77 protein-coding genes and 3 pseudogenes are annotated in these 92,179 nt (G+C 70.9%); 35 read left to right on the forward strand and 45 right to left on the reverse strand.

Translation table 11 applies throughout. The annotated features are described in order from the left end of the window. Positions 1-286: 286 nt before the first annotated feature. Complete coding sequence (locus tag ACIRVK_RS32040) at positions 287-2,986, reverse strand: hypothetical protein (protein ID WP_404253266.1); 2,700 nt, start codon at positions 2,984-2,986, stop codon at positions 287-289. A 142-nt stretch (positions 2,987-3,128) separates the two neighbouring features. On the opposite strand from ACIRVK_RS32040, the pseudogene ACIRVK_RS32045 reads away from it, so the two are divergent. Then, positions 3,129-3,569, forward strand: a pseudogene (locus tag ACIRVK_RS32045) (MFS transporter); the annotation flags it as partial. A 123-nt stretch (positions 3,570-3,692) separates the two neighbouring features. On the opposite strand, the gene ACIRVK_RS32050 reads toward ACIRVK_RS32045, so the two are convergent. Together ACIRVK_RS32050 and tnpA are read right to left on the reverse strand one after the other, a co-directional pair. Next, positions 3,693-4,334, reverse strand: a complete 642-nt coding sequence (locus tag ACIRVK_RS32050) for a nucleotidyltransferase domain-containing protein (RefSeq protein WP_404253268.1) — start codon at positions 4,332-4,334, stop codon at positions 3,693-3,695. 142 nt (positions 4,335-4,476) lie between these two features. Beyond that, complete coding sequence (tnpA, locus tag ACIRVK_RS32055) at positions 4,477-4,908, reverse strand: IS200/IS605 family transposase (protein WP_404253406.1); 432 nt, start codon at positions 4,906-4,908, stop codon at positions 4,477-4,479. A 13-nt stretch (positions 4,909-4,921) separates the two neighbouring features. On the opposite strand from tnpA, the gene ACIRVK_RS32060 reads away from it, so the two are divergent. Beyond that, positions 4,922-6,088 carry an RNA-guided endonuclease InsQ/TnpB family protein gene (locus ACIRVK_RS32060; RefSeq protein WP_404253270.1) on the forward strand — a complete coding sequence of 389 codons (1,167 nt, stop codon included), beginning with the start codon at positions 4,922-4,924 and terminating at the stop codon, positions 6,086-6,088. Positions 6,089-6,346: 258 nt separating this feature from the next. Then, on the forward strand, positions 6,347-6,988 hold the full coding sequence (locus ACIRVK_RS32065; RefSeq protein ID WP_404253272.1) for a hypothetical protein: 642 nt from the start codon (positions 6,347-6,349) through the stop codon (positions 6,986-6,988). A gap of 120 nt (positions 6,989-7,108) precedes the next feature. Here the strand turns inward: ACIRVK_RS32065 and ACIRVK_RS32070 are convergent, their stop codons facing one another. Next, complete coding sequence (locus ACIRVK_RS32070; protein ID WP_404253274.1) at positions 7,109-7,936, reverse strand: SAM-dependent methyltransferase; 828 nt, start codon at positions 7,934-7,936, stop codon at positions 7,109-7,111. Positions 7,937-8,150: 214 nt separating this feature from the next. Here ACIRVK_RS32070 and ACIRVK_RS32075 point away from each other — a divergent pair, with 214 nt between their 5' ends. Continuing rightward, positions 8,151-9,098: an MIP/aquaporin family protein gene (locus ACIRVK_RS32075; protein WP_404253276.1), complete on the forward strand. Its 948-nt coding sequence runs from the start codon at positions 8,151-8,153 to the stop codon at positions 9,096-9,098. 34 nt (positions 9,099-9,132) lie between these two features. On the opposite strand, the gene ACIRVK_RS32080 is transcribed toward ACIRVK_RS32075, so the two are convergent. Beyond that, a complete protein-coding gene (locus ACIRVK_RS32080) occupies positions 9,133-10,092 on the reverse strand; it encodes a hypothetical protein (protein ID WP_404253278.1) in 960 nt (319 codons plus the stop codon). A gap of 189 nt (positions 10,093-10,281) precedes the next feature. On the opposite strand from ACIRVK_RS32080, the gene ACIRVK_RS32085 reads away from it, so the two are divergent. The 6 genes from ACIRVK_RS32085 (at position 10,282) to ACIRVK_RS32110 (ending at position 15,777) form a co-directional block, all read left to right on the forward strand. Next, positions 10,282-11,490, forward strand: coding sequence for a hypothetical protein (locus tag ACIRVK_RS32085; RefSeq protein ID WP_404253280.1), 1,209 nt, complete (start codon positions 10,282-10,284; stop codon positions 11,488-11,490). A 194-nt stretch (positions 11,491-11,684) separates the two neighbouring features. Further along, the gene (locus tag ACIRVK_RS32090) at positions 11,685-12,494 is read left to right on the forward strand and encodes an alpha/beta hydrolase (RefSeq protein WP_404253282.1); all 810 of its coding nucleotides are present in this window, start codon (positions 11,685-11,687) and stop codon (positions 12,492-12,494) included. Beyond that, positions 12,491-13,321, forward strand: coding sequence for an SDR family NAD(P)-dependent oxidoreductase (locus ACIRVK_RS32095; RefSeq protein ID WP_404253284.1), 831 nt, complete (start codon positions 12,491-12,493; stop codon positions 13,319-13,321). Before ACIRVK_RS32090 ends, ACIRVK_RS32095 begins: the two co-directional genes overlap by 4 nt. A gap of 70 nt (positions 13,322-13,391) precedes the next feature. Next, positions 13,392-14,381, forward strand: coding sequence for an alpha/beta fold hydrolase (locus tag ACIRVK_RS32100; RefSeq protein ID WP_404253286.1), 990 nt, complete (start codon positions 13,392-13,394; stop codon positions 14,379-14,381). 14 nt (positions 14,382-14,395) lie between these two features. Further along, entirely contained in the window at positions 14,396-14,875 is a 480-nt protein-coding gene (locus ACIRVK_RS32105; protein ID WP_404253288.1) for a cupin domain-containing protein, read from the forward strand. Positions 14,876-14,943: 68 nt separating this feature from the next. Next, positions 14,944-15,777, forward strand: coding sequence for an alpha/beta fold hydrolase (locus ACIRVK_RS32110; protein WP_404253290.1), 834 nt, complete (start codon positions 14,944-14,946; stop codon positions 15,775-15,777). Positions 15,778-15,779: 2 nt separating this feature from the next. On the opposite strand, the gene ACIRVK_RS32115 is transcribed toward ACIRVK_RS32110, so the two are convergent. The 4 genes from ACIRVK_RS32115 to ACIRVK_RS32130 form a co-directional block, all read right to left on the reverse strand. Beyond that, a complete protein-coding gene (locus ACIRVK_RS32115) occupies positions 15,780-18,563 on the reverse strand; it encodes an AAA family ATPase (RefSeq protein ID WP_404253292.1) in 2,784 nt (927 codons plus the stop codon). 86 nt (positions 18,564-18,649) lie between these two features. Beyond that, on the reverse strand, positions 18,650-21,364 hold the full coding sequence (locus ACIRVK_RS32120) for an AAA family ATPase (protein WP_404253294.1): 2,715 nt from the start codon (positions 21,362-21,364) through the stop codon (positions 18,650-18,652). A gap of 93 nt (positions 21,365-21,457) precedes the next feature. Beyond that, a complete protein-coding gene (locus ACIRVK_RS32125; protein WP_404253296.1) occupies positions 21,458-21,880 on the reverse strand; it encodes a hypothetical protein in 423 nt (140 codons plus the stop codon). A gap of 179 nt (positions 21,881-22,059) precedes the next feature. Further along, on the reverse strand, positions 22,060-23,178 hold the full coding sequence (locus tag ACIRVK_RS32130) for an FAD-dependent oxidoreductase (protein WP_404253298.1): 1,119 nt from the start codon (positions 23,176-23,178) through the stop codon (positions 22,060-22,062). Positions 23,179-23,231: 53 nt separating this feature from the next. On the opposite strand from ACIRVK_RS32130, the gene ACIRVK_RS32135 reads away from it, so the two are divergent. After that, positions 23,232-23,918, forward strand: coding sequence for a TetR/AcrR family transcriptional regulator (locus ACIRVK_RS32135; RefSeq protein ID WP_404253300.1), 687 nt, complete (start codon positions 23,232-23,234; stop codon positions 23,916-23,918). Here ACIRVK_RS32135 and ACIRVK_RS32140 read toward each other — a convergent pair. Then, a complete protein-coding gene (locus ACIRVK_RS32140; protein ID WP_404253301.1) occupies positions 23,905-24,141 on the reverse strand; it encodes a tautomerase family protein in 237 nt (78 codons plus the stop codon). The genes ACIRVK_RS32135 and ACIRVK_RS32140 overlap by 14 nt on opposite strands. Positions 24,142-24,317: 176 nt before the next feature. Between ACIRVK_RS32140 and ACIRVK_RS32145 the strand changes: the two genes are divergently transcribed. After that, entirely contained in the window at positions 24,318-25,217 is a 900-nt protein-coding gene (locus ACIRVK_RS32145) for a helix-turn-helix transcriptional regulator (protein ID WP_404253303.1), read from the forward strand. Positions 25,218-25,247: 30 nt separating this feature from the next. Here ACIRVK_RS32145 and ACIRVK_RS32150 read toward each other — a convergent pair whose 3' ends face one another. Both ACIRVK_RS32150 and ACIRVK_RS32155 read right to left on the reverse strand, forming a co-directional pair. Next, positions 25,248-28,064 (reverse strand): FtsX-like permease family protein, encoded by a 2,817-nt coding sequence (locus tag ACIRVK_RS32150; protein WP_404253408.1) that lies wholly within the window; start codon positions 28,062-28,064, stop codon positions 25,248-25,250. Between the two features lie 5 nt (positions 28,065-28,069). Then, positions 28,070-28,747 (reverse strand): ABC transporter ATP-binding protein, encoded by a 678-nt coding sequence (locus ACIRVK_RS32155; protein WP_404253305.1) that lies wholly within the window; start codon positions 28,745-28,747, stop codon positions 28,070-28,072. Positions 28,748-28,855: 108 nt separating this feature from the next. Between ACIRVK_RS32155 and ACIRVK_RS32160 the strand changes: the two genes are divergently transcribed. Continuing rightward, the gene (locus ACIRVK_RS32160; RefSeq protein WP_404253307.1) at positions 28,856-29,440 is read left to right on the forward strand and encodes a PadR family transcriptional regulator; all 585 of its coding nucleotides are present in this window, start codon (positions 28,856-28,858) and stop codon (positions 29,438-29,440) included. Positions 29,441-29,468: 28 nt separating this feature from the next. Here ACIRVK_RS32160 and ACIRVK_RS32165 read toward each other — a convergent pair whose 3' ends face one another. Next, positions 29,469-31,034 (reverse strand): hypothetical protein, encoded by a 1,566-nt coding sequence (locus ACIRVK_RS32165; RefSeq protein ID WP_404253309.1) that lies wholly within the window; start codon positions 31,032-31,034, stop codon positions 29,469-29,471. A gap of 372 nt (positions 31,035-31,406) precedes the next feature. Between ACIRVK_RS32165 and ACIRVK_RS32170 the strand changes: the two genes are divergently transcribed. Beyond that, a complete protein-coding gene (locus ACIRVK_RS32170) occupies positions 31,407-31,826 on the forward strand; it encodes a hypothetical protein (protein ID WP_404253311.1) in 420 nt (139 codons plus the stop codon). A gap of 94 nt (positions 31,827-31,920) precedes the next feature. On the opposite strand, the gene ACIRVK_RS32175 is transcribed toward ACIRVK_RS32170, so the two are convergent. From ACIRVK_RS32175 to ACIRVK_RS32185, 3 genes are all read right to left on the reverse strand, one after another. Then, on the reverse strand, positions 31,921-32,289 hold the full coding sequence (locus ACIRVK_RS32175) for a hypothetical protein (RefSeq protein ID WP_404253410.1): 369 nt from the start codon (positions 32,287-32,289) through the stop codon (positions 31,921-31,923). Positions 32,290-32,585: 296 nt separating this feature from the next. Next, on the reverse strand, positions 32,586-32,939 hold the full coding sequence (locus ACIRVK_RS32180) for a hypothetical protein (RefSeq protein WP_404253313.1): 354 nt from the start codon (positions 32,937-32,939) through the stop codon (positions 32,586-32,588). Between the two features lie 234 nt (positions 32,940-33,173). Next, complete coding sequence (locus ACIRVK_RS32185) at positions 33,174-34,244, reverse strand: substrate-binding domain-containing protein (RefSeq protein ID WP_404253315.1); 1,071 nt, start codon at positions 34,242-34,244, stop codon at positions 33,174-33,176. A gap of 197 nt (positions 34,245-34,441) precedes the next feature. Between ACIRVK_RS32185 and ACIRVK_RS32190 the strand changes: the two genes are divergently transcribed. Next, positions 34,442-36,622 carry a glycoside hydrolase family 36 protein gene (locus tag ACIRVK_RS32190; RefSeq protein WP_404253317.1) on the forward strand — a complete coding sequence of 727 codons (2,181 nt, stop codon included), beginning with the start codon at positions 34,442-34,444 and terminating at the stop codon, positions 36,620-36,622. A 172-nt stretch (positions 36,623-36,794) separates the two neighbouring features. Here ACIRVK_RS32190 and ACIRVK_RS32195 read toward each other — a convergent pair whose 3' ends face one another. The 3 genes from ACIRVK_RS32195 to ACIRVK_RS32205 all read right to left on the reverse strand — a co-directional run bounded on the left by ACIRVK_RS32195 (position 36,795) and on the right by ACIRVK_RS32205 (position 39,041). Next, a complete protein-coding gene (locus ACIRVK_RS32195) occupies positions 36,795-37,586 on the reverse strand; it encodes an alpha/beta hydrolase (protein ID WP_404253319.1) in 792 nt (263 codons plus the stop codon). Positions 37,587-37,680: 94 nt separating this feature from the next. Then, complete coding sequence (locus tag ACIRVK_RS32200) at positions 37,681-38,502, reverse strand: hypothetical protein (protein WP_404253412.1); 822 nt, start codon at positions 38,500-38,502, stop codon at positions 37,681-37,683. Between the two features lie 218 nt (positions 38,503-38,720). Next, positions 38,721-39,041, reverse strand: a complete 321-nt coding sequence (locus ACIRVK_RS32205) for a DUF6191 domain-containing protein (protein WP_404253321.1) — start codon at positions 39,039-39,041, stop codon at positions 38,721-38,723. A 123-nt stretch (positions 39,042-39,164) separates the two neighbouring features. On the opposite strand from ACIRVK_RS32205, the gene ACIRVK_RS32210 reads away from it, so the two are divergent. Beyond that, entirely contained in the window at positions 39,165-39,704 is a 540-nt protein-coding gene (locus ACIRVK_RS32210) for a GNAT family N-acetyltransferase (RefSeq protein ID WP_404253323.1), read from the forward strand. Between the two features lie 82 nt (positions 39,705-39,786). Next, positions 39,787-40,020: a hypothetical protein gene (locus ACIRVK_RS32215; protein WP_404253325.1), complete on the forward strand. Its 234-nt coding sequence runs from the start codon at positions 39,787-39,789 to the stop codon at positions 40,018-40,020. 16 nt (positions 40,021-40,036) lie between these two features. Here ACIRVK_RS32215 and ACIRVK_RS32220 read toward each other — a convergent pair whose 3' ends face one another. Further along, on the reverse strand, positions 40,037-40,651 hold the full coding sequence (locus ACIRVK_RS32220) for a class I SAM-dependent methyltransferase (protein WP_404253327.1): 615 nt from the start codon (positions 40,649-40,651) through the stop codon (positions 40,037-40,039). A gap of 81 nt (positions 40,652-40,732) precedes the next feature. Between ACIRVK_RS32220 and ACIRVK_RS32225 the strand changes: the two genes are divergently transcribed. Beyond that, positions 40,733-41,281 carry a GNAT family N-acetyltransferase gene (locus ACIRVK_RS32225; RefSeq protein WP_404253329.1) on the forward strand — a complete coding sequence of 183 codons (549 nt, stop codon included), beginning with the start codon at positions 40,733-40,735 and terminating at the stop codon, positions 41,279-41,281. A 159-nt stretch (positions 41,282-41,440) separates the two neighbouring features. On the opposite strand, the gene ACIRVK_RS32230 is transcribed toward ACIRVK_RS32225, so the two are convergent. The 6 genes from ACIRVK_RS32230 to ACIRVK_RS32255 all read right to left on the reverse strand — a co-directional run bounded on the left by ACIRVK_RS32230 (position 41,441) and on the right by ACIRVK_RS32255 (position 47,262). Next, positions 41,441-42,412, reverse strand: a complete 972-nt coding sequence (locus ACIRVK_RS32230; RefSeq protein ID WP_404253331.1) for a sugar kinase — start codon at positions 42,410-42,412, stop codon at positions 41,441-41,443. Continuing rightward, a complete protein-coding gene (locus ACIRVK_RS32235; protein WP_404253333.1) occupies positions 42,409-43,029 on the reverse strand; it encodes a bifunctional 4-hydroxy-2-oxoglutarate aldolase/2-dehydro-3-deoxy-phosphogluconate aldolase in 621 nt (206 codons plus the stop codon). The genes ACIRVK_RS32230 and ACIRVK_RS32235 overlap by 4 nt, the downstream gene beginning before the upstream one ends. 190 nt (positions 43,030-43,219) lie before the next feature. After that, a complete protein-coding gene (locus tag ACIRVK_RS32240) occupies positions 43,220-44,224 on the reverse strand; it encodes a sugar phosphate isomerase/epimerase family protein (protein ID WP_404253335.1) in 1,005 nt (334 codons plus the stop codon). Between the two features lie 25 nt (positions 44,225-44,249). Beyond that, positions 44,250-45,329, reverse strand: coding sequence for a Gfo/Idh/MocA family protein (locus ACIRVK_RS32245; RefSeq protein ID WP_404253414.1), 1,080 nt, complete (start codon positions 45,327-45,329; stop codon positions 44,250-44,252). A 59-nt stretch (positions 45,330-45,388) separates the two neighbouring features. After that, the gene (locus ACIRVK_RS32250) at positions 45,389-46,507 is read right to left on the reverse strand and encodes a Gfo/Idh/MocA family protein (RefSeq protein ID WP_404253337.1); all 1,119 of its coding nucleotides are present in this window, start codon (positions 46,505-46,507) and stop codon (positions 45,389-45,391) included. Beyond that, positions 46,504-47,262: a sugar phosphate isomerase/epimerase family protein gene (locus ACIRVK_RS32255; RefSeq protein ID WP_404253339.1), complete on the reverse strand. Its 759-nt coding sequence runs from the start codon at positions 47,260-47,262 to the stop codon at positions 46,504-46,506. The genes ACIRVK_RS32250 and ACIRVK_RS32255 overlap by 4 nt, the downstream gene beginning before the upstream one ends. A 152-nt stretch (positions 47,263-47,414) precedes the next feature. On the opposite strand from ACIRVK_RS32255, the gene ACIRVK_RS32260 reads away from it, so the two are divergent. Next, entirely contained in the window at positions 47,415-48,656 is a 1,242-nt protein-coding gene (locus ACIRVK_RS32260; protein WP_404253341.1) for an ROK family protein, read from the forward strand. A 105-nt stretch (positions 48,657-48,761) separates the two neighbouring features. Here ACIRVK_RS32260 and ACIRVK_RS32265 read toward each other — a convergent pair. From ACIRVK_RS32265 to ACIRVK_RS32275, 3 genes and pseudogenes are all read right to left on the reverse strand, one after another. Beyond that, positions 48,762-49,139: pseudogene (locus ACIRVK_RS32265) on the reverse strand (hypothetical protein); the annotation flags it as partial. A 535-nt stretch (positions 49,140-49,674) separates the two neighbouring features. Continuing rightward, the gene (locus ACIRVK_RS32270; protein ID WP_404253343.1) at positions 49,675-50,523 is read right to left on the reverse strand and encodes a hypothetical protein; all 849 of its coding nucleotides are present in this window, start codon (positions 50,521-50,523) and stop codon (positions 49,675-49,677) included. A gap of 88 nt (positions 50,524-50,611) precedes the next feature. Continuing rightward, positions 50,612-51,928, reverse strand: coding sequence for an ROK family protein (locus ACIRVK_RS32275; protein WP_404253345.1), 1,317 nt, complete (start codon positions 51,926-51,928; stop codon positions 50,612-50,614). A 184-nt stretch (positions 51,929-52,112) separates the two neighbouring features. Here ACIRVK_RS32275 and ACIRVK_RS32280 point away from each other — a divergent pair, with 184 nt between their 5' ends. Genes ACIRVK_RS32280 through ACIRVK_RS32300 form a run of 5 tightly spaced genes read left to right on the forward strand, consistent with a single transcriptional unit; the run spans position 52,113 to position 57,262 of the window. Continuing rightward, positions 52,113-53,459, forward strand: a complete 1,347-nt coding sequence (locus ACIRVK_RS32280) for an ABC transporter substrate-binding protein (RefSeq protein WP_404253347.1) — start codon at positions 52,113-52,115, stop codon at positions 53,457-53,459. After that, complete coding sequence (locus tag ACIRVK_RS32285; RefSeq protein ID WP_404253349.1) at positions 53,459-54,409, forward strand: carbohydrate ABC transporter permease; 951 nt, start codon at positions 53,459-53,461, stop codon at positions 54,407-54,409. The genes ACIRVK_RS32280 and ACIRVK_RS32285 overlap by 1 nt, the downstream gene beginning before the upstream one ends. Next, positions 54,406-55,233 (forward strand): carbohydrate ABC transporter permease, encoded by an 828-nt coding sequence (locus ACIRVK_RS32290; RefSeq protein ID WP_404253351.1) that lies wholly within the window; start codon positions 54,406-54,408, stop codon positions 55,231-55,233. The genes ACIRVK_RS32285 and ACIRVK_RS32290 overlap by 4 nt, the downstream gene beginning before the upstream one ends. 14 nt (positions 55,234-55,247) lie before the next feature. Further along, positions 55,248-56,252 (forward strand): Gfo/Idh/MocA family protein, encoded by a 1,005-nt coding sequence (locus tag ACIRVK_RS32295; protein ID WP_404253353.1) that lies wholly within the window; start codon positions 55,248-55,250, stop codon positions 56,250-56,252. Beyond that, positions 56,249-57,262, forward strand: coding sequence for a Gfo/Idh/MocA family protein (locus ACIRVK_RS32300; protein WP_404253354.1), 1,014 nt, complete (start codon positions 56,249-56,251; stop codon positions 57,260-57,262). Before ACIRVK_RS32295 ends, ACIRVK_RS32300 begins: the two co-directional genes overlap by 4 nt. 23 nt (positions 57,263-57,285) lie before the next feature. Here ACIRVK_RS32300 and ACIRVK_RS32305 read toward each other — a convergent pair whose 3' ends face one another. After that, on the reverse strand, positions 57,286-57,957 hold the full coding sequence (locus tag ACIRVK_RS32305; RefSeq protein WP_404253356.1) for a hypothetical protein: 672 nt from the start codon (positions 57,955-57,957) through the stop codon (positions 57,286-57,288). Between the two features lie 194 nt (positions 57,958-58,151). Here ACIRVK_RS32305 and ACIRVK_RS32310 point away from each other — a divergent pair, with 194 nt between their 5' ends. Then, the gene (locus ACIRVK_RS32310; RefSeq protein WP_404253358.1) at positions 58,152-59,006 is read left to right on the forward strand and encodes a DMT family transporter; all 855 of its coding nucleotides are present in this window, start codon (positions 58,152-58,154) and stop codon (positions 59,004-59,006) included. Between the two features lie 48 nt (positions 59,007-59,054). Here ACIRVK_RS32310 and ACIRVK_RS32315 read toward each other — a convergent pair whose 3' ends face one another. From ACIRVK_RS32315 to ACIRVK_RS32325, 3 genes are all read right to left on the reverse strand, one after another. Further along, complete coding sequence (locus ACIRVK_RS32315) at positions 59,055-60,044, reverse strand: aldo/keto reductase (RefSeq protein ID WP_404253360.1); 990 nt, start codon at positions 60,042-60,044, stop codon at positions 59,055-59,057. Between the two features lie 87 nt (positions 60,045-60,131). After that, the gene (locus ACIRVK_RS32320; RefSeq protein WP_404253362.1) at positions 60,132-60,791 is read right to left on the reverse strand and encodes a hypothetical protein; all 660 of its coding nucleotides are present in this window, start codon (positions 60,789-60,791) and stop codon (positions 60,132-60,134) included. Positions 60,792-60,827: 36 nt separating this feature from the next. Then, positions 60,828-61,202 carry a hypothetical protein gene (locus ACIRVK_RS32325; RefSeq protein ID WP_404253364.1) on the reverse strand — a complete coding sequence of 125 codons (375 nt, stop codon included), beginning with the start codon at positions 61,200-61,202 and terminating at the stop codon, positions 60,828-60,830. Positions 61,203-62,118: 916 nt separating this feature from the next. Here ACIRVK_RS32325 and ACIRVK_RS32330 point away from each other — a divergent pair. The 3 genes from ACIRVK_RS32330 to ACIRVK_RS32340 are packed head-to-tail and all read left to right on the forward strand — an operon-like array spanning position 62,119 to position 64,701. Further along, positions 62,119-63,465, forward strand: a complete 1,347-nt coding sequence (locus tag ACIRVK_RS32330; RefSeq protein ID WP_404253366.1) for a GH25 family lysozyme — start codon at positions 62,119-62,121, stop codon at positions 63,463-63,465. A gap of 24 nt (positions 63,466-63,489) precedes the next feature. Then, positions 63,490-63,909, forward strand: a complete 420-nt coding sequence (locus tag ACIRVK_RS32335; RefSeq protein ID WP_404253368.1) for a hypothetical protein — start codon at positions 63,490-63,492, stop codon at positions 63,907-63,909. Positions 63,910-63,951: 42 nt separating this feature from the next. Continuing rightward, positions 63,952-64,701: a D-Ala-D-Ala carboxypeptidase family metallohydrolase gene (locus ACIRVK_RS32340; RefSeq protein ID WP_404253370.1), complete on the forward strand. Its 750-nt coding sequence runs from the start codon at positions 63,952-63,954 to the stop codon at positions 64,699-64,701. Positions 64,702-64,763: 62 nt separating this feature from the next. Here ACIRVK_RS32340 and ACIRVK_RS32345 read toward each other — a convergent pair whose 3' ends face one another. Next, positions 64,764-65,795 carry a helix-turn-helix domain-containing protein gene (locus ACIRVK_RS32345; RefSeq protein ID WP_404253372.1) on the reverse strand — a complete coding sequence of 344 codons (1,032 nt, stop codon included), beginning with the start codon at positions 65,793-65,795 and terminating at the stop codon, positions 64,764-64,766. Between the two features lie 90 nt (positions 65,796-65,885). Further along, positions 65,886-69,176, reverse strand: a complete 3,291-nt coding sequence (locus ACIRVK_RS32350) for a TIM-barrel domain-containing protein (RefSeq protein ID WP_404253374.1) — start codon at positions 69,174-69,176, stop codon at positions 65,886-65,888. A gap of 345 nt (positions 69,177-69,521) precedes the next feature. Between ACIRVK_RS32350 and ACIRVK_RS32355 the strand changes: the two genes are divergently transcribed. Then, positions 69,522-71,699, forward strand: coding sequence for a SpoIIE family protein phosphatase (locus tag ACIRVK_RS32355; RefSeq protein ID WP_404253376.1), 2,178 nt, complete (start codon positions 69,522-69,524; stop codon positions 71,697-71,699). A 10-nt stretch (positions 71,700-71,709) separates the two neighbouring features. Here the strand turns inward: ACIRVK_RS32355 and ACIRVK_RS32360 are convergent, their stop codons facing one another. The 3 genes from ACIRVK_RS32360 to ACIRVK_RS32370 form a co-directional block, all read right to left on the reverse strand. After that, a complete protein-coding gene (locus ACIRVK_RS32360) occupies positions 71,710-72,894 on the reverse strand; it encodes a type III polyketide synthase (RefSeq protein ID WP_404253378.1) in 1,185 nt (394 codons plus the stop codon). A gap of 273 nt (positions 72,895-73,167) precedes the next feature. After that, positions 73,168-73,446: a GlsB/YeaQ/YmgE family stress response membrane protein gene (locus ACIRVK_RS32365; RefSeq protein WP_404253380.1), complete on the reverse strand. Its 279-nt coding sequence runs from the start codon at positions 73,444-73,446 to the stop codon at positions 73,168-73,170. 92 nt (positions 73,447-73,538) lie between these two features. Then, entirely contained in the window at positions 73,539-73,772 is a 234-nt protein-coding gene (locus ACIRVK_RS32370; RefSeq protein WP_404253382.1) for a hypothetical protein, read from the reverse strand. A gap of 143 nt (positions 73,773-73,915) precedes the next feature. Between ACIRVK_RS32370 and ACIRVK_RS32375 the strand changes: the two genes are divergently transcribed. Further along, the gene (locus ACIRVK_RS32375; RefSeq protein WP_404253384.1) at positions 73,916-74,062 is read left to right on the forward strand and encodes a hypothetical protein; all 147 of its coding nucleotides are present in this window, start codon (positions 73,916-73,918) and stop codon (positions 74,060-74,062) included. A 44-nt stretch (positions 74,063-74,106) separates the two neighbouring features. Beyond that, positions 74,107-74,520 (forward strand): ATP-binding protein, encoded by a 414-nt coding sequence (locus tag ACIRVK_RS32380; RefSeq protein WP_404253386.1) that lies wholly within the window; start codon positions 74,107-74,109, stop codon positions 74,518-74,520. 4 nt (positions 74,521-74,524) lie between these two features. Here the strand turns inward: ACIRVK_RS32380 and ACIRVK_RS32385 are convergent, their stop codons facing one another. Next, entirely contained in the window at positions 74,525-75,781 is a 1,257-nt protein-coding gene (locus ACIRVK_RS32385; protein ID WP_404253388.1) for a hypothetical protein, read from the reverse strand. Positions 75,782-76,209: 428 nt separating this feature from the next. Here ACIRVK_RS32385 and ACIRVK_RS32390 point away from each other — a divergent pair, with 428 nt between their 5' ends. Next, positions 76,210-80,286 carry a beta-galactosidase gene (locus tag ACIRVK_RS32390; protein WP_404253416.1) on the forward strand — a complete coding sequence of 1,359 codons (4,077 nt, stop codon included), beginning with the start codon at positions 76,210-76,212 and terminating at the stop codon, positions 80,284-80,286. A gap of 64 nt (positions 80,287-80,350) precedes the next feature. On the opposite strand, the gene ACIRVK_RS32395 is transcribed toward ACIRVK_RS32390, so the two are convergent. Next, positions 80,351-83,629 carry a GH92 family glycosyl hydrolase gene (locus ACIRVK_RS32395; protein ID WP_404253390.1) on the reverse strand — a complete coding sequence of 1,093 codons (3,279 nt, stop codon included), beginning with the start codon at positions 83,627-83,629 and terminating at the stop codon, positions 80,351-80,353. 378 nt (positions 83,630-84,007) lie between these two features. Beyond that, positions 84,008-85,924, reverse strand: coding sequence for an N-acetylmuramoyl-L-alanine amidase (locus ACIRVK_RS32400; RefSeq protein WP_404253392.1), 1,917 nt, complete (start codon positions 85,922-85,924; stop codon positions 84,008-84,010). A gap of 336 nt (positions 85,925-86,260) precedes the next feature. Here ACIRVK_RS32400 and ACIRVK_RS32405 point away from each other — a divergent pair, with 336 nt between their 5' ends. After that, complete coding sequence (locus tag ACIRVK_RS32405) at positions 86,261-86,989, forward strand: SDR family NAD(P)-dependent oxidoreductase (protein WP_404253394.1); 729 nt, start codon at positions 86,261-86,263, stop codon at positions 86,987-86,989. A gap of 30 nt (positions 86,990-87,019) precedes the next feature. Here ACIRVK_RS32405 and ACIRVK_RS32410 read toward each other — a convergent pair whose 3' ends face one another. Both ACIRVK_RS32410 and ACIRVK_RS32415 read right to left on the reverse strand, forming a co-directional pair. Next, the gene (locus tag ACIRVK_RS32410) at positions 87,020-88,561 is read right to left on the reverse strand and encodes an MFS transporter (protein ID WP_404253396.1); all 1,542 of its coding nucleotides are present in this window, start codon (positions 88,559-88,561) and stop codon (positions 87,020-87,022) included. A 196-nt stretch (positions 88,562-88,757) separates the two neighbouring features. After that, a complete protein-coding gene (locus tag ACIRVK_RS32415) occupies positions 88,758-89,075 on the reverse strand; it encodes a hypothetical protein (protein WP_404253398.1) in 318 nt (105 codons plus the stop codon). A gap of 294 nt (positions 89,076-89,369) precedes the next feature. On the opposite strand from ACIRVK_RS32415, the pseudogene ACIRVK_RS32420 reads away from it, so the two are divergent. Together ACIRVK_RS32420 and ACIRVK_RS32425 are read left to right on the forward strand one after the other, a co-directional pair. Then, a pseudogene (locus ACIRVK_RS32420) lies at positions 89,370-90,434 on the forward strand (arabinofuranosidase catalytic domain-containing protein); the annotation flags it as partial. Between the two features lie 184 nt (positions 90,435-90,618). After that, positions 90,619-91,029 carry a hypothetical protein gene (locus ACIRVK_RS32425; protein WP_404253400.1) on the forward strand — a complete coding sequence of 137 codons (411 nt, stop codon included), beginning with the start codon at positions 90,619-90,621 and terminating at the stop codon, positions 91,027-91,029. 15 nt (positions 91,030-91,044) lie between these two features. Here the strand turns inward: ACIRVK_RS32425 and ACIRVK_RS32430 are convergent, their stop codons facing one another. Together ACIRVK_RS32430 and ACIRVK_RS32435 are read right to left on the reverse strand one after the other, a co-directional pair. After that, positions 91,045-91,194, reverse strand: coding sequence for a hypothetical protein (locus ACIRVK_RS32430; RefSeq protein WP_404253402.1), 150 nt, complete (start codon positions 91,192-91,194; stop codon positions 91,045-91,047). Between the two features lie 97 nt (positions 91,195-91,291). Continuing rightward, the coding region (locus ACIRVK_RS32435) for an RNA-guided endonuclease InsQ/TnpB family protein (protein ID WP_404253404.1) at positions 91,292-92,179 on the reverse strand (888 nt) is incomplete at its 5' end.

A 92,179-nucleotide genomic window follows, 5' to 3' on the forward strand; every position in this document is an offset into this window, starting at 1 on the left:
CAGTGGCGGCGGCCAGCGCGGCGGAACGGGCGGTGCGGCGGACACGGTGTGTGGTCATGATGAAAGCTCCCCCATGGTCTGTCAGAACGCGGCACCCCTCTGCTCCGCAGAGCGGCCGGCCGCATCGGCTGTTTCGCTACACCCCATGAGATGACGCCGAGGCAGGCGTCGTTCACGCCGGTCTGTCCGCGTTCGGTAACAGGCAACTGAGCGCAGTCACACCGGGGTTCATGCCGGTGCACGGGACGGTTCACCCAGGGGTCGAGGCGATGATCAGCGCAGCTGCTCACGGCCCCGGTGTCTGCGAAGCTCCGACGGACGGTCTGTCCGGGGCCGGGCCGGTGCCGGGGGTGACCCACGCGCCCACCATCGTCGTGGCCAGTGTGGTGGCCACCGCCACCAGCACGGTCGTCACGGGGACAGCCACCGCCGACAGCGAGCGGAAGTTGCGGATCTGGCCCCACCGCAGGCCGGCGGCGCGTACCAGACGAGCTTCCCAGTACAGCCCGAGGACCAGGAGGACGGCCAGGCCGTTGCCGGTGGTAATCAGCAGGGAGACGGCGAAACGGCCGGGCGTCATGCCCTGGTGCAGGAGCTGGGCCAGTTCGACCGGGAGGACCACGGCCAGCAGACACAGTGCCTTCCCGATGGGGCCGGCGCCCCGGAGCCACGCGTAGGCGTAGCCATAGACGAAGCCGTAAAGGGGCCAGCGCAGACAGTACGCCCATGCCGCGATGTCCTGTATGTCGTGGGCCCGGCCCAGCAGTGGTGGCAGCGTGTACGCCAGCCACGGGAGCGTGAGCAGAGTCAGCGCCGCCGCTCCCGCGACGCCATTGCGCAGTCCGCTTCGGCCGCCCGAAGTACCGAGGGCCACAGTCCGGAGGGCGACCGAACGCTGAGGTGCGGTACCTCTGGGTCCGAGCGCGTTCAGGCTGTTCCAGCGCCGGTTCCATTCGCGTGGGGTCAGCTCACCGGCGGCCAGGCCGACCCGCGACTGGGTGAGGAACTCACGACGGCCCGCGGCCAGGGCCTGATCCTTCAACAGCGCATGCACCAGTCGGTTGTGCACGCGTGGAAGAGTGTTGTGCAGGCGAGCGGCTCGCGCCTCCGCGGACGCCGGGAGCAGCCACGAGAAGCCGACGGCGGCGATCACGAGGGCGGTGTAATAAGCGCTGCGCGTGTCCCCGTAGAACTCGATGAACCCGTACATCACGAGGCCGGATCCCGCTGCGGTGAGGCCCAGGGCGAGCATGGCCGTACGGGTGTGCCGGGGCCAGCCACCCTCTCCGGGTTCGGCGTCATAGCCACGCAGATACCTCAGAGCAGCCCAGAGCATCCCCACTTCCACCAAGCCGAGGGGCCAACTCGCCGCGTTGAAGTCGTCGGGCCCGATCACCCGCCATACGCCGGCGTCCCTGTCCCAGGTGAAACCCATGTTGTTGACGATGCCCGTCCACACCGCACCGCCCAGCAGGGCGATGCTGGAAACCCAGGCGATCCACCTGCGATGGTCGAAGAAGACCAGCAGGATCCACACCACGCCGACCCAGCCCCAGCCTACGGCCGCAAAGCCGATGGTGTCCGCCCTCAGCCATGAGCCGAAGGGCAGGTAGTCATAGGTGTTGGACAGGCCGATCCCCGGACCGGCGGCAAGGGCGGTCAGCCAGCTGCCCGTTGCGGCGGTGGCGGCCCAGCGTTTCCCGGTGCGCCCGCACAGGCCCCCGCCGAGGGCCCATGCCACGGCTGCGGTGACGCCCGCTGCGCAAGCGAGCACGAGGAAGGGGGCAGCTGTCCGGCCCGTCAGGGCGAGCACCGACATGGGTGCCAGCAGGAGGAGGCTCGGGACCGCCAGAGGCAGTAGTCGGCGCGGCCCAGGAGGGCGGCCTGTGATCAGCCGCAGCACGAAGGCCGCGACCAGGAAGGGCAGGACGACCCACCACCAGACCATCAGCACCGCCCCGCTGCCGGGGTAGTCGAGCCAGGACCATGGCCACGGCCAGGGGCGGGGCCCGGCAAGGGAGTAAAGCAGCAAGGCACATGTCAGGGCGCTGCCCGCGACGGCCGACGCTGTCCAGCGGTGCCGGGTGGTCCGTGGTGCCCAGTCCCGCACGAAGGGCACGACCCAGTACCTGGTCACCACGGTCACGGCGAGGACCAGCCAGGATGCCTCCCATCCCGGGTTCGGCTGCTGCTGGAGCGCACGGGCGACGAACGCCACTCCGCTCGGCTCGCGGGTCCCCGGATAGTCACTGGCGTCCAGTTCCACGGTGATCCGGGCGGCGCGGGCCGGTAGCAGCAGTTCCGCGCTGTGGGTGCTCTGACGGAGCGTGGTGGCGCCCCTGAGGCTCTTGATGGTGCGATCGGGGGTGTCGATCGTCAGGGTCCACCGGTCGTACATGCCGCGCGCACCCAGTCGGCCGTTCGCGACCTGAAGGGTGATCTCGGTGTTCCCGTTGATGCAGTCGTAGGCATCGCCCTTCCAGCTTTGAGCGCTGATTGCCGTGGCATACACGGGCGCGTCGGACGAGCTCTGCGAGATGCCGTCGTCCCCTACATAAGGATCGAACTGGCTGTACGAACAGTCGGAGGTTCGCTCGCCCAGCCCCATCGTGAACGGCAGCCACGAACTCAGGTCCTGGTCGCCGGTCCTGAGGTCGCGGACCATGGGGTCGTCCTGGCGGAGTCTGGCCACGTACTTGACCGCGGCGACCCACATCCCCGCGTCCGAACCGGTTCCCGGGGCGATGCTCAACCGGGTCGACCCGGTCCGGAGCGGATGGTTCTCCGCCCGGTAGCGTCTCTCGGCCGCGGCCTCGGTCTTCCCGGTCCCTTTGTCGTCGTGCCCGCCGTGGTCACCCGCCGCCGCGGCTGCCCGGTCGTACACCCTCACAGCCGTCCGGACCCACTCCACGTGAGCGGCCACCGGCGCCGCCACGACCGCGGCGGCGAGCAGCGCTCTCGCCGTCACCAGGCCCCATCGACGCATCTCCCAGGCCATCCCCACCGCCCCCGCCGCCCCCCTGGACTCAGACTAGCCGTGGACCGGGGGCAGTTGGCGTCACTCGTGTGGATGTCAACAGGCGGGCGGGCCGGCTGGACGGTCCACTGCATGCACCGTCGGCCGAGCCTCGCTCATTACGGCAGGTCTCGCCGCGCTCGGCCGCGTACCGGCGGGCGGGAGCCATGTCGTGGACGTCCTGCCCGCACTGCTGCCGCTGGGCATCGGCTTTGGCCTCGCGATGCCCTCGCTCGCCACGCTCGCGATGTCAGCGGCCACGCCCCAGGACTCGGGGATCGCCTCCGGCATGTTCAACACCATGCAGCAGATCGGCAGCGCCTTCGGCCTCGCGGTCCTCAGCACGCTCGCCACCTCGCATACGGATGCCCTCCTGGCCGACGGTGCAAGCACCGCCTCGGCACTCACGGGTGGTTACCAGCTTGCCTTCCGCATCGGCTCGGGCCTCGTCGCCGTAGCTCTCCTCCTCGCCGCCACCCTGCTGCGATCCGCCGCCACAGCGCAACGCCCAGCAGCCGAGGAGAAGCCGGTCGCCGAGAACACCGCTCGCTGACCAGGCGACGACGCCACCCCGGACCGGGCCGGGCCGGTCAGAACTCTGTGACACCTGATCGTCACGAGACACCTTGAGCCGGGGCTGACTCGTGCCGCGCTCGGGACCTCATGACGTCCCACGTCACTGGCGCGCCAGTCTCGCCAGCCAGGGGTGTCCGGGATGCACACGCGTCAGCCATCGGCCGAGAACGTCTCGCCGCACCTGACTCAGCAGCGGCAGCACGCCGTCGAAGTCGGCGTGGTCCTTGACTCGCGGATCCTTCGCTTTGAACAGCAGCACGAGTTCCGGCACCAGATAGGGGATGCCGTCCGTGTTCCGTTCGATGATCGCGTGGTACGGCAGCCGCAGGCTGTCGTCCCGCCGGCAGATCCACATCCCGCCTTCGTGCGGCTCGCGGAAGACGTCGAAGAGGAACTGGCCTGTCGCCGGATCACGCAGCCAGGTCTGGTGCGTGGCCGCGAGCGCCTCAGCTCCCGCGCTTGCCCAGACACGTCCCGAACCCACCGCGTCGAAGACGAACTCGGGGAATCGCTCCCGAACCTCCGGGAAGCCCGCTGCAGGCACGGCGATCTCCAGGTCGCCATGGGGCCGGGACTGCCGTCCGCGGAACAGGTCCAGCGTCCACCCTGCCGCGACACACCAGGGCACGCAGACCCCGCGCAGCCGCTCATCGACCTGTTCCGGCCGCCAGGCGTCCGCCCACCGAGCATCCAACTCGTCCCCGTCGAGGACCGCGCCGCCGGGCGGCGGGGAATCGGTCATCGAAACAACTTATAGCTCGAGGCGTTGTCACTGCAGTATTTCAGCATGATCTAGCGCGGAACCCCGGGCGTTCACGCCCGAGAGGAAGCGCTTCTCAAGACAGGAGTGCCCCGCATCGGTGCACGGGTCTGCGCTGTTGCCCTCAACCGGGTCGCTTCTGGTTCTCGATGCACTTCTTGATGATCCCTAGCGGTGCGCCGCCGCAGGATGCGGCGAAGTCGGACGGGGACCAGAAGTGGTCCCCCACAGGTACTTGCGGAATGTGGCCGGGGAACTCCTGGCGGAGTCTGCGGGAGGACACCCCCTTGAGGGAGCCGACCAACCGCGAGATGGCGACCTTGGGCGGGTAGTGCACGAGCAGATGGACGTGATCACGCTCGCCGTTGAACTCCACCAGCTCGGTTTCGAAGTCGGCGCACACGGCCCACGTTATCTCTTCGCGGCGCGTAAGGATCTCGTCGGTGAACGGTCCGCGCCGGCACTTCGGTGTGAAGACCAAGTGAGCGTGGAAGGTGTGGACGACCGTACGGCCCCTGCGAACGTTGGGGTTTGGCGCCCAGTATGTGACATGGATCAACCGTATTACGATGATCGTCGTGAAGATCGTGACGCAGGTGAAGCTGATGCCGGAGCCTGAGCAGGCCGCCGCGCTGTCCGCGACCCTGCGCACGGTCAACGATCTGGCGTGCTGGGTCTCCGAAGTGGCGTTCGCTCACGGGGTGCCGCGTGAGTACGAGCTACGCAAGCACACCTACGCCGAACTCAAAGCCCGTGGGCTGGGGGCGCAGGCCGCCCAACACACCATCAAGAAGGTGAGCGATGCCTACACCACCTTGAGGGCGAACGTCCGGGCCGGGAATCTCGGCACGCCGCAGCCGAAGCGCCGCCGCAAGGCGGAGTCGAAGCCGATCATGTTCCGGCCCGAGGCCGCGCAGCCGTATGACGACCGGTGTTTGAGCTGGCAGTACGACCTGCGGACGGTGTCGATCTGGACCATCGAAGGCCGGTTGAAGGGCGTGCGGTTCATGTGCTCGGCGGACGCGCTGAAGGTGCTCCAGGCCTACCGCAAGGGCGAGTGCGACCTGATCGAGCGTGACGGCGTCTTCTACCTGATGGCCACGTGCGAGGTTCCCGAGGCCGAGCCCTACGAGCCGGACGGCTTCATCGGCGTCGACCTCGGCATCGTCAACATCGCCACCACATCCACCGGCTACCAGGCCGCCGGACGCGCCCTGAACCGCTATCGCAAGCGGCAGCGTGCCCTGCGGGCCAAGCTCCAGAAGAAGCACACCAAGAGCGCCAAGCGCCGGCTCAAGGAACGCTCCCGCCGCGAGGCACGGCACGTCAAGAACACCAACCACATCATCTCCAAGACGATCGTGACCGAGGCTGAACGCACCGGACGCGGCCTGTCCCTGGAAGAACTCAAGGGCATCCGCAACCGGGTACGGCTCCGCAAGCCCCAACGGGTCGCACTCCATGCCTGGGCCTTCGCCCAGCTCGCAGACTTCATCGTCTATAAGGCCAAGCGGGCCGGCGTGCCCCTGGTCTTCGTCGACCCCCGGTACACGTCCCAGGCATGCGCCCAGTGCGGCCACGTCGACAAACGCAACCGTGTCGACCAGGGACTTTTCATCTGCCGGGGGTGCGGGGTCGTTGCCCACGCGGACCGGAACGCTTCCCACAACATCGCCACCCGTGGCGAGAGCGTGTGGAACGCGGGGCGTGAGTCACGCGCCCCTGCCACCCGATAGGGGTGGCTGGACGGAGGAGTCAACCCAGCAGCCAGCTGGGCACTACCTCCAAGCCGGGGTCCTTTAGGGCCGGGCCAAGTTGACACATGCGGTGAAGCACATGACACAGTCTTCCGTACTATCACTACGACACAGCTGTGCTGCAGCAATCGTCACCGCCTGCATGACACCAGGCTGAACAGCACACGCATGACGTTCCGCATACGCCACAGCCCGCAATCCACCGGCCGTGGCCACTCAGCGAAGGATGTGCGCACCATGTCCGAAACCACCGTCACCTCCACCGAGTTGACCTCGCAGTACAGCACACAGGTGGCCGGCGACCTCGAACGCAACCTCAAGGAGCAACAACGCCTCCACGGCGAGATCGAAGCCCTGCAGGCCCAGTTGGCCGCCCTCCAGCAGGACCACACCGTTCTGGTGAACATCCAGCAGGCCCTCGGTGTCCCCGCGGCGCCGGCCCAGCCCGCGCCGGAAGCCGTCACCGCGACGCCCACTGCCTCGGTTCCCGCCGCGCGCAAGAAGGCAACGGGTGCATCGCGCGCGGCCAAGAAGCCCGCCACGGTCAAGAAGCCTGCCACGGCAAGGAAGCGCACCGGCAAGAAGGCCGCCGCCACGGCACCGGTCACCTCGTCGGCAGCGCCCAAACTCGTCGACCTCGTGCGCGAGCAACTGGGGGGCCAGAGCGAACCGCGCTCGGCTGCCGAGATCACCGCCTCGCTGGAACAACAGCACCCCGAGCGCACCATCAAGACCACCGTCGTGCGCACGACTCTCGAAGGGCTGGTGGCCAAGAACCAGGCGCAGCGCACCCGGCAAGGGCGGTCCGTCTACTACACCACTCCCGACGCCGCCCAGTCCGCCCCACAGGACGAGCCACAGGCAGAGCAGTCGGCCTGACCCACACCCGGTCGGTGGTGATGCTGCTGGTGGCCCCAACGTGATGGCCGGGGCCCCAGGAGCTGCGTACGGCGGGGCGGTCAGGGGGAGTCGTCGCCGGGGAGGGTGCGACGGGTATGGCTAAGGTTTCCGGGCCAGTCCGGCGACGATGAGGTGCTCCCAGACCGTGAGTTCCCGCTGTCCGACACCGCCCCAGCGGCTGTCGGTCTCCTGCGGGCGCCACAGCGGCGCGGGAAGGATCCCCGGTTCGAGGATTTCCAGGCCCTCCAGCAGTGAGGCGATCTCCTCGTCGGTGCGCCACCGGCCGCGGCCGAAGGTCTGCTGAAGTACCTTCTCCGCCTCGACCGTCTCCGCGTTGTGGCCGGAACGGAAGTGGCTGAGGAAGAAGTAGCTTCCCGAGGGCACCTGTTCACGCCAGTACCGGACGAGACCGGCGGGATCCTCGTCATCGTTGACGTGGTGCAGGATGGCACTGAACATGACAGCGACGGGGCTGGTGAAGTCGATGATGTCCAGGGTGTCGGGGTGGGTGCGAATCGCTTCCGGCTTGCGCACATCGACCGCCACGACCCGGGTCCGCTCGTCCTTCTCCAGCAGTGCACGACCATGGACCAGTACCTGAGGGTCGATGTCGACATACACGACCCGGGACTCCGGTGCGTGCCGCTGCGCCACCTGATGAACATTGTCAGCGGTCGGCAGACCGCTGCCCAGGTCGATGAACTGCCGGATCCCGGTGGTCTTCACGATCTCCGCCACCGCCCGGGTCAAGGCCGCCCGGTTGGCGAAAGCGATCGCCACCGAACCGGGCAGGTCCCGCTTGAACACATCACCGATCTCGCGGTCCACGGCGTAGTTGTCCTTGCCGCCCAGCAGGTAGTCGTAGACACGCGCGATGCTCGGCCTGGCCGGATCGATGGAAGAACCCTCGTACGTCATGACCGTCATTCTCCCCCGCGACCTCGGCTGCTGACCGTCGTTTCGGAATCCGGCCGGCCTCCGTGAACGATCATCCCGAGACCGGCAGGCGTGCGGGCCGATCATTACGGATATACGATGACATGGCACAATATTTGCTTCCCCTTAGTGGGGAACAGCAAAGACAACTTCATCCGCACATTCCCCTCCTCAGGCCGTCCACCGGCCAGTTTGGGAGGATCACATGGCAGTAGAGATCGCGCCCTTGCTGAAGCCGTCCCGGTTGAGGCGCCGCGGCGGGTTGTGGGGTGAGTGCCTGTCCGAGTTCCTCGGGACGTTCGTACTCATCTCGTTCGGTTGCGGGGTGGTCGCGATGACGGTCGCGGCGCTGCCCGGCTCGGGTCGCACCTCAGGGCCGACGACGTTCTTCCTCAGTGCCGGGGACTGGCTGCTGATCACCTGGGGCTGGGCGATGGCGGTGGTCTTCGGTGTGTACGTGGCCGGCGGGGTCAGCGGTGCGCACATCAACCCGGCGGTGACCCTCGCGTTCGCGGTGCGCCGTAAGTTTCCCTGGCCCAAGGTCCTGCCGTACTGGGCGTCGCAGCTGGTCGGGGCGTTCACCGGGGCCGCGCTGGTCTACTGGGTGTACCACGCCGCGATCAACACCTTCGACAGCGCGATGAAGGGGCCGAAGACCAACGGGCACACGCTCGCGTCCTTCTCGATCTTCGGCACGTTCCCCGCACCGTACTTCCATGGCGGCATCTGGGGACCCCTGGTCGACCAGATCGTCGGTACGGCATTCCTGGTCATGCTGGTCGTCGCGCTCATCGACCTGCGCAACACGGCGGTGCAGGCGAACCTCGGTCCCCTTCTGGTCGGTTTCGCCGTCGCGGCCATCGGCATGTCCTTCGGGGCGAACGCCGGATACGCCATCAACCCGGCCCGCGACTTCGGTCCGCGCCTGTTCACCTGGGCCGCGGGCTGGAAGGACCTGGCGATGCCAGGCAGCTTGGCCGGGGCCTTCAGAGACTACTGGTGGATCCCCATCGTCGGACCGCTCATCGGTGGAGTGGTCGGGGTCCTGGTGTACGACCTGTTCATCGGCGACGTCCTGCACATCCGCGCGCAGGAGGGGGAGATGCCCGAACCCGGCCGCACGCGCCCCGTGGCCACCTCCGACGAGGAGTAGCCCAGCTCCATGGGCGGCACCCTTTTGGTGCCGCCTATGTCGAGTCCGCGCTCACGCGTCGCAGGTGCTGTGCCCTCTCGCGTGCGTCCCGCTCGGCGTGGGCGAGAGCGTCGGCTGCGGACCGGCTGTGCTTCTCGGCTTCCTGCCGGTCGGTCTCGGATTGCCGGTACTCCTGGCGGGCCTGCCGCAACTGTTCCTCCGCGGCGGACATCCGTCGGCGGGCCTCCTCGGTGCCCTCGCGCGCCCGCTGCAGCTCCGCTTCGGCGTCCGTCTGCCGGGCGCGTTCTTCGCGCAGCCGCTGTTCGGCCGCCTCGGCCTCTTCCTGCGCCCGGGCCAGTCGCTCTTGGCGGGCCCGCCGCCGCTCGGCGAGTTCGTCCTCCTCGGCCCGCGCCCGCTGCGCAGGAGCCGGGCGACCCCGGGTGGCCGGCTTCGCGGCCGACGGTACGGTGCCGGGGCGGAAGCCCGATGGCGGGGTGAGCGCGTTGATCAGGCGGCCTCCCGCCCACTGCTCGGCTGCGTCCGGATCGGCGAGCACCGCGCGCAGGGTCGCCTCGAGGTCCCGCTGAACCGGCTCCGAGAGCCGGTGCCCGGCCTCGAGGGCGAGCTGAGCGGTCTGCCGGGACAGGGCGGACACGACACGACGGCGCTGCGCGGAGAGATCTTTGAGTCCGTCGGCGTCCAGGGTGCGGTAGGCCTCGCGCAGTGACTCCCCCAGTTCCAGGAAGTGCCGGCTCTCCTCCGGCTGGGAGCGCAGCAGGAGGTTCGCCGCCCAGGCGGCGAGGGTGGGGCGGCGCGCGGCATGGATCCGGCGGGCGTCGTCCGCCCGGCCGGCCGTTCTCGCGGCGGCGGCGAGCGTCTCCCGTCGGGCGACGAAGTCGGACGGTGGTGTGGCGTACAGTTCGTCGAGGACGGCTTCCACATCGTTGACGGCGCCGCCCCGGCTGCGCCCCCGCGTCCCGGACGGCGGTTCGACATTGGCACGGCGCTCCGACATGGCACCAGCCTCACGCGCGCCTCACCGCTCCGCATCCCGGGTGCCGGACCGCCCGGAACCCGCAGGACGGCGCGCCGCTGATATAGCATTGGCGAGGAATGTCGTAGATTCCTCTGAAGTAAGAGATTTCTCATACATGGAACCAGGCCTCCGGCCGCTCCCTCCTGCAGGGCAGAGAAGGAGGTCACCATGGGCGACAGCCCCATGCAGGCGAGCAGCACGCTCAAACAACGGTTCGTGATGAGACTCGACCCACCGCCACAGCAGCGGCGATGGCGCAGCGCGCTGCAGAAGGCGCTGCCGGCCCTGGCGCTGTTCACGGCCGTGCGGCTGACCGGGGTCATCATGGCGACCTTGTGGTCGGTGCATCTCGGCAAGCACCCACGGACCGTACTCGGGCTGGAATGGGACGGTCACTGGTACTGGCACATCTCGCAGTACGGCTACGGCCTGATCGTCCACCCCTCGTGGAGCCACAGCGTCTTCAGCGACCTCGCCTTCTTCCCTCTCTTCCCGGGCCTGATCCACGCGGTCAACACCGTGCTGCCGATCGGCCCGGTCAATGTGGCGCTGCTCATCGCATGGACCGCCGCCCTGGTGGCCGCCTGGGGCGTCTACGCCGTCGGGGAGCGGCTGCACGGACGACGCGTCGGGATCATCCTCGTGGCGCTGTGGGCGCTGCTGCCGCACGCGATCATCCTGACGATGGCCTACACCGAACCCCTGATGACCGCCTTCGCCGCCTGGTCGCTGTACGCGGTGCTGACCCGCCGGTGGCTGACCGCGGCGACACTGGCGGTGCTGGCCGGGCTGTGCCGTCCCAACGGCCTCGCCGTGGCGGCCGCCGTCGCCGTCGGCGCCGTCGCCCACCTGTGGCAGCTGCGCCGCACCGGCCTGCCCACCGCTCCGCGCGCCTGGACGGCCGCCGCAGTCGCTCCGCTCGGGTGGCTGGGCTACATCGGGTATGTGGGGCTCAAAACCCACAACCCCCTCGGCTACTTCCACGTACAAAGCATGTGGGGCTCCCGGTTCGACTTCGGCCGCTTCACCGCCCACACGCTCAAGCACCTGGTCGTCGGGCACGACACCCTGGTCATGTACGTGACCGCGGCGATCGTCCTGGGCTTCCTGCTGCTCTTCGTCTTCTGCGTCCTGAACGGAATGTCCCTGCCCCTGCTCGCGTACTGCGCGGTCCTCATCGTGATGGCCGTCGGCGGCACCCACTTCTTCACCAGCAAGCCCCGGTTCCTGCTGCCGGCCTTCCCGCTGCTGATCCCGCTCGCCCTGCATCTGGCCCGCAGCCGGCTCCGCACCATCGTCGTCCTGTTCACCGCCCTGGCCTGCGTGTCCCTCTTCTACGGCACCTACCTGCTCACCGTCTCCGATCGCGCCCTGTGAGTCACGCACCGGGGCCCCCGCGGAGGGGCGCGGCGACATCCGGGTGGTGAAGACGGTCGTCAACGGCGGCGTCTACTGGATCTCCGACCTTCCACCTCTGAACCACTGGGGTGCCACCCCGGTGCGAAGGCACCAGGGTTTGCGGTTTCGTGGGTTCCTGCCGGGTCAGGACACCCACACAGAAGGGCCCAGCCATGACCGTCTCGCTTCCCGTGGTCTTCGTCCACGGACTCTGGCTGCACAGCACCTCCTGGCAACCCTGGATCGATCTGTTCCGCGACGCGGGCTACGACCCCTCCGCGCCCGGCTGGCCCGGCGACCCCGACACCGTCGAGGAGGCGCGCCAGAACCCCGAGAGCGTCGCCGGCTACGGCATCGACGACGTCGTCGAGCACTACGCGGCCCTGATCGCGGCGCTGCCCGCCCGGCCGATCCTGGTCGGTCACTCCTTCGGCGGGATGATCGCGCAGAAACTGCTCAGCCAGGACCGCGCCGCCGCGGCGGTCGCGATCGACGCCGCGCAGATCAAGGGCGTGCTGCCCCTGCCGCTGTCGGCTCTGAAGGCGACGTTCCCGGTCTTCAGGAACCCGGCCAACAAGCGCCGTTCCGTCTCCCTGAGCGCGGAGCAGTTCCGGTTCGCCTTCGGCAACGCCATCGCGGAGGACGAGTCCGCCGCGCTGTACGAGCGCTGGACGATCCCCGCGCCGGGCAAGCCGCTGTACGAGGCCGCCTCCGCCAACTTCAACCCCCACTCGCCGGCGAAGGTCGACACGAAGAACAGCGGACGAGGTCCGCTGCTGCTCATCTCCGGCGGCAAGGACCACACCGTGCCCGAGGTCGTGACCCGGGCCACCCTCAAGCAGTACCGGCACTCCGAGGCCGTCACCGACATCATCAACTTCCCCGACCGGGGGCACTCCCTGACGATCGACGGCGGCTGGAAGGAGGTCGCGGACACCGTTCTCACGTGGCTGCGGCAGCAGGGACTGGAGGCCGGGCGGTGAGTTCTCCGGTGTCTCCCGCCGCCGCAGGCTCCGGTGCGGATGCGGGTCTTGCCGGACGGACCGTCGTGGTCACCGGCGCCGGGCGGGGTATCGGACTGGCCGTCGTCGAGGCCTTCCTGGCGGCCGGCTCCCGTGTGGTCGCCGGAACGAGGACGCGCGGTGAGGCCCTGGACGCACTGGTGAAGCAGGGTGGCGAGCTCACCGTCGTGGAAGTCGACCTCGCCACGCCCGACGGTCCTGCCGCGCTCGTCGCCGAGGCCGTCGCGGTGCACGGCGGTGTCGACGTCCTGGTGAACAACGTCGGCGCGGTCCGGCCGCGGGTGGACGGCTTCCTGGGCGTGACGGACGCGGACTGGGACTGGACGTTCACGGTGAACTTCCTGGCCGCCGTCCGTGCCACCCGGGCCGCCCTGCCGCATCTGCTCGCCACCGGCGCGGGACGGGTCGTCACCGTCTCCTCCGTCAACGCCCGGCTGCCGGACCCGCTGGTCATCGACTACGGCGCGGCGAAGGCAGCGCTGACCAACTTCTGCAAGGCCCTGTCCAAGGAGGTGGCGCCGCACGGCGTGCGGGTGAACACCATCGGTCCCGGCCCGGTGGAGACGGCTCTGTGGCAGGGTGCTGACGGCGTCGCCGCCACGGTCGGCCAGTCCCAGGGCGTCGACCCCCAGGAGGTGGCCCACGCGGCGGCGGGCCAGTCGGCGACCGGCCGCTTCACCCGGCCCTCCGAAGTTGCCGACCTCGTGCTCTACCTCGCCGGCCCCCGGGCGGCGAACATCACCGGCGCCGACTTCGTCATCGACGGCGGCCTCACCGACTCCCTCTGACCGGCCGCCCCGCACGTCCGGCACCGTACCCGTCGCGCCTCGCTTCCCCTCGCACCGCTTGGAGAGATCAGTGAGATCACGCCTGCCCAGGTCCCGCCCGCTGGTGGCCGCGGTATTCGCCCTGGCCGTCGGCCTCGGCTCGACCACTCTCACGGCCACGGCCTCCGGCACGCCGGCACCGTCAGCGACTGAGCGGATGCCCACCGGCTTCAGCGAACACAAGACCGAAGTCGCCGGCCTCGGCGTCAACTACGTGATCGGCGGCCACGGCCCCACCTTGGTCCTGATCCACGGCTACCCCCAGACCTGGTACGAGTGGCACGACGTCATGCCCGCGCTCGCCGAGCACTACACCGTCGTCGCACCGGATCTGCCCGGCGCGGGCCACAGCGACGCCCCGGCGTCCGGCTACGACAAGAAGACCATGGCCCGGCGGTTGCACGCACTCCTCGTGTCGCTCGGCAAGGACCACGGCGTGAACGTCGTCGGCCACGACATCGGCACGATGGTCGCCTACGCCTACGCCGCGCAGTACCCGCACAGCGTCAGGAAACTCGTACTGAGCGAGGCCCCGATCCCGGACCCGGGCATCTACGAGCACCCGGCGCTGACGGCCCAGGGCCCCGGGGCCTGGCACTTCGGCTTCTTCTCCTTGCGGACCGGCCTCCCCGAGAGCCTGATCCGGGGCCGCGAACTGACCTGGACGTCGGGCTTCATGCGGGGCATCGCCCTCCGCAAGGACGCCCTGACCCCGGACGAACTGCGGGTCTTCGCCTCCTACCTGCGTGAGCCCGCGCGCCTGGAAGCGAGCTTCGCGTGGTTCAGGACCTTCCCGCAGGACATCGTCGACAACGCGCGGTTCCGGAAGAAGCCCCTCACCATGCCGGTGCTCGCGATCGGCGCCTCCGGCAGCCTCGGCTCGTCGGTCGGGCGGCAGGTGCGCCACTACGCGACCCACGTCACCCCGGCCGTCGTCCCCGACTCCGGCCACTGGATCTACGAGGAGCGCCCGAAGGAGACGACCGACCTGCTGCTGCATTTCCTGGGCACCCACCGATGACGTCAGGAGCGCACATGACCCGGTTCTTCCCCACCTTCGACCCGACGGCCGAGCGTGAACCCTTCTGGTTCCTCGGCGGCCAGGCGCGCATCCTGGTGCCCGGCGCCGCGACCGACCACCGCCTCAGCCTGATGGAGTTCGCCGACCCGGCCGGCCACGCACCCCCGCACCACGTCCACGAGGACGAGGAGGAGGTCTGGTTCGTCCTCGACGGAGAGGTGACGTTCTTCGTCGGCGACCGGCGCCACGACCTGGTGCCCGGACAGGTGGCGTACGGGCCGCGCGGGGTTCCGCACAGCTATCTGGTGCGCTCGCCCCAGGGGGCGCGGATCGCCGTGCTGTTCACGCCTGCCTGCATCGAGGAGTACTTCAGGGCCAACGGCACGCCCGTGGCCGAGGCCGGGGACCTGCCGCCGGAGTTCGACCTGGCGGCGGTCGTGGCCTCCGCAGAAGCCTTCCACCTGCGCGTCACCGGCCCGCCGCCGTCCCTGTGAATCAGAGCGAGTCGCCACCTCGCCCCCCGCCGATCCGCAGCAACCACGAGCAAGCGAAGGGAACCGACATGGCGTACATCACCGTCGGCCAGGAGAACTCCACCGACGTCGAGCTGTACTACGAGGACCACGGGAGCGGGCAGCCCGTCGTGCTGATCCACGGCTACCCCCTGGACGGCCACTCCTGGGAGAGGCAACTCCCGGCCCTGCTCGCGGCGGGCCACCGGGTGATCACCTACGACCGGCGCGGTTTCGGCCGGTCCTCGCAGCCGACCACGGGCTACGACTACGACACCTTCGCAGCCGATCTCGACACACTGCTGACCGAGCTCGACCTCACCGACGCGGTACTCGTCGGGTTCTCCATGGGCACGGGGGAAGTGGGCCGTTACCTGGGGACGTACGGCTCCGAGCGCGTCGCCAAGGCCGCCTTCCTGGCCTCACTGGAACCCTTCCTGCTCAAGACCGACGACAACCCCGACGGGGTCGACCAGTCCGTCTTCGACGGCATCCTGCAGGCGGTGACGAAGGACCGCTACGCCTACTTCACCAGCTTCTACGAGGCGTTCTACAACCTCGACGAGACGCTGGGCGGCCGGATCAGCGAGGAGGCCGTGCGGGCCTCCTGGACCGTGGCGGCGGGCGCGTCGGCGTACGCGTCGGTGGCCTGTGTGCCCACCTGGATCAGCGACTTCCGCGCCGACGTCGCCAAGATCGACGTGCCGGCGCTCATCCTGCACGGCACGGCCGACCGGATCCTGCCGATCGACGCCACCGGGCGGCCCTTCCGCGCGCTGCTGCCCTCGGCCGAATACGTCGAGATCGAGGGCGCCCCGCACGGCCTGCTGTGGACGCACGCCGAGGAGGTCAACGCCGCGCTGCTGGCCTTCCTGGCCAAGTAGGGTCAGGCCTCGGCCGCCGGGTCCGGTTCGCCGATCACGCGGGGGATCTCCTTGCGGGAGGTGATGCCGAGCTTGCGGAACACCTTGCTGAGGTGGAACTCGACGGTCGAGGCCGTGACGAACAGCCTCGTCGCGATCTCCGCGTTGGTCAGGCCGCAGGCCGCCATGGAGGCCACCTGCCTCTCCCGCGGGGTGAGATCGAACCTGGTCTCCTCCGTCCGCCTGCGGGCCGTCTCGCCGGTGGCCAGCAGCTCGACGCGGGCCCGCTCGGCGTACGACAGGGCGCCGAAGGCGTCGAAGCTCTCGTACGCGGCGCGCAGCTGCCTGCGGGCGTCGGAGCGCCGTTTACGGCGGCGGAGCCACTCACCGAACAGCAGCCGGGACCGGGCCTGTTCCAGAGCCAGCGGCCCCTGTGCGAGCAGGTCGACCGACTCCTGGTAGAACTTCTCGGCATCGTCGCCCTCGGCGGTCAACGCCCGGCCGAGGGCGAGGGCGCCCAGCGCCCACGGCGTACCGGCGAGCGGGGCGCGTTCTTCGAGCCGGGCCAGGGCCCCGCCCGCGCGGGCTCGGTCGCCGGTGCGCACAGCCGCCTCGACGAGCAGCGGCAGCACGAGGTTGCCGCAGGCCGGGGGGTCCTCCTGGAACACCTTCAGTGCGTGCTTCAGTGCCTGCCGGTAGCGGCCCTGCCCCAGTTCGAACAGGGTCAGCGCGTGCTGTGCCAGCAGGTGGAGCAGGCCGTGGCCGATGCTCCTGATCTCCGCAGTCCGCCGCACCGCCGCCCGCAGTTCGGCCTCCCGGCCGGTCAGGGCGAACAGCTGGACCCGGTTGATGTCTCCGCCGCCGGGGAAACCGGTGTCGGCGGCGATGTCGTCGAACTCGGCGTAGCGGACCTCCGCCTCCTTGAACCGCCCGTCCACCAACGCGTAGCGCGCCTCGACGAGCAGCGTCATGCCCAACGCGTACAGCGCGCCGCTGTCGCGGTCCGCCCCCGCCAGCCGCGCAGCGAGGTCCCGCCCGGCCTGGGCGTCCCACAGGTCGTCGCAGGCCATGGACAACACCACCGCGAACGGGCTGCCCACGTCGCCGATCCCCTCGCCGGCCCGCAACCCGTCCAGTGCGCCACGCAGCACGGGCGCGCCGTACTCGTAGCCCTCGGCCACGCGCCGGGCCAGCCCCTCCATCAGCAGGTCGCGACCGCGCCCGGCGGGGTGCGGGGCGTGCCGTGCGGCGACGGCCGCCGCCGCGACCTCGGTGAGCGACGTGCCCCGCGTACGGTCATGGGCGACCAGCGCCGCGTGCAGTGCCTCGCAGAGCAGCTCCCAGGTCAGCAGCGCATCTTGGGAGCCGAGTCCGGCCGCGGCGCCCATCAGCATCGCGGGGACGTCGGCGACGGCGATCTGGAACATCTGCGCGGTGGCCCGCATCCGCAGCTCGCGTGTGCGCATCACCTGACCTCGGACGCCGGAACAGGCGAGGTCCAGCGCCGTCCGTGCGGCCTGCGCGTCACCGGACATCAGATGGGCCTGCGCCGCGTCGAGCAGCCGCTCGGCCCGCTTGTCGGGGGCGGTGGTGAAGTCGGCGGCGCGCGAGAGGAACAGGGCCTGCTGGGAGTAGCCGCCGCGTGAGCGTGCTCGCTCCGAGGCGGTTTCGAGGTCGTCGGCGACGCCGTCGTCCACCCCGTCGGCGGCCTCGGCCCGGTGCCAGGCACGGCGGTCGGCGTCGCGTACGGGGTCGCAGGCGGCGGCCAGTGCGGCGTGCGCCCGGCGCAGTGCGCCGGGTTCGGCTCCGGCGTAGACCGTCGAGCGGATCAGGGGGTGGCGGAAGGCGATGGGGGTGTCTGGGCCGAGGATCTTGGCGGCCACCGCCGGCTGGGCGGCGCGGGCCGACAGCCCAAGGCGCCCGGCGGCCCGCCACATCATCCGTGTGTCGTCCGAGGGAGCCGCCGCGAGCAGCAGCAACAGGGTTCCGGTCTCGGGCGGCACGGCTTCGACCAGGAGGTGGAAGTGTTCTTCGAGCAGCCGGTTGACGGGCAGGGGGTCGGGCAACGGCGCTATTCCGGACAGTTGTTCAGCGGTCAGGGCGTCGGCCAGCTCCAGCAGCGCGAGCGGGTTGCCTCCGGTGCCGGCGACGATACGGTCGGCCACCGCCGTGTCCACCCGCCGGGTACCGAAGGCGAGCAGGACCTTGGCCTCCGGCTCGGGCAGACCGGTCACCGCGTGCACGTCCAGTGCGTCGAACGGGCCGGTGTCCCCGGGCCCGTCGCGGACGGCGATGATCAGGCCCAGGGAATCGGCATGCAGCCGTCGGGCGGTGAACGCGAGCGCCTCGGCGGACTCCCGGTCCAGCCACTGGGCATCGTCCAGCAGGAACAGCAGTGGCTGGTCGGCGGCGGCCTCGGACAGCAGGGTCAGCGTCGCCAGGCCGACCAGATAGCGGTCCGCGGGTGGCCCCGAGACCAGGCCGAGGGCCGCGTCCAGCGCGGCCCGCTGCGGCCCGGACAGCCGGCCGGTCAGTCGCAGGAACGGCCGCAGCAGTCGGTGCAGCGCGCCGAAGCCGAGACCGGTCTCGGGCTCGACAGCGGTCAGGCGGACCACCTGCAGTTCCGTGGCGCGGTCTGCGGCGTACTCCAGCAGTCGGGTCTTGCCGATGCCGGGTTCGCCGGTCAGGACCAGGACGGCGCTCAGGCCGTCGCGCACCGTCTCGAGCAGTCGTCCGATGGCTTCGCGTTCGGCCTGACGGCCGACCATCGGCGGCTCGGGTGTGTGCTGGACGCCGTTCCCCACCATGAGTCCGCTCCCCCCTCGGGCGTTGTCCTGACCCGGGGAACGCTAGGAGCGGCGCGCGGGCGGAAGCGAGCGTCATGTGACGGTGGTCAGCGCAGTGCGCTGACCACCGTCCGCAGCTCGGCGCGCGAGACCACGCCCAGTTTGGGAAAGATCCGGTGGAGGTGCGAGCTGACGGTCCGGTGCGACAGGTACAGCCGCTGGCCTATCTCCCGGTTGGTCAGTCCGTCCGCGGCGAGCTGGACGATCTGCAGCTCGTGGGCGGTGAGCTGGTCCCGGGCGTCCGGGGTGCGGCGGCGGCTGGTCTCGCCGGCGGCGCGCAGTTCCCGGCGGGCCCGCTCGCCCCAGGGGATGGCGCCGAGCGCGTCGAACATGTCGCGGGCGGCACGCAGGTGGTCGCGGGACTCGACGCTGCGGCGCCGACGCCGGAGCCATTCGCCGTAGGCCAGGTGGGTACGGGCCCTGATCAGTGGCCAGGCGCTGAGGTCGGCGTTCAACGCGCCCGTGAACAGCGGGTCGGCGTCCTCGTCGCCCGCCAGCAGGGCCCGCACCAGTCGCAGTTCGGCGTGCAGCACCGGCGCGGAGGTCACCGTGGCGACCTCCTCCAGCTCCGTCACGACCGGCAGGACGGCGTCCAGCCGCCCGCAGTGCGTCGCCGCGTCGACGAGGTCACCCACGGTCGTCAGCCGCAGGGCGACCTGAAACGCGGGATCGGCGGGATCGTGCAGCCGGCGGAAGTGGCCGAAGGCCTCCTCGAACCGCCCCGCGCCCGACGCGGCCAGCCCGCGTGCCATCGACGCGGTGGCCAGCACCGGACGTGCCCCGGCCGGCAGCCCGATCTCCTCCGCCTCCTCGGCCAGTTGCAGGGCGGCATCCGCCTCACCGCGCAGCGCGGCCAGCTTGGCCGCGGTGGCGGTCATCAGCGCGTACATCATCGTCTGGCTGGTTTCGCGCGCCAGCCTCCGTGACTCCTCGGTCGCGGCGATCGCCGCCCCGAGGTCGCCGACCACGAGCGCGCTCCACGCGTCGGCGCCGACCGTCCGGGCCAGCAGCCCCAGGCGTCCCTGGGCACGCAGCGGCGCACTTCCGGCCGCCGAGAACGCTCGCGCCAGGTCGAAGGCGCCGACGAGGAGCGCGGCGGTGCTGAGCATGCGGTAGGCGCGGCCGTCGTCGCCCTCCGGCAGGGCGACGTGCCGGGCCCGGTCCAGGACGAAGTCGCCGCGGTCGACCGGTGCGGCGTAGGCGCAGATGGCCAGGCGCCACGGATCGAGTTCGTCGAGCTCCATCCGCTCCACCGCCCGCAGGACCGTGCGGCGGCCCTCCGGGCCCGGGTCGGACCAGAAGCACAACTGCGCGGCGCTCCACAGGATCCGCAGTGCCAGCGCACGGTCCAGTGGGGCCATCTCCTCGGCGAGGGCGGTCAGCGAGTCGGCACCGGACGCATGGCCGTGCAGTCCCTCGTCGAAACTGCCGCGCAGCCAGACGACCGTCGCGTGCTGCCGCCGCGACAGCGGCCCGGTGAGCGCCTGGTCCAGCAGCCGGGTCACGGTCTCGGGGCGGCCGAGCTCGACGGCGAAGTCGGCGGCGCGCAGCAGGCGTTCCGCCCGGCGGTCGGTGTCCTCGCTGAGCGCGGCGGCCTGCTCGAGAGCCACGACGGCCGCTGCGATGCCACCACGGCGCGCGGCCCGAAGGGCGGCGTCCTCCAGGGCGGCCGCGACCGCCTCGTCCGGGTCGTCGGCGGCAGCGGCCCGGTGACGCAGCTGCCGGTCGGAATCCTCGCCGAGCACGGCGACGAGCGCTGCGTGCGCGGCATGACGGACACCGCTGGGCATGGTCTGGTGGATCGCGGAACGCATCAGCGGGTGCCCGAACCGCAGCTCGGTCCCGACGACGTGGACGAGCCGGGCCCGCACCGCCGGGTCGAGCTCCGCCGTGCCCACCGTCTCGCCGGTGAGCCGCCGGGTCGCCCGGTAGATCTCGGGGAGCGACGAGCTGTCGTTCAGCGCCGCGATCCGCAGCAGACTGCGGGTGATCTCGGGCAGGGTCTCCAGACGGTCCGTGAAGGCCCGCTCCAGCCGCTCGGTCAGGGGGAGTTGGGACATGTACGGATCGGCGGACGCGCCGAGGGTGCGGGAGAGCTCGGTCAGGGCCAGAGGGTTCCCGGCGGCCTCGGCCAACAGCCGGCGATGCGCGGTCGGCCGCAGTTCCGGGGCGCGGTCGGCGAGGAGTTCCGTGGCCTGGCCGTCGGTGAGCGGGCCCAGGGACACGGAGGTGAGTTCGTCGGAGTTCAGACGTGACCGGTAACCCTCGCGCGCGGCTCCCACCACGACAACCGGCTCCGTGGCGACCCTGCGCGCCACGAAGGCCAGGACACTCGCGGTGGCGTCGTCGAGCCACTGGACGTCGTCCACCAGGACCAGCACCGGCGTGACCGCCGCCGCGTCCGCGAGGAGGTTGAGCACCGCCAGTCCCACCAGGAAGACGTCCGGGACACCGGCCCCCGCATGCCCGAGCGCGGTGTCCAGGGCCTCCCGGTGTGGTACTGCGAGATCAGCGGCTCCCGCGGCCAAGGGGCGCAGGACGAGCTGCAGTCCGGCATAGGGGATGTCACTCTCGGCCTCGACACCGCTGGTGCGCAGGACCCGGTAGCCGAGCCCCTCGGCGAGCGCGGCGGTCTCCGCGAGCAATGCCGTCTTCCCGATGCCGGGCGCCCCGCGAACCAGCACCGCGCCCGCCTCGCTGCGCGGCTCGGCCAGCAGCCGGCGCAGGAGAGCCAGCTGGTCGTCCCGACCGATGAGCTCCACGTTCCCCCCGTCAGCCAGGCCCCGGGACCCAGTCTGTCCGGGAGGTCAGGGTACTGCGTCAGCGGCCGACGATCTCCGTCGCCGAAGCCGTCCTCATCCCGGAGCGGTGGTGAGCCGTCGGGCTTCGGCACTGACTTGGGCGTCGAATGTGGCCCGTACGGGGTCGTCGGGTTCGATGTAGTCGTACTCGTCGTCCAGTTGGGCGAGTCGTTCGACCGAGGGCAGGGTGTGCCCGAAGCGCTGGTGCACCCGGGAGGCCAGCTCGCGGGGCGTCAGCTCGCCGGCCAGCATGCGGCGGGCGAGTGCGCGTGCGGCGGCTTCCTGTCCGGCGACGCTGTCCATGGGGTACGAGGTCAGACCCAGTTCGTCCAGCGCCGGCGGGAGGAGGTCGGGGAGGTCGTAGTCGGCCTCCGCGCGGGTGCAGGCGGCGAGGATGCGCAGGGCGGGGCTGTCGAGTCCGGCGACGAGCGCGTCGCAGGCGGCCCTGACGACGTCGTGGGCAGGGATCTCCCGCATGCTCCACAAGGCTGCTTGGTCCTGCAGGCGGCTCGCTGCTGATTCGGCAGGAGTCATGTGCACATCATCCGGGGAACGGCCTTCCCCGGTCGAGAGGTTTTCGCGGGAGCTGCGCCCACCCGGCGGGCCGCCGCGGGATGCGGCGACGGCCCTCGCGGCGCCTCACCTGACGTGGGCCGTCAGGACGGCTGGACTTCGTCGAAGAGGGCGATGGCTTCGGCGGGGTCCGGGCTCATGAGGCGTTCCAGGCCGGCCGTCGTGATCTTCGCCCACTTGCCCGCCCGTGCCCACATCTGTTCCTCGAAGGCGCGAATGGCACCGTCAAGGTCTCCTGGGGCGGCGGCGATGGCCTCGGCGAGTTCGGCGCCGTCCAGCATCGCGAGGTTGGCGCCCGCCCCCAAGGGGGGCATCAGGTGGGCGGCGTCGCCCAGGAGTGTCACCCCGGCGACGTGGGTCCAGGTGTGGGACACGGGCAGGACGTGCAGGGGGCGGTGGACGAACGTGGTGCCCTGGCGGACGAGGTCGAGCACGGGATCCGCCCAGCCGTCGTACAGATCGAGCAGGCTCGATCGCACGGCCTCGGCGTCGGCCGGGTCGAGGTTGGTGTGCCAGTCGAGTGGAGCGCGGAACTGGGCGTACACCTTGACGTGACCGCCGCTGTTGCGTTGGGCGACGAGCTTGCGGTGCGCGCCGTACACAGCCATGGAGCCGTCGCCCACCAACCGGGCGAGGTGCGGGTGGCGGGTGTCGACGTCGTCCAGGGAGGTCTCGACCGTGGTGACGCCGGTGTAGTGCGGCGTCACGGGCGAGACCGCAGGGCGGGTCCGGGACCAGGCGCCGTCCGCGCCGACGACGAGGTCGTACGTCTCCTGTCGTCCGTCGGCGAAATGGACGAGTACGCCGTCCCGGGCGCCCGGCACCACCCGCGTCACGTCACGTCCCCACCGGACCCCGAGCGGACCGAGCAGCAGGTCGCGGAGTTGCCCGCGGTCGATCTCGGGGTTGGCGCGGTCCTGCGGGCGGGGCCGCCAGTCCCGCAGGACCGTCCCGTCCGGGTCCAGGATCCGCATGGCCTGCGCCTCCGGGCGGGACAGCGCCTCGAACTCTCCCAGCAGCCCGGCCTTTTCCAGCGCCAGCTGGCCCAGCCCCTGGTGCAGGTCCAGCATGCCGCCCGGGGGACGGGCGTCGGGGGCGGGATCGCGTTCGAGGATGGTGACGGGGTGGTCATGGCGGTGCATGACGCGGGCGAAGGCAAGGCCGCCGGGACCGCTCCCGACCACTGCGATGCGATGTCTCATGTCGATACACTGTATTGATTCAAGACGATGTATCGCAACAGTACAGTTGACCCATGACTGTGTGGGACCGGCCCGAGCCGCCGACTCGCCCCGTGCCGCTCGACCGGGAGCGGATCGTCGCCGCCGCCATCGCACTGGCCGACGAGGGCGGGCTGGAGGCGGTGTCCCTGCGCAAGGTCGCCGCCCGGCTGAACGCCGGCCCGATGCGGCTGTACGGATACATCGCCACCAAGGAAGAGCTGTTCGACCTCATGGTGGACGAGGTCCAGGCCGAGATCCTGCCCGAGGAGCGGCCCGGTGACTGGCGGGAGGCGCTGCACACCCTCGCCCACCGCACCAGACAGGCCGCCCTGCGTCACGAATGGCTGGCCGACCTGCTCGGCGGCCGCCCGGCCCTGGGCCCGAACGGCCTCGCGGTGACCGAGGCCACGCTGTCCGCCCTCGACAGCCTCGCCGACATCGACACCGTCCTGCGTGCCGTGGAGACCGTCAGCTCCTACTTCACCGGTGCGATCAGGCGCGAGATCGCGAACCTGCGGGCCGAGCGCGCCACGGGCCTGTCCGAGCGCGACTGGCAGCGCGCCTCCGGCCCGCACGTCACCAGGATGCTCGCCACGGGCCGCTTCCCGGCGCTGGCCAAGGCGGTGTACGACGGCACCGACGTGGACGCCGAGACCTCCTTCGCGACCGGCCTGGAATGGGTCCTGGACTCTGTGGCCGCCAGACTCACCCTTCCGTAGGGGTGACGTCCGGCTCGGCGGCCGCACCGAGCATGGCGAGGGTCAGCACGTCTCCGCCGATGCCCCAGCCGCCGTCGGCGACCTCTTCGACGAGGACCATGGTGTTGGCGCGGGCCCGCTCGCCGTATATCTCCACGTACAGCTCGGTGGTGCGGGTGACGATCTCCTGCTTCTGCTTCGGGGTGAGGGTCTTCTCGGGGACCTTGAAGTTCGCGAAGGGCATGGCTGGTCGTTCCTCTTCTCAGCGGTGTTGTGAAAGGGGTGCGATCAGGCCGCGGTCCGTCCCTCGCCCTGTCGCGTCTCCACGATCTTCCGGTAGACGGCCGGTAACCAGGCCCGTGTCGACCCAGGGGATGGCAACCCCTGGCTACGGCCCGGCGTACCAGCGACCATGACGGGGTGAACCTTCCAGAACTCGGCGCCTTCCTCAGGACTCGCCGCGACCGCATCCGACCCGCCGAGGTCGGTCTCCCCCACGGCCCGCGCCGGCGTGTCCCCGGGCTGCGCCGGGAGGAGGTCGCCCAGCTGGCAGGGCTGTCGGCCGACTACTACACGGAGTTGGAACGTGGCAGCGGGAAGCACGGAGTGCAGCCCTCGGCCCAGACCCTGGCCGCCCTCGCGCGGGCTCTGCGCCTGAACGGTGACGAACGGGACCACCTGTTCCATCTGGCCGACCGGCCGATCCCCCGGTCGGCGCAGGGACCGTCGGCACACGTACAGCCCGCGCTGGTCGGCCTGTTGGACCGGCTGTCCACCACCCCGGCGCGCGTCATCACCGATCTGCACGAAACCCTGGTGGAGAACGACCTGGCCCGCGCACTGCTCGGCAACTCCCCCGCCCACCGCGGCCCGTCGGCGAGCTTGGTGTACCGCTGGTTCACCGACCCGCAGTCACGGGCGATCTATCCTCCCGACGATCATCCCCGCCACTCCCGGGTGTTCGTCGCCGACCTCCGGGCGGCGGCCGCCCGCCGTGGCCGGGACGCGGAGGTGACGAAGATGGTCGCGGTGCTCCGCCGTCGTAGCGAGGAGTTCGCGGCGCTCTGGGACACCCACGACGTGGCGGTGCGGCGCATGGACCACAAGAAGATCGTCCACCCCACGCTCGGCGTCATCGAACTCGACTGCTCCAACCTGTTCAGCGAGGACGGCCGGCAACGCCTGCTGTGGTTCACCGCACCGCCGGGAAGCCGCGGAGCCGAGCAGTTGGAACTGCTGTCCGTCATCGGCGTCCAGGACCTGACCGTCTCCGAGGACACGGCCACGCTGGGTGCGGCTGAAGCTGCAGGACCCAGTTGACGCCTGACAGCCATGTCGGCCTTCGCATAGTCACTCCGCCCTCAGGACGTGCAGTGGTGCGATCCGGGTGAGGGTGCGGATCGGGACCGTCAGGGCCGCGCAGACCAGGCACGTCGAGGCGAGGATCGCCGTCACCGCCGCCGCAGCCATCGACAACAGGTGTCCTGCCAGGACTCCTTGGCCGAGTGCGAGGACGGTGAAGAGGCCGGCGACGGCGCCCGTGACGCTGCCGAGCAGGGCCAGGCCGAGGCCCTCGTAGAGGGTCAGCCGGGCCAGCTCGCGTGTCGTCCAGCCGGTGGCGCGCAGGACCGCGAGGTCGGTCGCCCGTTCTCGCTGGGACATGACCAGGACGTCCACCGCGCCGGCCGCGCCGAGCAGCAGGGTCAGGGCGACGCTCAGGTAGTCGGCGGTGCGGGCCCGGGCCACCACCGCGTCACCCAGCAGGGAGCCGGCGACCTCGCCCCGGAAGGCGAAGGTGACCGAGAGCAGCACGGTGAACGCGGCCACCGCCAGGGCGAGGCCGGCCGCCCCGAGGAGGGTACGGCCGCGTGCCCGCAGCAGGTCGCGTTGGGCAAGGCCCGCGACGGAGCGCACGGGCACGGATCGGCGGGCCGCCGCCACCGGGGCGGTGACGGCGTCAAGGGGACTGATCCGGGTCGCCCGCCAGGCCGGAACCAGGCCCGCCGCCAGGGCGAGGAGCAGGGCGACCGGCAGCACCAGCGCGGCCTTGGCCAAGGAGTGGGACAGGCCGAGCAACGCGCCCAGGACGTAGGCGAGTACGGCCCCCAGCGCGCCGGCGCAGAGGCCGACGACGGCGAGTTCGCCTAGGATCAGCCGCAGGATCTCCGCCGCGCTCCACCCGGTGCAGCGCAGGGTGCCGATCTCGGTGCGCCGTGACCGTACGGAGGCCAGCGCGGCCTGGGTGAGGAACAGCCCGCAGACCACCAGCACGAGGACGAACAGCACCGCGCTCTTGGTGTCCACGGCCCGCAGGATGTGCAGGGCCACACCCTTGGCCGTCCAGTTCTCCCGCACGTTCAGCCCGGACGCGAGGGCCACGGTCTGCGGTGCGGGGGAACTGCCCACGGTGACGTCGACGCGCAGACTCGGGAAGGCGTCGTGGATGCGCGCGGCCACGGCGTTCACCCGGGCCCGGGACGCGGAGTCGACGCCGGTCACTCCGGCCACCCGGATGCGGATGGCGCTGACGGGTGCCTTCTCCTGGGCTGTGGGGGTGTGGCGGCTCTTGGTGAACGCGCCGATCGAGTCGAGGGTGGTGAGCAGGGTGGGCGGCGGGCTGAGGTAGCCGCCGAGGTTGCGGTCGGGGTGCAGTGGCCCGCCGGCGAGTGCGGATCGGGTGGCCGCGTCGGCGCCGGTGACCTGCGGGGAGCGGTAGGTCTCCAGCGGCACGTCGGAGAGCGCGGAGAAACCGTGCAGCCGGGTGGTGTCGTAGCGTCCGACCAGGTGGAGGACCGGGATCGGGGCGCGGCCGCTGTCCGTGGCGGTGCAGGTCTTCTGCCCCCGGCAGTTCGTGGACGGGTGGTCGGCGACCGTGCGGTACTGCGTGCCGGCGTTCTCCTCGGGAACGTCGGACAGCAGCGCCGAGGTTCCCGCCAGGTTGTTCTTCCAGACGTCGGCGGACTGTTGTGGCCTGGTCCGCGCAACCAGGCCGCCGGCGGAGGTGGTGTAGGTGACCGGGCCGACGGTCCAGTAGCCGCCGGTGTCGAAGTTGACCGCGCGATCGACGGAGCGGAAGGCCTGGTCGAGATCGGCGCCGACGGTCCCGACGGTCCTGCCCTGCAGTGCGGTGACGAACCGGTGGGCGGCCGGGCTGCCCAGTTTGCCGGGCAGCTTGGTGGGGTCGCCGGCGTCGAGGCGCTGCACGCTCGCCGTCAGGGTCGCGGAGGTGAGGGCGTGGCTGCTGAGCATGACCGGCACCTGGTAGTCGTGCTGGCGGCCGGCCGCCGGGCCGTGGTCGAAGGGGTCGGGGCCCCACACGGGGCGGTCCTTGGAGGTGAGCATCCGGCCGGAGGTGACCGTGTCCTTGATGCCCACCAACCGGTCCTCGGCGGCCGGGTCGACGGCGGACAGCAGCACCGGGAAGGCGACCGGGATCTCCGCCGTGGCCTTGCCCTGTCCCGACCGGCAGGTCATCCGTGACCGCGCGTCCTTGTCGAAGGGAGAGGTCGGTACGGGGTTGTAGTCGGGATCGGCCTGGGGCGTCAGCGCGTTGCCGTCCGTGCCCGTCGTCGTGTCGGACTTGTCGCTGTTGTAGTACCAGCAGACCCAGTACGTCCGGCCGGCCGCCGTCTCCTGTTCCAGTCCGGTGAGGCCGGTGTCGGCCACGAGGTCGTCGCGGATCGCGATCGGGTTGCGGGTGAGGTAGACGTACTGGTCGGCGGCCGGGTAGCTGCCGAGGCCGGCCTTCACGGTCGGCCTCAGACGCAGCAGCTGGGCGGGAGCCTTGGAGTCGAGGAAGCGTGAGACGTCGATGCGCACACTGCCGTCCACCATCAGGTAGCCGATGTTGGCGATGGGGGCGGCGACGTCCAGTCCGGGCAGCTTTTCGATGCGCCGGTACTGGTCGAGGGTGATGCCCCCGAACACGCCGGACAGGAAGTTGGCCTGCACCAGGCCCCGTTGGCGTTCGAGGGCGGTCTGCGCGCCGGGTGGGCGGACCAGGATGTCGTAGGCGGAACGGGCGTTGTGCCGGACCAGTCCGGTGGTCTGGGCGCGGCTGGTGGTGACGGCGGAGGTCAGCAGGGTGAAGCCGGTGGCCGCGACGAGGATGCCCAGGGCCAGGGACAGGGCCCGCCCGCGCCGACGACGCAGCTGGGAGAGGATCATGCCGATCACGGCCGCAGGCCTCCGAGCCGGCCGAGGACGTCGCCGTCCGGTGTGACCTGGTCGTCGGCCACGATCCGGCCGTCGAGCAGCCGTACGATCCGGTCGCAGTTCGCGGCCACCTCGACGTCGTGCGTGGCGACCAGCATGGTGGTGCCGTACCGCTCGCGCAGCGAGAGCAGCAGCTCGACGATCTCCCGCCCGGTCGTGCTGTCCAGGTTGCCGGTCGGCTCGTCGGCCAGCAGCAGCCCGGGCCGGTTGATCAACGCCCTCGCTATCGCGACCCGTTGCTGCTGGCCGCCCGACAGCTCGGACGGCAGCGCGTTCGCCCGCTCCGCCAGCCCCACGGCCTCCAGCAGTTCCGTCGCGCGCTCCTGCCGGTCGAAGTCCACCCGGCGCGGCAGCACCGGGGCGAGGACGTTGTCCAGCACGGTCAGCGCCGGCAGCAGATGGAAGCGCTGGAAGACGAAGCCGACACTGCGGCGGTGCGCGTCCAACCGTCGTGCCGTCAACTCCTCGCCGTCGACGTCGACCGTTCCCTCAGTGGGCCGGTCCATCCCGCCGAGCAGATGCAGCACCGTGGACTTCCCCGAACCCGAGGGTCCGGTCAGCGCGACGGCCGCTCCCGACTCGATGCGCAGGTCGACGGCATCCAGCGCGACCAGCTCCGCGTACCGGCGCGTCACGCCTCGTAACCTGACATCCACCGTGCTGCCACCTCTCCTGCATTGCCACAATGCAGCGGTACATTGTCACAATCCACCAGGCATGTAAATGGCGTTGCAGGAGGGCTCATGCCGCTTCACCACGCGGTGCTCGCGCTGCTGGCCGACGGCCCGGACCACGGCTATGAGCTCAAGGGCCGGTTCGAGAAGGCCATGGGCCCGCAGTGGGGCGGACTGAACATCGGGCACCTGTACCAGATCCTGGACCGACTGGTCCGGGACGGCTACGTCATCCGGTCCCACGTGAGCCAGGCGGACCGCCCCGACAAGACTCGCTACACGCTCACGCCCGCCGGACACGACGAGTTGCGCGACTGGGCGACCAGCGCCTGGGTGCGCACCGGCGGCTTCCGCGACGAACTGTTCCTCAAACTGTTCGGCGCCTCCTCCCTCGGTCCCGCGGCCCTCGACACGCTCGTCGCCACGCAACGGCAGACCTACGTCACCGAACTCGCCGGCCTGACCCGGCTGCGGCGCACCCGGGCGGACGACCCCCTCGTCACCCTCCTGATCGACGCGGCCATCGCCCACACCAAGGCCGACCTGGAACTCCTCGACACGGCCGCGGAACGCCTCGCGCCACTCACCGAATGCGCCCAGGCCACGCCCCAACGGGCCGACACCGACACGGAGGCGGGCCGACAAGGAGCCTGAGGGAGCCCGGCGCCGGCAGCGGTTCGGTTCAGCTCAGGACACTCCTGCGGACGTGCGACGGGACCTGCCTCCACCAGGCGGACAGGGCGTGTGCCTGGGCCGGCAGCCGCGGATCGGCGCAGGCACGGGCGGAGGCGTCCTGACCGCCCGCCATGGACATCGCGTAGACCAGGTGCTTGAGACGGGTGTCTCCCCCGGCAGCGGCGAACGGTAGCGCCGTGCGGGGCGAACGGCGCTCGCCGTGACGCCGCAGCACGTCGTGCCAGTACCGGTCGGGGCTGGAACCACCGATGTGCCCCATCGCGTGCAGCGCCGCCTCGACCACCTCGGCGGGCAGGCCGTCGGCGAGGGTGATCGCCGCGACCACACCGCGTTCCGGCGGACCGCCCAGGACCCGCAGCGCGTTGAGCAGGGGTACGGCACGCGGGACGAACGCCAGCGTGGCGGGGACCCGAAACTCGGCCGCCAGGGACGCGGCCAGGGGGGCTCGGTACGGGCTGGCCCGGAGCAGCATGCCGGTGTACAGCCGCACATCGAACACCGGGTGGTGCAGCACCTCGTCGACCAACTCCCTCAGGATGTCGTGCGTCCCGAGACCGTGGTGACGGCCGGAAAGCCGACTCAGGACGCGGGCGACCACGGTGCGCGCGGCATCGGGAGCCGCCAGGCGCCCGTGGAGAACCACGTCACGAGTGGCCGGATGGTCCGCGGCCGCCCTCACCAGCCGCGCTCGGTGCGCGGGCGCCCATGGCAGCGTGGGCAGGATGGCAGCGGCCAGGACGGAGTTGCGTGCCGCGACGCCGCCTCCGGTCAGCAGGTCCGCCACCACATCGGCCACGGAGATCAGTTGGTCCTGGTTCAGATGCCGGTGCCGCACCTTGCGCACACTGGCGAAGAGTGCACCTTCGAACGTCTCGTCGCTGGTGGGGCGCGTGAGATGACGCAGCAGGTGCCGGGCGGCGTCCGGATGCGTGCTGCCGTCGAGGTAGCTGACGGCCTCCAAGATGGCGGCGTGGTTGCGGTCCGCGGCGACGTTCGCACAGGCGGCCACCGCCTCCGCGGCCCAGTCGGCATGCGCCAGCAGACGGTTGAGCGATTCGAACCTCAGCATCCAGGAAAGGCCGTCGGAGATGGTCGACTCCTCCACCAGCCTGTGCGCGACCGCCTCACGGACGCGGCGTGGCGCGACAAGTCGGGGGCCCGACACCAGGCGAGTGGTGAGTTCGTCCCACTCCGGACCACTGATGTCGCCGTCGTCGAGAACCTGGTCGAGCAACGCGTCCAACCGGCCCAGATCGTCGCAACCCGTCCAGTTCCGCCGCCGGAGGTCCAGCACGCCACCGGGAGCGCTCCCGCCGGTCTGGTACCGGGCCAAGGTGTCGATGGTGGCGATCAGCAGGTACGGGGCCACCCCCAGCAGGACCTCGTATCGGCGAACTGTGGAGTGGCTGAGGGGCACCAGACCGTTCTCCCAGCGGGAGACGGTACTCGGGCTCAGCCGGGCTGTCCCCGTCGGGTGGCCGAACGCCCGGGCGAAGCCGGTGACGGAGCGCAACTCGGGGTCGGGGTGAGCCAGACGGTTGACCCGCAGCAACCATCCTGCACGTACGAGCCAACTGCTGCTCCCGCGCGGATACCCACTCGGAACCGAGACAGATCCGGTGTTGTCCCTTCCGCGCGGTGAAAGACCACCGGCCGGCCGCTTGGCGTCCTTAACCAACTGACCCCCCGTTCCGGCCGGCGTCGGGCGTGCCGTCCAGTCGGGACCAGCTTGCGCCCGGCCCAGCGGTGCCGACAGCACCATTACAGCCAGAGTCCCCCGAAGGGAACGCCCTTTGCATGCGGGGAAGCCAACCGCACAGGACCGTCAGCAGGCCGCCTCGCGCGGCTACAACAGAACGCGGCGGGCAGGCCGAACGGGCCCCGCCGCCCGGTCGAGCACCGGGCCCCACGCTACCCAGGGAGCATGATGACGCCCCATCCGAACAACCGCCGGAAGCGGGCCCTGGCACTGGCGGCGGCGGGAGCCGCGCTGGTCACCGGAGCCATGACCACCGCAACCGCCGCGTCCGCCTCCACCACCGTCAGCGGCTCCCTGTCATGCGTGTCCGGCAATGCCGTGGAAGGGGTGTGGGTGGCCGCGAACAGCAGCAGCTCGGGGTGGGCGATCCTGAGCGCGGCCAGCGGCAGCGCCTCATCCGTCTCCTGGCACTACTCGTTGAACAACGGGGGCACGTACTACATCCACGTGGGCTGCGGAGGCTCTCCCTCCCACTGGGCGACCAACAACTACTCGTCCACGGTCAGCGGGAACTCCCTGACCGGTGTCATCTGCTACGACATGACCTACGAGGTGCCCGCGAACTACCAGTATCGCTGCCGTTAGGAGGCCAGACCCACCGCCGCCCCGCACCCGTCCGCCGGCGCGGGGCGACGTCGCCCGGCGCGGGTGCCCATGAGTCCCCGTGCCGGGCATGCGGTCACCTGCTGAGCGGTGCGAGCGTGATGCGGTCGAGGTCGGGGGCGTATCCGGACGGGTTGCCGAAGGTGATGGTGTTGGTGCCGGCCTTGAGGGTGACGGGAACCGGGAGGTCCCACCAGTTCGACCAGCTGTAGGTGTTGCGGAACATGACCGTCGTGGCGGTGCCGTTGACGGTGATGTCGGCCGCTCTGGAGACGACGTTGGTGTTGTAGTTGCCGGATCCGGAGACCTGGTTGTTGGCGTAGCGGACGTTCATCACGTAGCGGCCGGCCGAGGCCGCGTTCACCTGGAAGGTGAGCGTGTTGCCGGGGCCGTTGCCCACATAGCCGACGTGGTTGCCGCCGGAGGCCCAGGAGTTGGCGGACAGGGCGGCGGTCCCGGCGCGGCTCGCGCTCTCGGCCTCGTAGGCGGCTACACCCGTGGTGTCGACCGCGCGGGTCGAGCAGGGTGAGACGGCCGCGGCCCGGGCCGGTCACAGTGATGCGGTTGTTGCCGGCCGACAGGTACAGCTCCTGGGGCCGGTCGGTGACCCTGCCCCCGGTGCGGGCGAGGGTGGACGCGGTGGCGCCGTCCAGGGTGAGGGTGCCGGCGCCCGTGGCGGCGTAGTCCGCGTGCACGGTGTAGTAGCCGTCGGCCGAGGCGTAGACGTCGAGGGCGGCCTTGTCACCGGAACCGAGCACCGGGGCGCCGGCGCCGCTGATGCCGGAGGCGGAGTAGTCGTACGACGGGGATCCGGTGATGTCGGCGTAGGTCGCGGGTGGACGGGGTCCTGGCCGGGGGACGCGGTGAGGTCGACTTGTCGAGGGTGACCTCGCCGGTGGCGCCCTTGGCCAGCGTCAGGGTGTGCGTGCCGGCCGTCAGCGACACCGCGGTGCGCACCGTGGAGCGGTACGTCCAGTTCAGGGTCGTCGGGTAGGTGATGGTCCTCGCGGGTCCGCCGTCGACCGTGAGGTTCTGGGTGGCCGGGGTGGCGGTCTGGCTGGACTGCCTGGGCTCGGTGACGCTGTTCTGCGCCACCCACATGGTCAGGTGGACGCCCTTCAGGCTCGCCGTGGCGTCGACCGATCCGGTCGGGGCGGCGCCGCTGCTGCCCGCGGTGGAGTCACTGCAGGCGGCGGCCAGTCCGGGGGCACGCTACGACGGCGAGGGAGGAGACGGCTCTTCTCATGGGTCTTCCTTCGGCACACGAGGGTGGGCGGAGCGGTGCGGTGAGGGCGGAGGCGAAGCGGGGGCGGGGCAGACCTGCCCGGGTCATGCGTCGCGGCTCCCGGCGCTTTCGCGGCGGACGAGTTCGGGGCCGTCGAGGGTCGGCTCGGGCGGCTGGTAGTCGGACTCCAGCTGGCCGCGCAGGAGTCCGAAGGCGGACCGGCCCAGACCCTGGAAGTCCAGGCGGACGGTGGTGAGGGCGGGCGTGATGAACTGCGAGTGGGGGGCGTCGTCGAAGCCGATGACGCTGACGTCCCCCGGCACGGACCGGCCGGCGTGGTGCAGGGCGCGCAGGACACCCAGCGCCAGGTCGTCGTTGCCGCACAGGATCGCGGTGACGCCCGGATCGCGGGCGAGCCTGCGGCCGGCGTCGTAACCGGCCTGGGCGTCCCAGCCCTTGCCGGTGGGGGACGGCGGGGTGACACCCGCGGCGACCAGGGCCTGGCGCCAGCCTTCGGCACGGGGTGCCGCCGATCGCCGGGAGCCCGTGGAGGTGGGGATCGCCACGTAGTGGACCGTGGGGTGGCCGAGGTCGAGCAGGTACTCGGTGGCGGCGCGGGCCGCCGTGCGGTCGTCGACCCAGACCGCCGGACGCGAAGGGGTACGGCCGGGTGGCGGGGCCTCGACCGCCGCCGCGCAGGGCACGTGGGAGGGAACCCGGTCCAGGGCCGCCGCGCCGAGCCGATCGAATCCGATCACCACGAGCCCGCCGCCGGCCGCGGCCGCGCCGGCGATCGTACGGTCCAGGTCGTCCTCCGGCGTCAGGACCCGGACGCCGACCGAGTAGCCCGCGGCGCGGGCGGCCTCCTCCAGGCCCTGCAGGGTGGCTGCGTAACCGTAGAGGACGGTGTTGGACGTCAGGACCGTGACCGTTTTCGTGACGCCGCTGGCCAGCGCGAACGCGGTGGCGTTGCGCCTAAAGCCGAGGGACTCGATGGCCTCCTCGACCCGGCGGCGGGTCTCCTCCCTCACGTTCGGGTGGTCGTTGATGACCCTCGAAACGGTCTGGTAGGAGACGCCGGCCGCCTGGGCGACATCACGAATGCTGGCGGGCTTGTGCTGGCTCCCCCGCGGATCGGCGGGGCCGCCGGAGCTTGTGTGACCGGTCACAACCATGCGAGGATTGTGAGCGGTCACAACACGGCCGTCAAGAGGCTGCCACCACGGCGTTACCCGTCCGCCGCAGACGCGGCGCCTGCCCCGGCGACCCGCCCAACCCCCGGAAACCACAGGCCACCTGCGTCGGCCCGCTGAGAAAGGCGGCCCGTGTCGGACCATGGAAACAAGCAACAAGTCCCAGAAGGGAAAACGCGTTGACAGCTGCCGAGATCGCCCAGGAGTCCTTGCTGTGGAGCGATGAAGCCCTCGGGCTGCGCGCCGTGGTGGACCCTTCGGGGTCGGTCCGACTCACCGACGGCGGCCGCCCGTGGGTCTGCCTCGTCCCCCTCGTCGAAGTCATCCTCACCGGCCACGGACGGACCTGGTCGGGAGAACGCTTCATCGACACGACCGTCGGCAGCCGCCTCGTCCTGCGCGGCCACGAGACGGCCGAAGACGGAAAGTGGCGGCGCACCACGATCCGCCTGACCGACCCGGACACCGGCCTCGCGGCCGACGTCACCCTCAGCACCGTCCCCGGCGCCGGATTCCTGCGCTCGCAGGTCCGTCTGGTCAACGAGGGCGCTCATCCCCTGCACCTGGAAGGCGTCTCCACCCTCACGCTCGGCGGCATCACCGACGAGGCGAAAGGCCTCGACGGCCTGACCCTGCACTGGGCGGACAACGACTGGCTCGCCGAATGCCGCTGGCGCCAAGCCCGCTTCCGGGACCAGGTCGTCCCGCTGAGCAGGACCGCCCACGGCCACGAGGGCCGCGGCTGCTTCGAACGCTCCTCGCAGGGCACCTGGTCGACCGGCCGGCACCTTCCCCTCGCCGCCCTCACCGACGGCGCCGGCGGCACCTGGCTGTGGCAGATCGAGTCAAGCGCCGGCTGGCGCTACGAGACCGGGGAACGCGAGGGCGCCGCCTACCTCGCCCTGTTCGGACCGGACGACGCACACCACCAGTGGCGGCAGACGCTGGCCCCCGGAGCGGAGTTCACGACCGTGCCCGCCGTCCTGGCCCGCGCCCGAAGCGGCGGCCTGGACGCGGCGTTCGGCGAACTGACCGCCTACCGCCGCCACATCCGCCGCCCCCACCCGGACCACACGGCACTCCCCGTGATCTACAACGACTACATGAACACCCTCATGGGCGACCCCACCACCGACAAGCTCCTGCCCCTCATCGAGGCGGCCGGCGCCGCCGGTGCCGAGGTCTTCGTCATCGACGCCGGCTGGTACGACGACGACGCCCAGGGCTGGTGGGACGCGGTGGGCGCCTGGGAACCCGCCGGGCGGCGCTTCCCCGGCGGCATCCACGAGGTCCTCGACGCCATCAGGCAGCGCGGCATGACACCCGGCGTGTGGCTGGAGCCCGAAGTGGTCGGCGTACGCAGCCCGTTGGCCCGGACCCTGCCCGACGAGGCGTTCTTCCGCCGCAACGGCGTCCGGGTGACCGAGCACGGCCGCCACCACCTCGACCTGCGCCACCCGGCCGCCCGCGGCCACCTCGACCAGGTCGTCGACCGCATCGTGGGCGAATGGGGCGTGGGCTACCTCAAGCTCGACTACAACATCAATCCCGGCCCCGGCACCGAGAACGGCTCCGAGACCGCGGGCGCCGGCCTGCTCGGACACCACCGGGCCCATCTCGACTGGCTCGCCTCCCTCTTCGACCGGCATCCCCGCCTCGTCCTGGAGAACTGCGGTTCGGGCGGCCTGCGGATGGACTACGCCCAACTGGCCGTGACCCAGCTGCAGTCCACCAGCGACCAGCAGGACCCGTTGCGCTACCCGCCCATCGCCGCCGCCGCCGCGACCGCGCTCACCCCCGAACAGGCCGCCGTGTGGGCCTACCCCCAACCGCACTTCGACCTCGACAAGATCGCCTTCACGATGACCACGGCCCTGCTGGGCCGCGTCCACCTCTCCGGGTTCCTGGACCGCATGGACGAGGAACAGCTCGCCCTCGTGCGCTCGGGCATCGATCTGTACAAGCACATCCGTCCGGAGATCGGCGGTGCCCGTCCCTTCTGGCCGCTCGGGCTTCCCGGGTGGGAGGACGACTGGCTCGCCCACGGACTGCGTGGAGAGTCCGCGACGTACCTCGCGATCTGGCGACGCGAACTGAGCGGGAACGAACGGAGCACCGTTTCCCCGGAGGTGTCCACGCAGCACACCGACAGCTGCCGTGTCCCCGTTCCCCACCTGCGCGGCAGCCACGTGCGCCCCGAGGTGCTGTACCCGACCGACGCGGGCGCCACGGCGACCTGGGACGCGTCCGACGGAACCCTCACCGTGTCCCTGCCCCGCGTCAACACCGCGGTCCTCTTGCGCCTGGGCAGCTCTTCCCTGCAGGAGCAGCCGGGGTCAGGAGGTGACTTCTCCCGCTGACTGCGGCGCACTCGTCGGACGCGGCGGGCTCCGGCGCCGCCTGCCGGACGCGGAGCAAGGTCCCCGCAGTCCTCGTCGCCACCTCCCTCACCGCCGGGACCGCCGCTGACTCATGACAGGAGGGGGCAGGCCGACGTCGGCCTGCCCCCTCCTGCTTACTTCGCTCCAGGCGTCAGCTGTCCCCGCCCGGGAGCCGGGCGCCGTCATCGAGGGGGGACCGCGGGCGGCTCAGGTGCCGGGTGAAGAACGCGGCCGCGTCCTCCCCCGCGAACTGCGGGACACCGGTGTGCCCGCCCATGTTGGCCTGCAGCGTCTTCTCCTTGGAGCCGAAGGCGTCGAACAGGTCCAAGGCCGACTGCCGGTCGTTGCGTTCGTCGTCCCACTGCAGCAGGACGTGCAGCGGGATGGTGACCTGCCGGGCATCCTCGAAGATGGCGCGCGGCACGAAACTCCCGGCGAACAGACCGGCGGCCACGATACGCGGCTCGACCACTGCCAGCCGGACGCCGATGGAGATCACTCCCCCGGAGTATCCGACCGGGCCGCCGATCTCGGGCAGCGACAGGAGGGCGTCGAGAGCGCCCTGCGCTTCCGGCACCGCCTTGTCGACGAGCGGGAGGGTGAGGGCTTCGATGATCTCGTCACTGACCGGCTCGCCGGCGTCCAGAGCCCGGCGCAGGTCGGCGCGTGCCCGCTCGAGGACGTCCCAACGGGGCCGGTCACCGCTGCCGGGGAGCTCGATGGTGGCCGCGGCGAAGCCGTCCGCCGTCGCACGCCGGGCCCGGGCCACCAGCCGGGGGTACATCCTGCGCAGTCCGAGTGGCTGCAGGCCGAGCAGGATCAGCGGAACCGGCGCCGACGCGGACGCGGATGCGGGCGTCCAGAGAATGCCGGGAATCCCACTCAGGGTGAGTTCGCGTTCGAGGACGCCGTCATCGAGGCGTCGTTCGGAGGTGAAGTGCATGGTCATGCCTTTCGGGAGCGCTCTGAACGGCGCTCCCGGACGACCTATCGCCCGACCGTGACCCCGGAGGGGAGCACCCATGTCGATACTGTGTTCACGGGTACCACCTCCTCGTTCTCTCGCACGGCCTCAGCGAAAGTAGCAGCGCGGGCCGTGGCCCGCCACGCGTTTTTTCGTGGGGACAGGTCCGAGCCCCGTGTGCCCTACCCTCCTCAGCCGCCGCTCCACGGGTCTGCCCTGCGCGCCAGCCTTGCTCCTCAGTGTGGGCCGCAGGGCGCGCGTTACGCGCGACGACGCGACGCCCGGGGCCGGCCCAGGCCTCGGGTTCGCCTCGGTCCGGGCCGGCGTCCCACCCCGCCTTTTCGCCGGTGAGCACGACACGGTGGCGGCCGCCGCCGAGCGGTTGTGTGCGCGGGGTCAGGTCGGCGTCCGGGTACCACCACAGGTCATGGACGACGAGTTCCCCGTGGGCGTGGCCGAGCGGATGCGGTGCCTCCCAGCCCTCGGCGTCCTCGATGCCGGCCAGCAGGTCGGGGTCGAGGAGCATACGACCGTAGCGCTCCACCGGGGTCAGGGGCCCGCCGTCGGCGCGCCGCATGCCGATCACTGTGGTGAGGTGGAGCTTGCCGTCGCGCCAGCGGATGTCCTCGACGGACACCTCGGGCCTGATGCCCTGGGTGCGGCGGGCGAGCTCCACGAGGGAGTCCAGGTGGCCTTCCTCCAGCAGGTGCGCCCGGAGCCTGGTCAGCGCCCGGAGGCCGTCGCGGACACATGGCGGGTAGGCCTCCAGGGCCATGCGGCGTACGACGTCGAAGCGGCGTCTGAGGTTCTTGCCGCTGCGCTTGAGGACGCGGGGTTCGCCCACCGGCCTCAGGAGTTCGACACGGTAGGAGCGGCGCAGCAGGTGGTCCTGCAGGAGGCCGGGTGCCGAGGACCTTTCCCAGGACGATGTCGAACCGTTGCGAGTGGCAGCGCACGTGAGCGTGCTTGCTCGCCGACGCGTTCAGCCGCTGCGCGTCGTACGCGTCCTCACCCAGCGTCTGGCGCGAAAGCGACGGCGCGCACATGTCGATGTACCGGCCCGCGTTGTAGACCGGGACCACGATGCTGACCTTTCGGTCGGTCGTCGTTTCTTTACCGACTCGTCGGAGGCATGCGCACGACCGCTGTTCCGCCGTCCAGATCCACCATGGTCCGGTTCGGCGGTGCTCCGTCCTCCTCGTCGTCCCGCAGGATGAGCGCTGACTGGCGCTCCTTGAGCTCGCTCTGCTTGCCCGGCGAGAAGCTCGCGTGGAGCTGCTCGAAACCGGTTGCGGATATCTGTCCCTGCCTGACGCTGTTCCGCCAAGGCAGGAGCCCGGCCCGCCCTGCGCGCAGCAGCAGCTGGTCGACGAAGGCCAGTACGGTCAGGACGATGACCAGCCCGGGCAAGGTCATGAAGACGGCGAATCCCATGCCCCCAGTGTCCGCGAGAGCGCGAACGCTCACAGGCAGTCTTCCGAGAGACACCCCTGCCGGTCGATGCCTTTCCGGCCCGCAACCCTGCGCAGTACGTCCAGGGCATGTGATGCTGCCGGAATGACTGATCCACATGACGTCGCCATCGTCCGCTGGCCGGGGCAGGGGTCTGGTGATCAGGGTGGGCCGGCCGCACTGCTGGCGGCCTACCATCTGCAGACGCAGACCGAGAAGGGCGAGGCCGTCGCGGATGCGAACGGGTTGCCGGACCGCTACCGGGCAGAGGTGCTGGACCCGCGTGCCGCGTTCGCCGACGATGCGGTGCTGGTGGCGTCGATCGGGGACACCGTCGTCGGCTGTCTGGTGGTGACCGCTCCTGTCGGCGGGCGGTGCGAGATCAAGCGGCTCTGGACGGACCCGGCATTCCGGGGTCGGGGTATCGCCTCCGGCCTGGTCGGCGCCGCACTCGCGCATGCCGCGGAGGGTGGCGTCAGCACGGTACGGCTGTCGGTATGGCGGTGGCGGGCCGGCGCCATCGCCCTGTACGAGCGGCTCGGCTTCACCGTCACCGAGTCGTGGGACGAGCGTGATCAACTGGTGTGCATGGAGCGCACCGCCGAAGCGGTGACAGTCGTGGCCACGGAAGGTGCGAAAGTTTGACACCGCCCCGGCGATGACGCTCTGTGCGAGCGTCGCTTCTCCCCAGCGTGCGCACCCTCGGTCCGGGCCGCACGCTGGTGCCATGACCAGCGCACAGCCCATCGTGATCTATCCGCCGGCTGCGGACGGCGGTCGGCGCGTCCGGTTGGCGGACCGGTTCGTGGGGCTGGCGTACGCCGTGCTGGACATCGTCGAGTTCCTGCGCCTCGCGGGCCTGGACGACGTGGACGAGGTCTGGGTACAGCAGTCCCCGCTGGTCGAATGGCGGGGCGGCGGCCCCGACCAATGGGGTGCTCATCCCGCCGGGAGGCCCTGACCAGGGCGTGTGGCTCTCAGTGGGCGGGCTTCTGCCAGGTCAGCGAGTACCGGCGCAGCACGTGCCTGCGGTAGCGCACGCCCGGCAGCAGCCGCCGGGCGGTGGCGCGCACCTCCCCGTAGCTCATCTGCGGGGCGGCGACCGGCATGCCCTTCGGGCCGCGTGCGCGACGCAGCACCTTGGTGATCCTCACGACGGGGGCGGCCGCGATCAGCGCCGCCCACTCGGTGACGCTCGCCTCGCGGGCCAGACCGACGACCACCAGCGTGCCGCCGGGCCGCAGCAGCTCACGCATGCGGACGAGGGCGGCCTCGAAGTCCATGTGGTGGATCGTGGTCACCGAGCAGACGAAGTCGTACTCCGTTTCGGGAAGTTCCGCCGTGAGGAAATCACCCTCGATGAAGGTGAGTTGCGTGGTGCCGACAGCGGACTCGCGTGCGCAGGCGATCATTTCAGACGACTTGTCGATCCCGGTGACGTGTTTCGCCCGCCCGGCCAGCTTCCGTGCCAGCAGCCCGTCGCCGCAGCCGACGTCCAGTGCGGCGCCGCAACCCTCTGGAACCGACCGGAGGATGCCCGGATACCGGGCGACGTTGGTGTTCCAGTAGGGCTCCGCGGCGGATGGGCGCATCGGGTCATCGTAGGGCCCGTCCTGGCCTGATCGGCTCGCGCGCCTTGATCGCCGTCGGAGCTGCTGGCAAGGTTGGCCGGCATGACCGACCCCAGACCCCTCGCCTGGCCGCCTGCGCCGATCAAGACCGAGCGGCTCGTCCTGCGTGAGTCGGAGGCCCGGGACCGTGCGACGGCCATCGAGCTCAACGCCTCGCCCGAGGTGGGCACCTACCTCGGTGGCCCACGACCGCGTGCCGAGCTCGAACGCACGGTGCCCGAGGTGCCGGGGCGGCGCCCCGGGTTCTTCGTGGTCGAACTCGACGGAGCGGCGATCGGCACGGTCCAGCTCGACCCGCACGACCCCTCACCTCCGGGTGCCCACCGCCGCGAGGCCGCGGGTACCGCGCTCGGCTATCTGTTCCTGCCGGAGGCGTGGGGACGCGGGTACGCCACCGAGGCGTGCCGAGCGGCGCTCGACTGGTTCGCCCAGGCGCTGCCGGGTGAGCCGGTGGTGCTCTACACCCAGACCGCCAACGCCCGCTCGATGCGCCTCGCTGCCAAGCTGGGGTTCACCGAGCTGGAACGGTTCGAGGGATACGGCGCCGAGCAGTGGTTCGGCGTGTGGTCCTCGGCCGCGCCGGCCGCTTGAGCCCGCCGCCTCAGCAAGCCCCTGTCGACGGTCATGCCGTCGGGGCTGCCTGCGCGCCGCCGGGGCCTACGAAGATCTCCGGCCGCCGAACAGGTCGCCCGAGACGGGATCGATACGGCAGCGGAGGATGGTGCCAGCGGCGATTCACACGTCCGGAGGTCAGCGGACGGTCGTGCCGTCGGGTTCGTCGAGCAGGTCCAGTTCGTCGCGCGTGGGGAGCCCTTCCCAGTCGCCCCGGGTGGCGACCGCGAAGGCCGCGGTGGTGACGGCGCGGTGCAGACGGGCCGGGACGTCCACACCATCGAGGAGTCCTGACAGGTACCCGGCCACGAAGGCGTCGCCCGCGCCGACCAGGTCGACCGCGTCGACCTGGCGTGCCGGGCGGTGGGCCGCTCCGTCGGCGGTGAAGACGGTCGCGCCACGCCCACCGCGTTTGATGATCACTTCTCGGATGCCCGTGTCCAACAGGTGCTTGACCGCCTCCGGTTCGGCTGCCCCGGGCTGTTGCAGCACGAGCGGCACCTCGTCCTCGGAGGCTATGAGCAGGTCGGTGTGGGCGAGCAGCGGCCGCAGGGCGGTACGGGCGCTGTCGGCGCTCCACAGCCTGGAGCGGTGGTTGACGTCGAGGCATACGGTCGTGCCTGCGTCGTGGGCGGTCCTGGCGGCGGCCAGGACGGTCTCGGCGGCCGACGGGCCGAGGGCCGGCGTGATGCCGGTGATGTGCAGGACGCGGGTTTCCGGAGCCAGCGCCGGCAGCACGTCGGCCGGCGTGAGCGCCGATCCGGCCGAGTCGGTGCGGTAGTAGCTGACCCGGGTGAGTGTGCCCAGGCGTGGCTCGGTCAGCAGCAGTCCGGTGGGCCGGCCGGCGTCGTCGGTTCTCGCGTGACCGATGTCGACGCCCTCGGCGCGCAGGGTGCGCAGGACCAGGGCGCCGAGTTCGTCCGCGCCGACCCGGCCGGCCCAGCGCACCCGGTGCCCGAGCCGGGCGAGGCCGATGGCGACGTTGGACTCGGCCCCCGCCACGGACAGGTCGAGGCTGCCGCCCATCCGCAGGACGCCATGTGCCCGCAGGGCCGCCATCGTCTCACCGAAGGTGACCACCTCGGGCGGCTGCTCGAGATGCGCGCTCATGGCAGGTCTCCGGCGGCGACCTTGCGGAACTCGGCGGCCCGGACGCGCAGTTGCTCCAGGTCGCCGCCGTCGGCCGCGTCGCCGACGAGGGGTGATCCGACACCGACGGCGAGGGCGCCCCGGGCCAGGTAGTCGCGGGCGACTGTCGCGTCCACTCCCCCGACGGGCACGAAGGGCACCTCAGGGAAGGGGTCGCGCAGAGCCTTCAGATAGGCGGGGCCGCCGAGGGAGCCGGGGAAGAGTTTGACCGCGTCGGCGCCGCGTGCGAGGGCGGCTTCGATCTCGCTGGGGGTCAGCGCGCCCATGAGGACGGGTACGCCGTAGGGCGCGAGCCCGTCGACCAGTGCCGGGGTGACGAGGTAGGACGCCCCGGCGTCGAGCGCTCGGGCCGCGTCCGCCGCGGAGCGCACGGTGCCGGCGCCGAGGAGGGCGTCGGGGCCGAGTGCGGCGCGGGCCTGCTTGAGGACGGCCAGGGCGTCGGCGGTGGTCAGCGATATCTCGACGGCGGCGATGCCCTCGTCCACGAGAGTGCGCACGGTGCGCAGGGCGGCGGCGGGGTCCTTGCCCCGGACGATCGCGAGCAGGCGGTGGTGTCGGAGGGATTCCACCAGGTTCATGGGAGCGGGCTTTCCTTGCGGGTTCGGTTCCAGGACGGATGTGGCGTGACGGTCACCATTCGATGTCGGCTCCGAGGCCCGGGCGCGGGAGTTGATCAGCAAAGGCATCGGGTACTCCCGGCTGCGGAAGCCCTGGCAGCGGTGTGCTCGTCCGTCGCCGCAGATGCCGGCCCGGGCCTGCGGCGCCGCATCAGGAATGCTGGCTGAACGCGGCGTCGAAGGACTGGGTGCTGGGGGCGAAGTCGAACCGTTTCAGGGTTTGGAGTGCTTCCGGGGCTCCGGCGAGGCGGTCCATTCCCGCGTCCTCCCACTCCACGGAGATGGGGCCGTCGTAGCCGATGGCCGTGAGGGCACGGAAGGAGTCCTCCCAGGGGACGTCACCGCGGCCGGCGGAGACGAAGTCCCACCCGCGGCGCGGGTCGCCCCAGGGCAGGTGCGAGGAGAGGATTCCGGCGCGGCCGTTGCCCATCCGCATCCGAGTGTCCTTGCAGTCGACGTGGTAGATCCGGTCGGCGAAGTCCGTGATGAAGCCGACCGGGTCGATGCCCTGCCAGAGCATGTGGGACGGGTCCCAGTTGAGGCCGAACGCCTCGCGGTGGCCGATGGCCTCCAGGGCACGCTGCGTGGACCAGTGGTCGTAGGCGATCTCGGACGGGTGCACCTCGTGGGCGAACCGGACCCCGCACTCGTCGAACACGTCCAGGATCGGGTTCCAGCGGTCGGCGAAGTCCTGGTACCCGGCGTCGATGACGTGGGCGGGGACCGGCGGGAACATCGCCACGTACTGCCAGATGCTGGAGCCCGTGAAGCCGACCACGGTCTTGACGCCCAGGGCCTTGGCGAGGCGGGCGGTGTTCTTCAGCTCCTCCGCCGCGCGTCGGCGTACGCCCTCGGGTTCCCCGTCGCCCCAGACCCGGGAGCCGACGATCGCCTGGTGGCGGAAGTCGATGGGGTCGTCGCACACGGCCTGGCCCTTGAGGTGGTTGGAGATGGCCCACACCTCGAGTCCGTGGCGTTCGAGGATGCCGAGGCGCTCGGCGATGTAGGCCTCGTCGTCCCACCGCCAGGCGTCCAGGTGCTCTCCCGAGACGGCGATCTCCAGTCCGTCGTAGCCCCATTCGGACGCGTGGCGGGCTACTTCCTCCAGCTTGAGGTCGGCCCACTGGCCGGTGAACAGGGTGAAGGGGCGGGGCATGGCTTCTCCTTGAGTGGCTTGCGGCTCACAGCCGGACGGGTTTGGTCGCGGCGGACTCCTCGATCGCGGCCAGGACACGCTGGACCCGCAGTCCCTCCTCGAAGGAAGGGCTCGGGGAGATGCCGGCGCGAATGGCGAGGAGGAAATCCCGGATCTGGTGGGTGAAGGTGTGTTCCCAGCCGATGATGTGCCCTTGTGGCCACCACGCATCCACGTAGGGGTGATCGGGCTCGGTCACGACGATCCGCCGGAAGCCCTGCTCGGTGGCCGGAGCGTTGCCGTCGAGGAATTCGAGTTCGTTGAGGCGCTCCAGGTCGAACGCGAGCGCCCCGTCGGTGCCGTAGACCTCGATCCGGAGGGAGTTCTTCCGGCCGAGTGCCACCCGGGAGGCCTCCACGGAGGCCAGGGCGCCGCCGGCCAGGGTCAGGGTGGCCCAGGCCGCGTCGTCGACCGTGACGTCCTCGGGCCCGTCGGGGCCGGGGCGCTGCACAGTGAAGGTGTGCAGACGACCGGTGGCCTCGGTGACCGTGTCGCCGAGCAGGTACTGGACCTGGTCGATCGCGTGGCTCGCGATGTCGCCCAGGGCTCCTGACCCGGCGGTTTCCTTCCTCAGCCGCCAGGTCATCGGTGCGGTGTCGTCCGCGAGCCAGTCCTGCAGGTATGCGGCCCTGACCTGCCGGACGGTGCCGAGACGCCCGTCGGCGATGAGCCGGCGCGCGTACGCGAGGGCGGGGACGCGCCGGTAGTTGAAGCCCACCATCGACTGCACCCCGCGCGCCCGCGCGGCCTGTGCGGCGGCGACCATGAGCTCGGACTCCTCGATCGAGTTCGCGAGGGGCTTCTCGACCAGGACGTGCTTGCCCGCCTCCAGGGCGGCGATCGCGATCTGCGCGTGCAGCGAGCCGGGTACGCAGATGTCCACGATCTGCACGTCGTCCCGCGCGATGACCTCCCGCCAGTCCGTGGCCGCCTCCGCCCACCCGAACCGGGCCGCGGCCCGGGCGACCTGATCGGCGTCCCGGCCGACGAGCACCCGCTGTTCGACCGGGGGCACGTCGAAGTACGCGGCCACGTTCCGCCAGGCCTGTGAGTGGGCCTTGCCCATGAAGGCGTACCCGATCGCCGCGACCCCGAGAGACCGGGGTCCGGCCTGTTCTCCGACTGTCACGCGGAAGCTCCTTCGAATGTGGCCTCGGTGGGCGCCCAGTCCTCGGGCAGGGGCGCGGAGGCCGGTGCCGAGCTGGTGACGTCGACGAACGTGCCCGCGTCGATCGCCTCCGCTATCGAGACCATGGTGTCCACGACGTGGTGGGCGAGTTCGCCGGTGGCACGGTGCGGCTGACCGGCGCGGAGGGACCGTGCCATGTCGAGTACGCCCATGCCGCGGCCGTCGGCCGGGCCGGCGGTCGGCAGAGTGGTCCACTCCTCCTCCCCCGTGCGGCAGACCCGCAACTCGCCGTCGAAGTAGTTCGGATCCGGCAGCCGGAGCGTCGCCTCGGTTCCGGAGATCTCCACGAAATCGGAGCGGGAGTGGGGGGACTCGAAGCTGAAGAGGCTGTGCGCGGACGCGCCGCCGTCGAACTGGACCAGGGCGCTGACGTAGGTGGGGACCTCGACGTCGAACGTCTCGCCTGCCTTGGGGCCCGACCCGATGACGCGGGTGGCCCGGGCCTTCGATCCCAGGGCGGCGACCCGGCGCACGCTGCCGAACGTCTGGATGAGCGCGGTGAGGTAGTAGGGGCCCAGGTCGAAGAGCGGGCCCGCGCCGCGCTGGTAGAGGAACGCGGGGTTGGGGTGCCAAGACTCCGGTCCCGGGGTCTGGAAGACCGTCTGGGCGGTGAGCGGTACGCCGATGTCGCCGCGTTCGATCACCCGGCGTGCCGACTGCAGGCCGGCTCCCAGGAAGGTGTCCGGCGCGCACCCGAGCCGCACTCCCGCCTCCTTCGCCTCCCGCAGCAGGCCCTCGCCGCTCGCGCGGTCGAGCGCGAAGGGCTTCTCACTCCAGACGTGCTTGCCCGCGCGCACCGCGGCGGTGGCGACCTCGACGTGCACGGCCGGGATGGTGAGGTTGACGACGATGTCCACATCCGGGTGCCGCAGCGCGACGTCGGGCGTGCCGTGCTGGGCGATGCCGAACTTCTCGGCCTGGGCCCTGGCGGCCTCGGGCACGATGTCGGCGACCACGTGGACCTTGAGGTCCGGGAAGGAGGTGAGTTGCTTCAGGTAGGTGGAGCTGATGACGCCGGCGCCGATGACGGCGACTCCGAGCGGTCCGCAGCTCATCGGGCCGCCGCCTCTCCGGCCGCCGGGGCGCCTGCCTGCACGTAGCGGAGCGATGCGGACACGCCGTCGAAGATGTCGTGGGCGTAGCCGTCGAACTCGAGGACGGGGACCTCGAGCGAGGTCGCCGCGCCGATGATGCCCCAGACGTCCATTGTCCCCTGGCCCGCCGGGAGTTGGGCGTTCATGTCCTGGGTTCCCGGGCCGTCCTTGATGTGGATGGCGACGACACGGTCGCCCAGGCGCTTCAGCAGCGCCACCGGGTCCGCCCCGCCGACGGCGGCCCAGTAGGTGTCGATCTCGAGGACGAGTTCGGGGTCGAGCAGTCCGGCGAAGTACTCCAGGGCCGAGACGCCCTCGATGCTGGTCTCCAGTTCCCACCAGTGGTTGTGGTAGCCGACGCGGATGCCGTGCTCGGCGCCCTTCTTGGCCGCCTCGTTGAGGCGGGCCGCGTTGGCGCGGACCGTCTCGGCGGTCTGCCAGTGCTCCGGCGGGAGGAAGGGGTCGAAGACCGTGCCGACGCCGAGGCGCCTGGCGGCGGCGAAGATCTCGTCCTGGTCACCGGAGAGCAGCGGCGCGTGGCCCGTCGGCGCAGAGAGACCGGTCTCGGCGAGCGCCTCGGCCAGTTCGTCGGCCCGCGCGGCGAAGTTGTAGGGCTCCACCTGGGTGAAGCCGATCTCGGCCAGGCGCCGGATCGTGCCGGGCAGGTCGCTCTCCAGGGCGTCCCGGACGGTGTAGAGCTGGACTGAGCAGTTCATGCAGACGACGTCCTCTCGGAATCGTGAGCGGAACAGGGGGGCGGGCACCCGGACCCTACGGCGACTTTTGACGGAGAACAATAGAAAGTATCGGAGGATCTTCCCTAACTACGACGTTGGTCACCGAAAGTGGGCTGTGGGATACTCCGCCCATGGCAGAACAGCGACGTAAGAGCCATGGCTCACCCGTCCAGGTCACCCAAGGTGAGCAGCCTCTTGCCACCGGCGCCTTCCGCGCCGGTGACCTGTTCCAACTCCTGCGCGACGGACGGCCCTGGACGCGTGCGCAGCTCGCCATGGCCACGGGGCTCGCGCGCTCGACCGTCGCCGGCAAGGTCGACACGCTCCTGCGTTCCGGACTCGTCGTGCCCGTCGGCGACGCGCAGTCGAGCGGTGGCCGGCCCGCGTCCCGCTTCGCGTTCGAACCCCAGGCCCGCACGGTGCTGGCGGCCGACATCGGCGCGAGTCATGTGCGTGTAGCCCTCACGGACCTCAACGGCGGGGTGCTCGCGGAGGAGCGCGCGGAGCTGCCGGTGGCGGCGGGACCGGAGGCCTTGCTCGGCTACGTCGTCGATTCCGGGAAGCGCCTGCTCGCCGAAAGTCACCGGCCGGACAACCTGGCCGGCGTCGGCATCGGCCTGCCCGGCCCCGTCCAGCACGCGACGGGACGTCCGATCAAGCCGCCCATCATGCCCGGTTGGGACGGGTTCGACGTCGTCGGCTTCGTCCAGGGCTCCTTGCCCGCGCCGGTGCTGGTCGACAACGACGTCAACATCATGGCCCTCGGAGAGCGAGCGGGTTTCTGGCCCGACGTGGACAACCTCCTGTTCGTCAAGGTCGCCACCGGCATCGGCTCTGGAGTGATCAGCAGCGGGCGGCTGCAGCGAGGGTCCGACGGCACCGCGGGCGACCTCGGGCACGTACGTGCCGCCCGCGGGGAGGACACCGTGTGCCGCTGCGGCAACACGGGGTGCCTGGAGGCGATCGCCTCAGGAGACGCCGTCGCCCGCTCGCTCGCCGCGCAGGGGCTTCAGGCCGTGACCGGAGCCGACGTCGTCGCGCTCGCGGCGCACGGCAACATCGCCGCGATCCAGGCACTGCGCCAGGCCGGGCGCGACATCGGCGAGGTCCTGGCGACCTGCGTCAACCTGCTCAACCCGAGCATGATCGTGATCGGCGGGTCCATGGCGGCCGCCGGGGAGCACCTCATGGCCGGGGTGCGCGAGGTGGTCTACCGCCGCTCCCCTCCGCTCGCGACGACCAACCTCCGGATCGTCCTCTCCCGCGCCGGCGACCGGGCGGCCACGATGGGCGCGAGTCACCTCGTCTGCCAGCACGTCCTCTCGCCGGAGGGGGTCGAGACCGAACTCGCGAGTGTGGCGGGCGTGGGCTGACCCCGGGGTGGGGCGCCAGCCGGAACGCTGTGCTGTTGCCGCCGACGACACCGTGTACCGCGACGTCCTGGGCTCCCCATGGAGCAGGTCGCAGGCCAGGGCGTGGCAGGCTGAGATCCTGACCCTGGCGCCGGGGTCGTCGGCCATGGCGATGAGCTCGTCCATGGAATCGGTGTCGACCAGGTGGTCGAGGAGGCGGCAGCAGCCTTCGCGGACTGCCGGGTTTTCGTGGTGGAGGCCGGCGCGGACGGCACTTGTCGCGGCCTCGCCGCGCCGCAGCAGTTCGTGGTAGGCAGCGGCGGCGCGCTGCGGGTTGCCCAGGCAAGAGACGAGGGCTTCATTGTCGGTCCTGGCGAATCCGAGCATGCCCTCAGTCTCGAGCCACATCAGGAAGCCGGCAAAGGGATTTCGCCTCCCCGGCGGAAGCGCACATCGTGCCCTCGGGAGGTCCCATGAGCGATCGCACGGTGGGATGATCTTCATCACTAGGTCGGTGGGGCGGGCGGAGTGGCGAACCAGCAGCCTCCGCTGGCGGACAGCAGCGAGGCCCTGGGAATCCCGGTCGGTCCGAGGGCGCCCACAAGGAAGGCACGCAGCGTGTCCTCGCCGGCGGCCGGGCGGCGAGCTGGACGTGGTCGAGATTGGCGAGCATGACGAATCAATCGTCCTGTCCGGGACGTGACAGAGGATGGCGGTAGGCGGTCTTCCGGCCGTCCCGGGGTGCTCGATCAGAGCACCGCGGACGACCCGGCGGGCCGAGCGAGGGCGGCCATCGCGCCGGGGATGCGTCCATGGCGATGGTGCGCTCGACGCGGGCGAGCTGGGCCCGCAGCTCGGGGGCGAAGGGCCGCACAGGTCGGCAGTCGGGGGCCGTCCACCATCATGCCCAGGGCCCTGACCGCGAAGCTGGTCCCGGCGACCCCGCCGGTGGCGATCACGTACAGCAGTGAGAACCACCAGTACTCCGCGCGGCGGGCGCGACCGGAGAATGGGGCGTCTGAGGCACCCTGGTCAAGCGTCAGGGTTGCCCCGCATACCAGGTGAGGTCGTCGGCCAGCGTGAGCAACTGCCTGTTGCGGTCCGCCAGTTGTACGCCATGCTGGTCACCCTGGTTCACCTCGATCACGCGGTGGGCGGCACGGCGCCACCGTTCGAACGTCTCCTGCGAGGCGGTCGCCAGCCGGTGGACGTCGCTCACCCGAAGCCGGCCGCCCAGACCCGCGACACCGGTCGGACGCAGCCGGCGCAGGTCGTCACCCGGCAGCTGGTCCAGCGCCCCCTCGAGCGACACCTGATCGCAGCGCGGCAACTCCTCCTCGGCGCAGGCCGCATAGAGAGCCAGCGCCACGAGGACGACGGTCATGTGTGCGTCGAGCGCGTTGCCACCGGCGGGCGGGTACAGCCACTCGTAGACGTCCCCGTCGGTGGGCACCGCCCAGACGCACAACCGGCGCGCCCAGTGGAGGCAGTCGGTCAGGGCTGGGATGCCGGTCGTGGTCAACACCAGGCCTTCCCAGCGCAGTTGACGCTCGGGTGCATGGGGCGGAGGCGGGTGGAGGGTCCGGTCCTCGGTGATCCTCGGCAGCATGTCGACCCTGACCGTCGCGCCGGGGAACTGGGCCTGCGCGCCCTGCTCCCCCAGGTGCAGCAACTGCCGCACCCCGCAGGCGGCCACCTCGGGGTCGGTCCACCGGTGGCCTTCGGCGCATTCCAGGTACGCCTCGCGCCCGCGCGCGACCAAGGTCAGCCCCGTCGTGCGACCGCACCGGGGGCAGTACAGCGGTTCCTCCAGTACGTCGTCGATCAGCTCCCCGTACTTGGCCACGACGATCTCACCGCCGACCACCAGGCGGACGACTCCCTGCACGCCGCGACCCTCCGTCCCTCCGGCCCCTCGGAGCGGACCGGTGGACCACTGTCCTACCCGAGCGGTGACCGGATATCCGGCCGACACGTCAGTTCCGGGTCCGCGCCACCAGACTCGTCGGCCGGGTGCGCAGGACGACCTCCACGGAGGAGAGGGCGAAGCGGACCGCGCCGGTCAGGACGCCGTCGTCACCGAGGGAGGACAGTTGCCAGTGCGGTGGGTCCACCAGCAGGGTCCGGGCGTGCCGGCGGGCGGCGGCGAGCAGGAGGTCGGCGGCAGGAGCGGTCTCGGGGGTCGGGAACTGGCCGGTGCCGATGACCACCAGGGCCGGGTCGAGGGCAAGGAGCACGGGGGCGACGCCCTCGGCCAGCCGGCGGCCGTACGACTCGACGGCGGCGACCGCGTCCGGCTCCCCCGCCGCGGCGGCCACGACGACGGTCTCGGGAAGCGGTTCGAGCCCGGGGGCGTCCGGCGGGCCACCCGAGCCGTGCGGGACGGTGGAGCCGCCGGCACCGGACGGGCCCGGGAAGCGGATGAAGCCGATCTCGCCGGCCGCCCCGTGATGCCCTCGCAGCAGCCGGCCGCCGGTGATGACACCGGCGCCGAGGCGCTCACCCAGCAGCACGAACACCATCTCGTCGACCATCGTGCCGGCCGCAGGCGGTTCAGGTGATTCCGCCGGCGCCTCACCGGCGACGGGAGCTCGTCCGACCCCCCGCCACTGCTCGCCGAGCGCGGCGAGGTTGGCGTCGTTCTCCACGGCGACCGGGCAGTGCAGCAGGTCGCGGAGGATGCCGGCGATGTCGGTGTCGGCCCAGGAGCGCAGGTTGTCGGCCTGGCGGACGCGCGCGTTGGCCCGGTCGACGAGGCCAGGGGTGCCGACCGTGGCCGCCCAGACCCGCTCGGGGCCGGCCCCCGCCTGGGCCATGGCGTCCTGGACTGTTGCGGTGACGGCCCGGGCCCGGGCCGGGCCGGTGAGGTCGGCGCGGACCGTGCGGCGCCGCACGGCGACCGGTTCGCCGTCGAGGTCGGCCAGGCAGGCGGTGACGGAGCGGGGGCGGACGTCGACGCCGACGACGAAGCCGGCGTGCGGCCGGAAGCGGAAACGGCGGGCGGGTCGGCCGGGTGAGCGCTGCCCCCGGGCGGACGGCGCGGACGCCACCTCGATCAGCCCGCGGTCGGCGAGTTCCTCGGCGATGGCCTCCACGGTGGGGCGGGAGAGGCTGGTGGCCCTGGCCAGTTCGGACAGGCGCGGGTGCGGGTCGGCCGAGCGTACGACGGCCAGCACGGCCGCCGCGTTGGTCGCGCGCAGGTCCGCCACCGCGACCACGGCCGGTGCGCTCGGTGCCGCCTGCCGCGCGGCTCCGCTCAGCGGCCAGACGGTCTCCGTGTCCGGGAGCGCCACTGCCACCTCCTCATGACGTCTTGACGCCCACCGGCGTCATGCCGATTATAAAACGCAACTGCTTTATTAAAAGCCTTGCGCAGTGCTCGACTCCTGCGCAGTGCCCGCCCTTCCACGGCCTCCAGCCCCGGACCGGCCCCACCCGGCGCCCGGCATCCCTCTCCGCCCTCCAGGAGACTCCGTCATGAGCCACAGCCGCTCCCACTTCCCGACCCAGCTGCCCAGACGCGTCTTCCTCGCCGCCGCCGGCACCACACTCCTCGCCGCGTGCGGGAGTTCCCTCACCCCCGGAGCCACGTCGTCCGCGCGCAGCGGCGCTTCAGGGCCCGCCGCCACCACCGTCCCGACCGAGAAGATCACCCTGGTGGTCGCCGACGCGGACGACACCACCATGACGCCCGGCCTGCTGGCAGCCTTTCACGCCAAGCACCCGAACATCACCTTCAAGCGGCAGTACACCGGCTGGGACGACTACCTCAAGAGCATCAACACGACGATGTCCGCGGACAGCGCCCCGGACATCGCCCAGTTCGTCTCCGGCATGAACAACCTGGTCAAGGGACGGCTCCTGCTCGACGTCGGCGCCTACAGCACGGCGTACGGCTGGTCCGGCAAGTTCCCGGGCCTCGACCAGATCACGTTCACCGCCGACGGCCGGACCACCGGCACCGGCGCCCTGTACGGCGTCCCCGGCGGCCTGTCCTTCGAAGGCGTCTACTACAACAAGGCCAAGGTGAAGAAGCTCGGCATCACCGTGCCGCCCGCGTCCGTCGCCGAGTTGGAGGCGATGTTCGCCAAGGCCAAGGCGGCCGGCGAGACCGCGCTCGTCGCCGGGAACCTGGACGGCGGCCTCAACCACCCCTTCAACGTGCTGCTGTCGGTGTACATGAAGCCGGCCGACCGGGAAGCCTGGGCGTTCGGCCACCAGGGCGCCAAGATCACCGGCGCCGAGGCCGTCGCCGCGACCGCGACCCTCAAACGCTGGGTGGACCAGGGCTATGTGACGCCGAAGGTCAACGGCGTCAGCGACAACGACGCCACCGCCGCCTTCGCCAAGGGCACCGGCGTCTTCCGCATCAGCGGCAACTGGGCGGCCGCCGCCGTCGCCAAGGGCCTCGGCGACAACGCGGGCATGTTCAACGCGCCGCCCGCCGACAAGGGCGGCACCGCGCACACCACCGGTGCCGGCGTCTACTACTGCGTCTCCGGCAACACCAGGAACGCCGCCGCGGCCGCCGCCTTCCTCGACTTCTGCGCGAGCGCCGAGGCGGCGCCCATCATCGCCAAGTCCGGTTTCATGGCTCCCGCCGCGTCCTCCATGCCGCAGCAGAGCGGACTCCTCGGCGACGTCGGCACCAACTGGCAGGGCGTCGTGAAGGCCGCCGGCCTGGAGCCGTTCCTCCAGAACGCCTCCACCCCGACCATGCCGGACACACTCACCACGCAGCTGCAGTTGCTGGCCGGGGGCAAGGTCGGCGTGGAGAGGTTCCTGGCCAATCTGCAGTCCGACTTCGACCAGTACCACCACTGATGGCCGTCACCGCCCACCGTCCCCCACCCGCGCCCGGCAAACCCGCCGGGCCCGGGGCCGGACGGCGCCCCCCGGCCCGCCACCGGCGCCGGCGCCGCGCCACGGCCCTGCTGTACGTGCTGCCCGCCCTGCTGCCGTACACGCTGTTCGCCGTGCTGCCCGCGCTGCACACCGCCTATCTGTCCCTGTTCGACTGGGACGGTGTGACCCTGCCGTCCTTCGCCGGGATCGCCAACTACCGCAAGGTGTTCGGCGATCCGCAGCTGCGCGCCGCCGCCTGGCACGCCGGCGCGCTCATCCTGTTCTTCTCCGTGCTGCCCATCTGCGTGGGCCTGGTCTCGGCGGCGATCGTCGCCCGCCGCTCCGGCCGGCGCGGCACGGTCGCCGTCCGTACGCTGCTGTTCCTGCCGCAGGTCGTGCCGCTGGTCGCGGTCGCCATCATCTGGCGCTGGGTGTACGCCGAGGACGGCACCCTCAACCAGTTGCTGCGCGCCGTGGGTCTGGGCCGGTTCGCCGACTCGTGGCTCGGCAGCTTCACCTGGTCGCTGCCGGCCGTGGGGCTGATCGGTACCTGGGTGGTCGCCGGACTGTGCATGGTGCTGTTCCTGTCCGGCACGCAGCGCATCGACCAGGAGATCCACGAGGCCGCCCGCGTCGACGGGGCGGGCCCGGTACGGGAGTTCTGGTCCGTCACCGTGCCGCTGCTGCGGCCGGAGATCGCCGTCGCCCTGTCCATCACCGTGATCGCGGCGCTGTCCAGCTTCGACCTGATCTACATCACCACCGGCGGCGGCCCCGGCAACAGCACCGTGGTGCCGGGCGTCCTCATCTACCGTCTCGCCTTCGGCGGCGGGCAGGTGGGACTGGCCGGCGCGCTCGCGGTGGTGCTGACGGCGGTCATCTCCGTCGTCGTCCTGGTCATCAACCGGCTTGCCCGGGAGGCCCCGTGACGACCCGCACCGCGAGAGGGCTCGCCGCACCGGCCGTACTGGCGGTCTTCTGCGCCGCCGTCCTCATACCGTTCCTGTCGCTGCTACTGGCATCGGTACAGCCCGCCGGGACACCGCTGACCGGGCTGGCGCTGCCGACGCACGGCATCCACCTGGAGAACTTCACACACGCCTGGTCACGCGCCGGGTTCGGGTCGCTGCTGCGCTCCAGCACGGTGATCGCGCTCGCCGTCGTACCGGCCGCGGTGCTGTGCGCCACGCTCGCCGGGTACGCGCTGGCCACCATGGACGTCCCCGGCGGCGACAAGCTGTACGCCTACCTGCTGCTCGGCCTGTCCATCCCGACCGAGGTCACCGTCATCCCGCTCTACTACGACCTGCGGGCACTGGGGCTGACCAACACCGTTCCGGGGCTGGCGCTGGCGGAGATCGCCGCCTTCATGCCCTTCGGCGTGTTCTGGATGCGGGCCCACTTCGCGACCATGCCCCGCAGTCTGATCGAGGCGGCCCGGCTGGACGGGGCCTCGTCGTGGACGACGCTGTGGCGAGTGCTCATGCCCAGTTCCCGGCCGGCCGTCACCACGCTGGGTGTCCTGTACTTCGTGTGGAGCTGGAACCAGTTCCTGCTGCCGCTGATCCTCATCCAGGATCCCGGCAGGCGCACCGCCCCGGCCGGACTGGGCTTCTTCACCGGTCAGTTCGACGTCGACGTGCCGCTGCTGGCCGCGGCCACCCTGATCGTCGTCACCCCCGTCGTCCTCGTCTACCTGTTCTTCCAGCGGCACTTCATCAACGGCGTGCTCAGTGGCGCGCTCAAGGGCTAGGAGACCCGCAGCAGATGGCAGAACTCGACGTGGCACTGATCGGTGCGGGCGGCATCGCCCGTACCCATCTGCCCGCCTGGACCGCACTCGGCGCCCGCGTCCGCGTCTACGCCCCCGACGACCGGGCCCCCGGCCTGGCCCGCGACTTCGGCGCCACCGTCGTCGGCACGCGGGAGGCGGCGATCGCCGGGGCAAGCGTGGTGGACGTGTGCACCCCGACCCACACACACCGCGAGATCGCGCTCGCCGCGCTGGCCGCGGGCGCGCACGTGCTGTGCGAGAAGCCGCTGGCCCTCACCACCGCCGACGCCACGCTGGTCGCCGACACCGCCCAGGCCGCGGGCCTGCGCCTGTACCCCGGGCACGTGGTGCGCTTCTTCCCCGCGTACGCCCGGCTGCGCCAACGCGTCGCCGAGGGCGCGCTGGGCCGCGTGGCGGTGGCCCGCTTCACCCGCACCGGCCGCTACCCCACCTGGAGCCCCTGGTTCGCCGACCCGGCGCGCTCCGGGGGGATCCTGGTCGACCAGATGATCCACGACTTCGACATCGCCCGCTGGCTGTTCGGCGAGGTGGTCCGCGTCCACGCCCAACAGCGCGGCCACCTCACCGCCCCCGCCCCGGACGGCGCGGTGGCCTCGGGCACCGCCGTCCTCACCCACGAGTCCGGGGTGATCACCCAGGTGGTGGGCGTGTGGGCGCCGCCCCACACCCCCTTCCGCACCACCTTCCACGTCACCGGGACCCACGGCACCCTCAGCCACGACTCGCTCGCCTCCCCCGGGCTGCGGGTCACCGGCAGCGACCGGGACGCCGCCGGGGCCGACGGCATCCCCTCGGGCGACTTCGGCGAGTCCCCCTACGCCACCCAGATAACCGAGTTCGCCGCCGCCTTCACCGGGCGCGGCCCCGAGCCCCGGGTGAGCGCCCGGGACGGGGTGGCGGCCGTCCGCATCGCCGAAGCCGCCGTCACCTCCGCCCGCACCGGGCGGGCCGTGCCCCTCGAGGGGAGCCCCGCGTGAGAGTCGCCGTCCTGTCCTTCGCCCACGTCCACGCCGCGACCTACCTCAGGCTGCTGCGCGACCGCGAGGACGTGGAGCTCGTCGCCGCCGACCCCGACGCCCCACCCGGTGACCCCGACCGCGGCGCGGCCCTGGCGGCGCGGCTCGGGGTGCCGATCGCCGCCGGCTGGGACGAGGTTTTCGCCCGGCGCCTCGACGCGGCCGTCGTCACCAGCGAGAACGCCCGCCACCGTGAGCTCGTCGAACGGGCCGCCGCGGCCGGGGCTCATGTGCTGTGCGAGAAGCCGCTGGCCACCACCGAGGCCGACGCCCGCGCCATCATCGACGCCTGCGCCCGCGCCGGGGTCGGCCTGATGACCGCCTACCCGGTCCGCTTCGGTTCCGCCTTCGCCGCGCTGCGCCGCTCCGTGCGCGACGGCTCGCTCGGCCGCCTGATCAGCGTCCACGGCACCAACAACGGCCACAATCCGGCCCGTTCGAGCCCATGGTTCGGCTGCCGCGAACTCGCGGGCGGCGGATCGATCATGGACCACACGGTGCACATCGCCGACCTGCTGGACGTCCTCCTGGACGGCGAACAGGCCGCGGAGGTCTATGCCCAGGCCAACGCCGTCCTGGACGCCGACCTCGGGCTGGACGTGGAGACCGCGGGACTGGTCACCATCCGCTACCCCGGCGGCACGGTGGCCGCCATCGACTGCAGCTGGAGCCACCCCCGGGACCACCCCACCTGGGGTGGCCTGACGCTGACCTGCGTCGGCGAGCGGGCGATCGTCGAACTCGACGCCTTCCCCCGGCTGCTGGACGGCTTCGACACCACCACCGCCCGTGCCCGCTGGGAACCCGGCGGCGACGACCTGGACGCCGCGATGCTCGACGCCTTCCTCGAAACGGCCCGCACCGGCCGGCGACCGGCTCCGGACGGGCAGGCGGGGCTGCGCACACTGCGGGTGGTGCTGGCGGCGTACGAGTCGCTGCGGTCGGGTCAGCCGGTCAGGTTGCCGGCCTGAGCCGCGCAGGGCCGCCGAGAGGCCTACGCGGCCGGCAACACCGTCTGCGGTGGGCTCACGGGCCTCGGCGGCGGGGCCTTCCGTGGTCCGGCGGCGTAGAAGCCGATCGCGGCGCACAGCAGTGCCTGCAGAGCGGCGAGTGCGGCGGCCGCCTCCCAGACGAGTTCGGGAGCCCGAGGCGGAGGACCGGACTCGACGCCGTATCTGCCGCCGGGATCCACGGTCACCGTGACCGAGTCCCCGACGGCGAGGCGGGCGGCGTCGATCTGGCCGGCCAGCGTGTGGCCCGAGGAGTCCTTCACCACCGCCACGTTCCCGGTGAACTGGCCCATTCCGTCCCCGGTCGGGTGCACGGAGGCGACGACCGCCCGTTCCACGCGGCCGCGGTCGTGCAGGGCCTGCTGGTGCAGCGCGGAGCACAACGCCCACGTGGTCAGTCCGACGCAGACGGCTGCCAGGATCTCGAGTTTGCCGTAGTCCCGGTCATGCCAGTCCTCCAGGAGAATCACGAGGACGGCGACCAGGGAGAGCAGCGCGCCCACCGCGATCAGCGCCCCGAAGGACACCACCAGCGGGTTCCACCAGGCGGGGGTCTGCCCCACACCGTAGGCGATGCCCCAGACCCCCGCGGTCACCATCGCGCTCGCCGGCACGGCCAGCACCGCCCAGGTGACCCGCTTGACCCAGCTCCGCACACCTGTCACGGTCCGCCCTCCCAACAAGCCGCGCACAAGGCCCACTTCACGCCGAACGAGGACATCGTCGCACGGACCGACTTCGCGCCAGGGATGCTCCGCGTGCTGCGGCACCGGCCGCCTCGTATGCTGAGGCCTGCTCGGGACCTGACCGGGAACACGGATCTGCCCTGTACCTCCAGCCGAGGCACCGCATGATCGAACTCGCCGCCGTATTCGCCGTCGCGGGCGCCGCGAGCAATGCCATGGGGACCGCCTTCCAGCGCAAGGCGGCCGCCACCGCCGAGAGACGGGGACTGCGCCTGCTCGCGGAGCTGGTCCGTCGTCCCGCCTGGGTGATCGGCATGGCGGGAGTGATCGGCGCGGCGCTCTTCCAGAGCCTGGCCCTGGTCAACGGCCCCCTTGCCCTGGTCCAGCCCCTGTTCATCCTGGAACTCCCCTTCGCCCTCCTGATCGCCGCGCCATTGATGCACCGCCGGCTGCCGACCCGGGGCTGGTGGGGCGTGGCCGGCGTGGTCGCGGGATTGGCGCTCGTCCTCGTCTCCGCGGCCCCTCATGGAGCGGGCCACCAGGCGTCCTCGGCGCGGTGGGTCCTGGGGCTCGGACCTTGCCTGGGTGCGGCGACCGCCGCCGTCCTGCTGGCCGGGCGAGGGCGCCCGGCGGCGATGCGCGCCGCCCTCCTGGGGGCGGCGGCCGCCATCGGCAACGCCGTCACGGCCGCCCTGCTGAAGTCCGCGACGGGCACCTTCGCCGACCACGGCATCACGGCCTTCCTCACCGCCTGGCAGACCTACGGCTTCGCCCTGGCTGGAGTGAGCGCGGTGCTCCTGCTGGAGAACGCGCTGCAGGTCGGCCCGCTGGCCGCGTCCCAGCCCGCGCTGACCATCGGCGACGCGACGGTGAGTCTCGCCCTGGGCATCGTCCTGTTCGACGAGGAGATCCGCACGGGCTGGTGGCTGGCGCCCGCGGTGCTGGGCGCCCTGCTGATCGTCGCGGGCGTGCTGATGCTGGGCCGGGCGGTGCAGTCTCTCGGCGTCCTCGGCCGGTAGGACCGCAGCCGTGCACGACCGGACCCGGCAGCCGCCCGCCCGCTGCGGTCAGCGGTTGACCGAGCGCATCCCCGCCTCGTCGTACCGTTCGCCGGACGCCTGCGGGAGTTCCGCGTCGATGCGGGCCAGGTCGTCCTTGGTCAGCTCGATGTCGGCCGCGGCGGCGTTCTGCTCGAGGTAGGTGCGCCGCTTGGTGCCCGGGATCGGCACCAGGTCCTCGCCCTGCGCCAGCACCCAGGCGATGGCCAGCTGTGCCGGGGTCACGTCCTTCTCGGCGGCGATCTCCTTCACCTTCGCCGCCAGCCGCAGGTTGGCCTCCAGGTTGGTGTCCTGGAAGCGCGGGTTCTGCCGGCGCCAGTCGTTCGCGTCCAGCTCGTGCGGCGAGGTGAACCGCCCGGCGAGGAAGCCGCGGCCCAGCGGCGAGTACGGCACGAAGCCGATGCCCAGCTCCCGGCAGACGGGCAGCACCTCGGCCTCCACGTCCCGCGACCACAGCGAGTACTCGCTCTGCACAGCGGTGATCGGGTGCACGGCGTGCGCCCGCCGGATGGTGTCCGCGCTCGCCTCGCTCAGCCCGATGTACCGCACCTGGCCCGCGGCGACCAGTTCGCCCAGCGCGCCCACCGTCTCCTCGATGGGCACGTTCGGGTCGACCCGGTGCTGGTAGTACAGGTCGATGTGGTCGGTGCCCAGCCGCTGCAGGGAGCCGTGGACCGAGCTGCGGACGTGCTCGGCCGAACCGTCCTGCGGGCCGACCGTGCTGATGTCGCCGGGTACGGCGTCGTCCATCCGGTAGTTGAACTTCGTCGCGATGACGTACTCGTCACGGTGCCCCCGGACCGCCTCGCCGACGAGGGACTCGTTGGTGAGCGGCCCGTACATCTGCGCCGTGTCGAGGAAGGTGATGCCGAGGTCGAGAGCGCGCTGGATGGTCGCGATCCCTTCCGCCCGGTCGGCGGATCCGTAGAAGGCGGACATGCCCATGCATCCGAGGCCGATGGCCGATACCTGGAGGTCCCGCAGACTGCGCTTTTGCATGCCGTGTCCCAGCCTTTCCGCACGTTCGCTCAATCTCCAGTCGTGACGCTACGACCTGGAGCGCACTCGAGCGCAAGTCGGGACGGGTCAGCGCAGATGAGCGGTGTCGATGATCGTGGAGTCCGTGTCGGATCCGGTCACCATGATGTAACCGGGGTTGCCGTTGCGGTCCACGTAGCAGGTCAGCGCTCGCGTGGAGACCACGGTCTGCCGGACCGGGTGCTTGACGACCGCGTTGCGGCAGTCGGACCCCGAGGGGAGCTGCGGCTGGCCCCAGTCCGCCAGCTTGCCGTTCGTGGCGATCAGGTAGCCGCCCGAGACGTAGACGGCGTCGGTGGTCGCGTCCGCGCGTGCGGGCGGGGTGCGGGAGAAGTCGTACCCGATGGGCGCGCCCTGGCTGCTGCTCTCCAGGTGGAAGCCGCGTACCAGAGCGGTCGACACGGAGGGCGCCGCCGGGGACAAGGCGGCGTTGGCCGCGAGGCCGCCCCCTCCGACGACCGCGAGGGCGGCGACCCCTGCGATCACCGGGTGCGCGGACGTCATGGCGAGCAGTGGTCCGATCACCGGGACCGAGAACCTCAGGTGCGTGTTCTTCTGGTTGACCGTGGAGTGGTCGCCCGCGGTGATGTTCGTCGAGGGGGCGTAGCCCCGCGAGCGGTGCGAGCCCCGCTGCGGCGGAAGGTACGTGTTGTTCTGTACGTTGCCGTCGCCGACCTGGGCGCCCTTGATCCGGCTGTTCTTCGTCATCGTGCATCCTTCGGCCCGTGGAGGTCGGTCGGGCGCCTAACCGAACGTGTTGTGCTGGGTGTTGCCGTTGCCGACCTGCAGGCCCTGCGCGCCCCGTAGGTCCATCGACCCGGTCTCGACACGGGTTCCGGCGGCCTCGACGACCGCCAGCAACCGCCGCGCGCACTCCACGAGGTTCGTGTCGACGACGCCGGTGGCGACGAGGTCGTGGACCAGGTGGTCGGCCGATGCCGTCGGCTGACGTTCCAGGAGCCGGAGGTGCTGCAGCGCTTGGGGGCGGTCCGCGAGCCGTCCGGCAAGCGCGCCCCTCAACGCCTGGTAGGACTCCGCCACGGCAGCGGACGCGGCACCGCGCAAGCCCGCTGCCGCGCCGGTGACCAGGGCCTGCACCACCAAAGTCGCCGGATCCACGCGCGCACCTCCGCACTCTTTCCCCGGGATCACCCAAAGATGATCAACCGCTGTGACAACATGAGGAAGCTATCCGGCACTCGCCCACATCACCCCGCTTTGCGATGAATCGCCCGCTAGCGACCTTTTGGTTGCGGAGTGTCGATAGTGTTTGTCGTTTCTCCGCCTGGACGGAATCGCCGGCGCTGAGTGCCTGGTCGCCCGGGTCCTCGTCAACCATGCGGGCAGGCATTCCTGCGCCGACTGGGTCCGAACGCAGCTGGTGGACGTATGGACGGCCCGCACTGCGACCTGCGCTCGAGCAGAACGTGGTGGATGCCCACCCGCCCGGCCGGATCGGCACACCGCAGAAGTCGCGGAAGTCGTGTGTTTCCCGGCGTCGTTCGTCACCGAAGAGGACTGGCGTGTGAACGGCGGGGTCACCGCACGGTTTGCCGTGCCGCCTGCCTCGTGGTCGGCCCGCCCTCCTGCGCCGAGCCGCCGTACTGCCGCCGGCCAACAGCCGACGCAGCCGGTGGTCAGGACCCGAACGGCCGCGAGTGCACCCCCATCGCCCGTGCGCTGCTGAGCCACTCGACGCTCGGGTTGGAACGTCGTCACGTCCAGGGATGGGCGAATCCGCGCGCTTTGGCGAGCCGGCGGCGAACGGAGCCCCCGCGGGAGGTGCGGCGCGTCGGTGCGTGGCGATCCCGGTCGCCCGGCAGCAGGGCTCCGTCGAGCGGCACGCCGGCTCGGGTCGGCGCTCGGCGCCGTCGACGTCCCATGTCTGTCCCAGTGGCATTCCGTCTTCGCAGGTCATGGGCTTGTGACCATCCCAGTGTCCCCGGCGGGGGATGACCGGGTCCGCTCCGGGACGACCACTGCCAGCATGATCCGCGCCGGGGCTCCCGGCCACTCATCAGAGGGGGAACACCAGATGGGACAAAGGACGCTTCTGCGGGGTCTGACCCTCGCCGTGGCAGCGGTCCTGCCCCTGTGCGGGCCAGCGGTGGCACAGGCGGCACGGTCCGCCACCACCGCGGTCGCGGTCTGCGGGCACACCGGCGCACAACCCACGCTGCAGCAGGGATCGACGGGGGACTCGGCCGTCGAGGCGCAGTGCGAACTCAGCCTGGCGACGAAGCCGAGCCGGTACACGCCGATCGCGGCGGACGGCACGTTCGGGCCGGCGACGGAGACCCGCGTCAAGGAGTTCCAGAAGTGCGCCGGACTGGGCGTGGACGGAGTACTCGGCCCGCAGACGTGGGCGGCACTGAACACCTGGGCGGCACAACCGCACACCTGCGCCGCCCCGGGCACCTCCAGCACGGCGCAGCCGACCGTGTGCGGCCACGCCGACGCGCGTCCGACGCTGCGGAAAGGCGCGAACGGCATCGAGGTCAAGGAGGTGCAGTGCCGCCTGAACCTGGCCATGGAGCCGTCGCACTACCCGCCGCTGACGATCGACGGCAACTTCGGGGGCGGGACGGAGGCCCGGGTCATCGAACTGCAGCACTGCGCCGGCCTCGGTGCCGACGGCGTCGTAGGCCCGAACACCTGGGCGAAGCTGATGGACTGGTCCAGCCGCGACACGTACTGCGCTCCCCCGCGCCCCGCCGGCTACGCGATCGACGGCCTCGACACGGCCAAGTACCAGCACCCCGGCGGCGCGCCGATCGACTGGAAGGCAGTGCGGGCCTCCGGTGCCGAGTTCGCCACGGTCAAGGCGACCCGGGGCACGAACGTCACCGACGAGTACCTCGCGACCGACCTGCCGGCGGCCAGGGCGGCCGGGCTCGCCGTGGCGCCCTACCACTTCTACACGGGCAGTTCGCCCGACACCGGTGCCGCGCAGGCGGACCGGTTCATCGCCGCCGTGCGGGCGACCGGTTACACCGGGCAGCGTGCGGGCGACCTGCCGCCGATCTTGGACCTGGAACGCATGGACGACGGCAGCGGGCGCTGCCCCACCTACGGCACCGTCGACGACATCACGGCCTGGCTCGACCGGGTGGAGGCGGCCTTCGGGCGCACTCCGATCATCTACACCCAGAAGTCCTTCCTGGACGACTGCCTGGGCTCGACCACCGCGTTCGCCCGGCATCCCCTGCAACTCGCGGACTACCGGTCGTCGATCACCGACCCGCCACTGCCGAACGGCTCAACCAGCTGGGCCATGTGGCAGTACACCGACGCCGCGCTGTTCCCAGGCATCCAGGCACCGGCGACCGCGGACGTGTTCAACGGCACTCAGGCCGATCTGGACCGTCTGGCCAACCGCTGATCCCTCTCGCCAACGGAGACCACCATGATCCGCAAAACGGCGTTCGCCTCTGCCCTGTTCACCGCTTCCGCACTGCTGGCAGCGGGTGTCGCGCCTGCCTCGGCGCAGTCATCGGCCGCCGCAGTCAGCTGTTACGGAGGCGCCAGGACCCTGACGTACCACTACCAGGCGGCCGCCAAGGAGTACGGCACCTACACCACGTCCTCGCGCTGCAACGACATCAACCTGCGGCTGATCACCGACGGACCTGAAGGGGTGTTCCTGGACGCCTGTGTGGTGTTCGTCGACCACACCACCAAGTGCAACAACGACGACACCTACACCACGCACGGCACCGAGTGGGCCACCGTCGCCACCGACGTCAAGGACGGCACCCACTTCGTCCTGCGGGTGCACGCCTACGACATCTACGCCCAGAACGTCACCTTCCAGATCGCCTACTGACCTCTGCTCGTGAATCCTCTTCCGCGAAAGGACCTCCCCACCATGACCTCCTCCTTCCGTCCCATCGACCGCCGCACCATGCTGCGGGGCACGCTGGCCGCGGGTGCCGGTGTGGCGTTCGGCCAGCTGCTGTTCTCGGGTACCGCGCAGGCCTATGCGTGGTCGCGCACCCTGAACGAGGGCGACAGCGGCGCCGACGTGACCGAGCTGCAGATCAGGGTCGCCGGCTGGGCGGCGGACAGCGCCGGCCACAGCCGGGTCGGCGTCGACGGGGACTTCGGCCCCGGTACGGCGGCGGCCGTACGCCGCTTCCAGGAGGCGTACGGACTCTCCGCCGACGCCAGCGTCGGACCCAACACCCAGGCCAAGCTCAACGCCCTGGAGCAGTCGGACGGCTCCACGCTTCACTTCAACTGGAGCGAGTTCGTGAACCAGTCGGACGGCACCTTCGACGGCGGCAAGCTGAGTGCCTCGCAGGTGAAGGAGAACGTCCGCCGCTGCATGTACAAGCTGGAGGCGCTGCGCAAGAAGCTGGGAGACAAGCCGATCACGGTCAACTCCGGCTTCCGCAGCATCGCGCACAACCACGAGATCGGCGGCGCCAGCGACAGCATGCACCTGTACGGCACGGCGGCCGACCTGGACGTGCCCGGCGTGGCCAACAAGACCGTCTACCAGAAGGCGGAGACCTGCGGGTTCTCCGGGCTGGAGAAGTACACAGTCGACCACCAGCATGTCGACAGCAGGGCCGACCTGGGCAAGGACTGGTGGTGGGAGAGCGGCACGATCTGACGCCGCCCCGGGGAGCCGGGGCCTTCGGGTACCGCGGGGGCAGTACCCGAAGGCTCCGGGCCTCAACTCTGCGGAGCGTCCTTGAGCGCCGCCTGGCAGGAGGGCCAGTCGTGGAAGTCGTGCCGGACGCTCCACAGCCGGTGGGCCGCCCTGATGTTCCAGTCCGGGTCGAACGCCCGCAGCGGTGTGCCGCCGAGCTCGCGCAAGCGAGCGTCGGAGATCTGGAAGACGCCCCAGTTGCGACTGCCGTTGGTATTGGGCAACACGTACAGGGGATCGAGGAACGACGCGCAGCGGGCGATGGCCACGGCTGTGCCGGGATCCTCGACGAACACCTCACGGATCCGCTGCGCCACCTTGGCCGGCGACCAGGTGACCATGCTCGCCTTCTGCGCGACCAGCGCCTTCTTGGTGTCCTCGTCGACCACTCCTCTTGCCGTCACACCCGCCAGCACCTGGAACGCGGTCACTCTGCGCAGGGTCTCGGGTCCGAAATCCCCGTCGACGGCGAGCCTGCCCTTGGCCCGCACCAACAGGGTCTGGACCTCGCGCACGCACTCGTCGTGCTCCCCCATGCTCACCGTTGCGCAGGCCGGGGAGTTCAGCACCTTGTCCCCGGCCGCCGGAGAGTCGTCGGCGGGGCTCGCGGAGGGCAGCCACACGAAGCCGGCCAGCACCGTCGCCGCGACCACGGCGCCCAGGACCGCGACCCTCGACGCCCGCTTCTCGGCGAACCGGGACCGTCGCGGCACCTCGCCCCTGTCGGGGCCGGTCTCCGGCGGGGTGGTGCCGTCCGGTACAGGACTCGTCCGCGCACTCTCCTCGACGGAGACTTCCGGCGCGTCCCGGTCGCTGTCCGCCAGTGCCCACAGCCGGTGCAGTTCCCGGAGTTCCTCCGCACTCGCGCCGCAGACCTTGGCGAAAGAGTGCACCACCCGGTAGTCGGTCGGGACGCTGAGGCCGGAGCAGTAGCGGTGCAGACTGGAACCGCTGACGCCCGCCTCCTTGCCGAGACGGTCATAGCCCCGGCCGCTGCGGTCCTTCAGCATTCGAAGGTGAGCGGCGAAATTCCCGGTTCGCGGAGAGGCAGCCACAGCTCCACCCTTGTTCAAGCCCCTACTGACGGGTAGAAGTTACACCGCAAGAGTGGAGTGGCGTGCCTTTCGCCGACACCTTCGATCCGGCTACTGGTAGGTGACGGTGATCGGGCCGTGGACGGTGTGACGGGGAAGGGTCATCGTGAGTGTCCCGGTGGCGCTGTCCCAGCGCCAGTCCCGCGGGGTGAGCCGGACACCGGTGGCCGTCACCTTGGTGGGAGCGTGCGCCGTTCCCGGAAGGGACAGGGTCCACTGGCGGCTTTGCACCTGGCCGGGGAAGACGCCCCGGGCCGGCCCGATCGACACGGTGTGCCGCGAGCCGTCGCGCTCGTACCGGACGGTCGTCGTGGCGCTGTGCCGCTGCCGTGCGGTGGTCCCGTCGTCCTCGTACAGACGATAGGAGCCCGAGGCTCCGGAGGCGATGGTCAGGGTGACGTCGGTGAGCGGGTTTCGGTCGTCGTCCGTGACGTCATGGGTGCGGGTGGGCAGGATGCCGCCGGCCTTGAGGAAGACCGGCATGGTGTCCAGGCCGGTGGTGACGTCCTGCGTGGTGCCGCCCTGATAGGTCCGGCCGGTGAAGTAGTCCGTCCACTGACCCGGCGGGAACCACACCGTCGTGGTCGCACTGGTCCCCGGCGACGTCACCGGGGCTACCAGGACGTCGGAGCCGTAGAAGTACTCGCTTCCGGCCCTCTCGTACGCCTGCGCCTCGTCCGGATACTCCAGATAGGTCGGACGGACGATCGGCACGCCGGTCCGGTTCGCCTCTTCGGCCAGCGAGTACGTGTACGGCACCAGGTTCTCGCGGAGGTTGAGGAACCTGTCGGCCGAATCCCGCGCCTGGGTGCCGTACTGCCAGGGCAGCCGGTCGCTGTGGTTGCTGTGCAGCCGGTCGATCGGCTGGAAGGCGCCGAACTGCACCCAGCGCGCGTAGAGATTGTCGGGGAGTTTGTGGGTGGCGCGGGTCTGCCCGCCGTCGGTGTACGTCTCCGAACCGGGCAGTCCCGTCGTGTCGTTGTGGCCGCCGATGTCATGGGTGATGGCCGTCATCCCGGTCGCAGCGGACTCCCCCGGGGTGTAGCCGACCTCCAGTCTCAGCGTGCCCCAGGTGGAGGCGGTGTCGCCGGTGAAGTGCACGGTGGTGCGCTTGTCCGCCCACGGTCCGGTCGGAAGTGCCTGCTGTCCGCTGTAACCGCCGGCCTGGAGCGAGCCGTAGGCGCGGGAGAGGACGAACCCCCTGTCGCCGTTCCGGCCGGTGAGGGTGGCGTACTGCTGGTTGATCCACGCGTCCGGTGTGACGCCCCGCAGTGACGACTGGGAGGAGTCGCAGCACCAGTCGAGCCACCAGAAGTCGTTGCCCTGCTCGTCCATGGTCCGGTGCAGGTCCATGTAGGCCTTGAGCTGGTCGGGGTCGCCGAAGTCGAAGGTGTAGCAGGTGCCGTCGACCGAGGCGGACGGGGCGCAACCGCCCTTCGTCAGCCTCCCCTTCGCCGTGGCCTGCGCCTGGGCGAACTGGGGGTCGGAGGCGAGGATGCTCGGGTGCACGTTGAGAGTGTTGTGCAGGCCCTGTCGGGCCGACCAGTCGAAGAAGGCCTTCGGGTCGGGGAAGCGGCCGGGGTCCATCTCCCAACCGCTCCAGTCGTTGACGGCCTTGAAGTCGGTGTCGGTCACCAGCACGTCCAGGGGGACGTGCTCGGACCGGGCGGCGGGCAGGATCCTGTCCTGGTAGTCCGCCGCGGTGCGGTCGATGTACTCCGAGTACCACACGCCGTACGCCCACCGCGGCAGCAGTTGCGGCGGTCCGGTCAGGGTGGCCAGGTCCGTGAGTGCCTGCCTGTAGTCGTGGCCGTAGCCGAGGACGTAGCCGTCCTGGTAGGGCGTTCCGCTGTGGGAGGGCCGGGGGGTGACCGTCTTCGACGTGGTGTCGTAGAGCGCCGACGTGGTGTCGTCCAGCAGGTACCAGCCGTCCCGGTGGAGCAGGCCGGGGGTGGTGACCGGCGCGCTGTTGTCACCGTTGACGCCGTCCAGGCCCCGGCGGTAGCCACCGAGCGCAAGGTGCGGCGCGGGAGCGGCCTGCTCCGGGGCGGCCAGGGAGACGGTGTCGAGGTTGATGTGGCAGCTCGCCTCCTCGGGACAGCCGAGGGTGACGTCGTCCTCGCCCGCCTTCAGGGCGAGGGGTACGGAGGCTGTCCTCCAGGTGTCCCAGTCCGCTGTCGGTGGCAGCGTCAGGGCGCCGGTGGCGGTGCCGGAGGAGACGAAGGCCGTACGCGTCTGGTGGAGGCCGTCGCTGCCGGTGCCGTTGGCGTAGCGGACGCGCAGGGTGTAGGTGCCGTCGGCCGGAACGCCGACCACGTGTGTGGTCAGGCCCGACCCTTTGTCGAGTTCGGCGACGAAGCCGTTGCCCGCGTATCCCTTGTGGTCGGTGGCGCTGACCGCACCGCCGACGGTCCTCCCGGATTCCGCCTCGCAGCTCGTGCCGAGCAGACAGTCGGGGATCACGGTGCCGTCGACCGGCGGGTAGGGGTCACCGGGGTGAACCAGGGCGATGCTGTCGACGTTGACATCGCCGCTGTCCGAGGCGGTATGGGTCAGGGCGATGGTGTGGTGGCCCGCGGTGAGGTCGAGGTTCGCGCTGGCCAGACTCCAGGTGTCCCAGTCGGCCGTGGTCGGCAGCGTTACCGTCCGGGGGGCGCCGCCGTCCACCGAGAGACTCAGCGTGCGGGTGCGTGTCTCGCCGTCGGCACCGCGGGCGTTGGCGTAGCGCAGGGCCAGCTGGTAGGCGCCGACGGCTTTGACATCGATGTCAGCGGATGCCGAGCTGCCGGTGGCCTCGAATCCGGCGGCGAAGCCGGTGCCGGTGTGGCCGGCATGGTCGGAGGCGACGGACAGCCCGTTCAGCTGCAGGTTCTCCGCCTCGCACAGCGCGCCGACCTCGCAGGTCAGCCGTTGCCACGGGGTGGCGGTCACCCGAGCACCGCCCGCTGAGAGGTGCAGCGAGAGGTTGCGGGCGTCGAACGGTCCCGAACCGACCCGGTAGCGCAGGGCCAGCCCACTCGTCCGGATGGTCAACCAGCCGCCGGACGTCGTGGCCGTGTAGGCGGCCGGCGCGAAACCGCCGCGGCCGACCGCGTTGAAGGTCGGGGCATCCGTGAACTGTCCGTCGCCGGCGTACTCGGTGCGGATCAGCGTCGGCGAGAGGATCTCGAAGCGCGCGTTGCCCGACGTGACGGTGGGAACACGGTGAGCGTGGGTGCCGCCGACCGACGCCGGCCCGGCACCCGTCAACGTCAGGGCAGCAGCGACCGCCAGGGCCGCGACCGTGCCAACCTGTCGGCGTACGGATCTGAGCCGTCGCCTCTTCGACGCGTCTGCTGTCATGGCAACTCCGTTCTCCTGCTTGCCGGATGACGGTCCGAGTGGCGCGAGGGTATGCCTGGGGCAGCGGTACCGGTAAGGGGTCGTACAACGTTGTCGGCCGACTCTCGTCCCGGGAATCGGGCCACGGCGGCAGGCAGCCGCCGGGCTGGAATCACCGCTCCCGGATGTCACGACAGGGACCCGTTCACCAGCCGTTCGTCATCCTTCACCGACCTCTTCCCTCTTCGGCGAAGACGCCGTTTGTGCTATCCAAGAGGTGTGCGGTGAGGGATCTCGGGGCTCGATCGCACGAACTCGGGAATGCATCTTCGGCGTGCGCCGGAGTCAGCGAGCTGAGTGAGCTGCATGGACCCCACATCGCCCCCTTCGCCTGATTCGCCGTTCGACATGGTCAGCGGCGCCCTGGCGGATTTCATCCCCCGCACCGGGACCACGGCGGCCACGGGTCCTGCCGCTGCGCCGGGCGACCGTCCTGCCCCGGAGGACACCGCCGCCGACCGGAAAGCCGGAGGTCAGGAGCAGATCCTCGCGGTCGTCAACCTCGACGCGAACCTGACGATCACCAGCTGCAACCTGGACGCGGCCCCTTTCGCCGGGGTGACGGCGGTGCCCGGCACCAGTTTCGCCACACTGCTGCCCCCCGAGGACGTACCCACCGTCACGCAGCGGCTGCGGAACGCCATCGAGACGCAGGAGGCGCACGTGGCGCGGGTCCAGCGGCTGCGGCGGGACGACGGGACCGAGCTGGTGGTCTCGATGAGCATCCTGCCTGCCGCGGCACCGCAGGGAGGCCTCACGGTCTCCCTGATCGCCATGGCCCGCCGACTGCACCTGTACGCTTCCGCGACCGCCATCGGGACGTCGCTGGACATCGGCGAGACCGCACAGTCCCTGGCCCAGTCGCTGCTGGCCTGGGGTGACGTGGCCGCCGTCGACTTCGATTTCGCCGTGTGGACGGGCGAGGCCGTCACCCGGCAGGCGCACGACCGCATCCGGCTGCGGCGGGCGGCCCTGGCACCGGACCGGGCCTGGCCCGAGGGATATCTGACGCGCGGCGACAACCTTCCCCGGGAAGCGAGCCGTCTGCTGGTCGGCGCGGTCACCCGCGACGACGTGCCGCAGGCCATCGTCATTCCCGACCGCGCGGCGATCGAGCGGGTGCTCGGCGATCCCCGGCTGGTGCGCGCCCTGGTGCCGGGCGACCTGCCGGCGAGCGTGGTCTGCATACCGCTGGTCGTCAAAGGCCCCGACGGCACACCTGGACCCATCGTGCTGGGCGTGGCGGAGGTCTGGCGACGGCCGGAGCACCCCTTCCGCGACAGCGAACTGCTCGACCTGCAGGAACTCGTCGCCAAGACCGCCCGGCACGTGGACCTGGCCCGCCAGCACCAGCGCGAGCACGCCCAGGTCCTGGCCTTGCAGCGCCGGCTGCTGCCGCGGGCCGGCAGCGACACCATCGAGGTCGCCAGCGTCTACCAGCCCACCACCCCCGACAGCGCGGGTGTCGGCGGCGACTGGGTGAACAGCTTCCCACTGCCGGGCGACCGCACCGCACTGGTCGTCGGCGACGTCGTGGGGCACGGCCTGGGGGCCGCGGCGGCCATGGGTCAGCTCAGCATGGAGGCCCGCGCGCTGCTGTCGGCCGGGCTGGGCCCCGACGAGGTCCTGGAGCGTCTCGACGAGACGGTCACCCTCCTGGACGACGCGGACGCGGGCTTCGCAGCCGGCTACAGCGCTCTGGGATCGACGTGCTGCATCGCGGTCTACGACCCGGTCGACCACCAGGTCATGATGTCCAACGCGGGACACCTGCCACCGGTCCTCGTCCGTCCGGACGGGTCCGCCACGACCATCACGGCACAGCCCCACCCGGGCCTGGGCGCCGAGTTCGCCGTGCGCGAGCCCTTCGACGTGTACGCGTTCGCCGCGCCACCCGGATCGCTGCTCGCCCTGTACACCGACGGTCTGGTGGAGGATCCGACGACCTCCATCGACGAGGGCATCGGCCGCCTGAAGGACGCGGTCCGTGAGGTGCACCCCTGGGACGATCTGCAGCAGGCCGCCCGTCGTGTGGTGGCGGAGCTGGCCCCGCGGGGGCGCCTGCGCGACGACGTGACCCTGCTGCTCGCCCGGATGACCGGCCGCCGCAGCCGGGACACCGCGACCTGGCGCCTCCCCGCCCACGAGGACACCGCCGCCCGCGCCCGCGATCTGGCCGCCTCACTCCTGCGACGCTGGCAGACCACCGACCAGGCCCAGGACAGCGCGCTGCTGGTGATCAGCGAACTGGTCACCAACGCCGTGCGCTTCGGCACCGGCCCGATCACGGTGCGGCTGGTACTGGCCGGCAACCACCTGACCTGCGAGGTCGGCGACACCGGCAACGGCCGGCCCCGCCTGCGCCGCTCCGAGTTGCTCGCCGACAGCGGGCGCGGCCTGCACGTCGTCCACAAGCTCACCACGCGCTGGGGCGTACGGTGGGCGGGCACCGGCAAGGCGGTCTGGGCCGAACTGGACGTGTAGCCGCCGGAGGTCAGAGCCACTCCCCCTCCACGGCCGTGGCCGTCAGCCCGGGGGCGGCCGCGTACAGCACCGTGCGGCTGCCGGTCTTCTGGCCGGCGTCGTACGCGCGCCGCAGTATGTCGAGCACGGCCGCGCCGCCGCGGTTGCCGGTGGTGTAGCCGGCCCGGCTGTAGGCCAGAAGTCCCGTCGGCCAGCCGTCGGGCATCGTCTGTTCCATGTACTCCAGGACCCGGGTGCCACCGGGATGGGCGAGCAGCAGATCCGGGTGCCACGGATGCTTGTCGTCCTGGTGGCGCTCGTGCAGCCACGTCCACATCGCGGTGACCGTCTCCTGCACGGCGCGCGGTCCGCGGCGGTCCATGACGAAGTGGGTCCCGTCGGCCCGGGTGTCCAGCCGGTGCAGGTCCGTGGTTCCGGGGAGGGTGTGGTGCCAGGCCGCGTCCAGGCGCAGGATCGATTCTTCCCGTGGGCGTCCGGTGACCACCGTGGCAACGGCGGTGTCCGCGAACAGCAGCCGGACGATGAGGGATTCCAGCGTGTCGTCCGCGGGCTGGTAGGTGGTGCTGAGGGCCTCTGATATCACCACCAGCACTGCCCGGTCGGGATCCGTCGCGACCAGATCGGCCGCCAGCGCGAGCGACCGGGTCCCGGCGATGCAGGCCCACTGGGTGGCCGGCAGCAGCAGTACGTCCCTCCGCAGTTGGAGCGAGTTGAGCAACGACAGGTCCAGCCCTGGCAGGGCGGGGGTGGTGGAGTGACTGGTGATCAGGCAGTCGACGTCGGCGGCGTCGAGCCCGGCGGTCTCCAGGGCGCCGCGGGCCGCCCGCTCCCCGTACTCCTGCACCGCCGCCCACGCCGGCGCCGTGCGTTCCTGGATGGTCTGCGGCGCGGGTATCGCCTCGAGCGCCGCGATCGCCCGGTTCACGTCCCGGTCGCTGAACCCGCCGCGCGCCAGTGCGTCACGGGCGGGCGCGATGCCCGGCGTTCGCAGACCACTTCCGCTGCCCGGGGCGACGGCGGCCTCCAGCGGCAGCATCCACCCGCGGGTGTTGATCCCCGTGCTCGCGGCGATGCCGTCGATCCTCGGCAGCCAGGGCGCCCGCGGGTGCCGGCTGCGCACCTCCGCAAGGATCTGACCGGTCTCCACGGCATGTTCGCCGTGCACCACGGCTGGAGGACACAGGTAGGCGCTCACAACACGCCCCTTTCTCCGCGGACTCTGGTGGCGTCACATGGCCGAAGCCTGCCTGATGGACAACCTGGGGCCAAAGCGCCGTAGGGGCACTCTACTTCGCGCCACTCTCCAGTTGGCCGAAATAAGACGAATTCCACGAGTGGGGCACGGATTGTACATTTGCCCGTTTCCGTCCAGGTGGCGGTTCGTCAGAACCAGGCGCGAGAACGGCGACGGCTCCCATCCGCCATGCGGAGTGGGAGCCGTGGGCCGGACGCGTATGTCGCCGGTGCGTCAGGCGTGACGGTGCGAGTGCCGGTTTCCGGTGACCACGCGGTAGAGGGCCAGCAGGATCAGGGAACCCACGATCGCGGCGATCCAGGTGGAGAGGTGGAAGAAGCCGTCGATGGAGTCGACACCGAAGATCACCTTGCCGAGCCAGCCGCCGAGCAGGCCGCCCGCGATGCCGATGAGCATGGTGATGATGACGCCGCCGGGATCCTTGCCCGGCATCAGCGCCTTGGCGATGGCTCCGGCGAGCAGGCCGATGAGGATCCACGCGATGATGCCCATAGTCCGTCTCCACTCCGTCCTGTAAAGGTTGTGTCAGCTCTTCGTGTGCACCGTCGGTGCGCGGACAAACATCTCGTCCACATCACGGCTCCTCAGCGCTCGGCGGACTCCAGGCGCCGCAACCACCAACTGGCCGTCACGAGCAGCCCGGTGAAGACCGCCAGGAGCAGCAGGGACGTCCACATGGGCCGGCTGCCGGGAGAGACCCAGCCGGTCCAGGCGCTCGAAGCCGCCCACAGCGCCACGCCGGCCGCGTACAGGGCCCGCATCCGTCGCAGTTGCCGCGCGACCGGCCAGGGGGCCAGGGATTCAGTGTGCATCGCCATGCGGCGGCCAGTACCCCGACCGACCCGTCCTGCACCTCACGTCTCATCCAGCGGCCCAGCGCCGCACCGGCAGGGCTGACCAGACGCGTTGGGGGTAACCGAACCGACAGCGAGGGACAAAAGCCCCCGAGGGAAGGAGCCTCATGCCCGGCATGATGGAACGCATCAAACAGGTCACCAGGAGCCCTCAGGGCCGACGCGCGATCGAACAGGCGCGGCGGGCCGCCGCCGATCCGCGACGCCGAGCCCAGGCCCAGCGGCTGCTGGGCAAGCTGCGTGGTCACCGCTGACCAGGGCCGCCGCCCGGCACAGTGCCGCCCTCCGAGGAAAGGGGATGACCACGGTGAAAGGTTCGTCGCTCCGAGCAGTGGGCTGGGCCCGCTCCCTGCCGCTGCACAGCGAAGTCAAGACAGCCAGGGACTGGGCCCGTGACCATCTCAGGTCCCTGGGATGGACGGCCACCGCTCCGGAAACGGTGGACGCCGTGCTGCTGACCGTCTCCGAGTTGGTCACCAACGCGCACGTCCACGCGCACAGCGGCGCCCAGTTGGTGATGACCTGGGACGAACAGTGCCTGCACATCAGCGTCCACGACGGATCGAGCGATCCGCCGACCCCCCGGGGCGCCAGCACGGAACGCGTCGGCGGACGCGGCATGTTCCTCGTGGACGCCCTGGCGGACGAGTGGGAGTTCCGGCCCTGCCGCCACGGCAAGTCGGTCGTCGCCTGCTTCCACTCGCCCGCCTGATTCCTTACCGGCCGGCGCCGAGCCGTACCACGAACACGTCCCCGACACCGTTGGTGTCGCCCGGTACCCAGTCGGTCGCGAAGGACTGGAACGCCGCGGTGCGTGCGTGTGCGTCGAAGACCATGGCGTTCATGCCGCTCGCGTCGGTCAGGAGGGTCCGTGTGCGGCCCGTCCGCAACTGCCGTAGGTACAGATGGATGTCGGAGGACACGGCGTAAGCACCGGTGCGGCCCACGAACCCGAATGCGCGTGTGGGCGCGGTCGGGTCGCCCGGGGCGTCCACGGTGCGGGTCCGGTCTCTCACCAGGTCACGCAGGTAACCTCCGACGTGCCGGGCGCCCGGAACCATCTTGTCCGACGGGGAGTTGAACAGGACGTATCGGCCGCTGGGGTCGATGCCGACGAGCTTGGAGGGCGTCGCGACGAGGCCGCTGCCGTCGTAGGTGACATCGACCCGCTCGGCTCGCCCGGTGAAGCGTCGCCACGCGAAGACGTACCCGATGGGCGGCCCGGACACGTGGGGCACGTCCGTGGTGTAGGCGACCGCGCTGCCGTCCGGGGTGATGTGCGGTCCGAAGGCCTCGCGGTCGCCGTCCGGGCCCGGCGGGGCACTCACCCGCCGGGTCGTGCCGGTCTTCAGGTCACGTACGTAGACGCGCACGTCGCCGTGCAGGCCCAGTGGGAACCAGGGCACGGCGCCGGCCACGAAGGCGACGTACCGTCCGTCGGCGCTGATCGACGGGTCGCGCGAGACGATGCCGAAGCCCTGTTCGAGGTCCCGGTCGACCTTCGTGGTGCGGCCGGTGCGCAGGTCGCGGACGTAGACGTCGGACTGGCGTCCGGGCGGTCCGCTGTGCGCCGGCACCGGGTAGGTCCACTCCGCCGTGAACGCCACATGGCGGCCGTCGGCACTGAGGGAGGGCTGGTAGGCCTCGGCGTCGGCCGGGGCGCCCGCGCTCTGGGCGGTGACGCGCACGATGCGGCCGGTGCGGAGGTCCTTGACGAAGACGTCGCGCCGGCCGTTGGTGTCGCCCGGGACGAGATCGGTCGCGATGGACTCGAAGGCGACGTAGCGGCCGTCGGCGCTCACCGAGGGGGCAAGCGAATCGCCGTCACCCTGGGTTCCGTCGGCTGCGACGCTGACGCGTTCGACGGGCGCCACCGGCGCGGCGGCCTGCGTGTCCGGCGCCGTCGCCAGGGCCAGTAACATCACCAGCACGGCGCAGCCCGCCCCGCGCACGGCTCTGGTGGTCGTGAACATGTTTCCCCCCGAGAAACCGTCTTCCCCCGGCCCCACGCCGAGGGCACCTCGGCATGCAAGCGCATTCTGCGGCCCATCGCAATCCGCCCGTGGATGTACAACTCGGGCCCGAGATCGACCGTCCGCGCATCACTCCGCACCGTTCTCCCGGCGTGTTCGCATGTGGTGACGAGTCGTCAGCAGCCCGACATTCGGGCTGCTTTCATGCCGCACAGCCGTCTCGACTGTGTACTCCCGCACCATTGTGTGGCGCCTTGTGCGGCCCTACTGTTCGACTTTGCCTGAGTCTGTTTGATGCTGATCGCTCAGGCGGTATGGAGGCCGCAGTGCGGAGTAATCAGATCGGTTCAACAGCTGCGAGACCCGGCCGCGGACGGTGGTGGAGGGCGGCTTTGGCGACGGCCGCGACCATCGCCATGGCCGCGGGGATGACCTCGCCCGCCGTGGCGGCGCAGGACAGCGGCGGAAACGTCCCCGCCGCGAAGCCCGCCGCAAGTCCGGGGACCCACACGGTGAGCTTCGACGGCTACTCGTTCCTCGTCGACGGCACGCGCACCTACCTGTGGTCCGGCGAGTTCCACTACTTCCGGCTCCCGAGTCCGGACCTGTGGCGCGACATCTTCCAGAAGATGAAGGCCGCCGGGTTCAACTCGACCTCGTTGTACTTCGACTGGGGCTACCACTCCCCCAAGCCGGGCGTGTACGACTTCAGCGGGGTGCGGGACGTCGACAAGCTGCTCGACATGGCGCAGCAGGCCGGGCTCTACGTCATCGCGCGTCCGGCGCCGTACATCAACGCCGAGGTCGACAGCGGCGGTCTGCCCGGCTGGCTCACCACCAAGGCCGGACACAACCGCAGTGACGACCCGCAGTTCCTGAAGTACGCGGACGAATGGCTGACGCAGATCGACCGGATCCTCGCCCGTCACCAGCTGACCAACGGCACCGGGTCGGTCATCGCCTACCAGGTCGAGAACGAGTACTACAACGGCTCGGCCGCCGGCCGCTCCTACATGAAGCACCTCGAGGACAAGGCCCGTGCCGACGGCATCACCGTGCCGCTGACCGGCAACAACAACGGCACCTTCAACTCCGGTACCGGCGCCCTGGACGTCGACGGCCCGGACTCCTACCCGCAGGGATTCGACTGCTCCAACCCCACGAAGTGGAACGGCGTCCCCGACATCAGCTACGACCACCCTGCCGGCAAGCCGCTGTACTCCCCGGAGTTCCAGGGCGGCGCCTTCGACCCCTGGGGCGGCCCCGGCTACGACAAGTGCGCCCAGCTGATCAACGACCAGTTCGCCAACGTGTTCTACAAGCAGAACATAGCCGTCGGCGCCACCGCACAGAGCTTCTACATGACCTACGGCGGCACCAACTGGGGCTGGCTGGGCATGCCGGAGAACTACACGTCCTACGACTACGGAGCTGCGATCCGTGAGAACCGCCAGCTCGATCCGAAGTACTACGAGGACAAGCTGATCGGGTACTTCACCCAGTCGGTCGCGCCGCTGACGAAGACCGAGGCGATCAGAACGACGCCGCCGGACAACTCCGCGGTCGTGGACACCGCCCGGATGAACCCCGACACCAAGACGCAGTTCCATGTGCTGCGGCACGGCAACTCCACGTCCACGTCGGTCGACAAGACGCACATCTCGCTGGACTTCAACGCCCAGCCGGCCGGGGACACCACGTACACCTGGGACGACCCCGACTCCGCGTTGCAGTACACCGGTTCGTGGTCGCACGTGGCCAACCAGAGCTACACCGGGGGCGACTACAAGCACACGGAGTCGTTCTCGAACAAGGCCGGTGACTCGGTCACCGTTCCCTTCGACGGCACCGCCGTCCGCTGGATCGGGTCGAAGACGGACAACCACGGCTACGCCGACGTCTACCTCGACGGCACCAAGGTGGCCACGGTCGACGACTCGGGCGGTGAGAGCCAGGCGGTGGTCTTCCAGAAGACCGGCCTGCCCGCCGGGTCGCACACCCTGAAGATCGTCGTCGACGGGAACCACAGCTCGGCCTCCACGGACAACTACGTGGCCATCGACGCCATCGACGTGCCGACGGGCACCGCCGCCGCCCAGCCGACCTACCCGGTCGTACCGCAGCAGCCGGGCACCGCGATCACCCTCGACGGACGCGACTCCCACGTCATCGTCGCCGACTACCGCCTCGGCGAGGCGCAGTTGCAGTACTCGACCTCGGAGATCATGACCAACGCGGCCATCGGGAACCGGGAGGTCGCCGTGCTCTACGGCGATCCGGGCAGTGACGGCGAGACCGTGCTGCGGTACTCCTCCAAGCCCACCGTGACCAGCAGCGGCGGCGCTGTCACGACCACCTGGGACGAGGCCACCGGCGACCTGCGACTGAACTACACGCACAAGGGCCTGATCCGCGTCAGTGTCAGCGGCGCCGGCAAGCCCCCGCTGCTGCTGCTCGTCGGCGACAAGGCCACGGCCAAGACCTTCTGGCGTCAGGACACGGCGACCGGCCCGGTACTCGTGCGCGGCACCCACCTGCTGCGGACGGCCACCAGCCTCAAGGGCGGTCACACCCTGGCGCTCACCGGTGACAACGCCGACGACAAGAACATCGAGGTGTTCAGCTCCGCCGACCACGTCACCTGGAACGGCAGGTCGTTGAAGACCCGGGCCGGCGACACGGGCGGTCTCACCGGCACCATCCCCGTGGCCGCCGCGGTCCACCTGCCCGCCCTGACGGACTGGAAGCACGCCGAGGAGTCCCCCGAGGCGGCCGCCGCCTTCGACGACTCCACCTGGCAGGTGGCCGACAAGGCGACCACCAACAGCGTCTCCGGCGTCAACTCCCTGCCCGTCCTCTATGCCGACGACTACGGCTTCCACACCGGCAACACCTGGTACCGGGGCCGCTTCCACGCCACCGGCAAGGAGACCGGCATCCACCTGGTCTCCGACTCCGGCGGAGGCGCCCAGGCGTTCTCCGCCTGGCTCAACGGCACCTTCCTCGGCAGCTCCACCACGGGCAGCGCCGACTTCACCTTCCCGGCCGGCGCGGTGAAGAAGACGGGCGACAACGTCCTGTCCGTGCTCACCGTGAACATGGGACACGAGGAGGACTACAACTCGACCAACGGCAACAAGACCGCGCGCGGCCTGACCAGTGCCTCCCTCGTGGGCGCTCCGCTGACCTCCGTCACCTGGCGGGTCCAGGGCGTACGCGGCGGTGAGAACCTGCAGGACACGGTCCGCGGCCCGCTCTCGACGGGCGGCCTCTACGGCGAGCGGGCCGGCTGGTCCCTGCCGGGCTACCCGGACGGCAAGTGGAACCGGGTGTCCCTGCCGACGACCGACACCCGTCCCGGGGTCTCCTGGTACCGGACGGACGTCCATCTGGACCTGCCGCACGGACAGGACACCTCGCTCGGGCTGACGTTCACCGACGACCCGTCGCGCAAGTACCGCGCGACGATCTTCGTGAACGGCTGGCAGGTCGGCAATTACGTCAACTACCTCGGCCCGCAGCACACCTTCCCCGTGCCCAACGGCATTCTGGACCCAGACGGCCGCAACAGCGTCGCCATCGCCGTGTGGAACCTGGACGGCAGCACCGGCGGACTGGGCAAGGTCTCGCTGACCGACTACGGCAGCTACGCCTCCTCCCTGCGGGTGACGCAGAACGACAGCCCGCGTTACGACCCGAAGAAGTACGCGATGCCGAAGCGTCCCGGAGCGGATGTCACCCTGTCCGTTCCCGACACCGCCCATCCGGCCCAGGCCTTCACCGCCGAGGCGACGGTGCGGGTGCCGAAGGACCGTCCGTCCGCGTCCGGGCTGACGGCCTCCCTCTCCGCGCCCGACGGCTGGAGCGTGAGCGCCACGGGTCCCACGGCGGTCAAGCGGGTACGACCCGGCGGAACGGCCACCTTCACCTGGAAGGTCCAGCCGCCGACCGGGACCCTGCCCTCCGCCTCGGCGCTCACCGCCACGGTGGACTACCGGCAGGACGGACGGCGGGCCACGGTCCATGACGAGCGCATCGTCGGGGGCATCCCACCCGCCCCGCCGGCCGGCAAGAGCGCGGTGAGCGACCTGCCGTTCCTGTCGTCCACCAACGGCTGGGGTCCCGTGGAGCGCGACACCAGCGTCGGCGAGCAGGCGGCCGGGGACGGCCGTCCGATCACCATCGCCGGGGTCGGCTACAAGAAGGGCCTGGGCACCAACTCGGTCAGCGACGTCGAGATCTATCTCGCCGGACACTGCTCCCGCCTGACGACGGACGTCGGTGTCGACGACGAGACGGGCGGCGCGGGTACGGTGACGTTCTCCGTGATCGCCGACGGCAAGACCCTGGTGACCACGCCGACGATCCATGGCAAGCAGGCCGCGGTGCCGATCGACGTCGACGTCAGCGGCACCCAGGTGGTCGACCTCCGGGTCGGCGACGCCGGGGACGGAAACGGCAGCGACCACGGTGACTGGGCGATGCCGACCCTGACGTGTGACTAGCACGGGGCCGCTTCCCGGGCGATTGTCCGGGAAGCGGCCCCCCTTTTTCTTGCGAGCTACTGCCTCACTGGCCGAAGCCGTAGGCGAACAGGTGGTCGGATCCCGTCGCCCCCGTCACCGGCAGCGTGACCGAGGCGACCTGCTTGGACGCGTCCAGCGGGACCTTCGTGGCGAAGACGTAGGTCTTGACGCCGTCCCGGCCTCCGCTGGCCGTGTTGCGGTAGCTGGTCGTGACGGCCGTCGTGTCCCCCGCGATCGGCTTGCCGGAGCCGCCGTTCAGCGTCCAGTCCGAGAACCCGACCGTCGCCTTCGCGGTGGTGCCGTCGGTGTAGGTGACGGTCACCGTGCCGGAGACGCCGTCGCTGGACGCGTTGGTCGCCGCGCCCAGCAGGCCCAGCGACGCGCCCGAGGTGCCGGCGGGCATCGGGATGGTCTGGCCGGCCATCTCCAGGTTGTCCAGCTGACCGGACGTCACCGTCGGCCAGGTGTAGGAGATGCCGTCGACCGTGACGGTCGAGCCGCTCGTGACGCCGGCCGCCGCCAGCGCGTTCTGCGAGAACGCCCAGCCACCGTCGTCGAAGCCGCCTGAGAAGGTGGCGCCGTCGGGATAGACGCCCTCGTTGGTGTTGTACGGCCACAGCGCACCGGCCTTGGCCACGGCCACGCGGAGGGTCGCACCGTTCAGGGTCGCTCCGGTGCTGTGGTCGGTCAGGGCGAAGGTGACGGGGTAGGTTCCCTCGCTCGTGCCCGCGGTCACGTGCACCTTGGCCTCGGCGCTGCCCGAGGCGGGCACGGTCAGCGAGCCGGACGACGGGGTGAGCGTGACCCCGGAAGCCGCCGTGGCCTTCCAGTCGACCGTGACGGCCTGGCTGCCGAGGTTGGTCAGATCCAGGGTGCCGTCACCGGACGCGCCGGGCTGGAGCACCAGGCCGTCGCTGGAGGGGCCGGTCGCGGCCAGGACGCGTCCACCGCCCGTGGTGTCGGACGGCGGCGCGGCCGACGGATCGGACGCCCAGGCGGTGTTGGGCTGGGTGCCCAGCGTGTAGTCGATGCTCCCCGCGCCCTTGAACTGCCCGTACGTCAGCCAGGCGGTCTTCCACGCCTTGCCCTTCACGTCGAGCGACTGCACGTAGGGTGCGTTCGGCGCGGCCTGCGGTGCGTTGATCCGCACCGTCTTGCCGCCGGCGAGGGTCGCCTGGGTCACCGGGAACGCCGGGCTGCCGAGCACCAGGGTGTCCGTGCCCGGGGTCTCGGGGTACATGCCGAGCTCGGACCAGACGTACCAGGAGCTCATGGCGCCGAGGTCGTCGTTGCCGAAGGAACCGACGGGAGCGTTGAAGTACAGGTCCTGCTGGGCCTGACGCACGGCGGCCTGCGTCTTCCACGGCTGCCCGGTGTAGTCGTACTCCCAGGGGATCTCCACGCTCGGCTCGTTGCTGAGGTCGGCGTTGGTGTTGCCCGGGTTGGTGATGTTGTCGAGGAGGCCGTCCAGGAAGGACGAGTACGCCTTGTCGCCGCCCTTCGCCTGGATGAGCTGCCGCAGGTTGAACGGGACCATGGGGGTGTACTGGGCGGAGGTGCCCTCCACGAACCCGTTGGAGGTGCCGGGGGTGAATCCGCCCGCGAACTGGCCGTTCTTGTTCTTGGCCTGCAGATGGCCGGTCTGCGGGTTGAAGACGTTCATCCAGTCCTGGGCACGGGTCGCGAACTTCGTGTAGACGTCCGTCCTGCCCAGCGACTTCGCGAAGGCGGCCAGCGCGTAGTCGGCGGAGTCGTACTCCAGTTGCGTGGAGACCGGGCCGTAGAAGTTGCAGCAGCCGTAGTCGTTCTCGTCCAGTGGGAGATAGCCCTTGGCGTCCCGGACCGACTCGCCGGGGCGGTCGTTGTTGCGGACGGTGGCCTCGTGCTGGAGGGCGGCGAGGGCCTTGTTCTTGTCGAAGTCCGTGGCGCCGAAGGCGTACGCGTCGGTGATGATGCCGGCGGCCGGGTCACCGACCATGACGTAGCTCTCGCCGTTGTTCGAGGCCCACTTGGGCAGCAGCCCTGTCTGGTCGTAGCCGTTGAGCATCGAGGTGACGACGTCACTGGCGACCTTGGGCTCGACCATCGCCATCAGCTGGGTCTGGGAGCGGTAGGTGTCCCAGCCGGAGTAGTTGGCGTACTGGGCCTTTTGGCCCTTGGCCAGCTTGTGGACCTGGTTGTCCATGCCCATGTACTGGCCGTTGGCGTCCGAGAAGACGTTCGGGTGCAGCAGCGCGTGGTAGAGCGCGGTGTAGAACTTCGTCTGCTGGTCCGCGCTGCCGCCGCCGACCTGGAGCTTGTTCAGCACGGCGTTCCAGGCCTGGTGGTTGGCCTGCTCGACGGTGGCTGGGTTCCAAGTCTTGATCTCGGAGGCGAGGTTGGCCGCCGCGCCCGCGTCGTTCGTGTACGAGATGCCGACCTTCGCGTTCACCGTCGGGTGGGCGGAGGTGTCGAAGGTCAGGTACATGCCGTTCGCGCCCGTCGTGGGGGGCTGGGCGGCCTTGCTCGTACCGGAGGTCTTGGCACTGCTGCCGTGGATCGTGGGAGCGGGCTTCGCCGGGACGGTGAAGTGCTTCTCCTTCAGCGGCGCGGGCTTGGGCGGCTGCGGGGTCTGCCGGACCTTGCCCGCCTTCAGTGAGGTCGCGTCGGGGTTGATGGTGCCGCCGACCCAGGTGCCGCTCGCGGTGAACGGCTGGTCGAACTTGATGTCGAAGTGCAGCGTGTACCTGTTGCTCGCGCCGCAGAAGTGGCCGCTGTCGATGGCGCCGCTGATCTCCCGGTCGTTCACCACCTGGACCCGGGTTCCGTCCACCTGCGTGGCACCGCCGCTGAGCTTGAACAGCAGGTTCGCCTGCGAGCCCGCCGGGAAGGTGAACCGGCCCAGGCCCGCGCGGGTGGTGTCGGTCAACTCGGTCTTGACGCCGTTCGCGTCGGTGACCCGGTAGTACCCGATGCCGGCCTGCTCGTCGCTGTGTTTGAAGCCGACGGACGTGTCGCCGAGGCTGCCCGACAGCGCGCCTGTCACCGGCAGGACGGGCAGGTCGCCCGCGACCGGGCAGCCGGGGCCGGAGACGTGCGTGAGGCTGAAGCCGGAGATCTTGCTGTCCTGGTACTCGTAGCCGCCGCCGTCCGGGCGGTGCGGCGTGGTGTCGGGGCCCCACTGCACCATGCCGGCCGGCATGTCGGGCCCCGGGAAGGTGTCCACGGCACCGGACGTGCCGATGAGGGGGTTGACGAGGGAAGCGGGATCCTTCACGAGGGCCGGCGCGGCACTGCTCGCGGCCTGGGCGCTTCCCACCGCCGTGAGCGGGAGGGCGGTCATGCCCAGGACGCAGACCACGGCCAGTCGCCGGCGAAGTCTCTTACTGTCACGTGGCGCAGCTGAACGTCGGGGTCTCACCATCGGTTGCCTCCGCAGCGGTTCGTGCTTCGCACATCAGATGCCGGCGCGCCATGAGCTCGGGGAACGCCGACGACAGGCAACGCGCCCGGTCGCCTCCGCGCCCTGACAACGTTGCCATTCGAGTGTCGAGTGAAACGCGTGTGCTGATGGCATGTCAACGAGGCCAACAGGACTTTCTGAGCGAGAAGTTCACCGACGGCGCCACGCGCGGGACCCGAATGCGTCTCTGACGTGGGCAGGGCGGTGGTGTCCAGGAGGCCGGACCTCCTGGACACCACCGCCCGTCGTATGTGCGGTTCAGCCGTCCGTGGCGGTGACGTCACCGGCGTACACGAGGGCGACCCGGTGGTTGTACTGGATGGTGTACATCGCCTTGGCCCCCGTGACGACCCTGCCGCTGGAGGGGAAGAAGTCATCCGTGAGGGACGGCGCCGTGGTGGCCACATAGGCCTGGCCGGCGGGCACCGAGTACATGCTGAGCGGGGCCTGCGTCGAGGGCGACAGACCCGAGGGGTATTCGGAGGCGTCCGGGTAGCTGGAGCCGTACACCGCCACCGGGGAGGTCCCGGCCGCCGTGACGACCTTCACGCCGTGGGCCGGCGCGGTGTTGCAGCCGTGGGGGTTGTAGAACCACACCTTGGCGCCGCTGTACCAGATCGCGGTCCAGTCGCCGTCCTGATCGGCGACCACGAACTGCTGTCCCGCGACCGCCGTGCTGCCCCAGTCGTTGATCCGGTCGGTGCCGGGCGCGCCGGAGTGGATCGCCGGGTCCCCGAAGAGCGGTGCGCTGTCGCTGGGTTCCGTGCGCAGGTAGACGAAGTTCGCCTGCTGCTGCGTCTCGGTGCACGCGGTGGTGGCGCCGGTCGGGTCGTCGACGGGGCAGATCTGGACGGTCTGCACGTTGTCGTGGAAGCGCGGGGCGATGGTGACCACCGAGCCGACGGGGCCGACGCCGTGGCGCCCGTTGTGCACTCCGAGCAGGCTCATGAAGTGGTTCCAGTCCCAGCCCGGGCCCGGGTCCCAGTGCATGCCCGAGACGAGGGACGACTTCGGCCCGGCGACGTTGTCATGGCCGACGATGTGCTGCCGGTCCAGCGGTATGTCGAAGCGGTCGGCGAGGTACTTCACCAGCTCGGCCGTGGCCTCGTACTGCGCCTCGGTGTACCAGGTGGCCCCGTGTGCGGCGTACCCCTCGTGCTCGATGCCGATGGAGTGCATGTTGGTGGAGTAGTTGCCCGCGTGGAAGGCGAGGTCCTTCGTGGGCACCATCTGCGTCACCGCGCCGTCGGAGGAGCGCATGACGTAGTGCGCGGCGGTGCCCTTCGCCTGCTCGAAGGTGCTGATGGCGGCGTCGTACGAGCCCTCGGTGTCGTGGATGACGATGGTGTCGATCCGGATGCCGTTGGCGGGCCGGTCGGAGACCTGGCCGTTGGACGGCGCCGCCGGGACGAAGGTGCAGGCGACGGTGGCCGGGCACTCGGCCGTGGTGTCCGCCGCGGCCTTCAGGTGCAGCCACGCCAACTGGCGGGTGGCCGGGCGGACTTGGACGTCGGCTGCCAGCGAGACGCGTTTGCCGTCGGCCGTGGTGCGGTGGGCGCCCTGCCGCACCGTGGCGAAGACGCGGTCGGCGAAGGCCTCGGCACCCTGGCGCCGCGTTGACCCGCTGTAACGGGCCACGGCCGCGTACCAGTTGCCGGGATCGGTGGCGAACACGCCGGTCGCGGCCTTCTGGTACGAGGCGAGCAGGGCCGCGCCGCCGCGGATGTTGGCGGCCGGGTCGGTGCGCAGCCGCTCGGCGGTCAGGCCGGTCAGCTTCGCCGCCGCCTGCACGGTGTGCAGGGCCGGGTCGGCGGCCAGCTCGGCGAGGTCGCCGCGCCCGGCCGCGCCCGCGTCGCCACCGGCCATCATGGCGGGGGTGACGTCGGTCAGATGCATCGGCCCGTAGCCGCCGTCCGCGCTGTGCTGCCCGGCGTGCGTGTCCCAGGCGGACTCCTCGTACGCGACCGCCAGCAGCACCTGACGCGGGACGTGGTAGGCGTCGGCGGCGGCCGAGAAGTCCTGTTGCAGGGTGGTGGCCGCGGGCGCCGTCCCACCGCTGGCGAGGGCCGGCAACGGTATGGCCATCCCGCCTGCGACGGTGAGTGCGGCGACGGTGGTCAGCAGGGCCGCACGGCGTCCTGACGCGGGTCCGCGTCTGGCATTGCTTGTGGTCATGGGTCGAGTCCCCGTGCCTCGGAGTGGTCAGGTGGCCGAACGGACAGCACGTGCGACGAGGCGTCAGGTCATCGACGGTGTCGGCACGCGCACGGCTCAGCGACCTACGCGGGGCTTCGTCCGTCGGCGTCTGGGAAGTGGATGATCCTCCTCTTGACGAACTCACGTCAACCTGGCTCGGTGAACGGGGACTTGAGCAGGAGAGGGGACTTCGCGAAGAGGCAGGTCCCCTGCTCGTATCCGATCCGCCCGCCTCTCGTGGCATACGCTTCCTCGGCGGGGTGAGCGCCGCCGTGGCGTTCGTCAGGTTGTCGTGGGCGAAGGGATGGCGTGATCGTGAGTCGTATCCTGGTGACCGGTTCCGCGGACGGACTGGGACGCGCCGCGGCCGACGCCCTGCTGTCCGCCGGACACGAGGTGGTGGTGCACGCCCGCAACCAGCGGCGCGCGGGCGGACTCGACGCGCTGGTCGGCCGTGGGGCCCACCTCGTGGTGGGCGACTTCACGGAGCGGGACGCCGTACGGCGGATCGCCGCCGAGCTGAACGACGCTCGGCCGCTCGACGCCGTCATCCACAACGCCGGGGTGTGGAGCGGGCCGGCGGTCATGCCGGTGAACATCGTCGCGCCGTACCTGCTCACCGCCCTGCTGCGCGGGCCGCGTCGGCTGGTGTACCTCAGCAGCAGCTCGCACTTCGGCGGGCACCCCTCGTCGCTCGACCGGGTCGACTGGCGGGGCAGGAGCGCGGGCTCCTACTCCGACAGCAAGCTGTTCGTCACGACGCTCGCCGCCGCGGTGGCCCGTCTGCGGCCGGACGTGCTGAGCAACGCGGTCGACCCGGGCTGGGTGCCGACCAAGATGGGCGGACCGGGCGCACCGGACGATCTCGAGCAGGGCCACCGGACGCAGGAGTGGCTCGCGACGAGCGACGAACCCGAGGCCCTGACCACCGGCGGGTACTGGTATCACCGCGCACAGGCCCAGCCGCATCAGGCGGTCCACGACGAGGCGTTCCAAGGCCGTCTCCTGGAGGCACTGGCCCAGGAGACGGACACCGAGCTGTGACGGCCGGCCCCCCGTTCCCGCCAGGAGTCCCTACGACGTCGTCGTCGAGGAACGCCGGACCGAAGTGCCGTACAGCTCCCTGGACGTGGAGATCAGTTCCCGCTGTTCCTCGCGGGAGCCGACCATGGGGCGGGATCCGTTGAGCGGGACCTGTGCGGTCTCCGGCAGGAACTTCACGGTCGCCAGGCCGATCACGCCGGCCAGCATCAGGTAGTAGGCCGGCATCAGGTCGTCACCGGTGGCGTTGACCAGCGCCTCGGTGACCAGCGGGGTGGTACCGCCGAAGGCCGCGACGGCGATGTTGAAGCCGATGCCCATCGCCGCGTAGCGGACGGCCGTCGGGAACAGGGCCGGCAAGGTCGCGGCGCTCGGTGCCGCGAAGCAGGCCAGCAGCGTGGAGAGGACCAGGACACCGAGGATGGGCGGCCAGGTGCCGTGCGCCTTGATCAGCAGGAAGGACGGCACCGCCAGCAGGATCATCGCCGCGGCGGAGAATCCGTACACGGGCCGCCGGCCGACGCGGTCGCTGAGCCGGCCGATGAAGGTGATCAGCAGGACGATCCAGACCATGCCGATCAGCACCAGCAGATCGGCCGAACCGCTGGACCGTCCGAGGGTCTCCGTCTGATAGGTCGGCAGGAATCCGGTCACCATGTAGTTGGTGACGTTGTACAGCAGCACCAGGCCCATGCAGATCAGCAGCGGACGCCAGTGCCGCGTGACGATGGTCTTCAGCTCGCTGCCCGCGGACGCCTGGGCGAGTCCCTGTTCGTGCTCGTCCAGTTGCTGCTGGAAGGCGGGCGACTCCTCCAGCCTGAGTCGCATGTACAGGCCGATGACGCCGAGCGGACCGGCGATCAGGAACGGCACGCGCCAGCCCCAGCTGAGCATCTGCTGGTCGCTCAGCGCCACATTCAGCACGGTGACCAGGGCGGAGCCCAGCGCGTAGCCGACGAAGGTGCCGAAGTCGAGCCAGCTGGAGAGGAAGCCCCGTCGCCGGTCCGGGGAGTACTCGGCGACGAACGTGGTGGCGCCCCCGTACTCGCCGCCGGTGGAGAACCCCTGCACCATGCGGGCCACGAGCAGCAGGATCGGCGCGGCGATGCCGATCGTCGCGTAGCTGGGGATGAGGCCGATGGCGAACGTGCCGAGCGCCATCATGATCATGGTGGTGGCGAGGACCTTCTGCCGGCCGAGCCGGTCCCCGAGCGGGCCGAAGACCAGTCCGCCCAGGGGCCGGACGACGAAGGCCGCCGCGAAGGTGGCGAAGGAGGAGACCACTTGGGCTCCGGGAGACGCCCCGGGGAAGAAGACCTTGCCGATGGTCGCGGCCAGATAGCTGTAGACGCCGAAGTCGAACCATTCCATGCAGTTGCCGAGCGCGGAGGCGCCGACCGCGCGGCGCAGCAGCGGAGGTTCGACGACCTGGACGTCGTCGGGACGGAAAGCCCGTTTGTTCCGCCTCAGCCTGCGGGCGAGTTCGTCGCGCACCTGCCTGGGCAGTTCCGCGACCGTTCCCCGTGTCCTCGCCTGTCCCGGTTCTGACCTTCCGTCGGGTAGGGCTTGGGCCACGTTGCCACCTTCTTCCGGACCGTGCGTTTTCCCGGGTGCGAATACCACGGCGGGTGTGGACACCCCGCCACCTCACGCTGCTGCCCCTGATCACGCGAGTCACACGTACCTCGTCCGCGATCGTGACGAACTGGTCCGCAACGTGGTTTGCTCCGCAAAGCCGGACGCGTGGTGTGACCGCCCCGGCCCGGCCGTCTCAGCTGTCGGAGTCGATGCCGGTGACGACGGTCGGCCCGAGCGGTGCGCTGCTCTCGTCCAGGCCTGCGGCGCTCAGGGCGGACTCCGCGAGGCGCCGGGCCTCCCGTTCGGCCCCAAGGCGGTCGGCCGCGTCGATCCTGAGGCGGACCGTGAAGGTGCCGTCGTCGTTCACGGTGAGGGCGTCGAGATCCTCCTCGTCGCCGATGTGGGTGCCATGCGGGTCCACCGGCCGCAGCGCGCGGGCGAGCTCGGTCCGCGTTCCGTGCCCGAGTTCGCCGGTGAACGTGCCGGGCACCGAGATGATGTACGTGGTCATGCGTTCCTCCCTCGGTCCTCCGTCGCGTACCCCGGTTCGCCGCCAAGATCCCCACGTCAATGAATCGCGCGCCAGCCATTGACGTTTGGCGTGGGCTTCCTATCATCCTGAGAGTCCGAAGTTCCGAGCAATGTTCGGTATGACGAACACGCTTCATCGCGAGCTCCGCTCCACCCGTCCCAACGTGATGGTGAGACCGCCGACCCCGTCCTGCGGAGTTGTCATGCGCACGTCTTTCGCATGGCCTCAGTGAGACCGGCCGCCGGGCACACCCCCCATCGAAGGAGTTCACCCATGACCCTCCGCCCATGGTCACGCTCCCTGCGGCGCACGCTCCTCACCGCCTCAGCGGCCTCCGCGCTCGGCGTCGGCCTGCTCACCGGCACCGCCCCGGCCGCGCCCGCCGCCACCTCGCTGCCGTGCGACCTCTACGCCGCCGGCGGCACCCCCTGCGTCGCCGCGCACAGCACCACCCGCGCCCTCTACGGCTCCTACAACGGCCCGCTCTACCAGGTGCGCCGCGCCTCGGACAACGCCACCCGGGACATCGGCGTCGTCAACGCGGGCGGGGTCGCCAACGCCGCGGCGCAGGACTCGTTCTGCTCGGGCACGACCTGTCTGATCACCGTCATCTACGACCAGTCGGGCCGCGGCAACCGCCTCACCCAGGCACCTCCGGGCGGCTTCTCCGGGCCGGCCGCGGGCGGTTACGACAACCTGGCCAACGCGACGGCCGCCCCGACCACGGTCGGCGGGCACAAGGCGTACGGCGTCTACGTGGCCCCCGGAACCGGCTACCGCAACAACAGCACCAACGGCGTCGCCAGGGGCGACCAGGCGGAGGGCATGTACGCCGTCCTCGACGGCACGCACTACAACGGCGGCTGCTGCTTCGACTACGGCAACGCCGAGACCAACAGCCGGGACAACGGCAACGGCACCATGGAGGCCATCTACTTCGGCAACATCAAGGTCTGGGGCTACGGCTCCGGCAACGGCCCCTGGATCATGGCCGACCTGGAAAACGGCCTGTTCTCCGGGGCCAACCAGCACTACAACGCGGGCGATCCGTCGATCAGCCACCGCTACACGACCGCCGTCATCAAGGGCGGAGCGAACCGCTGGGCCATCCGGGGCGGCAACGCGCAGTCCGGCTCCCTGTCCACCTTCTACAACGGCGTACGCCCCAACGTGTCCGGCTACAACCCGATGAAGAAGGAGGGCGCCATCATCCTCGGCATCGGCGGCGACAACAGCCATGGCGCGGCCGGCACCTTCTACGAGGGCGTGATGACGTCCGGCTACCCGTCGGACGCCACCGAGAACGCCGTGCAGGCCAACATCACGGCAGCCGGCTACGGGAGGTAGCCGACTTCCCCGCGCAACGCCCGAACGGTCGCGGCTCGTTGAGGAGCGAGCCGCGATCCTCGTGGGCGTACCGTGCTCGACCTTTTCGAACGTCGTCGAAAAGGGTGACGGGCGTCGGCCGACCGCCGCAGACTCCTGGGGACCGATTCGTCCGGTGACAACCCAGGGGGAGCACATGCGCAAAAAGGATGCGGCGAGCACGGGCGCCAGGGCGAGGAAGATCGGCACGCTGCTGGCCGCCACGGCGCTCACCGCAGGGCTCGGGGTGGCGACCGCGCCCGCCGCGGCCGCCGCCAGTCCGTGCTGGACCAACGGCGACAACAAGTGGTGGTGCTACAACGTCTCCGGCGCCCCGGTGTACGGCTGGGTCGGTGACAACCACCAGTACCCGGACCCGCACACCGTCGTCGGTTACATGTACTCCAACCCGAGCTGGTTCTGGTGCAAGGAAGACGACCAGGCCTGGGTGGGCGGGCCGCACTCCACCCGCTGGGAGATGACGATCGCGGACAACGGGCAGCTCGGCTTCATGAAGGACACGGCGATCTCCAGCGAGACCGACCCGCTGCCCGACTGCTACCAGTAGTGCTCCCTGCGGCGTTCAGGGCTTGAGGCGATCGGTGGCGAACGCCGCGGCCGACCAGGCCGTGAGCGCCGCCGCCAGGCCCCAGACCACGGCAAGCGCCCGGCCGGCGCCGACGTCGCCGCGGCCGAGGAAGCCGATCCGTTCGACCTGGACCAGCCAGAACACGGGGTCGAGGTGGCTCAGAAAGTCCCAGAACGGCGGCAGTTGGTGGACCGATTGAAGCTCTCCCCTCCCTTCGCAGGCTCAGGAGGGGGATTCCTGTCTACCTTGCGGCGACAGGTTTGACGGTTTTACCCGCCCTGCGACCGCGCCTTCCGGCGGCCGGGACCTCCACGATGACGTGGCCGATCCAGTACAGGTGCACGATGTTCCTCGCCGCGTTCCAGTCGGCGTTCGCCGTCCAGCCGCAGTCGGGGTTCTTGCAGGAGAACAGTTGTTGGCTCTCTCGGCTGCCGGGGGTGGTCAATCCGCAGGCTGAGCATCGCTGGGAGGTGTGCGGGGCGGGGACCTTGACGAGCCGGCCGCCCAAGCGGGCGCTCTTGTACGCCAGCATCGTCACGGTCCGACCCCACGCCTCCTGGGCGATGGAGCGGTTGAGTCCGGCCTTCGCCCTGGCGCCGTTGCGCAGGAACTCGCCCTCGTTGTCGGGGTCGGGCTTCGGCTCGGGGGCTTTGGTCATGCCGAGGATGTTGAGCTGTTCGACCACCAGCACGCCGTAGGTGCGGGTGAGATAGGTAGTGGTCTGGTGCTGCCAGTCGAGGGCTCGTCGCGTGGCTTTTGCTCGGAGCTGCCTGATCTGGTCGTAGGTGTGCTGCAACCGGCGGGAGGTCTTCTCCCCGCGCTTGCGGGACGTCTTGCGGTGCGCGGCCTGCCGCTCCAGCGTGAGGAGCTTGGCCTTCTCCTTCGGGTTCAGCCACTTGTCCCGGTCGGCGGTGCCATCCGGAAGTCGAGGCGGGCGCCCGTGGTCCTGGTGGTCCTTATTGGACAGGGCCAGGGGAATGGTGACTCCGGCGTCGATGCCGACCTCAGGCCCCTGGTGGGGTTCGGGGGCGCGGTCGAGGGTCTGCACGCGGAAGGCGATGTGCCAGCCGTTCGCTTCCTTCACGAGGCGGGCGCCGGTGATGCGGTTCTCCTTGTCCGCCCTCTTCCC

Source organism: Streptomyces sp. NPDC101152, from assembly GCF_044768275.1.
In the GTDB taxonomy this organism is placed as follows: Bacteria; Actinomycetota; Actinomycetes; order Streptomycetales; family Streptomycetaceae; genus Streptomyces.

What these genes read in the sequence shown, in the direction of transcription:
- ACIRVK_RS32040 (WP_404253266.1), bottom strand. Translation starts at nt 2,986, where the DNA reads ATGCGTCGATGGGGCCTGGTGACGGCGAGAGCGCTGCTCGCCGCCGCG.
- ACIRVK_RS32050 (WP_404253268.1), bottom strand. Translation starts at nt 4,334, where the DNA reads ATGACCGATTCCCCGCCGCCCGGCGGCGCGGTCCTCGACGGGGACGAG.
- ACIRVK_RS32060 (WP_404253270.1), top strand. Translation starts at nt 4,922, where the DNA reads ATGATCGTCGTGAAGATCGTGACGCAGGTGAAGCTGATGCCGGAGCCT.
- ACIRVK_RS32065 (WP_404253272.1), top strand. Translation starts at nt 6,347, where the DNA reads ATGTCCGAAACCACCGTCACCTCCACCGAGTTGACCTCGCAGTACAGC.
- ACIRVK_RS32070 (WP_404253274.1), bottom strand. Translation starts at nt 7,936, where the DNA reads ATGACGGTCATGACGTACGAGGGTTCTTCCATCGATCCGGCCAGGCCG.
- ACIRVK_RS32075 (WP_404253276.1), top strand. Translation starts at nt 8,151, where the DNA reads ATGGCAGTAGAGATCGCGCCCTTGCTGAAGCCGTCCCGGTTGAGGCGC.
- ACIRVK_RS32080 (WP_404253278.1), bottom strand. Translation starts at nt 10,092, where the DNA reads ATGTCGGAGCGCCGTGCCAATGTCGAACCGCCGTCCGGGACGCGGGGG.
- ACIRVK_RS32085 (WP_404253280.1), top strand. Translation starts at nt 10,282, where the DNA reads ATGGGCGACAGCCCCATGCAGGCGAGCAGCACGCTCAAACAACGGTTC.
- ACIRVK_RS32090 (WP_404253282.1), top strand. Translation starts at nt 11,685, where the DNA reads ATGACCGTCTCGCTTCCCGTGGTCTTCGTCCACGGACTCTGGCTGCAC.
- ACIRVK_RS32105 (WP_404253288.1), top strand. Translation starts at nt 14,396, where the DNA reads ATGACCCGGTTCTTCCCCACCTTCGACCCGACGGCCGAGCGTGAACCC.
- ACIRVK_RS32110 (WP_404253290.1), top strand. Translation starts at nt 14,944, where the DNA reads ATGGCGTACATCACCGTCGGCCAGGAGAACTCCACCGACGTCGAGCTG.
- ACIRVK_RS32115 (WP_404253292.1), bottom strand. Translation starts at nt 18,563, where the DNA reads ATGGTGGGGAACGGCGTCCAGCACACACCCGAGCCGCCGATGGTCGGC.
- ACIRVK_RS32125 (WP_404253296.1), bottom strand. Translation starts at nt 21,880, where the DNA reads ATGCGGGAGATCCCTGCCCACGACGTCGTCAGGGCCGCCTGCGACGCG.
- ACIRVK_RS32130 (WP_404253298.1), bottom strand. Translation starts at nt 23,178, where the DNA reads ATGAGACATCGCATCGCAGTGGTCGGGAGCGGTCCCGGCGGCCTTGCC.
- ACIRVK_RS32135 (WP_404253300.1), top strand. Translation starts at nt 23,232, where the DNA reads ATGACTGTGTGGGACCGGCCCGAGCCGCCGACTCGCCCCGTGCCGCTC.
- ACIRVK_RS32140 (WP_404253301.1), bottom strand. Translation starts at nt 24,141, where the DNA reads ATGCCCTTCGCGAACTTCAAGGTCCCCGAGAAGACCCTCACCCCGAAG.
- ACIRVK_RS32150 (WP_404253408.1), bottom strand. Translation starts at nt 28,064, where the DNA reads ATGATCCTCTCCCAGCTGCGTCGTCGGCGCGGGCGGGCCCTGTCCCTG.
- ACIRVK_RS32160 (WP_404253307.1), top strand. Translation starts at nt 28,856, where the DNA reads ATGCCGCTTCACCACGCGGTGCTCGCGCTGCTGGCCGACGGCCCGGAC.
- ACIRVK_RS32170 (WP_404253311.1), top strand. Translation starts at nt 31,407, where the DNA reads ATGATGACGCCCCATCCGAACAACCGCCGGAAGCGGGCCCTGGCACTG.
- ACIRVK_RS32185 (WP_404253315.1), bottom strand. Translation starts at nt 34,244, where the DNA reads ATGGTTGTGACCGGTCACACAAGCTCCGGCGGCCCCGCCGATCCGCGG.
- ACIRVK_RS32195 (WP_404253319.1), bottom strand. Translation starts at nt 37,586, where the DNA reads ATGCACTTCACCTCCGAACGACGCCTCGATGACGGCGTCCTCGAACGC.
- ACIRVK_RS32205 (WP_404253321.1), bottom strand. Translation starts at nt 39,041, where the DNA reads ATGGGATTCGCCGTCTTCATGACCTTGCCCGGGCTGGTCATCGTCCTG.
- ACIRVK_RS32210 (WP_404253323.1), top strand. Translation starts at nt 39,165, where the DNA reads ATGACTGATCCACATGACGTCGCCATCGTCCGCTGGCCGGGGCAGGGG.
- ACIRVK_RS32215 (WP_404253325.1), top strand. Translation starts at nt 39,787, where the DNA reads ATGACCAGCGCACAGCCCATCGTGATCTATCCGCCGGCTGCGGACGGC.
- ACIRVK_RS32220 (WP_404253327.1), bottom strand. Translation starts at nt 40,651, where the DNA reads ATGCGCCCATCCGCCGCGGAGCCCTACTGGAACACCAACGTCGCCCGG.
- ACIRVK_RS32225 (WP_404253329.1), top strand. Translation starts at nt 40,733, where the DNA reads ATGACCGACCCCAGACCCCTCGCCTGGCCGCCTGCGCCGATCAAGACC.
- ACIRVK_RS32230 (WP_404253331.1), bottom strand. Translation starts at nt 42,412, where the DNA reads ATGAGCGCGCATCTCGAGCAGCCGCCCGAGGTGGTCACCTTCGGTGAG.
- ACIRVK_RS32235 (WP_404253333.1), bottom strand. Translation starts at nt 43,029, where the DNA reads ATGAACCTGGTGGAATCCCTCCGACACCACCGCCTGCTCGCGATCGTC.
- ACIRVK_RS32240 (WP_404253335.1), bottom strand. Translation starts at nt 44,224, where the DNA reads ATGCCCCGCCCCTTCACCCTGTTCACCGGCCAGTGGGCCGACCTCAAG.
- ACIRVK_RS32245 (WP_404253414.1), bottom strand. Translation starts at nt 45,329, where the DNA reads ATGGGCAAGGCCCACTCACAGGCCTGGCGGAACGTGGCCGCGTACTTC.
- ACIRVK_RS32250 (WP_404253337.1), bottom strand. Translation starts at nt 46,507, where the DNA reads ATGAGCTGCGGACCGCTCGGAGTCGCCGTCATCGGCGCCGGCGTCATC.
- ACIRVK_RS32255 (WP_404253339.1), bottom strand. Translation starts at nt 47,262, where the DNA reads ATGAACTGCTCAGTCCAGCTCTACACCGTCCGGGACGCCCTGGAGAGC.
- ACIRVK_RS32260 (WP_404253341.1), top strand. Translation starts at nt 47,415, where the DNA reads ATGGCAGAACAGCGACGTAAGAGCCATGGCTCACCCGTCCAGGTCACC.
- ACIRVK_RS32280 (WP_404253347.1), top strand. Translation starts at nt 52,113, where the DNA reads ATGAGCCACAGCCGCTCCCACTTCCCGACCCAGCTGCCCAGACGCGTC.
- ACIRVK_RS32285 (WP_404253349.1), top strand. Translation starts at nt 53,459, where the DNA reads ATGGCCGTCACCGCCCACCGTCCCCCACCCGCGCCCGGCAAACCCGCC.
- ACIRVK_RS32295 (WP_404253353.1), top strand. Translation starts at nt 55,248, where the DNA reads ATGGCAGAACTCGACGTGGCACTGATCGGTGCGGGCGGCATCGCCCGT.
- ACIRVK_RS32310 (WP_404253358.1), top strand. Translation starts at nt 58,152, where the DNA reads ATGATCGAACTCGCCGCCGTATTCGCCGTCGCGGGCGCCGCGAGCAAT.
- ACIRVK_RS32315 (WP_404253360.1), bottom strand. Translation starts at nt 60,044, where the DNA reads ATGCAAAAGCGCAGTCTGCGGGACCTCCAGGTATCGGCCATCGGCCTC.
- ACIRVK_RS32320 (WP_404253362.1), bottom strand. Translation starts at nt 60,791, where the DNA reads ATGACGAAGAACAGCCGGATCAAGGGCGCCCAGGTCGGCGACGGCAAC.
- ACIRVK_RS32330 (WP_404253366.1), top strand. Translation starts at nt 62,119, where the DNA reads ATGGGACAAAGGACGCTTCTGCGGGGTCTGACCCTCGCCGTGGCAGCG.
- ACIRVK_RS32335 (WP_404253368.1), top strand. Translation starts at nt 63,490, where the DNA reads ATGATCCGCAAAACGGCGTTCGCCTCTGCCCTGTTCACCGCTTCCGCA.
- ACIRVK_RS32340 (WP_404253370.1), top strand. Translation starts at nt 63,952, where the DNA reads ATGACCTCCTCCTTCCGTCCCATCGACCGCCGCACCATGCTGCGGGGC.
- ACIRVK_RS32350 (WP_404253374.1), bottom strand. Translation starts at nt 69,176, where the DNA reads ATGACAGCAGACGCGTCGAAGAGGCGACGGCTCAGATCCGTACGCCGA.
- ACIRVK_RS32355 (WP_404253376.1), top strand. Translation starts at nt 69,522, where the DNA reads ATGGACCCCACATCGCCCCCTTCGCCTGATTCGCCGTTCGACATGGTC.
- ACIRVK_RS32365 (WP_404253380.1), bottom strand. Translation starts at nt 73,446, where the DNA reads ATGGGCATCATCGCGTGGATCCTCATCGGCCTGCTCGCCGGAGCCATC.
- ACIRVK_RS32370 (WP_404253382.1), bottom strand. Translation starts at nt 73,772, where the DNA reads ATGGCGATGCACACTGAATCCCTGGCCCCCTGGCCGGTCGCGCGGCAA.
- ACIRVK_RS32375 (WP_404253384.1), top strand. Translation starts at nt 73,916, where the DNA reads ATGCCCGGCATGATGGAACGCATCAAACAGGTCACCAGGAGCCCTCAG.
- ACIRVK_RS32380 (WP_404253386.1), top strand. Translation starts at nt 74,107, where the DNA reads ATGACCACGGTGAAAGGTTCGTCGCTCCGAGCAGTGGGCTGGGCCCGC.
- ACIRVK_RS32385 (WP_404253388.1), bottom strand. Translation starts at nt 75,781, where the DNA reads ATGTTCACGACCACCAGAGCCGTGCGCGGGGCGGGCTGCGCCGTGCTG.
- ACIRVK_RS32390 (WP_404253416.1), top strand. Translation starts at nt 76,210, where the DNA reads ATGACCTCGCCCGCCGTGGCGGCGCAGGACAGCGGCGGAAACGTCCCC.
- ACIRVK_RS32395 (WP_404253390.1), bottom strand. Translation starts at nt 83,629, where the DNA reads ATGACCGCCCTCCCGCTCACGGCGGTGGGAAGCGCCCAGGCCGCGAGC.
- ACIRVK_RS32400 (WP_404253392.1), bottom strand. Translation starts at nt 85,924, where the DNA reads ATGACCACAAGCAATGCCAGACGCGGACCCGCGTCAGGACGCCGTGCG.
- ACIRVK_RS32415 (WP_404253398.1), bottom strand. Translation starts at nt 89,075, where the DNA reads ATGACCACGTACATCATCTCGGTGCCCGGCACGTTCACCGGCGAACTC.
- ACIRVK_RS32425 (WP_404253400.1), top strand. Translation starts at nt 90,619, where the DNA reads ATGCGCAAAAAGGATGCGGCGAGCACGGGCGCCAGGGCGAGGAAGATC.